Source organism: Microbacterium sp. 1154 (assembly GCF_031455375.1).
Taxonomy (GTDB): domain Bacteria; phylum Actinomycetota; class Actinomycetes; order Actinomycetales; family Microbacteriaceae; genus Microbacterium.
This window is the reverse complement of record NZ_JAVDSN010000002.1, coordinates 337490-448735: the sequence shown is the minus strand read 5'-3', so window position 1 is coordinate 448735 and position 111246 is coordinate 337490. Positions and strand designations below refer to the sequence as shown.

Below are 111246 nucleotides of genomic sequence, written 5' to 3'. Positions count from 1 at the left end.
CGAGGGTCGCGAGCACCTCGTTCATGTTCATGTTCGACGAGGTTCCGCTGCCGGTCTGATAGGTGTCCACCGGGAAGTGCGCGTCGTGCGCGCCGGTGATGACCTCGTCGGCCGCCTGGGCGATGGCATCCGCGATCCGCCCGTCGAGGGTGCCGAGCTCTTTGTTGGCGAGCGCGGCGGCCTTCTTGATGCGCGCGAGAGCGGCGATCTGCGTCGACTCGAGGCCCGAGCCCGAGATGGGGAAGTTCTCGACGGCGCGCTGGGTCTGCGCGGCGTAGAGGGCGTCCTTGGGTACCCGCACCTCACCCATGGTGTCGTGTTCGATGCGGTACTCGATGTCGGTCACGTCGTCGTTCCTCCAGGTCGTTCGTTCGGTTGTCAGATGCGGGCGTCTTCGACCCGGGGGTCGTCGACGCGGGGGTCGTCGACATCGCCCACGATGACGACGGGGAAGGCCTCGCCCTCGTCGAGGCGGTAGTTCGCGCCGACCACGGCGGTGCGGCCCTCGGCCACGGCCTCGCTGATGAGCTCGGAGGCGCGCAGCAGTTCGCCGACCGTGTGGCGGAGGTGCTCGCGGCCCACCAGCTCGGGGTCGACGGCGTCGGGCAGGTGGCCGTCGACGGCGGAAGCACGCTGCACGCGCCGAACGGCTGGGACGATCGGGGCGATCTGTCGCCAGATGTAGGCGGGAAGGGTCGGGGCGTCGACGCCGGTGCTCTCGATGGCCGCGCCCACCGCGCCGCACGCGTCGTGCGCGAGCACCACGATGAGGGGGACCTCCAGCACGCCCACGGCGTACTCGAGGCTGCCGATGACCGAGTCGGAGATGACCTGGCCGGCGTTGCGCACGACGAACAGGTCGCCGAGTCCCTCGTCGAAGATGATCTCGGCCGCGAGGCGCGAGTCGGAGCAGCCGAACAGGGCCGCGGTCGGGTGTTGCGAGTTCGCGAGCTCGGTGCGACGTTCGACGTCCTGACGCGGGTGCGCGGGGGCACCGGAGACGAAGCGCTCGTTGCCCTCCACCATCTGCTGCCAGACCTGACGGGGGGTCATGCGCTCGCTCACGGGACCTCTCTCAACTGCTCGATCTGCGATGTGACGGACGCGGCAGCCAGGGCCGCGGTCTCGGGGGCGGCATCGCCGTAGACGAGCACGTAGTCGGGCCCTGCCGGGGTGGCGAGGGCGTAGTCGATGTTGCCCGTTCCCGAGGGGTTCGAGGGGCGGTACACGTTCCACGTGATGCCGTCGATCTCGGTGGACTCGGTGCTGCGGGTGCCGTCGAGCACCTGGCCGACCCACGTCTCGTCGGCCTCGAAGCCCTGAGCGACGCGGAGGAAGCCGCTCTCGCCCGAGCGGACATAGACCATGGTCCACGCCTCGGTACCGCCGACGCCCTCGGTGCTGGCCTGGTTGACGCGCCAGCCCTCACCGAGCGAGGGCGAGAGCACCGGTCGACCCAGGTCGCTCTGCATCTCGGCCGCGAGGGCGGGGACGTCGATGTCGGGGCGGGGAGCTGGCTCACCGCGGGGGACGGCCGCGACGACGACGAGCACGACCCCGACCGTCACGATGAGCGCCGCGATGAGGTTGCGGAACGTCTTGCTGGACCGGTACCGACGCGAGGACTCGGCCTTGCGGTCGGCCGCTTCTTGCGGGGTCTCGGGGCGACCGAGATGAGCGACGACGCGAGCCATCAGTCGTCACCCTCGCCACGGGCGGCGTCCAGGCGACGCTTCGCACCGAGCAGCCACTCCTCGCAGCGGGCGTAGAGCTTCTCGCCGCGCTCCCAGAGTGCCAGCGACTCTTCGAGCGTCGGAGCGCCCTGCTCGAGCTCGGCGACCACGCGCACGAGTTCGTCACGGGCCTGCTCGAACGACAGGGTCGCGACGTCGACGGCGGGGCCGGGGGTCGTCGCGGTCATGGCATCCATTCTAGGCGCGCCCCGCCGACACCCCGTCGCCGGGTGCCTCGTCGTCGAGCAGCCGGGCGGCGGATGCCGGGGTGTCGGCGACGTCGGGCGTGCCCGGGCCGCGGGTCGTCGCTCCGTGCGGGACCGCGTCGGGGATGCCGCCCTCCGAGCGGGCGGCCACCGTGCCTTCTTCGACGGTGAGTCGGAGGGCGGTCCCGGCCGGGGCCTGAGCGGCGTCGCGCAGGACTGAGCCGTCGGGCAGCTGCGCGATCGCGTAGCCGCGGGCGAGGGTCGCCAGGGGGGAGAGCGCGCGAAGGCTCGCACCGAGTTCACTCGTGCGCCGTCGCTCGCCCTCGACGCGGCGGTCGACGATGTCGCGCCCCCGGTTCGAGAGCATCCACAGTTCCTGCGCCCGGGAGGTGAGCAGGGAGTGGGGCGTGCGCAGAGCCGGCCGCGAGCGGATCTGCTCGAGCTGCGCGATGTCGTGCAGCACGCGCTGGGTCAGGCGCCCGGTGAGCCGCGCCCGCAGCTGCGACACGAGCGCCCGCTGCTCGCTGATGTCGGGCACGACGCGCTTGGCCGCGTCGGTGGGGGTCGACGCGCGGACATCGGCGACCTCGTCCAGGAGCGGGCGGTCGTTCTCGTGCCCGATCGCGCTGACGATCGGAGTGGATGCCGCGGCCACCGCGCGCAGCAGTCGCTCGTCGCTGAAGCCGAGCAGCGTCTGCGGGTCGCCGCCGCCACGGGCGATGACGATCACGTCGACCTCGGGGTCGGCATCCAGGATCTTGAGTGCCGCGAGGGTCTCGGGAACGCACCGGTCGCCCTGCACCGCGGCGTGCTGGGTGCGGAAGCGCACGCGGGGCCAGCGGAGTTCGGCATTGCGATGGACGTCCTTCTCGGCGTCCGAGTTCTCGCCCGTGATGAGACCGATGCAGTGGGGGAGGAACGGCAGCTTCTTCTTGCGCACCGGGTCGAAGAGGCCCTCGGAGCGCAGCTGGACGCGCAGGCGCTCGAGACGCTCGAGCTGCTCGCCGAGACCCACGTGGCGCATCGCCGAGATGGCGAACGAGAAGTCGCCGGTGCGAGGAAAGTAGTCGGCCTTCACGCACGCGACGACGTGGTCGCCCACCTTGAGGTCTTTCGGCAGGCGGTTGAGCGTGCTCGACCAGATGCGGAAGGCCACCGTCGACTCGGTCCCGAGGTCTTTCAGGCGCCCGAACACGTTGCCGCCCCGGCGGTTGAACGAGGTGATCTCGCCCTCGACCCAGACCGAGCCCCAGCGCTCGATGAACCCGCGGATGGTGTCGTTCAGGCGCGAGACCGAGGTGGGGGCGTCGGTGCGGGAGTCGCGGGGGTGCACGCTGTCGGCGGGCGGGGCCTGGCCCGCGATGGTCTCGGGCTGGAACGAGGTCATGGTCTCCGAAGGGTAGAGGGCGCGATTCGGCCGGTGTTCAGGGGCGTCCCGGTAGAATCGAGGGGTGAGCTCACCTGCCGTCCACCTGCCCGTTCCCCGTATCCCGGGTCGACGCGGGCGGCTCCAGGATATCCCCGTCAAGGGCCAGAAGAAGGTCCTGCTGGCCGCGCCCCGCGGCTACTGCGCCGGCGTCGACCGCGCGGTCATCGCCGTCGAGAAGGCCCTCGAGCGCTACGGTGCGCCGGTGTACGTGCGCAAGCAGATCGTGCACAACATCCACGTCGTGACCGAGCTCGAGAAGAAGGGCGCCATCTTCGTGGAGGAGGTCGACGAGGTCCCGACGGGTGCCCACGTCGTCTTCAGCGCGCACGGTGTGTCTCCGGCCGTCGTATCGGCGGCATCCGACCGGGGTCTGCAGGCGATCGATGCGACCTGCCCGCTGGTCACGAAGGTGCACCGCGAGGCCGTGCGCTTCGCGCGCGACGACTTCGAGATCCTTCTGATCGGCCACGAGGGCCACGAAGAGGTCGAGGGCACCGCGGGCGAGGCCCCCGAGCACGTGACCGTGGTCAATTCCCCCGACCACGCCGACACCATCGAGGTGCGTGACCCCTCGAAGGTCGTCTGGCTCTCGCAGACCACGCTGTCGGTCGACGAGACGATGGAGACCGTGCGGCGCCTGCGTGAGCGCTTCCCCGAGCTGCAGGATCCGCCCTCTGACGACATCTGCTACGCCACGCAGAACCGCCAGGTCGCGATCAAGAAGGTCGCCGTCGGCGCCGACCTCGTCATCGTCGTGGGCTCGGCGAACAGCTCCAACAGCGTCCGCCTGGTCGAGGTCGCGCTCGAGCACGGCGCCAAGGCCGCGTACCGCGTCGACTATGTCGATGAGGTCAAACAGGAGTGGCTCGAGGGTGTCGAGACGGTCGGGGTCACCAGCGGTGCGTCCGTTCCCGAGGTCCTCGTGACCGAGGTGCTCGAAGAACTCGCCGGAGCCGGTTACCGCGACATCGAAGAGGTGCGCACGGCCGAAGAAGACCTCATCTTCTCGCTCCCCAAGGAGCTGCGACAGGATGCCAGCGGCAAGCGCGACGAGCGCGCGCTGGGTGGCCGGGGTCGCGCGTGAGCAACGTCGAACCGCGCACGCCCGCTGACGAGATCCGCCCCCGCCCGCAGTACGGCGAGTACGCCACTCCCGAGGAGCAGCGCGCGCGCATCCAGCGGCCGGAGGTGACCGAGGCCCTCGAGGCCGGGGTCGCTCCCCAGCCCGAGCCGGTCGTCGAGCAGCGCGCTTCGTCGAAGCCCGCGCCGATGCCGGTCCCCACGACCCGCGGCGGCAGGATCGACCGGATCGTGACGTTCGGCCTGCTCGTCTACGGTCTGTTCTCGGTCGTGACGACGATCATCCAGCTGTTGAACTTCCCCGAATACGCGAACAACTTCGCCCGGGTCTTCCGCGTCGACGCGACGTTCACGAACCTCACCGCCGGGTACCTCTGGGGGGCGGCCGCCGCCGCCGTCACCGGTATCGGATGGCTGTTCACCGCGCTCTTCACCTGGCGGTCGATGAAGCGCGGGCGCATCTCGTTCTGGATCCCCATCGTGGGCGCACTGATCAGCACGATCATCGCCGCCGTCCTCTCCCTCATCGGCATGTCGAGCGACCCGCAGTTCTTGTCGGCTGTGATGGGCAGCGTCTCGAACTGAACCGTTCCGCGCGGCATCCCGTGTTCTCAGGAGAAGAGGGAGAGGGGATGCCGCGGTGCGAGACGATCACGCGCAGCTGACCGCGCTGTACGACGCGCACGCGACCCCCGTCTGGCGCTACGTCGTGAGCCTGACCGGCGATCACGCGGGAGCCGACGACGTCGTCCAAGAGACGTTGCTGCGGGCCTGGCGGACGCCGCGGGTCATGAGCGACGACCCGGCGACGCTGCGCTCGTGGATGTACACGGTGGCCCGCAACCTCGTCATCGACGAAGCGCGCAGCGCCCGGCGTCGGCACGAGCATCCCGTCGAGGAACTGCCCGAGGTCGTCCGCGACGACGACACCGACGCGATGTTCGACGCCCTGCTCGTGGAGGAGGCGCTCGCGACCCTCACGCCCGACCATCGCGCCGTGATCGTCAGCGCCTACTACGGCGGGCGCAGCGTCGCCCAGGCCGCTGAGGAACTCGGCATCCCGGCCGGCACCGTCAAATCGCGACTGCATTACGCGGTGCGGGCATTGCGGCTCGCGCTGCAGGAAAGGGGGGTGACCCGATGAACGACGATCACGAGAGACTGTCCGTGTCGGACGGCGCCTACGTGCTCGGCGCGCTGTGCGCCTCCGATCGCGCCGAGTTCGAGGCGCACCTGATGACGTGCGCCGCGTGCCGGGCGTCGGTCGCCGAGCTCGCTCCCACCGCCGGACTCCTGTCTCGGTTGTCACCCGAGCGCGCTCGAGCCCTCGGCGGGGCAACCACCGGCCCGACTGCGCTCGCCTCGCCCGATCCGGCGCTGCGCAGACGCGTCGTCGAGGTAGCGCGCCGGCATCGGAAACGCCGTGTCGCCGTGTGGACGCTCGCCGCATCCATCGCCCTGATCGCCGTCGCGGTGCCGAGCGTGTTCGCCGTGAACAGCGCGGTGCAGCAGTCATCGGGAACCGTCTACGCCCTCGACGACGTCGCCGGCGCGCCGCTCGAAGCGTCGGTGAAGCTGACGTCGGCCCCGTGGGGGACCCGTATCGACCTCGTCTGCCAGTACACCGGACAGGTGCTCGACGCCCCTCCCGGTGGGTGGCCGTACGCCCTCGCCATCACCGACGACTCGGGGACCACGAGCGTGCTCTCGACCTGGCGTGCCGACCCCGGCTCGACGACCGAGCTCAGCGCGGGCACCGATCTGTCGGCTTCGAACATCGGCTCGGTCGAGATCCGCTCTCTCGACGGCGACACCGTCGTCATGCGGAGGGAGTTCGGCTGACCCTGCCGTCCGCGTGCTGTCGTCGGACGCTCTAGCATCGGTCGCATGCCTCGACTCGTCGCCGTCTGCGCCGTTGACCGTCTGCACCCGGATTCCGGATCCGTGGGGGTGACCGCGATCGACAAGCGTGCCCTCGAGGGGAGTGTTCGCGTGGGCAAGCTCGGTGTCCGCTCCGACGTGCAGGCGAGCCGTAAGCACCACGGCGGGCCCGACAAGGCCGTCTACGCCTACGCCGCGGAGGACGCGGCGTTCTGGGAGGGCGAGTTGTCTCGCGAGCTGCATCCCGGCTGGTTCGGCGAGAACCTGCGGGTCGAAGGTCTCGACGTCAACGGCGCGCGCATCGGCGAGATCTGGCGCATCGGCGACACCGTCGAGGTCGAGGTCACGATGCCCCGCACGCCGTGCGCGACCTTCGCGCGATGGGTCGGCGGATCGGCGGCGCGGGGCTGGGTCAAGCGTTTCTCGGACGAGGGCCGGCTCGGCGCGTACCTGAGCGTTCGCCGAGCCGGCGATATCCGAGCGGGGGATGCCATCGAGGTGCTGTCTTCTCCCGAGGGGGCGCCGACGGTGCTCGAGGTCTACCGGGGCTGAGACCTCGTCGTCGGGTACGTGCCCGGGGACGAGGTCACCGTTCGCGGCGGTCAGGGTGCCGACGTGTGCTGTCGCCGTGGTGCTCGGCAGGGTCCGGGACGCGGCATCCGGAAACGACGAACGCCCCGACCGCAGCCGGGGCGTTCGCGCAGAAGCGTTCGGTCAGCTCTTAGACTGGCCGTACGAGCCGAGCTGCTTCGTGGCCTCGACCACGCGCACGGCCATGGCCGACTCGGCGACCTTGCCCCAGGCGCGGGGGTCGTACAGCTTCTTGTTGCCGACCTCTCCGTCGAGCTTCAGGACGCCCTCGTAGTTCGAGAACATGTAGCCCGCGATCGAGCGCGTGAAGGCGTACTGCGTGTCGGTGTCGATGTTCATCTTCACGACACCGTTGGCGACGGCGAGGGCGATCTCGTCGTCGGTCGAGCCGCTGCCGCCGTGGAACACGAGGTCGAGGGGCTTGGGGCCGGTACCGAACTTCGCGGCGATGCCCTCCTGGATCTCACCGAGCAGCTCGGGACGGAGCTTGACGCCACCGGGCTTGTAGACGCCGTGGACGTTTCCGAAGGTGAGGGCCGAGATGTAGCGGCCGTTCTCGCCGAGACCGAGGCGCTCGACGGCCTTGGTCACGTCGGCGACGGTCGTGTAGAGAGCCTCGTTCGAGCCCTCATGCTGCACGCCGTCTTCTTCGCCGCCGACGACGCCGACCTCGATCTCGAGGATCGCGTTGATGTTCTTCATGCGGGGGAGGAGCTCCGCCGCGATGTCGATGTTCTCGTCCAGGGGAACGGCCGACCCGTCCCACATGTGCGACTGGAAGATCGGGTTGCGGCCGGCCTTGACCTCTTCTTCGGAGGCTTCGAGCAGCGGCAGGACGAAGCCGGGCAGGGCGTCCTTGGGGCAGTGGTCGGTGTGGAGGGCGACCGTGATGGGGTAGTTCTTCGCGACCTCGGTCACGTACTTGGCGAAGGCGAGGGCGCCGGTGGCGCGGGCCTTGACCGTGTGGCCGGCGAAGTAGTCGGCGCCACCGGTGGTGACCTGGAGGATGCCGTCGGAGCCGGCCTCGGTCAGGCCCTGAAGCACCGAGTTGATGGTCTGCGAGCTCGAGACGTTGATCGCGGGGTACGCGAAGCCGCCGGCCTTCGCGCGGTCCAGCATGTCGGCGTACTGCTCAGGGGAAGCGACGGGCATGGAGGTGCTCCTTGGTGTTGTCGGGACACCGTCACTCTAGCGAAGCCACCGGATCGTGACGCGGCGGGCGCGGCAGGAACGGGGCAGTTCTGCCGAACCGTTAAGAATGGCGATTCCTTCGTTGCACATCCGGTCAAAACCGGCAATTGTCCACGCTTCGCTGGATACAGTGGCCGCATGGTGAGCCTGACTGCCGACATGAGCCCTTTGCACCCCGACCGCAACCTGGCGCTCGAGCTGGTGAGAGCGACCGAGGCGGCATCCATCCGCGCCGTCCCCTTCATCGGCCGGGGCGACAAAGAGGCCGCCGACGGGGCGGCCGTCGATGCGATGAGGGCGTTCTTCAGCACCGTCAACTTCGACGGCACGATCGTGATCGGCGAGGGCGAGAAAGACAACGCGCCCATGCTCTACAACGGTGAGCGCGTCGGCAGCGGCCGCGGGCCGCAGTGCGACGTGGCCGTCGACCCGATCGACGGCACCTCGCTGACCGCCGCGGGCCGCCAGAACGCGCTCTCGGTCATCGCCGTGTCGGACCAGGGCACGATGCTCGACGCCTCGAGCGTTTTCTACATGGACAAGCTCGTCACGGGTCCCGCCGGAGTCGGCGTCGTCGACATCCGCCTCCCGATCGCCGAGAACATCCGCCTGCTTGCAAAGGCGCTCGGCAAGCCCGTCGATGAGATCGTCGTGTCGGTGCTGAACCGCCCGCGCCACGAGAAGCTGATCGCCGAGATCCGCGAGGCGGGAGCCGGCACCCGCCTCATGAGCGACGGTGACGTCGCCGGCGGGATCAACGCCGCTCGCCACAACGCCCGCACCGACATGTGCGTGGGTATCGGCGGGAGCCCCGAGGGCATCGTGACCGCGTGCGCCATCAAGGCGCTGGGCGGTCACATCCAGGGCGTCCTGGCTCCGCGCACCGACGACGAGAAGGAGAAGGGCCGGGATGCCGGCCTCCAGGTCGACGGCGAGGTCTACGAGGCCGACGGCCTGGTGAAGGGCAAGAACACGATCTTCGTCGCCACGGGCGTCACCGACGGCCAGCTCGTGCAGGGCGTGCGACGCGAGGGCGACTTCCTGTACACGGAGAGCGTCGTGCTGCGCGGCGCCTCGGGCACCCTCCGTCGCATCTCGTCGGAGCACCTGACGTCGAAGTGGCTCTGACGCTTCGGCGCTGACGCGCGTCACGCGGGAGGTCTCTCGGGGCGCTGTACGTGGCCCCGGGGCGTCAGATGTGGCCCCGGGGCCACGTGCGGGTGGGGGCGTACCGCCTCAGCGGGGGTCGCTTCTCGAAGGGCGGCCGTGCGGATGCACCGTCGACGTGGCGCATGCAGATACAGCCGGGCGTGTCGTGACGCAAGCGTGACCGGTACCGGAGTCCCTCTCTGGCAGAATCGAACGCAGTGTCAACGGCGACGCTGTGTTCTTCCGAGACCCGAAGGGGGATCGTCCATGGCAGCTCCGACGAACCAGACCGCACCTCAGACAGGTGCACAGGCGGTCATCGCCAGCGCGGTCGACCCCGCGCGACGGCCCGACGTGCTTCTGCGCGTGCGTCGCGACGAGGGTCACGAGGTCAGTGCGTGGTGGATGGTCGGCGCGTTCGTCGCCGTCTCCGCCGCCGTCGTCAGCCTGTTGAGCTGGGTCCCCGGCGGGGCGTGACCCTGATGTCCGCCATTCCGGCGGAACAGGCGCGCATGGCAACCGCCTGATTGCTCCCTCTACGACCCGTCGTCGAAGAGACCCGCTCGTTCACGGACGGCTCCGACGTCGGCGTGAGCCGTCACCTGGCCGTCCTCGGCGGTGTCCTGACTTGTGTCGCCGTCGAGTGACCCGATCATCTCGGGCGCTGTCCACCGGCGCGGTACCGCGTCGAGAGCGAGGGGGGCCGAGACCGCGTCGAGCTTCGTCTCGTCGATACCGGGGAATTTGCGCGCCGTCACGAGCACGCGCGATTCCAGTGACCCGGCGAACCGGTTGTAGCTGTCGACGGTCCGCTCGATCGCGCGGCGCAGGTCGTTGGCATGGTCGGCGAGTTTGCCGACACGTTCGTAGAGTTCCGTGCCCAGGGCGTAGAGCGTGCGTGCCTCGTCGGAGACGTCTTGCTGGGTCCAGGTGAACGCGACGGTCTTCAACACCGCCCAGAGATTGACGGGGGAGGCGAGTGCGACGCGGCGGGTGAAGGCGTAGTCGAGCAGGGTCGGGTCTTCGTCGAGCGCCGAGGCGAGCAGCGATTCGCTGGGCAGGAAGCACACGACGAACTCGGGGCTCGTCGTGAGCCCCGCCCAGTACGCCTTCTTCGCCAGGGCGTCGACGTGCGCGCGCACCGCTCTCGCGTGCTTGCTCAGGAGCGCTGCGCGACGCGCACCCTCGTCGCCGTGCGCCGTCACGGGGATGGCGCTGGCCTGGAGATAGGCGTCGAGGGGCACCTTGGCATCCACCGCCAGAGACTTGCCCCCGGGGAGGCGCACCACCATGTCGGGGCGACCGGCTCCGGCGTCGCTCGAGATCGCCGTCTGCAGGTCGAAGTCGACGTAGCGCGTGAGCCCGGCCGCCTCGACGACCCGACGCAGCTGGGTCTCGCCCCAGACACCGCGCGTGGCTCCGGAGCGCATGGCGGAGGCGAGGGACTCGGTGGTGGCGCGCAGAGCCTCGTCGGCCTCGCGGGACAGGCGCAGCTGCTCGCCGAGCGTCGAATACTGCTCGACGCGGTCGCGTTCGAGACCGTCGACCTTGCGCTGCATGGCGTCGAGCGTCTCGCGGACGGGGTCGAGGGCACGGAGCACGGTCTGCTCGCGGCGCTCGCGCTCTTCGCGGGCCGCCTGGTCGGCTCGTGACTGACCCACGAGTTCGCGGTACAGCGAGATCTGGTGGTCGAGCTGCGCCTGCACGCCGGCGCGTGCGGTCTCGGCGGCCGCCGCCCGTGCGCTCAGCGACTGCTGCTCGACGGCGTCGCGCGCCGCCGTGCGCGACGAGCCCACGAACCACCCGCCGGCGACGCCGACGGCGAGGGCGAGGATCACGAAGAGGAGGGCGATGGCATCCATGGGGTCAGCTTGCCCCAGACCTCCGACATCGGCGGAAAGACCGGCCGGTGGGGCTCAGGCGACCGCGCGTTCAACGGGCTCGACCGCGATCTGCGACACGCGCACGCCCAGGTACGCGGCCAGGGCGTGCACGTCGTCGACCCCCGCGCGGCGCGCGCAGTCGATCGTGATCTCGGCGCAGGCGACGGCGTCGGCGAGAGCGTCATGGTGCGCGAAGGGCGAGCACCCCGCTTCGGCGGCGACGAGCGGTAGGCGGTACGAGTCGAGCGTGTAGGTCTTGCGAGACATCTGCACGCTGCACATGTACCGGTAGGGCGGGCACTCGTCGCCGGTCGCGGCGCACGCGCGACGCAGCACCGACATGTCGAAGCCCGCGTTGTGGGCGACCAGGACGTCGGCTCCGGCGAAGGCGGTCAGACGTGCGAGCTGGGCCGACCAGTCGGGGGCGTCGACGACGTCGGAGGGCTGAATGCCGTGGATTCCCACGTTGATCGGAGCGAAGTGGTCGTGACCGGCCGGCGGTTTGATCAGCCAGGCCGCCGTGGCGACCACCCGACCGTCGCGGACGCGGGCCAGACCCACCGCGCACGCGGACGCGCCGCTGGAGTTCGCCGTTTCGAAGTCGATCGCGGTGAAGTCCAGAGCCACGACTCCACCCTGCGCCGGGGCTGCCGCGTTCCGGAGGAGGCGCGCCGGGGCGGCTCCGCACGGCCGCCGGTATCAGCCCACACCAACGGCGGCCCACCCGAGCCGAAGAGCGGAGATCGTCGACGGCACGCCGGAACACGGCATCCGAGGCGGGCCTGTCGAGCTCCGACTCCGCAGGACGGATCGCCGACGGAGCATCGTGAGCGGCCCGGCCGCCCGGTTCGACCATCGAGCGTGCCACGCCCGAGGGGCGGCGTAGGGTCGGGGGCATGACCGATCGCGAGAAGTCGACCTCGTTCGGGCAGGCGGCCTCCGCCTATGAGTCGGGTCGTCCGATGTATCCATCCGAGGCGGTGTCGTGGCTCCTCGAACCCGTGCGAGAGCCCGGCCGCGCGCTGCGTGTCGCCGACGTCGGGGCGGGGACCGGCAAGCTCACCCGCGCCGTCGTCGAGCTCGACGCCGACGTGGTGGCCGTGGATCCGGATGCCGACATGCTCGCGACCCTGCGACAGAACGCGCGAGGGGTACCGACGTTCGTCGGCACGGCCGAGAATCTACCGCTGCCCGACTCGGGCCTCGACGCCGTCGTCATGGGCCAGGCCTGGCACTGGGTCGACGTCGAACCCGCCTCGCTCGAGACCGCTCGCGTGCTGCGCAGCGGGGGAGTGCTCGGTCTCATCTGGAACATCCGCGACGAGCGGGTCGACTGGGTGCGGCAGCTCACCGCGGCCATGGGCGGCTCGAACGCCGAAGTGCTCCTCTCCACGACGGGACCGCGCGTGACAGCCCCGTACACAGAGCTGGAGCACCGCCAGTGGTCGTGGGAGCGTCGCATCACCTTGCCGCAGTTGCGCGACCTCGTCGTCTCCCGCAGCGACATCATTACGGCCAGCCCCGAGAAGCGCGCGGGCATCGAGGCCGCGGTCGACGGGGTCGTGGCATCCGTCCCCGATCTCGCCGACGGAGGGTCGGTCGCCCTGCCCTACGTGACCCACGCGTTCCGCACGCGGCGGCCGTGACGCGGGTGACGGGGCTCCGGGCCGGGTAACCTGGACTCCCGTGGCTCTTACCATCGGAATCGTCCGATGACGTGTTCTAACTCCGCGAGAACGGCGAGTCGATGACGACGCGCTCAGCGGAACCCTTCGGCTGAACGCGGATCCGTTCGATGAGCAGACGGACCGCCTGTCGCCGCTGTTCCACAGGAATGTTGCCCCACCGTGCGACCAGGTCGCCAGCGAAAGCAACGGGTCGCACCGTGGCCTGCGCGGAGGCTCGGGTGAGTTCGAGGTCGAGGTCGCGACGCTCGGCCTCGAGCTTGGCGCGCAGCCGATCGTACGCGTCGCGCGGGATGAGGTCGTCAACGAACTTCGCGGTAGCCGAGTCCAGCCTCTCGTTCACGGCGGCGATGCGTCGCGAGATTGCGCCGACCGGGTCTTCGACGGGGCGAAGCGCACGCGGTGCGGTGCGCGCCCGAGTGTTGAGCTCGTCGCGCACGTTGCGCATCCATTTGAGAACGGCCTGCTCCACCACGTCTTCCGCCAGCGAGGCGTCAGGGTGGACGCCGTAGTGCTTCGATTTGAGGCATGCGTATCGCCGCTGGCCGTGGTCGGTGCGACCGTGCATCTTGCCGCCGCAGTGGCATTGCATGAGGCCGGAGTACGTGTAGGGGGAGCGTTCGGCGCGGGGGCGGCGTCGGCGTTCGGCGCGCGCGTTCTCGAAGCGCGTCCAGTCGTCGGGTGTGATGACGGGTGGGTGGGTGCCGGGGTGCAGCTCACCGCGGAACAGCACGAGTCCGGCGCCGAAGCCGGAGTCGAGGAGGCGGAGGATTGCGGGCGTGTTCCAGCGGGCGTAGCGGGCGTAGACGCCGTTCTCGTCGGGTTGGGCGTTCGGGTCGGTGAGCCGGAGGGCGATGTTTTGCGCTGACTCGCCTGCGGCGTAGGAGCGGTACATGTCGGCGAGGATTGGGCCCTCGATCGGGTCGACTTCGTATCCGGCGTCGCGGGAGTAGACGTAGCCGTAGTGGCGCTGACCGTTTGGCGTCAGGCCGTGGCGGACGCGCCGCTCGAGTGTCTCTTTCCAGGTCGCGCCGATGGACTCTGCCATGAATGCGGCGTGCTCTGCCATCATGCCGCGACCGAATCGGCCGGCGGGAGATCGGTCGTTCGGTTCGGTGGCGGATTCGATGTAGCCGCCGGCCGTCTCGATGCGGTCGGTGGCGATGGCCCACCTGAGCCGGTTGCGGGCTGTGCGGTCGATGCGCCAGACGAGCAGGACGTCCGCCTGTTTCGTCTCGACGTACTGGATGCCAGCGTCAAGGCGCGCCCACCACGCGGACTTCTTGCGGGAACCGGATTCGTCGATGCCCTCGATCCACGCGACGACGTCGATGTTCTCCCTGGACGCGTACTGCTCGATCGACCACCGCTGGTTCTCAGGGCTGATCATGCCCTCGCGTTCCTTGGAGACACGGATCATGGCGACCGCTCGTCGGCGGCCTTTCTGTGCGTTCAGTGGCTGTGGGGAACTCATCGCTATCCAATGTCGGGGGTGTCGTATAGGTTCGAACATAGATTCGAAAGTGGGGTAAATCTAGTGTGCGACATGGATACGGTCGAGGAAGTCCGAGCGGCGGCGAAGCGGTTGGGCGTGCTCGTGTCAGACGTGTTTGTCGGCGTCGTTGAGGACGGTGGCTGCGTCAAGGTCGAGCGCGGCGCTCAGTGCGCGTAGGTAGCCGATGTTGATGTCTCGTTCGCCCGCGAGTAGGCGGACGACGGTGGCGCGTCCGAGGCCGGTGTCGGTTGCCAGAGCGGTGAAGCTCTTGCCCGACTTCTTCTTGGCGTCGGTCAATATTCGGGCTACGGCGCGGGTGTACGCGTCAGGAGTTTCGTTATCCACATAGATAACTTTAGGGGATTTGGCTCCGCCGCTTGTGCTCCGTATGGATAACGCTGTAGCGTGCTCCGTATGGATAACGGAAGCTTCGACCACAGAGTCGCCGAGCTCGTCGCCGCAGCGATCGACGAGACCGGACCGTCACGCAACGCGGTCGCCAAAGAGGCAGGCGTGCCGTACGCCACCCTCGACCGCAAGCTCAAGGGCATCGCCCCCTTCAACGTCTCCGAGCTGAACAGACTCGCGCAGGCAACAGGCAGAGACGCCGGGGACTTCATCCCCGCCAACGTCGAGGCGGCGCTCTGATGACCCTCGAAGAGCGGCTCACGGCAGCCGCCATCATCCTCCGCGACGCGGTCGAGAAGTTCGACGCCGAGCAGGCCGCGCGCGAGGCTCAGCACGCACCCCTGGCGGTGGCATCATGACCGCCGTCGTCCAGGTCATCGAACGCGATGGCGAGATGCGGGTATCGTCCGAGGCTGTCGCAGGCGGGTCAGGTGTGCAGCACAAGAACGTGCTCGAGCTGATCCTTGCGAACATCACGGATCTGGCGGAGTTCGGTGAGGTCGCGTTTGAAACGCGACCTGGCTACAACAACGCCCCCGTCCGGTTCGCGCTCCTGAACGAGCAGCAGGCGACTCTGCTGATGACGTTCCAGCGGAACACCCCCCAGGTGCGGGAGTTCAAGAAGGTGCTTGTCCGCACGTTCTTCGAGATGGGGCGCAAGCTCGCCGCGTTGGCGGTTCCGCAGACCCTACCGGAGGCGCTTCGCGCGTACGCCGCTGAGGTGGAGCAGCGTGAGGCGCTGCAGGCGAAGGTCGCACTGGACGCACCGAAGGTGTTGTTCGCTGACGCGGTCGCCACGGCCGACACGGACATCCTCGTCGGTGACCTCGCAAAGATCCTCCGAGGCAACGGCATCCCGGTCGGAGCGAACCGCCTGTTCGAGATGCTCCGCAATGACGGGTTCCTCATCCGTCGCCGCGGCACCGACTGGAACATGCCCACGCAACGGTCGATGGAGCTCGGCCTGTTCCGGGTGAAGGAAACCGCTGTCACCCACAGTGACGGGCACGTGACCATCTCGAAGACACCGAAGGTGACGGGCAAGGGTCAGGCGTACTTCGTCAACCGGTATGCCGGCCGGTTCATGGAGGTGGCGTCGTGAACGCCTTCACCGCATCCAACGGCATCAGCGTTACGCCAAGCGCCTCCATCGTCGGGGGAACTTCCGTGAACGACGTGGCGCTGCACAAACGCGAGGCAGACGCTCTGCGTGAGTTCTTCCAGGCGGAGGCTGACGAACGCCTTGGCCGGTGGCGTTGGCCCGAGAACCCCGCCTACGTCGTCGCCGCCTACTTCGATGCTCACCCGGAGCCGAAGCCGTGGCACGGCGCTGAGCCCGGCGACGTCTTCCTAGTCACGTGGCCCGGTTCGGAGCGTGAGGAAGCAGTGATAGTACCCGGCGCCTGGCCGAAGGCATGGGAGTGCGTCACCTCGGCTCGTCGTATCTGGCCGGAGGTGTCGTCGTGATCAACCCGGATCAGCTTCCCGCGTGGTTCGCGGCGCCTGTGGGTTTCGTCGTGTGGGTCGCGTTTTTGGCCCCTGTTGTCCGTGATGTTGTGCGGTCCCGCCGCCACCACTGACACCCCCCATTTCACTCCACCTTTTTCTCATCCACGAAGGGCACATTCGTGAACCTCTTTCAGCGACCCCCGAGACCTCCCCGGACAGACCGTCCTCAGCGTGTGCTGTGGATGCTGACCGGCAACCGCCAGCACACCTACCTCATTGAAAACCCTGACCGGGAGATCGCCGCCGAGGTGGCCGGTTTCGCGTCCTGCCCCGCCTGCGGTGTCGTGTACACGCCCCGCCTGGCCGAGCGGATCATGTCCCCGGCGTTCCTCCGGGCGCAACGGTGGGCGCACGCTCACAACGCGGAACGCCACCCCCGCCGGTGGCTTCGTTCCCAGCACTTCCAGGCACCCATTCCCGCTGAGATCCGTGAGCGGGTGGCGTCATGACCGAAAAGCCAAGCATCGACGAGGTCCGGGCCCTGGAGAAGTTCATCTCTTACGACGGTTCCGCCACCCTCTTGCGGACGTTCCAGGGCATCCTCCGCAGCCAGGAAAAAATGCGGGCTGCCCTGTCCACCCCGCCCGCCGACGACGTACGCGAAGCGCTGGCGGCGATCGTCAAGCGAACCTCACAGGCGTTCGGCGGACCCAGCCTTGCCGAGTTCGCGAACGATCCCCCCACGCGGAAGCACTACGCGACGGCCGATGCGATCCGCGCCGCGTTCGAGGTCCGCCCGCACGGGACGGTCACCGACGCCGCCGATGTGGACTCGCGCCTTCGGGCAGCGCTGGCGGTGTACCTCGATCTGCGCACCGTGGCCCGCGTCATGGCCGATCTCGAAGCCGCACGGGAGGTCCACCCGTGAGCGCCTGGATCGCGACGAGCGAGCACCTGCCGGGTGAAGGGGTCGCCGTCGAAACGAAGATCGACGACGAACGCGGCGCCCGAAACCACGCCATCTTGAAACGCACCGGCGGTCTCTGGTTCTTCGCCGACGGGTCGATGTACGTGTACTACCCGGCCCACCCATTGGCGGGAGGTCCGTCCGTGACTGTCGTTCCTATCCGTGAGGCGACGGATGCGGAGGTGGAGGCCCGGATGTTGTCCGCGTTGCGGGCATTGTCCGCCGGGTGCCCGCACCTGTTGTCGTTCATGGTCGACCGGGAGGAGCTGGACATGCTCCTCCGCATCGCTGACGAACGCGACACCCTCCGCCGTGAGGTGTGCAAGGAACCGTCACGCCCTGACCCGAAGTACGTGGTCCGCACCTGTTCGGACTGCCACCACGAACCGCACGGCATTCGCATGCTCTGCATCAACCGTTTCTGCGCGTGCCGCAACGAAGGGCCCACCCGATGACCAAGAACACGAAACCCCGGTGGGAGGTCGGTGACGCGTTTGTCGTCGGCTCCGTCCGCTGGGCCATCACCGCCCTCAACAACAAGACCAAGGCCGTTCATGCAAAGGCCCTGTCCACCACGAACCACGGCATGCGGTGGACCACCACCCTCGACAAGCTCCCGGAGAAGACAGCATGACCATCACTCAGCAGACCCCCCGTGTCGTCGTCCCCGGGGACGCCCCCCGCGTCCAGTGGATGGCCGAGCGCGGCGAGGGTGTCACCGCATCCGAGGTGTGGGAGATCGCCCGCGGCGGCATCAAGACGTGGCGCCGCATCCTCGAGCAGAAGATGAATGGGTCGACGTTCCGCGGCAACCGTGCCACGAACGCCGGCCACGCCCGCGAGGCCGCCCTCCTCGACGAGGCCGCCGACGCCCTGGACGCCGTCGAGCCGAATAGCGCCCTGTGGGCTGCCGCGAGCAACGATCTGTTCCGCGCCACCCCGGACGGCATCGGCTGGGAGGACCAGCACGCCGTCGTCGTCGAGGTGAAGTCGCACGAGCACGGCTGGGAGCACGACGGCATCCCCATGGATCACCTCGCGCAGATGCAGTGGCAGATGCTCGTGCTCGGCGCCGTCCGAGGCCTGTACGGCTTCGAGGTCCGCGACGAAGACGACCAACCCCCGCTCAACGGCGCGACGTGGATCCCGGTGGAGCGCGACGAGGAGATGATCGCGTGGCTCACCGACCGCGCGAACGCGTTCCTCGCATGGCGTGAGGCCGGATGCCCTGACGTCATGCCCCTCCCCGCAGACGTGGAGGCCGCTCGCGCGGCGTGGGTGCCACTGAAGCGCGCCGCGGACGCCGCCGCCGCCGCCGAGAAGACCGCGAACGCCGCGCTCAAGAAGGCCATCGAGGGCCAGCCCTACGCGCGCCGCTTCGGCCACGTCGGCATCGGCGAGGACGGCGGCTACCAGCTCACCGTGAGCGAGTCCCGCTCGATCGACGAGGCCGCGTTCAAGGCCGCCGACCCCGAGGGGCACGACGACATGGAGCAGCTGCGCGTCGCGCTCGCGTTCGCGGAGGCCGCTGCCGCCCGCACCTACCCGAAGACCACGCGCAGAACCGCACTGCGTTACCAGGAGGCATGAGTCATGGCCCGCAAAGAAGACGACCCGAGGTGCGAGCGACCGTCGCTCGACGTCATCGTCACCAACCAGCCCGGGGACTACGACCGAACGCGCTCGCACCGATCGGCGTGGGTCTGCTCTGACGTGGCGTGCGTCATCGACGCAATGGCCTGGGTGACGCGCGGAACCGGAGATCCCGCATGGTGGCGCGTCGGCACAGAGGGCGAGTGGTCCTCGCAGATGCCGACGCCCGAATTGATAGCAGCAGGAGGCGCACGATGACCGAACGCAGAACCATCAGTGTCGAGACAGCACGCGCCGCCGTCCTGGCCTCGGGCGAGCTCGAGATGCTCGACGGACCCTACTTCCTCGCGGAGGAGGACGGTGCCTGGCGTCGATTCCACTTCGGCGGTACGCCGCCGATTGCAGCCCGCGTCGTCATCACCCGCCGCGGCCACAGCCCCCGCGAGGTCATCATCGGCTGGGACGAGTACGAAGCGCAGGATCAGACGGACCCCGACTGGAACGCCACCCGAGCGCTCAAGCCCATGACGATCTTCGGGTCCGAGGTCGAGCGTCACGCGTACCGCGTCACCTTCGCGGACATCCTCGCGCCCCTGCTCGCCGCCGCCCCCGCGGCGCCCGACGACGGGCCCGCCCCGTGGGAGACGGCCGCGAGACCTACTCGTGACTGGTTCGCCGAGTTCGCGCTGGCGCGGAGCATCGAGGAGATCGACGCCCTGCATGTCGAGGCGCGCGCTGCACAGGCGTACTCGGTGAAGGACAGCGCCCGCCTGGACATGGCCCGCCGCAACCGCCGCCGCCAGATCGAAGACCCGAGCCGTGCATTCGAGGGCGCCGCCGCGGCGGTCGTCGCAGAGATGGACGAGATCCGACGCGCCGATGACGCGGACGTGTGGGCGCCTGGACCGTCTGAGAACCCGCAGGGCCCAGCCGCCGCCGAGCGCCTCGCCGAGCTCAACGAGATGGTCGCACGTCCGCGCCCGCAGGATCATCTGCCGTCGAACCGTGCTGGCCGCCGCGCCCAGAAGCGGAAGGGGTCGCGCCGTGGACGCTGAGCAGTATCTCTCCTTCCTCGAGGAGACGACGGGCTACATGGACGCCATCACGCACATCAAGAACGGTCTGCAGGGCCGCGGGTGGAGCGAGGAGCAGGCATCCGCCGCGGCGCGCGAACTGTTCGCCATCGCCGCGATGCAGCAGAACCAGAAGGGGGCGCGCCGTGGACGCTGACCCCACCACCGGCGGGATCTCCGACCAGGGCCCGTCCGTCGACCTCGTGCCGCTGAACCTCGCCAGTCTCGACGAGGACGAGCTGATCCACCTGTTCCCCACCCCGGTGCAGTGCGCCGGTGCGCTCCTCCAAGCCCGCCAGGCCATCGCCCGAGCACCTGAGATCCTCGCGGGCCGATCCAAGGCCGTGAAGGACGCGAAACGTCTCCTCGCCGCCGCCCGCGGCTACGCCCGCCAGAACGCGCAAGGCCGTGACGCGGAGACCCGCAAGCTCGTCGCTGAATCTGACGCGTCCGTCATCGAAGCGTGGGAACACCTCGACGTGTGCGAGCTCGCCCTCGAGTACGCCCGCGAACGCCGCAAGTCCCTCTCCGAAGACATCGACATCCTTCGCTCGCTGAACGCCAACTTCCGCGGGGAGCACTCGTGATCAGTGACCTCGAGATCCGCGACAGCGAGAAGTGCCTCGGCTGCGGACACCGCAACATCTCGCACGCCTACGCGCCGGTGCTCGTCGGCTCAGGCATCGGAATGGGGGAGTGCGGAAAAGACCCGTGCGGGTGTCACGCGTTCCAGCGCCCGCCCCGCACGCCAGCGTCCGAGTGGCTTCCGGGCGACGTGGTAGTGGGCTGCGGGTGGACCATCCACTCGGTCGCGCACCGCATCTCCGCCAACCCGCGGCTGCGCATCGTCATCGTCGAATGGGTCGAAGGGCTCGACGAGCACTGGGCGCCGTCCATGTTCCCCGTATCCGAAGGCCATCACATCGAGCGTGACGGGGTGCCGTCGCCGACCGCTCCCGAACCGACCATCCCGGAGGATGCTCCGATCACCGGAGGGCTGCTCGACCTGCTCGGGCTGATGGCATCATGACCCGTCCTGGTGAGTTCTCGCCTGCCACGGTGCAGCTGATCTGGGACCGCGACAAGGGCCGGTGCGCCATGCCCGGGTGTGAGCGCCCTCTCGTGCGTGAGCGTCGCGCTGAGCCGTTCGGCGGCTGGTCGGTGCAGCACCGTGAGGCCCGCGGGCCGGGTGGGGTGAAGCGCAACAGCGACCGCCCCCACCTCGTGCTCCCCTCGAACGGTGTGCTGCTGTGCGGCACCGGAACAACGGGATGCCATGGGGACGTCGAGCATCACCGCGACAACGTCGACCCCGCGTGGGGTTTCACCGTGTCCCGTCTCGGTATCGCACGACCCGCCGAGGTGCCCCTGTTTCACGCCACTTTCGGGTGGGTGCGTCTTGATGACTCCGGCGGATGGGAGACCGCAGCATGAGCGGCCTGAAGTCCGGCGAGCTTTTCGCTGGCGTCGGTGGTCTCGGGATGGCCGTCGACGACGTGTTCGGGTCGGATCCGGCGTGGTTCTGCGAGTTCGACGCCGCCCCGTCCCGGGTGCTCGCGCACCATTTCCCCGATGTGCCGAACTACGGCGACGTAACCAAGGTCGACTGGGCCACCGCGCCGCATGTTGACATCCTCGCCGGCGGGTTCCCCTGCCAGGACGTGTCCCTCGCGGGCGCGCGCCGCGGCATGAAGGACGGCACCCGCTCCGGTCTGTGGTCGGAGTACGTCAAAGCCATCGACACCCTCCGCCCGGACTGGGTCGTCATCGAGAACGTGAGAGGACTGATCAGTGCCCGAGCCGATAGCGAGGTGGAACCCTGCCCGTGGTGTGTGGGAGACGGAGACGATGAGTATCATCTGCGGGCACTCGATGCCGTACTCGCAGACCTTTCCCGTCTCGGGTTCGATGCGGAGTGGACTGGTCTTCGAGCAGCCGACGTCGGCGCCCCTCACGGACGATTCCGATTCTTCATCCTCGCCTGGCCCGCAGAACGCACTCTTGCCGACGCCGCAGGTGGCGGACGCGACGGGTGGGCACGCGGCGCGGTCCGGGGCGCGCTCGAGCGAGCTGCTACTGCCGGGTGTGGCAGTGAGTCTGGCGACCTGACGCTGCTGCCGACGCCGACTGTCGTCATGAACGACGGCGAGTCCGTCGAGTCATGGTCGGCACGCCGCGACCGGGTGAAGGCGACCGGGGTGAACGGCAACGGCATGGGAATGCCGCTCCCCATCGCTGTCCAGCTGCTGCCGACCCCCATGGTCGGATCTTCGTCGCCGGCCGCTCATGGTCAAATCAGCGGCGACTTCCGCGCCCGCATGGATCGCGTGATCGAGCAAGTCAAGGTACTGCCGACACCTACGGCTCGTCTGGGCGACAAGCACGGACGGGGAGCTTCTGACCCAACTCGCCGCAAGGAACTGAACCCGAAGCGCGGCGGAGAGTTGGACGAAGTTGCTGTGCACGTCGTGCCGGCGGACTGGGGCCCCTACACGGCGGCCATCGCGCGGTGGGAGGCGGTCATGGGCCGCCCCGCCCCGTCGCCTGTGCGGATGGACGGGAGGGGCGGGAAGGCCCGCCTGAACCCGGAGCTCACGGAGTGGATGATGGGCTGGCCAGCCGGGTGGGTGACCGCTTCGGCGCAGCTGTCCCGTGCGGAGCAGTTGAAGGCGTGCGGGAACGGTGTCGTGCCGCAGCAGGCCGCAGCGGCGCTGCGGATGCTGCTCGCTCGCCCCGGTGTGCCGGCTGTGCGATCGGCGGTGTCCGCATGAGTGCCATGCCTGAGTACGCGATGACCTACGTCGTCGTCTTCCAGGACGCAGCGGGTGTCGGCCGTCACATCGTGAAGGTCGGTCGGGCGTGGGTGTCGTCTCGCTTGGATGAGCTCGCCCGTCTCGGGGGTCAGGTCATCCTCGCGCCGCGGGGGACGGACGCGTCGTGGGAGCGGGAGGCGTTGCGGTCGCTGCGCACCCGGTTCCGTCGTGCGTTCACCAGCTGGGGTGAGGCGGAGACCGTCCTCGGGAAGGGCGGCAAGGGGTACACGGAGTGCGTCGTCGTCCGTGATGAGGAAGTGCAGTTGGCCCTCGATCTGATCATCGAGGGTTTCGCGAGAGGGAACAGACGGAGTGTCAACCAAGCAACGCATGATCAACCCGTCGGACTGGGCGCACCTCGCCGCCGCCCCACACGACGCCATCCCGCTCGCCGTGTGGCTGTGGCTGAAACTCGACCCGATGGGTCGGGGCCCGTTCGACGTCGACTGGATCGCACACGACCTGTACCCACCGGAAACTCCGGACTGGGAGGCCGCGAAGGACGAGGTGCTGGGGCATGTGCTCGCGTTGATGGACGCAGGGTTCCTGTCCACGTACAAGGCCGACGGGCGGGAGTGGCTGCTGTTGTTGCACCCGTTGCGGGTGGACATGCGTGGGGTGACGATCCGAACCCCGGAGCCGGAGTCTCCATGGACGTCCGTGGCTATGGGGCGAGGGGGCGCGAGGGAGCGGGCGCGGGAGAGGGTGCGGGCGGAGAACGGCGCGAGAGCTGCCGCTTGGGACGCGGTGCAGGCCGGCCGCGAGGAGACGCCGGAACGCCCCACGAGACCGCTGCGGATGGACGCCCCACCCCGGTACTGCTCCAAGCACATGCCCCACGGTCCCGGTCAAAAGAAGTGCGGGCCCTGTCGGGATACCCGCCTGGATCAGGACGAGTGGCTGGAATCGCGGGTGTACGAGCAGAAGCTCGCGGACTACTACGAGCAGACCGACGACTGGGAGGGGCGGGCTGATGGGCCAGGCGATGAGCCGTGGTGACCGGAACCGTCTGGCGCTGCTGGACACGTCACTGTCCAAGCTCGAGACCGCTGAAAAGCAGGCGCTGCTCGAGCTGAAGCGGGCCGGGTTCACCTTCAAGACCATCGGGCAGGCGAGGGCGTTCCAGGAGCGCGCGCGACTGCTGGTGAGGACGCAAGCCGAGGCGATCTCGGACATGACCAAGCACATGAGGAGCATCGAGAAATGACGACCGAACGAATCGACCACGCAGCGAAGGCCCGCGAAGTGCTCGCTGAGATCGAGCAGATGGACCCGCAGACGCAGTGGGTGGAGATGACGCAGAAGCAGCTCATCGCGACAGCCAACATCGGCCTGGCGTCCGTGGAGCAGCAGCGCATCGCCAACCTCGTCGCCTACTGGCAACTCCACACGCCGCGAACCATCGAAGAGACCGGGTGCATCGAGGTGTCGGAACTGTACATCGACGGTGACGGCCCGAGCGTCGACACCCAAGTGCGAGAGGGGCTGGGTCTCTAATGGTTGGGGAAACGGTTATCACCGTCGTCGGCAACCTGACGGCGGATCCGGAATTGAGGTACACGCAGAACGGTCTGCCGGTGGCGAACTTCACGATCGCGAGCACCCCTCGCACGTTCGATCGTCAGGCGAATGAGTGGAAGGACGGTGATGCCCTGTTCTTGCGTGCGTCGGTGTGGCGTGAGTTTGCGGAGCACGTCGCCGGGTCGCTGACGAAGGGATCCCGTGTCATCGCGACGGGCCGGTTGAAGCAGCGCACCTACCAAGACCGTGAGGGGAACAACCGCACGGCGATCGAGCTCGAGGTCGATGAGATCGGGCCTTCGCTTCGCTATGCGACGGCGACGGTGACGCGTGCAGCGTCGACCGGCCGACAGCAGCAGCCTGCACAGTCGACCGAGTGGGACTCGCGTCAGCCGGGTGACTCCGAAGCGTGGTCCACCCCGACATCGGGGGAGGGGAGCTATGGAGACGACACCCCGTTCTGAGATGCGCATCCTGACCGTGCGTCAGCCGTGGGCGTGGGCGATCATCCACGGCGGCAAGGACGTGGAGAACCGCATCCGCAACATCGCCGGGGGCTACCGCGGGCCCGTAGCCATCCACGTCGCGCTCAGCGAAGACGAAGACGGATGGGATGACCCGAAACTTCGAGCGGCCTGGTCCGAGTTGCCAGCCATCAAGGTGCTCGGCAAGTTCTACCGGCCGCTCAGCCCCATGTGGGCGGAGTTAGGTCACATCATCGGGATCGTCGACATCCTGGACGCGCACGAGGGGCACTCCGAATCGTTGCACGCGTTGAGCGGCGAGGTCATTGCCACATCCCCATGCTCGCCGTGGGCGCGACCCGACACGCATCACCTCGTGCTCGCCAACCCGCGCGCGCTGACCGAGCCGATCCCGTACCGAGGCGCGCTCGGCCTTCGCCGCCTCGACGACGACACGACCGCGCGCATCCTCGCGCAGATCGGCGGGGAAGCATGAGCGATCGGGTATGTATCCGTGGCTGCACTCAGCGTGATGTGCACTGGGCGACATGCGCGTGGTTCGGGATTGACGACGAGCAGGGCAACGCGGTGGCCCCCTGCAAGGGCTGTGCTCCTCGTGAGTGCCGTGATGGGTCGCTGGTCTGTGACCAGTGCTTCGGTCGCGCCCGTGCTCTCCTATCCGATGCCCCTGACCTGCTGGGTCGTCTGCGGTCTTTGGGGGATCCGTCGAAGTCGGGGTGGAACTGGGATCGGGGTGAGGTGATTCGCACGTCGTCGCCGCATCCGCCGGCGCCGATTGGTGATGACCTGATCGATGCAATTCACGCGGTGGAGACGGCGGTGCGGTTCTTCGGCCCGGACATCGCCGCTACGTCGAATGATGCGGACGCGATGGGGTGGCTGGGCCCGCTGGTGTTGGACCGTCACGCCCCGGATCATGACGGCGTCCGGGAGGGGTGGTCTGTTCGGGATGCTGTGGACCGGTGGGGCGTGGAACGTCAGGACACGTTCCGTTTCCCGCGTCGTCTGCCGTCTGCACCTCACGGGTCGTATGCCCGGTTCGATGAGGAGGAGGAGGCGGGGTCGGTGACCGAGTGGTACGACCCGCTCCTCACCTCATCTGAGGCTGCGTCGTTGCGTGGGGTGAACGAGCGCACGGCCCGCAAATGGTTGGACCGTGGCCTGCTCGGCCCGACCGTGCGGATGCGCGATGGTCGGCACACCGTCCGGAAGGCGTACGCGTCCCGGTGGTTCGCGGTGAACCCGTGCCCCATCGTCCACGAGGGGGAGTGGTGCACCCGGGTGGATGGTCATGAGGGGCCGTGCGGACTCCGACCCGGCACCAGACCGATACCCACCAACCACGAGAACAGGAGCACCAAATGAAGCTTTGGGGTATCGAGGACAGCGGCCCGCTCGTCCGCATCGACCACCACAACCTGCCCGACCTGGACGAACTAATGCTCGACGTGCTGATGCACCCGGATATGCGCGACCAGCTTGAGGATGACTGGTCGTGGGTTACCGAAGGCGAGGACGTGCCGACGCGATTCGCGGGCGCGTACAAGCCCGAGGCGATGGTCGGGTGGTACCGCACCAACCCGTGCACGTGTGGCGAGGAGCACAGCTTTGACATGGGAAGCGTCGATAGCGACGATGACGGGCTCCCGGTCGGCAAGGCCGCGCGTGGGGCGTTCATGGCGGTGCACTTCGGATGACCACTGGATCGAGTGGTTCGTAGCCCCGGCGTGTCGTGATGATGTTGATACCTGGGTGGGGCCGTCGTAACTGATAGGCTTACGCCTAGTACTAGAACCGTAGGAAGCCCCGAGTCGCGTTACGCGGCCAGGGGCTTTCTCCGTTCCTGGGTGTTCTTCCTGCCTGGTGCCCCGGGTGGGATCTCGTCTCATTCGCCGCACGCTGTCATCTGACGCACGAGCGGCGCGACGCCGGCCCCGACCTGTACCGCGGGCCCGCTGAGCGCACCACCTTCTGCATGTGGAGCTGTGCCGTGCGTGTGAGACGTAGACGTGAAAGGCGGGGTGCCCGGCTGCGATGACGCACCGGGCAACCTGCCGCTAAGCCGGCGAGGGAGCCGCACATGAGGGTCACCCTGCTCTGCACCGTGTGTGTGGCTGTGGGTGCTTCTGCTGTCCTGTTCGGGCGGCGTTCGTGGCATGGGTTCTTGTGGTGGCTGTTCGGAAACGGAGAGTGAAGATGCTCAACGGACGCGACGGCGCGAGAGCCAATGACGCTGACGCCACTGAGGTTCAGGTGACCGAGGGCGGATATCCGTGCAGCGCGGACGGCAAGCCGTGCCCGTGTGGGTTCGACTCGGAAGACTGCCGATGACAAGCCTGACGCCTCGCTGTGGTGTGTGTGGTGAACCGGCGTGGGGTGTCTGCTGTGACGTGCTGATGGCTGAGTTGGACGATGACGGTGACACCGTTCTGAGGGGAAGCGACTAATGGCCGCTGGTATACCGGGTCGCACTACTGCGGCGCACCGCAAGAACCGCGCGAACCTGAAGGCTGCGGTAGCTGAGCATGACCTGCCGTGCGCTGAGTGTGGCGAGAAGATCGACACCACTCTCCCTCGCGGTCACAAGGATGCCTTCGAGTACGGACACATCAAGTCCGTAAAGACCTACCCCGAACTCGCCGACGACCCGGCCAACGGTCAGCCTGAGCACCTCCGCTGCAACCGCGCGAAGGGATCAGGTTCGTCGCGGCCTGGTCTCGGTGACCCATCCGAAGTTTGGTGAGGAGCGTTCAGTCGTGACACTCGAAGCCACACCACGCGAGCCCCACATCCGGACCTACACACGCGACGGCGCATCAGCCTTCGTCGAGGTGAACACCCTTCGGGTGCGTTGTTATCACCGAAGAAGCGCTGCACGCCATCCTCACCGATGCCGGATGGGGAGAAACCACCAAAGGCCCCACCCTCCACTGAGGGGTAGGGGTCTCCGAATCTCTACTCGCAGGGGCTCCTCAGTCCGCCGGGTGTGATCTGTCCCCCTCCGCGGGCTCGTGTCCCGTGTCCCACCCCCCGGGAGGTGGTCAGAATGGCCATGACGCCCGATGAGAAGCGCCGGCGTGAGCGTGAGCGCAAGGCGAAGCAACGCCAGGCCGCCCGGGAAAAAGCTCAGCTCGAGGCGCTGCCGCGGATCGGCCCCGCGGGCCGGAACCCGGGTGGGACATCTGGTGGGACAGAGGATGGGACACCCGGCGGGACAGCACCGCGTCGCCTCTCGAATGAGGCGGCCGCGCTGGCATTCGTCGAATCGCTCGCGGTGCCTCTCTCGGCGCAGCCCCGTGTCGCGCTGCTGGTGACCCTGGCGCGGGACCTCGACTCGGATGCCATCGCGCAGCGGTCGGCGATCGCGCAGCGTTACGAGGAGACGATGGACCGGCTCATCGCGGACGCCAAGCCTATGGAGCGTGACGAGCTGGACGAGCTTCGCCGTTCGTTCTACACCGGGAGCGTGGATGGCATCGACGACGACCCGGAAGCGCCCCAGCGGCGCCCAGTCCGCAAGAAGGCGTAGCGCGCGGCCGCGGCGGGTATACGGGCACATGGCGCCCCGTGTGTTCACCCCGCCGCGGCGTGCGCTGAACCCGCAGACTTCCGCCGGCTACGCGGCGATCATCTTCGCGATGCAGCTGCACGAGGCGCTGAAAGACACGCGCCACCGCGAGCTCGCGCCGAAGTTGAACCCCTGGCAGCGGTGGTTCCTCATCCACGCGCTCGAGCTCAATCCCGACGGCTCGTACCGGTTCAAGACGGTGCTGCTGTGGGTGGCCCGCCAGAACGGTAAGACGTTCATCGCGGCGCTGCTGATCCTGTTCCGCATGTACGTCGACGCCGACGCGATCGTCATTGGCGTCGCTCAGAAGCTGGCGACGGCAAAGAAGACATACGAGCACGCGCAGAAGATTATCGACGCGATCCCGCGCCTGAAGCGCGAGCGCGGCAAGACGAACTCGATCAACGGCGAGCTGTGGTTCGAGCTCAAGGACGGGCAGCGTTACTGGGTTGACTCGGCCGAGAACGGCGGCCGCGGCCTCACCTTCGACCTCGTCTTCGTGGACGAGATCCTCAAGCACAAGAACTTCTCGGCATGGTCGGCGCTGTCCAAGACCACCGCCGCGCGCCGCCGGTCGCAGCTCATCGCTGCGGCCAACGCCGGCGACACCTCCGCGGTGGTGCAACGCTTCCTGCACAAGCAGGGCATGGACGCGATCGAGGCCGACGACAAAGACACCACGATCGGGCTGTTCTGGTGGTCACCGCCTCCGGGCATGCCCTTGGACACACCCGAGGCGTGGGCGTACTCCAACCCGTCGCTGAACTACAACCTCCCCGAGGAGAACCTCCGGGCCTACTGGATCAGCGATCCGCGCCCCGTGTTCGAGTCCGAGGTCGCGAATCTCTTCGTCGACTCCTCCGTCGGCGGACCGTTCCAGCCTGGCAAGTGGGCAGATGGCTTCGACCGGTTCTCGAAGCGCAAGGACGGCGGCGACGTCTACCTCTGCATTGAGGTGTCCCACGACCGCAGCTACGCGCACATCGCCTTCGCGACGTACCGCGAAGACGGCCTCGTGCACGTCGGCATCATGAAGTCCCGCCCCGGGACGGACTGGATCGTGGACTGGCTGCAGAGTCCCGAGCGCACCTTCACCCCGGCCGGAATCACCTTCCAGACCAAGGGCGCGCCGGTGTCCTCGCTCATCACCGAGTTCACTGACGCCGGCATCGAAGTAACCGACTGGGGTGGCGCCGACCTCGGCCGCGCCGCCGGACTCCTGCTCGACGGGGTCAACCTCGGCAAGATCAAGCACCGCAACCAGCCGCTCCTCGACATCGCCGCGAACACCGCCGTCATGAAGTCGCTCGGCGGCGGGTACGTCGTCGACGCGAAGAACTCGCCCGGCGATGCCTCGCCGCTCTGGGGCGTGGCCGGCGCGCACTGGCTGCTCAAGAACCCCGGCGACGGCCCCTCGATCTACGAGGAGCGGGGCCTGACCACCGTCTAGGAGGAACCCCGCATGGCCCACCCCGACCGCCTGATTCGCTCGCAGATCCGCAGCCGCTACATCGCCACCCTCGACACCGAGGAGACCTTCGAGGGCGTGCTCATCGACGTCGACGACCGTCACCTGGTGCTCGCCGACGCCGTGTCCCTCGCAAGCAACGGCGACCGCCTCGCGATCGACGGCCACCTGTGGCTGCCCCGACTGGGCGTCAAGTACCTGCAAACCCTGACCACCTAGGAGGTTCCCGCGTGCTCCTCTCCAATGGATCAGTGGTCGCCACCCCGCAGCAGGGCGACCTCGCCGACACCGGCGGATCGTTCGGCGGCACCTACTACGGCGCCGGCGACGTGCCCCTCATCGGCGCGTGGGCGGCCTACAGCGAGATCTACAAGAACCAGCTGTGGGTCGGCGTCGTCATCCGCAAGCTCGCGATGGCTACCGCCCGGAACCCCTTCGAGATCAAGGTCGCGACGAAGGGCGGCGGCCAGGACGACGAAGAGGGAAACCTCGCCGAGCTCATGGCCCGCCCGAACGAACGACTCTCCGGGTTCGACCTGTGGCTGTGGACGTCATCGACCTACGACCTGTATGGCGAGGCGTTCTGGCTGAAGCTGCGCGACCGGAACGGTCGGGTGCGCGAGCTGCACCCCATCCACCCCACGAACGTCGTCATCCGCCGGAACGACGCCGGCGAGACGGTGTTCGCATACCGGGGGCGCACCGACATCGAGTGGCCCGAGCGCGACGTCGTCGTGTTCAAGAACTACAACCCGGAGAACCTCCGCCGCGGCCTGTCGAACCTCGAGGGTCTGCGGATGACGCTGCTCAACGAGGACGCCTCCCGCCGCGCCACGGCGTCCTGGTGGAACCGCGGCGCGCGGCCCTCTCTGGTCGTGAAGCACCCGAAGACGCTCTCGCAGGGCGCCGTGGACAGGCTCGCCTCGCAGATCGACCGGCAGTACAGCGGCACCGACAACGCCGGCCGCCCCCTCATCCTCGAGGAGGCGATGGAGGCGGCCGTGGTGCAGCTATCCGCCGAGGAGATGCAGTACATCGAGTCGCGGAAGCTTAACCGCGAGGAAGTGTGTGGCGCGTACGACGTGCCTCCGCCGGTCGTGCACATCCTCGACAAGGCCACCTTCTCCAACATCACGGAGCAGCTGCGCTCGATGTACCGCGACACGATGGCGCCCCGGTTCGAGCTGTTCGAGTCGGTCGTCGACCACCAGCTCGTCCCGGACTTCTACGCCACCGGCGGCGTGTTCACGAAGTTCAACATGGACGAAGTGCTGCGCGGCGACTTCGAGACCCGCGCGACCGCTGTCGCCTCCCTCATCGAGCGCGGCGTGATGAAGCCGTCGGAGGCACGTCCGCTGTTCAACCTCCCGCCCGCCGGGCCGGAGTCCGAGGTGCTCTACGCCAACGCGGCGCTACTGCCTCTGGGGAGCACCACTCCGCAGAAGGTGGCGACTGACGGCACCCTCATCCCGCAGCCCATCGAGCAGGAGGGAACCTGATGGACATCATCCGCAAGGACGCGACGATCGCGGCCACCGGCACCGAGAACGACTTCCCCGGCACTTTCGAGGTGATACTGTCCGCGCCCACGCTGGACCGCGACGGCGACACCCTAAAGGCCGACGAGTGGGTGCGGCCGCTGCCCGAGCACATCACCTTCGACTCCGACCACGGCATGTCCGTGGCCACGACAGTCGGATCCGGTGTGCCGCGCATCGACGACGAGACGGGGAACCTCATCGTGGCCGGCACCTACAGCTCGCTGCCGCGGGCACAGGAAGTGCGCACGCTCGTCAACGAGGGTCACATCCGCACCACATCGGTGGCGTTCATGACCCTCACCGAGGGCAAGGGCGCCGGCGCGGTGACCAAGCGGGAACTGCTGAACGGGGCGTTCGTCGCGATCCCGTCGAACCGGGAAGCGGTGGTGCTCACCTCGAAGTCCGCCACCGCGAAGGTCGGGGCGCGCAACAGCGCGGCGGACGGGGAGCTGATCCAGAGCATTCTGGACGCCGCCGTCGCCCTGGGCGCGGCAATGCCGTCAGAGAAGGCGTTCCGCGCACGCGCGGGTGTGAAGACGCTTGCCGGGTCGCTCGAGGCCGTGCAGGAGCGCGCCCGCGCGGCGCTGCGCGACGCCAATCCGGGGGACTGGGTGTGGCTTCGCGGCACGATCCCGGATGCCGACGGCGGCGGCACCCTCGTGTTCGAGGTCGAAGACCGCGACACGTACGAGACCGAGCTCTACCGCCAGAGCTACACCGACGACGGCGCGGCGATCACCCTGCAGGGTGAGCGCTCGACCGTGGGAGTGACCGAAGTGCTCACTCCCGACCCTGACAGCAAGTCGCTGACGCCCCCGGCCGACGCCGGTGCCGACGGTACGCCCCCCGCGGGTGCCGTCGACGCGCCGACCGAGGACGAAGCGGACCAGGCCGAGCTTCAGGTCCGCATGGCGCGAATCCGCGTCATGAACACTCTCGCAGGAACCAACTCCCAGGAGGGGAAATGAGCACGAAGCTCAAGGAGGCTCAGGACAAGGTCCGCGAGCTCTCGCAGAAGGCACTCGACGTCGCGGAGAACCGCACCGGCGAGTACAAGTCGTTCGCGGACCAGAAGGCGGCCCTCGATCCGCTCGAGGCCGACATCAAGAAGTGGACGGAGGAGGTGCAGAACCTCGACTACATCGAGGAGAAGCGCAAGTCCTTCGCGCAGGCATCCGGCGGCACGCTGGACGACGCATCCGCCGACGAGCGGACGGAGGCCGTCGCGAAGTCGTTCGGCCAGCAGTTCGTCGAGTCGGCCGCGTACAAGTCGCTGGTCGAGAAGGGCCTCAAGGGCAACTGGGCCTCGGGAGACGTCGAGCTGAAGGCGCCCCTGCTGCAGGGCAACGCCGGAGCGCCCGGCGGTGGCTACCAGGTCACCAACCAGCCCGCCGTCCAGCCCGGCATCATCGATCAGCGCTTCCGCCAGCTGACGATCGCCGACCTGTTCCCCTCGGGCACGACCACCTCGCCGCTCATCCGCTACCTCGTGGAGTCTGTCGTCACCAACGGTGCCGCCGCGGTGGCCGAGGGTGGGCTGAAGCCCGAGTCGGCGCTGGCGTTCACCAAGGTCGACGAGGTGCTGCACAAGATCGCCACGTTCCTGCCCATCTCGGACGAGATGCTCGAGGACTGGGCGCAGGCGCGCTCGTACATCGACGCCCGCCTGGTGCTGTTCGTCAAGCTCGCCGAGGAGGCGCAGCTGCTCAACGGCGACGGGACCGGTGCCAACCTGGTCGGTCTGCTGAACCGACCCGGCCTGGCCACCCCAATCGCGCGCGGCACCGCGCCGTCCACCGCGGATGACAACGCGATGGACGCGATCTACCGCCAGATCACGCGCATCCGCACCACGCAGTTCCTCGAGCCCGACGCGGTCGTCATCGACCCGATCGGTTGGGAGGGCATCGTGCTGTCCAAGAACCTGCAGGGCGCCTACTACGCGCAGGGCCCGTTCGTGCAGGAGGCGACCCCGTCTCTGTGGGGCAAGCGCGTGGTCAGCACCCCGGCCATCGCCGAGTCCAGCGCGCTCGTCGGCGCGTTCGCGCAGGGCGGCCAGGTGTTCCGCAAGGGCGGCATCACCGTCGAGGCGAGCAACAGCCACGCCGACTATTTCCAGAAGAACCTCACGGCTCTTCGCGCGGAGGAGCGTCTGGCGCTGGCCATCTACCGTCCCGGCGCCTTCGGACGCGTCACCGACCTCAACGGCTGACCCGACAGGGCGCCCGGCGCACACCGCGCCGGGCGTCCTGCCCTCAGCGAAGGGAGCACTCATGTCCGTCCGAATCGATGAGGACGTCGTCACCCCCCAGAGCACCGGCGCCGTCACTTTCGACGACGCGCCTACGACCACCGAGGCTGTCGCCGATAACGCCAGCACGGACGCCGTGGCGTTCGTGCCGCCGGGCACCACCGAGATCACCTACCCCTCGGAGACGGTGGTCGCTACCGCGAGCATCGACGGGCCGGTCACGACCAGCGTGTCCTGGCTCTCCGAAGTGCAGACCAAGCCCGTGGAGGCACCGGAGACCCCGGAGCCGACCACGAAGCCCAAGCGCGCGCAGACCAAGCGCGTCACGGCGAAGAACACCGACGACTGAGGAGGGGCGGGGATGGACGCGTTCGCGACGAAGGAGCAGATGGCCGACAAGTCGCAGGGCGCCATCCCCGCCTCCACCCCATTCCTCGACGACGAGCTCACCGCCGCCACCGGCTTGATCCGCGACTACTGCCGCTGGCACATCGCTGGGGTCCGCACCGAGCTGAAGCGTCGCCACCGCACCCGGCTGCGGGAGACGGTGTGGCTCCCCGCCACGCGCATCGTCAGCATCGACAGCATCATCGCCGACGGCAAGACCATCGACCCGGCCGGCATCGACTTCGACCCCGAGACAGGCTGGACCGAAATTGACGGCAGTGCCGTGACCGTGGAGTACACCGCGGGATACGAGGAGGCGCCGCCCAGCGTGGTGTCCCTGACCCTGCACATCGCGGCGCGCGCCCTCGGCTCACCCCTGGGGCTCATCCGCGAGGCAGCTGGCGGCGTATCCGTCGCCCACACGCAGGTCGGCACAAACGCCGCCGGCGGGACCGTGCTGCTCCCGCACGAGATGGCGCAGCTCGACGCCTTCCGCATCGGGTGGATCACGTGATCGGCGGTATCGTCGCCCGCCACCGCATCACCGTCGTGCGCGCCCCCGTCACCGAGGACCGCCGCGGGCAGGACGTGCGCAACTGGGACGCTGCCACACGCACCGACCTCGACGGCTGGGCGATCGACGCGGGCGACACCGCGGACCTGAAAGACGGGCGGGCGGGAAGCAGCGCGAGCTGGACCATCCGCGGGCCGCTGGACGCCGACGTGCGCTCAGCCGACCGGATCGTCGTGCTCGGTGTCGAGTGCGACATCGACGGCGCCATCCTTCGTCAGCCGGGGCCGTCGCCGCTGACCTCTCACACGATCATTCGTCTGACACGCGTCGAAGGGTAGGTGCCGAGATGGCTGATCCCGTGAAGCTCAACCTCGCCGCGATCAACCAAATCATGACATCGCCCGCTGCGCAGCGCCTCGTCGACCAAGAGGGCAAACGCCTGGCGCGCGCCGCCGGCGCCGACTTCCGCTACCGCGCGTCCCCGCACCGGTGGACCGCGCGCGGCTACGTCGAGCCAGCGAACGCCCGCGGCCGACGCCAGGAGGCGCGCGAGAAACGCCTCGCCCGTGCGATCGGATCTACGCCGTGAGCTTCGGCGATGTCGAGCAGATGTTCCGCGACTTCCTCGACGAGGACACACAGCAAACGGTGAAGACCGCGGTCCCCAGCGACCGCCCGGACGTGTTCACGCACGTATGGCGCTCCGGAGGATCTGCGTCGAATCGTGTCGTCGAGCGCCCGATCCTCACGATCACCGCATGGGACACCAGCGCCACGCGCGCACACGACCGCCTGCAGGAGTGCCGGGACGCGGTGATGAACCGCTACGGCCGCATGCCGCTCGTGCGCCGCGTCGAGGAGATCACCGGCCCCTACTGGGATCCGGATCCCGACACGAATCTGCCGCGCTACTCAATGCTGATCCGCCCCACCGTGCGCGCTGCCCGCGCGCCCGTGACCACTCCCTGACGCGCCGTCTTGGAGCACACCGCCGGTCATGACCCGGCTCCACACGAAAGAGAGACACCATGACCGTGAATTCCGAACTGGCCCGTATCTACGGGTCCGACTCGGACTCCGTTCACCTCGCCCCCTTCGGCACCGTCCTTCCGACCACTCTGAACGGCGTGCTCGATGCCGCGTTCGAGGACGTCGGGTGGCTGAATGGCGATGGCATTACCGAGTCGCTCAGCGGCACCGTCGACAAGAAGCGCGGCTTCCAGGGCAAGCGCGTCATCCGTCAGAGCATGGGCGAGTCCGGTACCTCGATCGCGTTCGTCGCGCTCGAGTCGAAGGACATGACCAACTCGCTGCGCTACCACGAGAAGAGCGTCGACACCACGGTGACCGGCGTGCGCAAGGCCGTCCGCGGATCGGGCCAGCGCATCTCCGTCCGCTCCGCCGTCATCGACCTCTTCGACCAGGACGACGAAGACGTCAAGGAGCGCCTCATCATCCCGCGCTTCGAGATCTCCCCCAACGGAGACCGCGTCGCCGGATCGGACATCGTCGCCTACCCCTTCGTCGGGGAGATCATCGGCGACTACATCCACCTCTCGACCAACCTCGAGGACGCCTGATGGTCAACAAGAAGAAGGCCGAGGAGAACGCCGGCCAGATCCACCGCCTCGACCGCTTCGGCGTGAAGCACGAGGTCACCGAGAGCGATGTCGTCCCCGACCCGCAGCCCGCGCTGCCGGCCGCGCAGACCGACTGACGACCTCACAAGACCGGTGGGCGGGGTGTTCCTCCGACGGCCCCGCCCACCACCCTTCCATCCACACGTCGGAGACCACACAGTCGGAGGAGACTGCCATGCCCAACATCCCCGCAGGCGCGAAGACGCCGCAGGACCACCAGAGCAAGACCGAAGGCCCGAAGGTCGAAAAGGTTGACATCGAGCTGCCTGAGTTCGACGACGACGGCAAGCCCGTCCTCGGCGACGACAAGAAGCCGGTAACCCGCACCGTTCCCGGCCGTCGCGTGACCATGCCGACTGCGGCCGGAGCGGTCGACGTCGACGTGCCCGACGAGGCGCTCGACGACTTCGAGGTGCTCGACGACATCCGCGCCGTCCAGGACGACAACGACGCCTCTCGCCTGCCCTCGCTGCTGCGCCGCCTCGTCGGCGACCAGTACCGTGACGTGCTGAAAGCGCTGAAGGGCCCGAACGGTCGCGTGACGACCGAGGCCGGATCGACGTTTGTCATGGATCTGTTCGCGGCCCTGTCCCCAAACTCCTGACGCTCGCGGGCGCCCTCTCGGAGCACGAGGGCGCCCTGCGGGCATCGCTGCAAGCCGCCTACGGCATCCGCCTTCTGATCGGCGGTCGTACGGAGCCAGCGCGCACCCCGCGCGAGATCGGCGACTACGTCGCGTATCTTCCGCACGGGTGTGCGCTCTGGGTCGAGACGGGCGGATGGCTCGCGCTCTCGGACGAAGCGCACCTGCTACGGGAGTCCGTGTTCCGGCTCGAGGTGCTCGCCTGGCAGCAGACCGAGGGCAAGGGCCCGAAGCCCGAGCGCATACCCCTGCCGCCTGCCGCCGCTGAGCAACGCGCCCAGCGGCGCGAGCAAGAGAAACGCATGGCCGCGAAGGCGCGCCGGCACGCCGAACGCGACCGGAAGCGATCGCCTACGCCGTAGGGAGGCCCCGCATGCCCACTGGGGTCGAAATCGCCAACGCCTATGTGGCCCTGCAGATCAAGATGCCGGGCGCCGCGCGCGACATCGCGGTGGAGCTCGGCAAGGCCGCCCCGGCGACGGAATCCGCCGGCCGAAACATTGGCTCGAGCATCCTCTCCGGTGTCGGATCGGTGCTGAAGGCCGGTGCGATCGGCGTGGGCACCGTCGCCGGGGCGGCGCTCGGCACAGCCCTGTTCAAGGGCTTCCAGCGCCTCGACGCAATCGACACCGCCCGCGCCAAGCTCACCGGCCTCGGGAACGACGCCAACACCGTCAAAGACGTGATGGCCAACGCGCTCTCCGCCGTGAAAGGCACCGCTTTCGGTCTGGGTGACGCCTCCACCGTCGCCGCGCAGCTCGTCGCCGCGCAGATCAAGCCCGGTCAGCAACTCGAGGGCGTGCTGAAGTCCGTCGCGAACAGCGCCGCCGCCGCAGGTACCGGCATCGGCGAAATGGGCTCGATCTACGCCAAGGTCGCATCCCTCGGCAAGGCCCAGAACGACGTCCTGCAGCAGGTCGCTGACCGCGGCATCCCGATCTACCAGGAGCTGTCGAAGAAGTTCGGCGTCACCACCGACGAGATCTTCAAGATGGCGTCCGCAGGCAAGATCGGCTTCGCCGACTTCCAGGAGGCGATGACCTCCGCCGCCGGCACCGTCGCGTCCGAGATGGGCAACACCGTCAAGGGGTCATGGGCGAACTTCATTGCCTCCCTGGGCCGCATCGGTGCCGGGCTCATGTCGGGCCTGTTCCCGAAGGTCACGCCCGCCATCCAGGCCATGACTAAGGCGCTCGGCCCGCTCGAGGACATCGCCGCGCGAGCCGGCGAAGCGCTCGGCAAGTGGCTGGGTCCCTGGATCGACGACATGACGGCCTGGGTCGCCGCGATTGACTTCACCAAGGTGGAGGCCGGGGTCATCGGCATCTACAACCTGGTCGCCAAGGGTGACTTCACGTCGCAGTTCCGTGAGGCGTTCAACCTCGAAGAAGACTCCGTCACCGTCACCCGCATCCTCCGGATCCGGGACGCCGTTACGGGTCTGTTCGACTTATTCGTGAAGGGCGACTACAGCTCGGCCCTGCGCAACGCGTTCAACATGGAGGAGGACTCCAACTTCGTCTCGTTCGTGCTCGGCGCCCGCAACGCCGTCCAGGGTCTGTACGACATTCTCGTCAAGGGGCAGTTCTCCTCGACGCTGCGAGACGCGTTCAACGTCGAAGAAGACTCCGGCTTCGTCACCTTCCTGCTCGGGATCCGCGAGGGAATCGGGTCGCTGTTCTCGTCGCTGACGAGCGGTGACTTCTCGGGCGCCGCGAGCAGCATCGGCAACTCGCTGACCACCCTCGGCCCGGCGTTCGCGGAGTTCGGCGCGCAGATGCCGAAGATCGGCCAGGCGACCGCTGACCTCGCCGCCGGCGGACTCACCATCGTGACCCAGGTGCTGTCGTTCCTGGCCGACAACGTCGACACGATCGTGCAATTCATGCCGCTCATCGTCGCCGGGTTCATCGCCTGGCGGTTCGCGTCCGCGGCCGTCGCGAACGCGACGCTGGCGCTGCGCGCGGGAGAGCTCGCCGCGACCCCGGTCTACTTCGCGAACAACGTGATGCGCAACAACTCGGTGCGCATCGAGCGTGAGCTCGCCCTCGCGAAGGCCGCCTCCACCGGCGCGACGAACGTCTCCGCCGCGGCAACGACGCGGAGCACGTTCGCGACGCTTGCGGCCAGCACGGCATCCCGTGTCGCGGCTGCGGGGCAGTGGCTGCTCAACGCGGCCCTGTCGGCGAACCCGATCGGCATCATCATCCTTGCGATCACCGCGCTGGTGGGCGCTCTGGTGTGGTTCTTCACCCAGACCGAGCTCGGCCAGCAGATCTGGTCGAACGTGATGGGGGCCATCGGTACCGCGGCGACATGGCTGTGGGAGACGGTGCTGCAGCCGGTCTTCACCGCCATCGGCGCCGTCGTCACGTGGGTGTGGGAGAACGTCTTCAGCCCCATCGGCACGCTCATCGTGAACTACTTCCGCTTCTGGGGAGCAGTTGCCGTGTGGCTGTGGGAGAACGTCCTGGGACCGGTGTTCGGGAAGATCGGCGAGATCTTCACCTGGATCTACCAGAACGTGATCCTGCCGTACGTCAACAACATCGTCGCATCTATCCAGACGTGGGCGGCGATCTTCACATGGCTGTACCAGAACGTCGTGCAGCCCGTCTTCGCGGGCATCATGAGCGTGCTGAGCTCGGGGTACGTGTGGCTGCGCGACAACGTCTTCTCACCGCTCGGCTTCGCGATCGACGCGATCGCGAAGGCATTCGGCATCACCGCGGACTCGGTCGGGAAAGCGTGGGAGGGCATCAAGCAGGCCGCCGCCGCGCCGATCAACTTCGTGCTCGACACAATCTGGAACAAGGGTCTCCGCTCGTTCTGGAACGACCTCGTGCGCGAGCTGAAGCTCGACGACATGGCCCTGCCGATGGCGCCGCTGGTGAAGTTCGCATCCGGTGGTGTGATGCCCGGGTACACCCCGGGGCGGGACGTGCATCAGTTCTGGTCGCCGACGGCTGGTGGGCTCGCGCTCTCCGGCGGTGAGGCGATCATGCGGCCGGAGTTCACCCGCCTGGTGGGTGGTGCGGCCGGCGTCGACGCGCTGAACGCCGCGGCCCGTTCCGGGCAGTTGCCGGTCGGTGACGGGCCCGGGACCTTCGCGGGTGACGTGTGGGACACGATCACCCGGGCAGCGTCCATGGCGTGGGAGTTCCTCACCAACCCTGGCCAGGCTATCCAGAAGCACGTCATCGACGGGATCATCGGCCCGATGATGTCCGGGCAGAATCTGTTCGGGCGCACCGTCGGGGGTCTCGCCGGCAACACGCTCAAGGCGATGGCGGGACTGTTCCCGTCGGCATCGTCGGTCAGCGGTGGCGCGGGCATGGGCTGGGAAGCGATGTGGAAGATCGTGCAGGCCGGCGTCCCGGGCGCGGTGCTCACCAGCGCGGCACGTCCGGGTGCGGTCACCGCGAACGGTGGTCAGTCGTACCACGCCCTCGGGCGCGCGATCGACCTCATTCCGGCGTCCATGGCGACCTTCGACGCTGTCGCGAAGCTGTTCCCGAACGCGTCCGAGCTGATCTACAGCCCGGCCGGGAAGAAGCAGCTCCTCAACGGTCAGCCGTTCGACGGGTGGTCGGATGCCGTCCGGGCGCAGCACTACAACCACGTTCACCTGGCGATGGCGAACGGCGGCGTCGTGCCGAAGCTGTACGACGACGGCGGGTGGCTGCCTCACGGTGGCATCGCGATGAACCTCTCCGGTCGTCCCGAGCCCGTCTTCACCGATGAGCAGTGGGGCACGTTGCGCAAGGGCGGCGGCGGAGCCGCCGTCATCGTGCAGGGCGACGTCATCACGCAGGACGTGCCTGAGCTGTTCCGGGTGGCGGAGAAGGCCAAGCGTCGCAGCGCCGCCCGCACGGCCACAGCGAGGGAGGTCACATGAGCTACCCGATCATCCTGGCGTCTCCTCCCTCTGCCCCGCCCGTCGCGGTGGAGCAGAGGGAGGGGCTCACCCAGGAGTGGGTCGACTCAACCGGCGTGGTGTGGCCGCTCAGCGACTGGACGACCGGGGTAACCCTCGACGACCGGGGCGTGGAGGGGCTGGATAACCCCCAGCTCACCATGTACCGGTCTGAGTCTCGCGGGACACCCGGGCACCGCAGGCGCGGGTGGCGGGCGAAGACCCGCGAGGTGTTCTGGCCGATCTTCATCTACTCGGACACCTCTCTCGAGTGGCTGGCGCGGCAACGCGCGTTCCGCTCGACCATCCACCCCGACCGCGAGGGAATCTGGCGGGTCACCGCCAACGGGGAGACGCGTGAGCTGCCCGTGTCGGCGGTGTTCGACGCGGCGCACACGTACGACATCGACCCGATGCTCGAGGGGTGGGCGCAGTACGGCATCGAGATGGAAGCTGCTCAGCCGTACTGGCAGGGCAAGGCCATCCGCCGAGGCCCCTGGCGCGCACCGGACGCCGTCCCCTTCCTCCCACCTGGCGGCGGGCCTCCGGTTCGGATCTCGTCGTCGTCCGCGTTCGGGTCGGCGACCGTCCCCAACCCCGGTGATGTCGAGGCGTGGGGCACGTGGACCGTCGAGGGCCCGCTGTCGAGCATCGCGCTCGGCGTCGGCGCGGCGATCATCACGGTCCCGTTCGCGCTCAACGCAGGTCAGGTGCTCGTCATCGACACCGACCCGCAGCATCCGAGCGCCACGCGCGACGGTGACGACGTCACCGCGCTGCTCGGGCTTCAGGACTACGCGCCCGTCCCGTCCGGTGCGAGCGTGCCGCTGCACGTCGAGGCCACCGGGTCCGGGTGGGTCACGTTCGACCTGGTGCCCCTGTACTTCCGGGCGTTCTGAGAGGGGTCACCGTGCACGATGGTCTGCGGTTCGCGATCTACGACAAGACCGGGAGCTTCCGCTGCCAGCTCGAAGGCGTGGACGCGACCGCAGACCTCGCCCCCAACGCGGTGCCGACGGCGACGTTCACCCTCGACGACGACCGCAAGGAGCTCGCTGACATCACCGCGAACGGTGCGCGCTGCGGCGTCTGGTTCCGCGGGAAAGAACGCTTCCGCGGCATCATCCAAGAGACCCCCGGCGACGGCCCGTACGGCAAGGTCACCGCGCACGTCCGAGGTGATATCCGCAAGCTGTGGCACTGGCAGGGACGCCCCGTCCCCTCCGCCGGCCTCGGTGATCAGACCAGCGACTATCGCGTGCACAGCGGACCCTCCGAGACCGTGTTCAAGGACGCGGTGGCCGAGAACCTCCTGCGCCTCGGAGTCCCGTGGAGCGTGGCGCCCTCGCTCGGGCGCGGTACGGCGACCGTCGCCAGTCTGCGGTTCCACCCCCTCGCTGACAAGCTGCTTCCCGGTCTCGACGCCGACCATCTCATCGTGGCCCTGTCCTACGACGGCCCGAACGTTCTCGTCGACGTCCGCCAAGCTAAGACCGTGCCCGGCGTGCTCACGATCGCCTCCGGGATCCCCGAGGGGTACAAGTACGAGCGCAGCGGACCCACCGCCACCCGCGTCGTCGTCGGCGGCCGCGGGGAAGGCGTCGACCGAGAGTTCGTGGAGTTCCGCGACGAAGCGCTCGAGGCCGACTGGGGCGACATCATCGAGGGGTTCAAGGACGCTCGCAACACCGAAGAGGGCGCCGACCTCACCATCGACGCTCGCGAAGCCCTCGCCGAGGGGCGCCCGAAGTCGGGCATCAGCACGACGCTGAACGAGACCGACCGGTTCCAGTACGGCACGACGTACACCGAGGGTGACCTCGTCACCGTCCGCGTCGGCCCCATCCAGCGGGCGCAGCCGATCAGCGTCTCAATCACCGAGACCGCCGGGGAAGGCGTCGTCGTCACGCCCCGCATCGGCAACGTCGAGGACGACACCACCGACGCCCTCGCCCGCGACATCGCCCGTCTCGCGCGCGGCATCCGAGACACAGGGAGAAGGTAAACATGGCCGTCACCATCACCGACAGCGTCGGCTACGAAGGCACGATCGAAGAGCCCGACTGGGCCCGCCTGCAGACCTACGCCGCGGGCCGTCAGTACGGCGTCATCGGCGAGGGTGATTGGAAGGTCACCGCCGGCGCGGCAGACCGTGAGGTGCGCATCGCGCCCGGGTTCGGCTTCGGCGCCGGTGTGCTCGATCGCACCACCGCGGCGGCGTCGCTCGTGCTGCCCGCCCCGTCCAGCGACTCCGTGTGGCACCTGATCGTCGCGCACCGCGACTGGCAGGCCAACACCACCACTTTCGACGTCATCAACGGAACCTCCGGCGCCGCCGCCATCCCGACCCGGCAGGCCACCCCTGGCACGCTCGACGATCAGCCCATCGCGCTCGTGCGCGTGCAGGCCGGTCAGTCTCAGGTTGCCGAGATCCGCGACCTGCGGGTGTGGGGTGGGTACGGGGGTGCTGTCGCGTCCGACGACCTGGTGCGGCAGTACCTCACCCAGCTCGGCACGAACATCACCATCGCCGGCATCGCGTGGCGTCGCGACCTCAATTCCCTCGGTAACCCCGTGTGGGTGAAGGTCCGACCGATGCAGGGTGGGCAGCTCGAAGCGCTCACCAACAACGCGGCGCAGGCGTCGCCGGGGAGCGACCTTCCCATCATCGCGTTCGCTGTCGCCGAGGCTGTGCCGGCCGGGTCGATGCTGCACATCCACGCCGACATCGAGATATACATTCCCCCGGCCGACAAAGACATGGCCGGGTTCCTGCGGATCTACCGCGGCGACACGCTGCTCGCGCAGCGCCGTTGGCATTCGCAGGGCCGACGGGGGCGATTCACCTACCCGTCGGTCGAGGTGAACCTGCCCATTACGCAGGACATCCCCACCGGGACCACCTTCCGTTTCGCCGTCAGCACCGACCCGCTCAGCGGCGCCAACGTCGACCTGTGGCACGGGTTCCTGTCCTGGGGGGTGTCGTAACGATGGCCTGGCGCAACGGGTACATCCCGGAGGGTGACCTCATCATCTTCAAGCGGGGCTGGAACTCGACGGACGGCGACTGGTTCTGGGGTCTGACCCCGGCGACATACGTCCGGCACCTCGCCCTGATCGAGCGTGCACGCCGGCGCACCGGGCGGACGCTCGAGCCGTCGGATGGGTGGGGGACGTATCGCCCGTACGCGGCTCAGGTGATCGCCCGCCGCATCTACGGCAACGGTGCAGCCGTCCCTGGGACGTCGTCGCACGGTGGGTTCTGGGAGGGTCGCGAGACGCTCGCGATCGACTACAGCAACTGGTCGTGGGTGTACGGCGGGAGCCGTGCCGCGTTCTACGAAGACTGCCGTGCAGTCGGACTCACGCCCGGGATGATCGCCCCCGGCCGGGGTTACCCGGATGAGCCGTGGCACGTGATCGACCTCAACCCCCGCAGCGGGCCAGGCCCCGCTTCGAACGGCGCGCAGCCGTTCCCGCAGACGGTGGAGACCGTCGCCCCTATCCCTCCGGAGGAGGATGACATGCCCACTCACATTCGATCGACCATCGGTGAATCGCTCGCCATCGGAGGGGTCGTCGTGCGATTCCCCACCCCGGAGGATGTCGCCGCGACGAAGATCGCCGCCGGTGCTGCCATGCAGGTCATGGACACCTCGGCGGCGGTGCACACGAGCATCATCGCCGCCGACGAACGCCGCGACGCGAAGGCCGCAGCCCTGCCGATCGTCGTGTACGCCGACGGTGGCGACGGCACCGTGTACGTGTGGGAGAACGGGCGCCTCACGGCCCTCGCTGACCCCGGCACCCTGCACGACCTCCTCGACCGGGGTGCGACGGTCGTGCACTGGTCTGTGGGTGAGGTCAACAGCCTCATCGCGCAGCAGAAGAGCTGACCGCCGTGAGCATCGCCGCGCGCATCCGACGAGCGAGCATCTGGCACCCAGAAGCCATCCCGCCGCGGGAGCAGAAGTACCGGTCGCTCAAGCGCGTCTGGGTGCCCGCGTACGATGTGCTCGCGGTGTGCGCAGGTATCGCGGGAGTGGTCTACGGGTCCCGGCTGCTCGACCGTCTGTACGGCGACTTCACCGACGTGGTGGCGGGGTTCTTCGCGGTGGTCGCGCTGGTCTGCCTCTTCGGGGTGGCATTCCCCCGCCACTGGAAGATCGCGTTCGCTGGGACCAGTCTCGTCGTCGGGATGGTCGTCGCCTACGCGTTCGCCATTCTCGTGTCCCCGTCACCGGAGCAGCTGCTCGCGAAGGAAGCGCCATCGTGGTTCATCTTCACGATGCTGCTGCTGACGCTGCCGCTGCCGGTGTTCTATCTCGAGCTCCTCGCTACGGAATGGGCTGACCGGCGGGCGGTGGAACGGCGTCAGCGCCTGATCGGGGGCGTAGGTGAGTGAAAGCGGAGTCATCGTCGCCCTCATCGGACTCGCGTCCGCTGTCCTCGTCGCCCTGATTGCCGTGTGGCGGTTCTGGCGCAAGGATCGCGCCGATGCCGACGCCGTAGAAGAGGGCACCATCAGTGGCCGGTTCAAGGACGCCGACACCCTCATGCAGTACATCGATCAGCGCGTTGACGAGCGCACACGCAAGCTCGCTGAGGACCAGGCGGAAACGGCCGGCGAACTCGAGAAGGTCAAGCAGCAGTACAAGGACCTCGCCGAGGCCGTGCGCACCGTCATCTCGATGCAGTGGGTCTGGGACCAGCGGGGCCGCCACGGTGACCTTCCCATGCTGCCCGACCCGATCCTCTACCAGCTCGGCCTCGGCCACCTCACGGAGGGGTGGGCGACCGAACCCACCCCCGGGCGCGACGCCCAGTCTTGAAAGGACACCCCCGCATGGAAACTGCTCTCCCTCCCATCTGGTACGCCAGCAAGCGCGTGCTCCGCACCATCGTGCAGGCCCTGGTCGTGCTCGTCCCCGTCGTCAACGGTGTCGGGATCGCGGTCGTGTCGTACCTGCGTGAGCAGACCGACATCGTCATCCCCGGCACCGTATTCGTCGTGCTGAACGCGGTCGTCGCGGTGACGGCGCTGCTCATGGGTCTCGCGGCGAAGATCATGGCCGTCGCCGGTGTGAATGACCTGCTGGGTCGTATCGGGCTGGGTTCGGTGCCGCAGTCGCAGATCGTCGGCCGCGACCACGTCAACGGCACGGTGATCGTCGCTGCGGACCCGAAGGCGCCCACGACCCGCGCCGCGTACCGGGCGTCCCGTCGCGGCTGATGCTTCGTCTCCTGGTGGCGGTCCTCGTCGTGGGGGCCGCCACCGTCTACTTCTCGCCTCGGCGTCACGCCGGCATCTGAAAGGACCCGCCCATGGCCGTCGTCGGATACTTCCCCGCGACCCTCGCCGTCGACAGCAATACCGGCACCCGTCTCCGCAACGCTGAGGCGCAGGTGTTCGCCATGACGGACACGTCGTTCACGACGCCGTTGGCGATCACCGATGTGGCGGGGGTGCCGTTCACCGGGAACAAGCTCGTCTCGAACAGTGACGGGATATACCCCGAGTTCAAGCCCCCGGCGGGGGTGACGCAGGTCATCGTGAAGTCGGGGCAGGCGTTGACCCCGATGACGTCGATTGCGGTGGCGGCGGAGGCGGCAGAGGCCGCCGCAGTGCAGGCGGCGTCTGCTGCGACTGACGCGGGTAACGCGAAGACGGACGCCGTCCAGGCGAAGAACGACGCCGTGGTGGCGCGCCAGGCCGCGGAGGCGGTCGGTGCGACCACCGATGCGCAGATGACCGCGGTGCAGGCGTCGCCGACGTCGGCATTCTCGGTGGCGCAAAAGGCCACGTTTGTGTCACTCGCCGCCGCGGCGAAGAACCCCGATCTGCTCATCGTCGGCAACATCACCCGCGATGCGAACCAGGCCGTCACCTCTGCCGACGTCGTGTGGCCGGATGGCAAGCCCGGGACGTTCACCGCGCTCACGCTCTCGACGGCGTTCCCTGGCGCGGTCGACGGATACAAGATCACCTATGGCTCGCCCGTGACCAAGACCTACACGCAACCGGCCATCACGCGGAACGCGGCCGGCGCAGCGACGACCGTTCCGCAGATCGTGGTGAGCTGACATGGGAATCCTCGATGCTCCTGGTGTGAGCAAGGCCCAGGCTCGGTCCCTCGTGAACGCGGGCGGTTCAGGCGTCACACCTCCTGTCTTCGCACGCGCCAACAACGGGGCACCCATCTTCACGCAGGCAGCCCAGAACCCCGCCGCAGGAGCACTGACCCCCGCTACATCGGGGTCGATCTATTGGCCGTGGATCATCGACGCACGCAAGATTCTCGGCGCCTCGGCGCTCGACGAGTTCTACATGTACTACACGACTGATCACGAGGCGACACACGCGAATTCTGGCGTGTGGCTCGCCACAGGCCCTACCGAGCTCGGTCCTTGGACTGGCCGCGGGCGGGTCTACATTGACAACACCGTCGGCGAGCAGACGGAAACCGCCTCCGTCTTTGCGGACCCGATCGTGCCGGGCGGCCTCGTCATGCTGTACCAGCAGCAAGACGTGACCGGCGCCAACGGTGTGCAGTCCAGCAACTATGCCACCAGCGCTGACGGCGTCAACTGGGTCCGCGGCGGCCTCGCCATTGACGTGCCGCTCAACTGGCCCAACTCGGACGGCCACACCGGCTACGCCATCCCGCAGACCATCGGTGGCAACCTCACCGCGCACCACCTCGCAGGCGGTGGCAATTACCCCATGTTCGCGATGTCCACCTCCACCGACGGCCGAGTGTGGACCATCGACCGCCGACACCTGACCTGGCAGATGGACCTCGTCGGTGACGGACGCCGCGTCGAATGGAACTCCGGATATGTCATCCGTTGGAACGGACAGCTCTGGTGGATCGGTCTGGCGAGTAATTTCACATCCGGCGCGACGCCGAAGGATGCGCGCATCGTCGTAGCTCCCATCTCCGACGACTTGCACAACCTCACGGCGCCAACGCAGGTTGTGCTCTACCCGACACAGGGCGGGGAGTCGACGAACTACCGCGCGCTCTACGCGTTCATCGGCCGCGACGGGCGGCTGTACCTCTACTACCAGTGCGGCGGTTCCTTCTACGTCGCGATCGCGGGAGGCACCGCATGACGACCATCACACCCCTCCCGCGAAAGCGCGACGGGTCACTGCTCCTCCCCGGGCAATCTGTGACGCTGGTCGAGCAAGACTTCTCCATGCTCACCGCCATACCGTCTGGAATCACCGTCACCGGGTCGGGTTCAGGCGGGACCGGGGCAGGCGCGATGAACGGGACCGCGCCGACGGCGAAACTCCGCCTATCCGCATCAGCGTCCACCGACTCCGTTGCGATGAGTCTCGTCGCACTCGACCCCAGCCTCTTTCAGTGGATGTGGTTCGAGGTCGATGTCCTGACGCCGTCTGGCGGCTACCTCTCGCCCCTCACCCTAGGGCTCGAGGGGACGGGATCCCTCCGGGGCGCCAACTGGATGAATCTTGGCCCGACATTCAACTCTCGAAACTCGGACACCGCTCTGCTCGCGGAGCTGTGGGGAGGTAAGAGCGGCAAGCCACGCAAGAGCCGGACGGGACTGCTCATCATTCCGTCCCGCAAAATCATCGCCGCCACATACTACGGCGACGTCGTGAACGCGGGGTATTTCCCGAACCTGCTCACCGATGCTCCTCTTACGCCCAAGTTCACGGCGTCCGGCGCGGTGGGAACGGGCTATGTCGACGTCTGCTGGACGCGCCTTCGAGTCGGCACCTGAGACAGCGGCGCGCGTCGTCAGCCGGTGGACACTTCCATGGCCGGTCGGGGGCGCGCGCCACGCAGGCGCTTCTCGAGCGGGGCTTCCACGGCGTAGTAGAAGAACGCCGAGACGCCGACAGCGATGGCGACGAACACCAGGTCTGCGCCCACGCGCACGAGGATGGTCGCCTCATACACGCTCGGGAACAGATGAACCGCGACCGTCATCAGCAGCCAGTGGGTGAGGTAGAGCGCGAAGGACCACTCGCCTAGGCGGATGGCCATGCGTGACCGTAGCCACCCGGGCTTCCCCGAAAGGTCGGAATACCCCGCCGCGGCGATCAGCCACAGCACGAATGGCAGGAGGATTGCATCCTCGATCCCGTGGCCGGCGGGGCCGAAGGCGACTTGTGCGCCGGCCAGCCCGCAGTAGGCAACACCGAGCGCCAGCGTCGGAATCCACAGAGGGTGGCTGATGCGCACTCCTTCCTTCATCCACAGCGCGAGAGCGCACCCGGCCAGGAACCCGATGATGCGGAACGGCGGGAAGACGTAGAGCAGGAAGCTGCTGAGGTCGCCGACTCCGAGCGCGACGGTGACGGCGGCCGCGATCAGCAGGTCGGCGGCGACGAGTGCGATGACGGCGTTCCTCGCTGAACGTGCGGTTAGGCGGCGAAGAACCGGGATGACGAACGGGAACGCGAGATAGAAGAACGCCTCGCACGCGAGTGACCAGCTTGGCGCGTTCATCCCGAAGTAGACATCACGGTCGGGCACCCAGGACTGGACGAGCAGCGCGTTCGTGATGGCTTCGGGCGCGGTGATCCGACTGCCGGTCCACAGCAGCACGGGCACGGCGATCAGGAGGGTGACGAAGTGCATCGGGTAGACCCGTGCGAAGCGTCGCCGGTAGAACCTCCCCGGGGTGTCGTCGTTGCGTAGGTTCCACGTGAGGATGAAGCCGGATAGGGCGAAGAAGAACCCCACACCGGTCGTGCCGAGCACCGCCAACGTGGACACGCCAGGGATCGGCGCGAACTCTCGCGTGATGTGGTTCAGCACGACCACGAGCGCCGCGAAGAAACGCAGCGACGTCAGACGGTCGAGAAACACACGCTCCGGTATGGCCTGCCCCATGGTCATGGCGCTGAGCGTATCGCGGCGACACCCGGCTGCATCACTCGTGAGCGGATAGATCTACCCATGACGACGCCCCCGGTGTCCCTCTTCGGAGGTGACACCGGGGGCGTTTCGTGGTTTGTCAGGCGTGGATGACGAGCGCGCCCGCGTGGCAAAGCACGACGATCTGCCCCCCGGTTTCAATGACGTGCCAGCCGTTGTCCTTCGCTCGCTGAACGATCTCGTCGAATGCGCCCTGGTCAATGACGTCGTTTACGCTTCGACGGACCACTCCGCCCACAGCGACTTGTCCCGCGGCGAACATCTGATCTACCCATGCAGACATGGATCCCCCTCTGTATCTGGTGAGGAGACGCTATCGGGTCGCCACCAGAATGCGCGACGTTCAGACGTGGCGCACGTGCAGCAGGATCCACCCGTCGGGCACCTGCGCTCGCAGCGAAGCCATGTCGGCGGCTTCGATGTCGCGTGCCCCGTCGCGCCGTGAGTACGTGCCGGATGCGGTGAGCGTGTCCGTGCCCTTCCCCATCCGCACGGGCGCGTCGGTGAGGACGAACCCGGCCGGCGCTTGCTGCTCGAGCAGGGTGTGCGCTTCTTCGAGGGAGCGCGCCTCCACCTCGACGGTAGATGTCTCGCGGGGGCGGATGGTTCCGATGAGCACCAGGTCAGCCTATGGTGCGTACGGTGACGGCGTTGCGCCAGACCACCGGCTGCCAATGCCCACCGTCGCACGGTACTTCGAGCATGACGACTCGATCGTTAGCGCCCATCGCCCACGCCTCGACGCGCTCGGCGGCTCGGTTTGGGAACTGCACCCACGCCCACACTGGGCGACGCGTCTCGAACCACTCGACCGGCTGCGGCCCGTACGCCTGTAGTGGGAGCGTCATCGGCTTCACCGCAGCGAGCACCCGAGAGAGCTTCTCGTCACTGACCTTGTTCGAGCCCATGCAGACCGGTCCCCTTCCCCGGCCATGGGACAGGCTACGTCACCCCACCGACACCGGGATGACGTCGACGCGGCACGCGTGGCACCACGTCGCGGCGATGACGGTACCGCACAGGGGGCAGGAAATCGGGGGCGGGATGCTCATGCGGGGAGCGTAGCGGCGATGTCGGAGGCCCCGAGGAGACTATCCACATGCCCACCGTCCCCGAGCTCTTCGCGTTCGAGAACCGCCACCCCCGGCACACCAGCCGCAAGGAGGCGCTCATCTTCGACGAGCTCGGGCTGAGGCCGGCACGGTACTACCAGATGCTCCTGCATGCAGCGAGGTCGGCGGAGGGGTGGGCGCTGGACCCGATGCTCTGCCGTCGCACCCTCGCGAGGGAGGCGGCGTGATGGACCACGCGCTCGAGGAGCTCATCCCGGACGAGGACGTCGACGGCTTGTTCGTCGTGTGGGTGTGCGAGTGCGGGAAGCGTGGCCGCGCGGCGACGCAGCAGACCGCGCACACCGGGTGGCGAAGGCACGCTGAGCGGGGCGAGAACGTGTGGTGCGGGGGAGTGGTCTGAGCGCATGAAGAAAGCCCCCGCTCGGCGAGACGGGGGCTGTACTTCGGGGGGATAAGCGCTCGGCTTATAGTCCGGGGTTGATAAGTGGTGGGCTTATCCGGTGGCCGCGGTGTGCGGCGGTTGCTCTTCTGTGGTGGTTTCCCACGGGTGTATTCCTCACTGCTCGGGGCGGTGTTTATCGGCGGATCCGAGCAACGCGTCCTTGAATGCCAAGCCGACATCTCCGATTCGCCGCCCAAGGATGAAGACCGCCCAAGCCGTCGTCTTCTCCATCTCGGCCCAGTACGCATCAGCGTTGCCTCCGATGACGTACTGGATGTCATCCCGGTTCTGTGGCAACTCAAGCCAGGCGGATCTGTCGCCGGGGGTGGGATCGGTGATTTCGGGCATTTGGGTGCGTTCCTTCGTGCGTGGTGTGCGGGGGAATCGTGTTGCCGTTGGCGGGGACTCCGTCGTCCCCTGCTTATCTTCTGGCGTGCCGCGCTTCCGCGTTCACCGCCACCGACCTGGTGGTGTTGTTATCCATATGGGTAACGTACCGCAGTATCCGAACGGATAACAAGTCCGGCGCGGGGGAATCTGCCCGGTAGGCTCGAACCCTCATGTCACAGTTAGCAATCGGCATCGTCGGCCTTCCCAACGTCGGAAAGTCGACCCTCTTCAACGCCCTGACCAAGAACTCGGTGCTCGCCGCGAACTACCCGTTCGCCACCATCGAGCCGAACGTCGGGGTCGTGAACCTTCCCGATGTGCGCCTGCAGAAGCTCGCCGACGTCTTCGGCAGCGAGCGGCTCGTGCCGGCGGCGGTGTCGTTCGTCGACATCGCGGGCATCGTCCGCGGGGCCAGCGAGGGGGAGGGCCTCGGCAACCAGTTCCTCGCGAACATCCGTGAAGCGGATGCCATCGCCCAGGTCGTCCGCGGATTCGCCGACGACGACGTGGTTCACGTCGACGGCTCGGTCAACCCGGCCAACGACATGGAGACCATCAACGCCGAGCTGCAGCTCGCCGACCTCCAAACGCTCGAGAAGGCCATCACCCGTTACGAGAAAGAGGTCAAGGGCAAGAAGCTCGACCCCTCGGTGCTCGAAGCCGCGAAGGCCGCGCAAGACGCCCTTCAGCGCGGCGTGCTGCTGTCGGCATCCGGAATCGACCTCTCGCCGATCCGCGAGCTGGGACTGCTTACCGCGAAGCCGTTCATCTTCGTCTTCAACGTCGACGAGGCCGTCCTCACCGACCAGGCCCGTAAGGACGAGCTCGCCGCGCTGGTTGCGCCCGCCAAGGCCGTGTTCCTTGACGCGAAGATCGAGTCGGAACTCATCGACCTTGACCCTGAGGACGCGGCCGAGCTGCTCGCGTCGACCGGACAGGACGAGTCGGGCCTCGACCAGCTCGCCCGCATCGGGTTCGACACACTGGGCCTGCAGACCTACCTCACCGCCGGCCCCAAGGAAGCGCGCGCCTGGACGATCCCGCAGGGCGCGAAGGCGCCGCAGGCCGCCGGTGTCATCCACACCGACTTCGAAAAGGGCTTCATCAAGGCCGAGGTCATCTCGTTCGATGACCTGGTCGAGCTCGGCTCGGTGGCCGAGGCCCGCTCCAAGGGGAAGGCACGCCTCGAGGGCAAGGACTACGTCATGCAGGACGGCGACGTGGTGGAGTTCCGCATCGGAAATACATCTGGCGGGTCGAAGTGACCGCGCCAGTCTCGGCGTTGGAGGCCGCCACCAATCTTCTGGCCGACGTTGACTCGTTGCTCAATCACCATCCAGCCCAGAAGGACCCCAAGCCGGGCAAGCCCGCGGGGCCAGGTTACGCACCGCTGCTTCGGGCAGGCACGTCGCTTTGTTATACCGCTTGGGAGGTCTACGTAGAAGAGGCGCTCCTGGAGACGGTGAGTTGGCTGATCGAGAACAGATCGCCCAGCGAACTCCCGGACGCACTGAGGTCGTGGGTGTCGGATCAGAGTGGCGATCCGTGGGCGTTCGTGGGCGATTCGTGGCGTACCGCGGTCTTGGAACTGGTGCGGTCGCGGGTGGAAGGTGACGAGAAGGGACGCTTTGGGTTCAACACCGCAAGCGTTCCCGGTATCGAGGGTCTATACCTCCAGGTGCTCGGGTACAGCCCCCTACGGACAATCAGTTGGCAGAAGAAGGCGAACACCGCAGTGCGAAAGGATATCTCGCAGCTCGTGACGACGCGTGGCGAAATTGTGCACCGGGGCACGACCCCTGGATCACTGACCCTCGGGGGAGTGCGGGGTTGGGCAGATTTCGTGCGACGTTTGACCGAGAAGTTCGACGAGCGCATGGTCGAGTTCCGCACCGGTAGTGCCTCGGGCGGATCGAAGTAACCGTGACGCTCGATCCGGTCGCGATCACCGCCCTCATCGTGGCGGTGGTGGCGATACCGATCACCATCTGGGCCACGCGGCGATGGGGCAATCGACGCGCTGTCCTCACCTATGCGGTCGAAACTGTTCCTCTCCTACCTGGCGACGATCAGGCTCTGCTCCTAGAGGTTCGCTACCTCGGGGTGCCGATCCCCGACCCGCATCTGTTGACGGTCACCTTCCGTAACACGGGTCCGAAGGACATACCGTCCGACTCGTTCGACGCCGGTAAACCCATCGTCATCAAGTTCACTGCCAAGTCCTACGGGGTGACGGCGTCGGCGGGCGGGCCTGATTGGTACGCACCCGGCCCGGACGCGAGCAGCGGCGAGGCGAAGGTCGAACTCCGCCCGCGACTTCTAAAACGCGGTCAGAGTTGGTCGCTCTCCCTCATCGTGCAGGGTCCCGTCGAGCCGGTGATCGAGTCCCCGCTGGTCGAGACCGACTTGAAGATCGGCAGTAGCGATATCGGCACTCCTCTGGAGGTCGTCGTCCACGTGCTCGGGCAGGCCCTACCGCTACCAGGAATGGTCCTACCGTGGCGGATGTTCGGAGGAAAGTAGCCGCCGACCCTGTGCACAAGGTTGTGGATCCAGGATTTGCGAATCGAGACTGCCGCTAGCGCGTAACGCGCCTCAAAAGCCCAGGTTAGCGCGTACATCCATCAATGCCGTATGCTGAGGAAAGGCCCCGCTCCGACCCTGTGGCCTCGACTCGTCCTCGAACCCCTGGAGCGGGGCCTTCGCCATGCCACGATCTAGACGGTTAGCGCGTGACGCGCATTAAATAGCATGCTTGCATGCGGAACGCAAGACGAGTACGGTACTGCGTGACGAGTCCGAGGCCCCCACGGTGCACTCTCTCGTCGCTGTCGGCACTTAAACACCCTCAGCGGAAGTCGACACCGCGCCGTCGTCTAGAAGGCGGTCCCTCAGGGTCACACGTCGTTCGCCCCCATTCGGGTGGCGGGCTATTCGTCGTGGCCTCCCTCCGGACATGTTTAGCCGGTAACGGGCAGAAATCTGGCGCGCCCGTTCTGGAGTCCGAAGGGCTCCCACCGTGGCTTATGCCTTCCTGGAGGAACCATGTTCGACACCGAGGACGACTGGAACGCGATGTTCGCCGACTTGGCCGCACAGAAAGCCGAGGCCGACAAGGCCACCGCCGCCCTCATGGCCCGACGCCTCACTGTCGAGCGTGAGCACCGAGCCCGTGGGCACGCCATCGACGAGCGAGAACGGCTCCGCCAGCAGGCCCTGCGGCTGGCACGCCGAGCAGGCGTACGTGGGCTCGCACGAGATGCCTTCAGCGACCACACCACGAACCAACTCCGCAACATCATCAACGAGGCCCGCGGGGTCCTGGACTCCAAGATCCGGAACTAAGGGTTAGCGCGTGACGCGCACTCTCCCGCACCCCGACCATGGGTTAGCGCGTACGCACTGAAACCATGAGTTAGCGCGTAACGCGCACTCACCGAAGACCCGCGACCAGCACGTCGATAAGCCCATCGACACCCCTCCACCTGGGCCCGAATCAAGACGCGACGACGCTCTAGAACCTGTTGTGCCGATACTCCTCCCGAAGCATCACGGAGGACACCTTGGCCAAGCCCCAATCACTGCACACGCTCTACGGGCGTCAGTGCACGGTGTGCGCCCACGTCGACCTGGGGGACATCGACGGAGCCTTGGTCGCGAGCGTCCCCATTGCGCGACTGGTGCAACAGTTCGGGCTTAGTCGCGATTCGCTCTACCGTCACCTGCGCTGGCATCTTCGTCCCGCCATCCAGGCCGCGCTGACCTCGACGCCGAGCACCCGCCCCCTGGCCCTGGTGGAGCGACTGGCTGAGATCGCGGATGACGCGCGCGCGGCACGAGCGACCGCCTACGCCTCTGGGAACCCCGCCCTGGGTGCCCGCCTGGGCGACGCCGAGACCAGGGCTCTAGAAGCGCTCGCCGGTCGATTCAAGATCACCCACGACGACGTGGCCGCAGACCGCACCAAGGTCGCGCGCATTGCCCGCGCCCTGGATGCCGCCCTTCGCGCATCCCCCGATCTTGCCCGCGGCGTGGCCGACGCCCTGGCCGCCGAGGGCCTGGGCGACATGGCCGACGACGTGCGCAACTCGATTCCCGATTCCATCCCGACGCTGGAGGCATAAGCCATGAGCACCGACACCATTCCCGACGACGAGACTGTGGGCCAGCGCCGCCTGCGCGAAGCACGCGAGCGTGCAGCAGAGCGCGCCGATGACCCCGGTCCCACGATCCGCCTTCCCCAGCCCGGCGAAGAGGTGCATTGCCTCGTTCCCGGGACGGTGCTCTACAACGGCGACGTGTTCGGCGGTGGCGAGCCCCTGCGCGCGGGTCAGGTCTTCATCGTCACCGCCGCGATGATCGAGGCCAGTCGCGACCGTCACGGCCAGTACCGCGGCGTCAGCCTCGTGCACGAGCCCGAGATGCAGCAGGCCCTCTACAAGGGGAAGATCCTCTTCGCCCCCGGACGCCCCGCCGACGACTTCGTGCCCTGGACGTACGGGGATGCCGTCTGGGCCGAGGCCCGAGAGATCGCCCGACGCGAAGCGCATGCCAAGCCCACCGACGCCGAGCGCCGCCAGGCCCTGGCCGAGGTGCACCGCAAGTACGGGCCCGCGGCCAACACGTCTTGGTCGTCGAACACCGCCATGACGACCAGCGAGCGCCAGGCCATCGCCGAGGATCAGGCGCGACGCACCGCGGCGTCGATGGGCATCCCCTACGTCGGCGGCTCCAGCCTCGGGAACGGTGGCCAGTGATGGGCGCTCCCGTGGGGAATCGCAACCGCGCGCGGCACACCGCCGCCACCGCGCTCGTGGCGAACTACCTGGACGCGCAAGGCATCGCGACGACCACGCACGCTCGCCCGTCGAAGATCTCGGAAGGCATCGGAGACGTGCTGCCCGACATCGACGCCGAAGGCCTCGCCGTCACGGTCACGTCCCGCGTCGACCAGCGCCTGTCGCCTGACCTCGACTCCGCCACGGCCACCGCCCGACTGTCTGGTGCAGGCGCTGGGGCTCTCGTCATGTGGCGCTCGCAGCGCGACATCAGCGAGGCGTACGCGGTGCTCACCCTCGCCGACCTCGCGACGCTGATCCGCCTCGCGCGCCCGTCCTGATCCACGAACTCCACAGACACCGCGCCGCTGGAGGTCACGGGCCAGCAGGCGCGGCCCCGCTCGGGAAGGCGACCCCTTCTCCCGCCTATCCGAGCACCCCGGCCCACCTCGCCATCGTCGCCGTCATCGTCAGCGGCGAGGTGGGCCCCCTCGACTCCCCGAGCTCGGATCACACACCCTCAACGCCGACGATGGTCGGCAGAACAAACCTTTCGGCTGGCGAGTTCGGGCCGAGTCCGGGGCCCCCTTCACCTCACGAAAGCGAGCACGTAATGCCTAGACATGCAGCATCCAAGATCGGCCCATTCAGGTACTCGGGAGTTAACCCGCGCCCTCAGCCCCGCCAGCAGGTTCCTGCGGCTCCTCAGAGCCCCGTCGATGAGTACCCCGACGAGCGCATCGACATGGGCAAGCTCGCACGAGACCGCTACGTCGCCATGCGCGCCGCCGAAGCGAAAGACGCCCGTCTCGTGGCGGTCGCTCCCGTGCCCGCCACCGCCCCCGGCGTAATCGTGTACCTCGGCGAACGAGCGCACCGCATCCCGGCGTCGTGGCAGGTACGCACGAACACGGCGAGCAACGGCATGAGCATGATGTTCTGCCTCGACGCCGCCGACCGCCTGCGCGTATTCACGAACGCGAGCGCCGGGAATCTCGTCGAGCTAGTCGACCTTCCTCGCGACGTGATCGCTGAGTTTCACGCGGCCATGTTCCCGGTGCGCCCCTCGTGAACGGCGTGCGCGTCGTCGGCGTGGGTCCGGCTCTCACCATGGCTGTTCCGGGCGACGCCCTCGTGCGCGTCTTCCCCGCCGTCACCTTCTGGCATGTCGGCGGCGATCTGCACCGACTCACCGTCCAGGGCGACGCCGTGGTCGACGCCCTCGTGCCGAAGGGCTCGCCCGCCTACCTCGTGGGCATGAGCGCGTTCGCGACGGACGGTGACTGATGACGAGCCCGACCGCCGCATGGACGGCCCTGCGGACGGCCATGCTCGACGCCACGCCCGCGTGCTCGGGAGACGCGCGGTTTATCGCGGACGACAGCGACCCCGAGCCCTTGACCGAGATCTGCCGCGGGTGCCCTCTACTCGCGCCGTGCAGCGCCTTGGCCGAGACCGGCAACGTGCTCCCCGTGTTCGGCATCGTGGCCGGTCAGGTGCGCCGCGGGAACCGATCCAGCGGGTTGATGAACGCCAAAGCCATGGGGCGACTCGTGGGTGCCTGAGCCGTTTTCGGAGCACCTCTATACATAAAAGGAACCTTTAATGTATGCTTCAGTCATGAGTACCGGCATCGACCGCGCCACGAAGGCCCTCCTCTACGTCAGGGTCTCGACCGAGGAGCAGGCCGACAAGGGCGCGTCATTGGAGGCCCAGGAGCAGGCCCTCGCCGCCGAGGCTCTGCGCCGCGGTTATGAGTTCGAGGTCGTGCGCGAAGAGGGCAAGAGCGCCAAAAGCCTCCAGGGTCGCGACGAACTCGCTCGCGCTCTGGATCTGCTCGACAAGCACAAGGCTCAGGTGCTGATGGCGGTGCGTATGGACCGCCTATCTCGCAATGTCGGCGACGTGGACGCAATCATGCGCCGCAGCAAGCGCAAGGGCTGGGGAATCATCCTGAGCGGTGAGCAGATCGACACGACGCCGGACGGCGAGTTCCGCACCTACCTGGATGCAGCCCTCGCGCAGCGTGAGCGTGGCATCATCGGTCTGCGTACCCGGGAGGGCATGGCGCAGCGCAAGGCCGAGGGCTGGCCGAACGGTCGCGCCGGTCGCTCTGTGAGCGCCGAGTTCCTGCCCACCTACCGGCGCGTCATCGCGATGAGCGGTGACGGCCTGTCGATGAACGCCATCGCCCGCACGCTGAACAACGAGGCCGTCCCCACAGCCAAGGGTGGGAAGTGGTACGCCTCGACGGTGCGCGCCATTGTCACCAGCGAGACCGCCAAGGGACTGGCCGGGTAGGCCCGTGCAAGCATGCTCGTCCGCCACCCGTATTATTTGGACAACCGCACCCGGTGGGGGTGCTGGGCCATGATCGTTTCGGGGAAGAGCTGATGGACGGTCCTGAAGGCTTCGACTACGTCCTGCTCGCGCAGGCGCAGCTTGGCGCGCCCATCGACTTGGTCTCCTCCATCGTGCGCACGAAGGGTGACACAAACTCCGCGCACGTCGCGGTCGAAACCGTCTTCACGGATGGAGAGCACCCGTTTGACGAACTGAAGCTCGCCGGTGTCGCGGTTCGCCGCCACCACGGGCCGAACTATGTCGTCCTCGAACTCTCCGACGCAGACGGACAGTGGGCGGCAGCGGCATTCACGACGGGGCACGAAGGTGTCTTTCACATAGCATCAGGGCAGCCCCGGACGGACAAGCGTTGGGACAAGCTGGAGCGCGCCTTGTCTGCGCGTCAGTCAGTCTCGCGGTGCTTCCTAAACCACGCCGATTTCCTCACAATAGCGACGGATCTGGGGCGCTACAGTCCGATCCTCGTATCGCGACTGACGGCGCGAAAGACAGAGGACCACTCGTCCATCACGCGTGGCTTTTCTCAGTCTCGTCCCACGCCGCAGCAGGCGGTGGACGACATCGAGGATCAGGGCGGCGTCGTGCGCACCATGAGCATGGTGTCCGACGAGGTCTCCCTACAGATCCGCCGCATCGCGGGCGCAACCTTCTACGGCGGACAGCCGCGCTACTTCGTTGACAACGTCCTATGTCCCCTGGCTGCTGCTGCTGCTGTCAGACGGCAACTGGTGTCCAACAGGGCGCGGCAGGGCGTGGACGACGAACTCCACGCGCTCAGCATCGACCTGTCTGCAAACCTGTTCAATACGAGGGAGGAGACGGGCCTACTCCTGGATGTCGTATCCCAGATGCCGCACACCGAAGTAGCTGTCTTCCATCGCAACCCATATTTGCACTTCGCGCTCTTCGACTCACGCGACGGGTCCAACTTCGACATCGTGGTGACCGAGGCCAACTCGATTCAGATCTACCCGGGGTACCGCGCGTCGCAGGATGCCGTCGCTCGTGTGGCTCAGGCGCTTGGTGAGCGGTTTGGCGCGTCGTCAATCGCCGACCCACCAGAGCGTGAGCGCGTGTCTATCGAAGAGCTGATCGGCTGAGCAGCAGATGGCAGACGCGCCCAAGCCGCAGCCCGACTCCGCGACGCTGCGTGAGTACGAGTTGTACGACCGCAGCGTGGACGTCGTCTCTGCGTTCCACTGGCTCTACACCGACACGAAAGAACTCCCCGACCTTGTCGCTCACTTCGAGCGCTACCCCACCGTCAAGATTCGGGTGGGCGACACCGAGACGAAGATCACTCCTGACTTCACCGTGCTCTTCAAGGATGGCACCGGTCTCGTCGCCGAGATCGCGAACATCGCGCGACACGAGAACTCCGTCGAAAAGCTTTGCCGTCAGCTCCTGAACTACTCGGAGATCACAGAGCTACCAGACGGTACCGGGGGCATGGTCCCCGTGAAGGGTGTGGACGTCCTCTTTCTCACTCCAATGAAAACGGCGGGAGACGCGGTTCAGCGCGTCTTCTCCGAGCGACTCGACAACACCGATCACTGGTACTCGCCCGATGGACGACCCGCACTCATGCAGTTTGCCCAGCAGACCGACGAGTACGTCTTCCAGCTCTGGCCCGATAAATCGATCAACGGCACTCTCCGCCCGCACGGAGACCTGAAGCTGGCGTCGCTCGACGTGCCGCAACTTGTCGTCAAGCCCGGGCACTTTGCGCAGAACAAAGTGCAATACGCGTTCTGCAACGATCCGGTGCCCGCTCTGTATCTCGCGACGCGTCTCATCGTCAGCGTCTTCCCAGTGATGCACGCAGAACCGAGGGAGGTATTTACCACCACCGTGGAGGACATTACAGCGGTCCTCCGGATGCAGTATGGGCAGGGACGCACCGCAGATGTCCAGAGAGCGCTGGACCTTTTGAAGACCGCGGGCTTGGTCACCCGGGCAGCAGATGGTTCGTGGCGAATCCTTCGAGGTCGCGCAGGTCTTGGACGAGAGAACGTCCACATCTCAATAGCGACGAGGGCCGCGAAAGCCGCGATGCCCAAGCCCAAGGCCAAGGCCGCCCAGCCGATGGTCGCTGGATCGGTTCCCCTATTCGACAACGCGGAGCAGTTGGCAGCGCTCCTCGACGGACGCACCGCGGGCGAGCCGGAGGAGACAACCGGCGATCTGAGGGGCTGAGCAGCACCTCAGGGGCCACGGGACCTCTCCGCTGAGATACGTGCAGCTCGTGGTGCAGCCATGTATTGCCCTTGCGTCCTCAGCAGCTGCCTCCGCTTCACCTCCAGCGCCCTCGGATTCAGCGGGCCGATGGCTTCCGGATCTTGGACTCGTCGATTATGGTCACTCTCTCTTCGCTCACACCAGGGATTCGACGACGGTCGCAGGTACAACGGGGGAGATCGTCTCGCCTACCTGGGTGCGACGCCAGGCGCACACCACGTCGGTGGGGTCAAAACCTCGTGCTCCCTGCCTTCCTGGCTTGATCAGCACGAACATGCAGGCGTCGACAATGGATCGGCGCAGATCCAGATCGGCGTCGAGGAACGCCTGGCCGGGGTCAGGGGCTGTCGCCAGCCGTCCGAGGGCATCGCCCCCGGCGAGCGCGGCACGGGCCTCTAGCGCGGCCTGGAGCTTCGCGGAGGTGCGCTCATGCGCAGCGGCATATCGTTTGCCGTCGATGTTGCCCTCGTCGTAGTCGTTCTCGATGTTGGAGAGGAGCGCGCGTGCGTCTGCGATGACGCTAGCGAGGCGGGCATCTTCGGCCTCGTCTAGGGGAGTGGCCATCCGGGCGAGCATGTCGGGCTTGCGTAGCCGGTCCACGATGGCCGAGACGACCACGTCGTTGATGGGGCCCATGGTTCGCACGCGCCCACACTCCGGGCAGGCGTAACGCTGTCCGTTCGTGCGAACGGGAACGCGGCACAGGATGCACTGGAAGAGACCCGCGCCCAGGTACTTCCTCGCGGTGCCCACGCGGTTCGTCTTGCGGTTCGGGTCGGACAGGATGCCTTGGGCCCGGTCGTAGACGGTCTCGGTGACGATGGGTGTCCACTTGGCCTTGTCGGGACCGGCGACGACCTTGCCGAGGTGCATCCGCCGACCGGCGTAGCGAGGGTTCGTCAGGACCGTGCGCACGCTGGATACAGTCCACGCGCCTCCGCCACGGCTCAGAACCCCGTCAGCCTCTAGCCCCTTCGCGATGTTCACGAGTTTCTTGCCACGGGTGAACTCCCGGAAGATGCGCTCGACCACGTGAGCCTCACTCTGGATGACCCTGCCATCCGTGTCGTAGCCAGTGAGCCGGGTTCCCTTCGGGACCCCGCCACGTGCAGCCCGCTGAAGGTTCGCGTCCTTCTGACGGCGACTCTTCCGGTCCATCTCCGCCTTGGCCACCGTGACCTTGATGCGGGCGTACATTCGCCCGCCATCTGTCGTCAGGTCGGCCTCGCCGTTCAAGGTGATGATGGCGAGCCCGCGGCGTTCCGCAGCGTCGATCCAGTCCTCGAGCTCCCTGGGCTGACGCGTGAGGCGGTCCAGGTCATAGCAGAAGATGGCGTCGATCTTCCCGGCCTCATAGTCGGCTTTCAGGCGTTGGTAGTCCGGACGCACCACGTTGATCTTGGACGCGCTCACCGAGTTGTCGACGTACTCGTCGTGCCTTGTGAGGGTGTAGCCGCGCTCCTTCGCGAGGGCCGTCGCTAGGTCGCGCTGGCGGTCGACCGCAGCGCCGTCGCCCGTGGCATCCTTCGAGATGCGGAGGTACAGCACAGCCCTCTTCGTCATGGTTCAAGCATAGGTGTTTTGAGAGCGTATCTCGGTGGAGTTCCGCTTCAACAACTGAGTCGCTCGCGAAGGCGAGGCGGAGAGCCAGTTCGGGCCGCCCCGCACGCGGCGATCGGTCCGTTCCGAGCCGTGCACACACCCCGCCGCTGTGACAGCCGCGGGATCGTGACTTCCCGGCGGACGACGGCGGCGGGGCGGAATGCTCAGTCGGCCCGCGCGATAACGTTGCGCCCATGATCCGGAACAACCGAGCATCCCTGAGCGTGCACAGCGACACGTACACGGTGGCGCAGATCAGCCACATGCTGGGGATCGAACCGGAAAGCGCCGGAGATGTCGGCGATCTCACTCCGTCCGGGCGCGCCGGCCGAAACATGAAGCCGCAGTACCTGACGTATCAACGTACGTTCTGGAGTCTTCACGAGGAATCGCCGGAAGCGAACGGGGAGGACGAGACAGGGTTCTCAGCACTGAGGAAGCTGGTGGAACGCCTGCTGCCCGTCAAGGACCGACTCGCCGAGCTTCGCGCAGGCGGAGAAACCGTCATCTGGTGGTCGGGAGACTCCGACAGCACACAGGGGGGATTCGTTCTCGAGCCCGACCTGCTCGACGCACTGAGTGTCCTCGGGTGTCACGTCTATGGCACGGCCTTCCTCAGCGAGGACGTGGAGAGGGACGCAGAATGAGTCCGCGCACCGCGGGTATGTTCTCGTCGCCGTGATGAGTACCCCATCTGCTCGTCGTGTCATCCGTCTCTTCCCCGATTACTCGCGCGACTGGCCGCTGTGGGAGAACTCGACGTCCACCTGGGATGTCGGGTACACGACGACCCCCGCCATGTACGGGCTCTCCGATGCGCTGACGGGCGCGATCGGCGAGTGGAACACGCTGTGGGAGTCCCAGTTCGACCCGTTCGACGGGTGGAAGAGCGACTCTGCTCGCGAAGCGTGGCGAGAAGCCGGTGTGGAGATCGCGAAGCGTCCGCAAGCGGAAGTCGCTGAGTTCGCCGACGTGCAGTACGAGCCGTGGCCGCTCGGGGGCGACGGTGATTGACTTTCGGCCCGCCTAGGGCGGTCCGTGAGGGTGCGGACCCGGCGAGCAGCCCTCGCGCAGCCCTTCGTGGCCGTGATGGAGGGGCGGGGTGCTGGCTGACCATCGCAACGCGCCGCGAAGGCGTCCTGGTCGGAAGAGTGACCGCTAGGGTCAGGCACGTGACCACCCCTGAGCACGCCCGCATCGAAGACATTGCCTCCTACGCTGCGGTGAACGGCTGGACCTACCAGCCGACCGCCGAGCCGCCCGCGCTCTCGGGCGATATGTGGGAGTACGCCACGGCGGGAAATGTCCAGGACCGCGTCGCCGGACCGGACTGGGAGGTCGGGCGCATAGTCGGCGGGGCGAGGAAGGCCGAGAACGTTCGACAGAACGGCATTTTCACGATCCGGACGAGCGTGTCGGTGAACGTGCCCGTCAGGAGCATCAACCTGGGATATCTCGCGATCCGGCTGCCGCGGCAGCTGCCGCACTTTCTGCTCGATGCGCGGAGCAACAACGGCATCCTGTCGTCTCTTCAGCATCAACCGCAGCGGAAACAGCGACTCTCGCTCGAAGGGGACTTCGACACGCACTTCCATCTCTTCGCGCCGAAGGGCTACGAGCGCGACGCTCTTTACGTCTTCACGCCCGATCTCATGGCCCTGCTGATCGATGAGACGGGCGATCTCGATGTCGAGGTGCGCGACGACATGCTCATCGTCTACCGCCCGGGCGGCTTCGACCTGCACAACCCCGCTGTATGGGAGCGCTTTGCCCGCATCCGGGCCACGGTGGGCCGGAAGGCGTGGACGCAGACCGACGGATACAGCGACGATCGCGCGACGCCTGGGCTGTCGGCATCCGTGGGTCCGCAGGGGCGCCGGTTGAAGCGCAGCCTGCCGCGCTGGGTGTGGATAGGCATCGGGATCGCTGCGGCCGCCGTGCTCGTTCCAGCGGGGATTCTGATCACCGTATTCAGCGTGGCGACATCGCTCTGACGTCAGGCCCCCACGGCCGCCCGCGCCCGGCGCGAGAGCTCGGCGCCGTCGATGCCCGGCCAGCCGTGCAGTCCCTCCGCGTGAGAGGGCGGCAGCGCCGCGGCACCCCAGACCGCTCCCGCCAGAGAACCGGCGATCGCGGCGACCGTGTCGGTGTCGTTTCCTCCACGGACGGCTCGCTCGATCGCATCGAGCGGTGAGCCCGCCCCGGCGACCGCCGCCAGCGCGCCCTGGAACGCCCGGACGATCCAGCCGTTCGCCTCCCGGAAGTCCCGCGGGTGGGTCCCCTCGGTCGCATCGATGAGGTCGGCCCAGCGCTCGCGCCGCTCCGCGGGAACGAGATCGAGCTGCGCGCGCACGTCGAGTTCACCGTTCAGGATGCCGTGGCGGATGGCCCCGCACCACAGGGCGCACGCGTCGAGATTGTCGTCTTCCCAGTGGGTCAGGCGGGCGACGGCACCGGCCGCCGCGGCCATCTCCTCGCGGGGACGATCGAGGTAGCCGAGAGCAAGGGGCCCGGTGCGCATAAGGGAGCCGTTGCCGCCGCTGCGACCCGACGCGTCGTGCACGGCGCGGGAGGCCGCGGTGATGGCATCCATTCGTCCGCCGGCGGGGATGCGGGACAGGACCTGGCGCGTCTGGGCTCCCACGTCGAGGGCATCGCGGGCCCACTCCTGCCAGCGACGGACGATGGTCTCGAGCGACGAGGGGTCCTCGAGTCGGTGCCCGGCGGCGAGCTCGTCGAGGACCGGGACGGCCATGCTCGTGTCGTCGGTCCACTCGCGCTCGCCGTGGCCGAAGTGGCCTCGGCCGAAGGCGGGGACGACGTCGTCGGCGAGCGCGGGACCGAACTCGTACGCCGAGCCGAGGGCGTCGCCCGCGGCGGAGACGAGCACGGCGCCGACAGCGCGATCGACCTGGGCGGGGGAGAGGGCGGTCATGGGGTCAGCCTAGGAGGGCGCCGTTTCAGATGTCGCCGAAGTCGTTCGCCGGCAGGATGATCTGCACCACGGAGTCTCCTTCGAGGACGAGCTTCACGTACTCGCGGCCGACCTCGCCGGGGCGTTGGGACGATTGCGTTCCGGGCGCGTCGCGCGTGTCCATCCGCAGTTCGGAGGAGTCGAAGCCCTCCGTGGCGCCCACCGCGACGGCCTCGGCACGGGTGGAGCCGACACCGACGCCTCCGCTGGTGACCACCGGGTGTCCGGCGACCGTGGGTGTGGAGACGCGGACGGAGGCGCCGCGTGTCGACCCGTCGTCCGGCACGGTCAGGGTGAACCCGGACCAGCCGAGCGCGGTGAAGGTCCCGGTCTCGCCATACGGGCCCTGCACCGCCGACCGGCTCGGCGCGACACCCAGAGCGACCGACCACGCATCGACCGCGGTGATCGAATACTCGAGCGTCGAACCCGCCGCGATCGAGGCGCCGTCGAGGTCGAGGATCAGCACGGCGTCGCTCGCGGGGACCTCCTGCCCCGTGGAGGACTCGGCGGGAGTGGGCTTCACCGTCGGCGTGAACGTCGGTGGGGCCGCCTCGGTCGTCGTCGGTTCCGGGGCCGGCTGCGAAGCGCAGGCGCTGAGGACGAGAACGGACGCCACCGTCGCCGCCAGGAAGGGAATCGTCCACCGCATCCTCGAACGCTACCTGCGGGGTGGTTCGCCATCAACGGGCCGAGGACGCACTCGTTCGACGAGACCGCCGCCTTTCGGCATCCACGTCATGCGTTCTCGACGAACGGGTGCGCCCTCGGACGATCAGCCCAGCTCGCTCGGGTGCGTGAGGCGCCACCAGAGGGTGGGTTCCTCGATCGCGCCCGAGATCTTGACGGCGGACGAGGTCGTCTTCGGCCCCGCGGTCCACGTCACCGATCCGACCACCTCGCCGTCGGCGTAGTTCTGGGGCGTCGTCGTGTCGAGGGTCACCGCCACCGGGGTGTCCGACCAGGTGCGCACTTTCGTGGTCTGAGCGAGCACGAGCGACGCGCTCGATCCCCACGGTGTGGAGATCGTTCCGAGGGTGTCGCCGACGGTGCCTAGCGGGATGTCGTGAAACCCGTCGCTGATGCTCTGAAGCAGCCCCCGCACATCGGCGTCGGTGCTGTCATGGGTCTCGCCGCCGAGTCGGACACCCGTGATCTTCAAGGGAGCACCGATGCCCACGTCGAGCGTCGAGGTGAAGAGCAGGTTGAAGGTGCCGTCGCCGAGATTGCCGGTCTTGAGGCCGGTGACCCCGAGCGTCCCCAGCAGGTCGTTGGTGTTCGTGACGGTTCCCGCGCCCGTGATCTGCGCTGACCGGGTCCCGGCGATCTGTGCGATGACGGGGTTCGCTTCCGCGATCTTCGCGAGCGCGAGAAGGTCGCTGGGGGTGCTGGCATTTCGGGAGTCGATGCCCGTGGCATCCACGATCCGGGTGTCGTTCAGACCGTTCTTGCCGAGCCACGAGCGTGCCGCCGACACGTAGGCCCCCTCGGAGCCGAAGCCCCACCGGGCGATGGCGACGGCGTAGTTTGCGGCCGAGGGGAGGAGCATCGTCGTGAGCGAGTCGTGCAGCGACAGCTTCAAGCCATCGGGCATCGGTGCGATGACCGCACCCTGAACGTAGAACTGGTCGTACAGGTCGGTGTCGGCCTCGGTGTACGAGATGGTCGGCCCAGGGTCCGTGGGGCCGTTCAGTGGGTGGGCGTCGAGCACGACGAGTGCGGTGATGAGCTTCGAGATGCTCGCGAGTGAGCGCGCGTCGTTGCCGCCCGCTGCGGCGAAGGACTGCGCGGCGTCGGCACCCAGGTAGTCGGCGCCCCCGTCTACTCGCAGCAGCGTCTCGCCACCGGAGGGAATGGCGAGGTATGCCGGCGCCCCGGCGCTCGCGGTCGGCGTCTGCGAGACGACGGTCGGTGCGGGAAGAGCCGCGGCGGACGCCCACCAGACGTATCCGCCGCCCCCGCCGAGCACGAGGAGCGTGACGACGAGGAAGACGATCAGGACGACGCGACCCGCTCGACCGTTGCGCACGGGCCCGTCGGGCGCCTCCTCGAGAAGATCGTCGAAATCGGCAAGCGTGCTCACGAGATGTCCCCACAGTTCCCCACATCACGAACCTATTCGCATCCGTGCCTCACGGCGACGTGGATTTCAAGCCCCCTGCCCGCTCCGGACCCGCCGCTTAGCGTGTAGGCACATCGGGAGATACCCGAAGACCACACGGGAGGAGCCGACTATGGGACTCGACGACAAGATCAAGAACGCTGCGGAGAACATTGCTGGCAAGGCGAAGGAAGCCACCGGCAAGGCGACCGACAACGAGCGCCTCGAAGCCGAGGGCCAGGCCGACCAGACCAAGGCTCACGTCAAGAAGGCCGGCGAAGACGTCAAGGACGCCTTCAAGTAAGTCGCCCTCCCCGAAATGCCCCCGACCCGCGCGGTCGGGGGCATTTCGTCTGTCCGGATGAAAACCGGCGGACGGTGTGCAGCCGCCCCGGCCGCGATAATGGCGATATGACCGCTGCCGTTCCCACCGAGACTCCCACCGTGATCTCGGGCACCCCCGTCGTCCTGCGCGCCCACGGCTACGAAGCCGCGATCGCGAGCGTCGGTGCCTCCCTCCGTTCTCTCACTCACGAGGGCCGCGACCTCGTCGTCCCCTTCGACGCCGACGAGCTGCGCCCCGCTTACCGCGGCACGACCCTCGCGCCCTGGCCGAACCGGGTGGTCGACGGCATCCACCACTTCGACGGTCTCGAGCATCAGCTGCCGTTGACCGAGCCGAACCGCGGCCACGCGCTGCACGGACTGCTGTCGTGGGTGGACTGGAACGTGCTCGAGGCATCGGATGACGCGGTCACCCTCACGGCGACCATCACCGCGCAGGCCGGGTACCCCTGGTGGCTGGTGGTCTCGACCACCTACCGTCTGGATACCGACGGCCTCACGCAGACCGTTCGTGCCACGAACCTGTCGGACACACCGGCGCCGTGGGGCACCGGCCCGCACCCGTATCTCGTCGCCGGTCCCGCGGCGCTCGACGAGTGGACGCTCGGGCTTCCGGCCGACACCGTGCTCGAGGTCACGCCGGACCGCCTCTCGCCCGTGGCCCTGGCATCCGTCACCTCGGACGCGGAGCGTTTCGACTTCCGGCAGGAGCGCGTGCTCGGCCCCGTCGAGATCGACCACGCGTACACGGAACTGATACGGGATGCCGACGGCCGCGCGACCGTGACGGTCACCGACCCGTCGGGCACGGGGGTGGCGATGAGCTGGGCCGGGGAATGCGCCTGGGTGCAGATCCACACCGCCGATCTGCCCGACGGCCCCGGAACCCCCGGTCATCGCGCCGGCCTGGCCGTCGAGCCGATGACGTGCGCGCCCGACGCCTTCAACGACGACGCCTACGACTTCGACACGGGCGTCGTATCTCTCGACCCCGGCGCCTCGCACGAGGCGGGGTGGACCATCTCGGCCCGCTGAGATCCCCGAGACGACGAACCGCCCCGGAGTCTTCCGGGGCGGTTCGTCGTCTCAGCGGTCAGAGGACCTGGGCGCCGCACATCCCGCAGTCGCCACCGGCCGAGACCTCGACGAAGCAGTCGGGGCACATCGCCCGCGTGGGGCGATCGGTGATCGGGGTGGGCTTGAGGCTGGGAGCGCGGCGTTCTTTCGGAGCCGACGCGGCGCGGGCGCGGCGGGCCTCGATCGTCGGGGCGGGCGGCGGCGGGGGAGCGGCCGGCTTGTGCGCCTCGCAGTAGAAGCGGACGAAGCCGCCGTGGTGCTTCGGGTGGCGGTGCTTGACCGCCCACAGCTCGGTGCGCTCGTACAGCGGACCGTCGGTGCCGCAGGCGACGCAGCGGGTGGCTTCACCGGGGACGACCTCCGCGACGAGCACGGGAGCATCGAAGCGGATGGCATCTCGCCAGTCCTGCGACGAAACGATCTTCATGGGGGACCCTTCTGGGGCGGTTCGGGCCGCCCACTCTCAACGGTACGCTCCTCCCCACCCCGCCGGGGACGAGAATCATGCGCAGAAGGGGTGGACAGCGCCCGAAGGCGCCCGGATAGGTTGGAGGGAATTCCCCCGCGCCGCGGTTCGCGGCGCCTGTCGAAGGAGAACCATGGAATTTGCTGCTCTGGGGGCGATCGGCATCGTCGTGGTCATCGCACTCGTCGTTGTCGTCGTCGTCCTCTTGATCATCGCGGGCTTGATACGCGGGTGGTACCGCGTTGCCAAGGCCGACGAAGCGCTGGTCATCGTCGGAAAGCGGCAGAGGGGTGCCGACGGGGAGTCCTCGCGCATCACCGTCATCACCGGTGGCGGCGCCATCGTGAATCCGCTGACGCAGCGCGGCGAGATGATCTCGCTGCGCGCACGTCAGATCAAGATGGAGCCCACGGCTCAGTCGTCGAACGGCGTCACTGTCAACGTCAGCGGCGTGGCCCTGGTGAAGATCGGTTCCGACCCCGAACAGGTGCGTCGAGCGGCCGAGCGTTTCGCCTCCCAGGACAAAGCGATCGAGCAGTTCACGACCGAGCAGCTCGAAGGTGCCTTGCGCGGCGTCGTCGCGACACTGACCGTCGAAGAACTGATGCGCGATCGTCAGCGACTCTCGGACCAGATCGCCGAGGGCATCAAGGGCGACCTGTCGTCGCAGGGACTGATTCTGGACTCCTTCCAGATTCAAGGCGTCACCGACAGCAACGGCTACATCTCGGCCCTCGGTGCGACCGAGGTCGAGCGCGTCAAGCGTGAGGCCGAGGTCGCCCGCATCAACGCCGTCCGCGAGATCCGCGCCCGCCAGATCGCCACCGATGAGGCGAACCTGATCGAGCAGACCAAGCTCGACAAGAATAGCGCCGCGGCCAAGGCCGAGGTCGGTCGGGCCAACGCCGAGGCAGAGCAGGCCGAGGCTCTGACCCGCGCCGAGCGTCGCCAGGCCGTCCTGCAGCAGGAGGCGCAGAACACGCAGGCCCGCCTGGAGTCCGAGGTTTCGCGCGTCGCCGACGCCGACCTGTACCAGCGCCAGAAGGACGCCGATGCCGAGGCGTACGCGCAGATCAAGGCGGCCCAGGCCCGTGCCGAGATCGCCGAGCAGGAAGCAGCTGCTGTCCGCGTGCGCGCCGAAGCCGACGCCCAGGCCGTCCGCCTCGCCGGTGAGGCCCGTGCCGAAGCGATCCGCGCCGAGGCCGAGGCTCTTTCGCACAACCAGGAGGCCCTGCTCGCGCAGCGCGCGCTCGAGGCGCTCGTGCCGATGATGGCCGAGTTCGCGAAGGGCTACGACCGCGTCGGCAACATCACCGTGCTCGGCGGAGAGGGCGCGAGCGGTCACCTGGCGGCCGAGTCGGCGACGGGCCTGCGCTCATCGTTCGAGGCCGTGCGCGCGGCGACCGGTATCGACCTCACCCAGATCATCCAGGGCCGTGTCGTGGCGGACTCTTTCGCGCAGGCGCAGCAGGCGGGCGAGCCCGCCTCGACCCGCTCGTACCCGGCGCCGACCACGCCTCCGGCGTCGTCGGAGTCCTGATCGCGATGACCCGTGCCTGAGGCTCCCGAGGTCGACGCGCTCGCGCACTTCCTGAGCGAGCGCCTGAGCGGCCGGGCGGTCACGGGTGTCGAACTCGTCGAGGGGCGCGCGTGGAAGACCCGCGCGCGTCCGCTCGACGAGATCGTCGGTCGTACGGTGACAGCGGTCACGCGTCACGGGAAACACATCGACCTCGATTTCGACGGCGTACATCTGGGGATCGGCTTCGGTCGGGCTGGCTGGGCGACGTGGAGCGCCGCTGGCGAGCCAGAGGAGGACGCGGCGCCGGGCGCGGCCGTGATCGCGCGCATCGCCTTCGACAACGGCATCCTGGGCATCACCGATGCGGGCGAGTGGCTCTCGGTCCAGCTGCACGTCGTCGATGCAGCCGACGAGGTGCCCTCGGTCGCGAAGCTCGGACCGGATGCCGCGGATCCGCGCTACTCGAGAGACATGCTCGCCGCCGCATTGGGGCGTCGGCGCAAGCAGCTCAAGGCACTGCTGCAGGAGCAGGAGACGCTCGCCGGGGTCGGGAACGCGTACTCGGACGAGATCCTGTTCGCGGCTCGGCTGGCACCGACGGCGCACGCCTCGGCGCTGAGTGAGGACGACATCACGCGGCTCCACCACGCGCTGCACGACACCCTGGCGGCCGCGGTCCTCGCCCGACGCGGGGTGCCGATCGCGGAGCAGAAGGCGGCGAAGGTCGCGTCGATGCGCGTACACGGACGCACGGGCGAACCGTGCCCGGACTGCGGCGGCGTGATCGAGGACATCCCCGGAACGAAGGGCGGGGGCCAGTGGTGTCCCTCGTGTCAGACACTGCCGGCGAGCGACTGATCCGGGTAACGGTGCGCTCGTAGCGCATGAGAGTCGGGTACTGCCACCCAAGTCGTCGCCGTGCCGTCCGCTGCGGCCCCGCGTGCGGGGACACGCACGCCGGAGCGGACGACGAAGGCCCCGAACCGTGGTCCGGGGCCTTCGTCGGAAGCGGGCTCAGGCGGTCTGGCCGGAGTGCTTCCCCTCCGCGACCTCTTCGACGAGCTTCGCGTTGAACGCGGGAAGGTCGTCGGGGTTGCGGCTCGAGACGAGACCCTGGTCGACGTGCACCTCTTCGTCGACCCACGTCGCCCCCGCGTTGCGCAGGTCGGTCTGCAGAGTCGGGTAGCTCGTGAGGGTGCGGCCCTTCAGCACATCGGCCTCGGTGAGGATCCACCCGCCGTGGCAGATGACCGCGACCGGCTTGTGCTGGTCGAAGAAGTCACGGGTGAATGACACCGCGTCCTTCACGATGCGGATGTCGTCGGCGTTCTGCACGCCGCCGGGGAGGACGAGGGCGTCGAAGTCGCCCGCGGAGGCGCTCGAGACAGAGAGGTCGACCTTCTGCTTGTGGCCCTTCTCGCCGGTGATGCTGCCCTCGCTCGGCGAGACGAGGACGGCCTCGGCGCCGGCGGAGGTCACGGCATCCCACGGGCTGGTGAGTTCGCTGTCCTCGAAACCGTCGGTGAGCAGGAACGCGATGCGCTTGCCGTTGAGATCAGTCATGGAAAGCCCTTCTTTCTCGGTCGGGATCTCCACGCTAGGAAGCGGCTCGCGGGGAGGGGCGGGGGTTGCGGATGCCGCGATGCAGCGTTAGCGGGGACGCCCGGCCCGGGCCCTCACGCGCAGGCGTAGCATGGAGCGCATGTCCGCTGACACCACGTCCGACACGGCCGCCTCGTCCAAGCCGCTGATCGCACTGCTGAACGCCCCCGCTGTCGAGACCGAGAACGACGAGAAGCCGTCCGCGTCGCAGTGCTGCGGCGGCGGTTCCTGCTCTCTCTGAGTCCGCGTCGGCAGGCGAGCATGTCCCGACGCCGTTCAGCGTCACCGGACCCGCAATGAGGTAAGACTCCCCGCGGAGTCCAGCTGCGTACGGTCCGGGCGAGCGCGACCGTAGGGCCGCGCCCGCCTTGACGAGAATCAGTGGACGCTGACGGGGGCGTCCGTCTCCTCGCCCTCCGCGGGCTTGCGGACGAAGCACGCGAGAACGACGGCTGCGGTGGCGATCACCGCGCCGACGAGGAACGATGCGTGCACGCCGGACGCGACGGCACCGGCCTGGTCGGCGCCACCGGCGAGGGCGGTGCTCGAGAAGACCGTCATGATGGCCACGAAACCGGCCGTGCCCGCGGCTCCGGCGACCTGCTGCGCCGTACCCACCACGGCGCTGCCGTGAGAGTAGAGACGGCGGGGGAGTGAGCCGAGCGCGGACGTCATGAGCGGCGTGAAGACGAGGCCCAGCCCCAGGTTTAGGGCGAGGTACACCGTGACGATCCACCAGATGGGGGTGCCCTGGCCGAAGGTCAGCGCCATCGTCCAGAGCACAGCGGCCGCGATCACCATGCCCGGGATGACGAGCGGCGTCGGTCCGAAGCGGTCGAAGAGGCGGCCGACGATCGGCGCCATGACGCCCATGAGCACGCCGCCCGGGAGCAGCATGAGACCGACCGTGAGGCTGCTGAGGCCGAGCGCCTGCTGCAGGAAGATCGGCAGGAGGATGAGCGAGCCGAACAGCGCGGCCATCACGATCGCCACCAGGGGCACGGCGAGTCGGAACGACGGGCTCTGGAAGACGCGCAGGTCGAGCAGAGCGGAGTCGGAGCGCTGCAGACGGAGCTGACGGACGACGAACACGGCGACGAAGACCACGCCGACGACGAGCGGGATCCACACGGGCACGGACGCGTGCCCGGATGCCGACTCTCCGATGGCGCTGAGACCGTAGACGAGGCCGCCGAAGCCGACCGCCGACAGGACGACCGAGAGCACGTCGAAGCGCGCGTCAGGGCGTGTCTGGGTGACGTTGCGGACCCAGCGTGCTCCGAGAGCGATGGACACCAGGGCGATGGGGAGGATGAGCCAGAAGATCGCGTGCCAGGTGAGCGCCGACAAGATGAGCCCGGATACCGTCGGCCCCACGGCGGGTGCGACGGCGATGACGATGGTGACGACGCCCATCACGCGGCCGCGCTTGTTCGCCGGAACGAGGTTGAGGACCGTCGTGAACAGCAACGGCATCATCACGCCCGTACCCATCGCCTGGACGATGCGGCCCGCGAGCAGGACCCCGAACGCGGGCGCGAGCGCGGCGACGAGGGTGCCGAGCGCGAAGACGCCCATCGCGCTGAAGAAGACGACGCGGATGGGGAAGCGTTCGAGGAGGAAGCCGGTCAGGGGGATGACGACGGCCATCGTCAACAGGAACGCCGAGGTGAGCCATTGGCCGGTCGCGGCGCTCACTCCGAAGTCCGCCATGATCGCCGGCAGGGCGACGGACATGGTGGTCTCGTTGAGGATGACGACGAATGCCGCGACGACGAGCAGAGCGATGACGGGGCCGGAGCGTTGCGGCGACGAGGAAGCGGTGCTCTTCGGGGAGACGGGGATGGTGCCGGTGGCGGCCATGACGAGGTCCTTTACGTGCGGGGGGCTTCGTGGCGCCACGGTGGGCGACTGCGACGAACACAACGGGTGCGCGGACTCGGATATTCCGATATCGAGACAACCGATCAAAGGTCGTTCGTTAGCGACCCTATCGAGGGCATCCGACATCGCCGGCCCGGCGCTCGGTGTCGGCGGTCGGACGTAGGCTGACGAGCATGAGCATGGGGATGGGCGGGAGCATGTTCCGCGGCGTGGACGCGGACGTGCAGCGTCGTCGCAACGCCCAGGCTCCGCGCGTGCAGAACCTCGGGCGCCGCGTCATCGACCTGTTCCGGCCCTACCGCGGTCGCATCGCCTTCACGGCGCTCCTCGTGGTGGTGGGTGCGGCGGTGGCCGTGATCCCGCCCCTGCTGGTGCAGCGCATCTTCGACGACGCGCTCTTCCCCGTCGACGGGTCGCCGCCCGACCTGCGGCTCCTCGCGTTCCTCGTGAGCGTCATGATCGGCCTCTTCCTCGTCTCTGCGGCGCTCAACGTCGGCCAGACCTGGCTCACCGCGACCGTGGGGAACCGGGTCACGGGCGACCTGCGGACGCGTCTGTTCGACCACCTTCAGAACATGGAGCTCGGCTTCTTCACGCGCACGAAGACGGGCGTCATCCAGTCGCGCCTGCAGAACGACGTGGGGGGCGTCTCGGGGGTCTTGACCAATACGGTGACGAGCATCCTCGGCAACGCCGTCACGGTCATCGCCTCTCTTGTGGCGATGATCCTCATCGACTGGCGTCTGACCCTCATCGCCGTCGCGCTCATGCCGTTCCTGCTGTTCGTCCAGCGGCGCGTGGGTCAGGTGCGTGCGCGCATCGCCGGTGAGACGCAGGAGTCGCTGTCGGAGCTGTCGGCGATCACGCAAGAGACGCTCAGCGTCTCGGGCATCCTGCTGTCGAAGTCCTTCAACCGTCAGCGCACGGAGTCCGCGCGCTTCGACGCCGAGAACGACAACCAGGTGCGCCTGCAGGTGCGGCGTGCCATGAGCGGTCAGGGCTTCTTCGCGGTGGTCCAGGTAATCATGTCGAGCGTCCCGGCGGTCATCTACCTCGTCGCCGGGTACCTCATCGGCGGCGGCGCGGGAGCGATCACGGCCGGCACGATCGTCGCCTTCACCACCGTGCAGGCGCGGTTGCTCATGCCGCTGATGGGGCTCATGCGCGTCGCCCTCGACGTACAGACGTCATCGGCGCTGTTCGCGCGCATCTTCGAGTACCTCGACCTGCGCCCGGCGATCGTGGACGTGCCCGCCGCGCTACCCGTCGCGGCGGCGCCCGGTCCGGTGGGCCTCATCGAGTTCCGCGACGTCGAGTTCCGCTACCCCGATGCGCCCGAGCAGGCGCGGCCGACCCTCGACGGCGTCTCGTTCACCGTCGATCCGGGTCAGCACGTCGCCTTCGTCGGCCCCTCGGGCGCGGGGAAGACGACGATCCTCTACCTCACGCCCCGGATGTACGAGGCGACGGGAGGAACCGTCCTGTTCTCGGGTGCCGACGTGCGCTCCCTCGAGCGGGCGTCGATCATCGACGAGATCGGCATCGTCTCGCAAGAGACGTATCTCTTCCACGCGAGCGTCCGTGAGAATCTGCGCTACGCCCGGCCCGATGCCACCGACGACGAGATCGAGGCGGCCTGTCGCGCGGCCAACATCCACCACGTGATCGCCTCGTTCGAGGCGGGGTACGACACCATCGTCGGCGAACGCGGCTACCGGCTCTCGGGGGGAGAGAAACAGCGCATCGCCATCGCCCGCGTCCTGCTGAAAGACCCCCCGGTTCTGCTGCTCGATGAGGCCACGAGCGCACTCGACACCGTGTCGGAGCGCATCGTCCAAGAGGCTCTCGAGACCGCGTCGCACGGACGCACCACCCTGTCGATCGCGCATCGCCTGTCGACCGTCATCGGCGCCGACCAGATCCACGTGGTGGATGCCGGCCGCATCGTCGAATCGGGCACCCACTCCGAACTGCTGGCCGCGGGCGGCCTGTACGCCAGCCTCGCCGCCGAGCAGCTGGCCGCGTCGTTCGTCCTGGCCGAAGAGGAGCACGACTCCGCCGGTCTCGCCCGCGCAGCGCTCCCCGCCCGCCGCGCCGACGAGGCGCCCGCCTGAGCGGGAACATCCGGGTGCGTGAGACTGCATACCGCTGACAGTCCGGCGTCAGCCTGCAGCCGAGATGTCAGCGCGTTGCCGTTTCGCGAACCGGAGGCGCGTGATGCCCGAGGGGCGCGTCAGCCGGGGAGCGTCTCGAGAAATGCCTCGAGTGCGATCCGGTACGCCGGGTCGGGGTGGGTCTCGGCGATGCGGAGCAGCGGCGGCAAGTCGAGCGTGCGGATCAGGGCCCCGCGCTCCTGGACAGCCGCGTCGGCTCGGGCCTCTCGGAGCACCGTGATCCCCTCGCCGAGGGCGTCGAGGTAGTCGCGCAGCACGGCGAGCTCGCCGAGCCGCTGGGTGATCGATCCGCCGTCACGGCGCTGACGCCAGTCGACGATGACGTCGGGGATGACGTCGAACGCGGCGGCTGACGTGTACATGCGCTGCGTCAGCACCTGGTCTTCGTAGTACCGCCCCTCGGGGAAGCGCAGGTCGTGCGCGTGCCAGAACTCCGTGCGGCTCATCTTCGACCACGCCACGATGTTCCCCGACGCCGCGGGGTGCTCCGTGATCGTCGTGCGCTCCCGGGCGGGGGAGGTGGATGCCGTGACCCACGGCTGCACCTCGCCCGCGGTGTACCCGGGGGTGTCGGCATCCGGTCGCAGACGCACGTACGCGCCGACGGCGAAGTCGCTGCCGGTGCGGTCGAGGGTGTCGGCCAGGCGCGTGAGGGCGTCGGGGCGGAAGCGGTCGTCGGCGTCGAGGAAGGCGATGTACGGGGTGTCGACGCGTGACAGGCCGGTGTTGCGGGCGGCGCCCAGGCCGCGCTGCTCGGCATGCCGCTCGAGTCGGAAGCGGGGGTCGGCAGACGCGGCGTCGGCGAAGATCCGGGCGGTGTCGTCGGTCGAGGCGTCGTCGACGAGGACAGCGGTCCAGTGCGCATGCGTCTGTGCGCGGAGGGAGCCGAGGGCTTCCTCCGCGAAAGCGGCGACGTCGAATCCGGGGACGATGACGGTGACGGGGGTGGAGCTCACCCGCGCGAGCCTACGGCGCTGACGGCCTCGGCCACGGCATCTGCGACGGCGTCGAGAGAACCGGTGAGGCCGTGCGGGAGCGTGAAGCGCACGGCCGTGCGGGCGTCGTCGTGCGCGAGACCGACGGCGAGGAGCACGTGCGAGGCCTCGTCGCTGCCCGCCGCGCACGCCGAGCCGCTGGACGAGACGACTCCGCGACGCTCGAGCTCGAGCAGGACGGTCTCGCCGTTCGTGCCGGGGAAGACGAAGCTGGCCGTTCCCGGAAGCCGTCGCTCGGGGTGGCCGGTGAGCCGCGCGCCGGGCACCGTCGCGAGCACGCGGGCGGTGAAGGCCTCGCGCAGAGCCCCGACCCGCGCCGCATCGGCCACCCGCTCCTCCTCGGCGAGGGTGAGCGCTGCGGCGATCGCCACCGCGCCGGCGACGTCGGGGGTGCCCGAACGTCGGCCGCGCTCTTGGCCGCCCCCGTGCAGCAGCGGCTCGAACGGCAGGCGTCCGCGCACGGCCAGGATCCCGGTGCCCTTCGGGGCGCCGATCTTGTGGCCGGCGATCGTCATGGCATCCGCTCCGATTCCCGCCAGGGGAAGCCACCCCGCGGCCTGGACGGCGTCGAGATGGAGCGGCACTCCGCGCTCGTGGGCGACGGCCGCGAGAGCGGCGGCATCCTGGACCGTTCCGAGCTCGTTGTTGGCATACCCGACGCTGACGAGCGCGGTGTCTTCGCGCAGGGTCCCGGCAAGGACCTCGGGCGTCAGCATGCCGGTCCCATCGACCGGAGCGTGGGTCACATCGACCCCGTGCAGGCGCGTGAGGTAGTCCGCGGACGCCAGCACCGACTCGTGTTCGATCGCCGTCGTGACGAGATGGCGGCGACCCGACCCCAGCACGATTCCCTTGATCGCCGCGTTGTTCGACTCGGTGCCGCCCGAGGTGAACATCACATCTCCCGCGCGGAAGCCGAGGACGGCGGCGACCCGCGCGCGCGCTTCCCGAAGGGCGGACGCCGCGGCCTCGCCGACCTCGTGATGACTCGACGGATTGCCGTAGACCCGGGTGAGGTACGGGGCCATGGCCTCGAGCACCTCCGGGCGCACGGGGGTCGTGGCGGCGTTGTCGAGGTAGAGACTCACGTCGTCTCGATCTGGATGTCCAGGCCCAGATCGAGCGCGGATGCCGAGTGCGTGAGCGCACCGACCGAGATGACGTCGACGCCGGTCTCGGCGATGGCGCGCACGGTCTCGAGCGTCACGCCCCCGGAAGCCTCGACCTGCGCGGCCCCGGCGATACGGGCGACACCCGTGCGCAGGTCGTCGAGGGAGAAGTTGTCGAGCATGATCGTGCCCACCCCCGCGGCGAGCACCGCGTCGATCTGGTCGAGCCGGTCGACCTCTACCTCGACGTGCGTGGTGTGCGGCAGTCGGGCGATCGCGCTCTCGAGCGCCTGGGTCACCGACAGGCCACTCGCGGTCAGCACCGCGAGGTGGTTGTCCTTGGCCATGACGGCGTCCGACAGCGAGAAGCGGTGGTTGTGGCCGCCGCCGTCGCGGACGGCCTGGCGTTCGATCGCCCGCAGCCCGGGTGTGGTCTTGCGCGTGTCGACGATGCGGGCACCGGTGTGGGCGACCTCGGCGACGTAGCGGCTCGTGAGGGTCGCGATCCCCGACATGCGCTGCACGAAGTTGAGGCCGATGCGCTCGGCGGTGAGCACACCGCGCGCGGGTCCCGTGACGACGGCGAGCGTGTCGCCGGGGGCGAACCGCGCCCCGTCATCGATCTGCAGCTCGACGGTGATCGAGGGGTCGGTGAGAGTGAACGCGGCGACGAAGACCGCCGACCCGCTGAACACCCCCTCGACGCGGGCGACGAGCTCGGCGCGCGCGGTGGCGTGCTCGGGGATGAGCGTCTCGCTGGTCAGATCGCCCCAGGGAGCGTCCTCGTCGAGCGCGGCCGAGACGATCCGGTCGATCGTGGTGCGGGTCAGCATGCGAGGACCTCCTGGGGTTCGCGACGGGATGCCGAGGACTCGGCGTCGGAGCGGAAGTGCGCGCCCACCGAGGTCGTGCGCGCACGGGCGGCGGCCACGACGTGCGCGGCGAGGAGGAGGAGGTTCGCGTCTTCGACGGTGCGCGGTGCGGAGTCGTCGTCCCACGCGGCGAGCACGGCGGCGGCGCGTTCCAGACCCGCGGCTTCCCGTTCGAGACCCGCCTCGGCCCACATGAGCTCCTGCAGGGCGCGACGCGAGAACGGGCCAGCGTCCGTCGCGGGGATGACGTCGAGACGCGGAACGTCGTGCGCCGGGAACGCCGGCCAGACGCCGCCGTGGGCCACGGCATCCCCCGCGCGCGCTCCGAACACCGCCCCTTCGAGAAGCGAGTTGGACGCCAGACGGTTCGCCCCGTGCACGCCGGTGCGGGCGGTCTCGCCCACCGCGTACAGCCCCGGCACCGTGGTGCGTCCGTCGAAGTCGGTGACGATGCCGCCCATGAGGTAGTGCGCCGCGGGGGTCACGGGGATCGGATCGCGGCCCCAATCGAGCCCGCGCTCCCGCACGGCGGCGTCGATCGTGGGAAAACGCTGCGCGAGCCGCTCGGGGCCCAGGGCCGTGGCATCCAGCCGCACGGGCCGACCGCCCTGTGCGGTCATCGCGCGGGCGTTCGCTCTCGCAACGACATCGCGCGGAGCGAGCTCGCCGTCGGGGTGGGAGTCGAAGGCGAACCGTCGACCGGTGTCGTCGATCAGCACGGCACCCTCTCCGCGGACCGCCTCCGAGACGAGGAACGGGATGCCATCAGCCAGGGCCGTGGGGTGGAACTGCACGAACTCAAGATCGGCAACCGCCGCCCCCGCGCGCAGGGCCGCGGCGATGCCGTCGCCGGTCGCTCCGAGGGGGTTGGTGGTGTGGGCGTAGAGCTGTCCCGCGCCCCCGGTGGCCAGGATCACCGCGTCGGCGTCGAGGCGCTCGCCGCCGTCGAGGACGATGCCCCGGACGCGGTCGTCCGTGACGATCAGGTCGCGCAGGAGGGCGTGCTCTCGGACCTCGATCCCCGCGGCGCGCACCGACGCCCCGAGAGCCGCCTGGATCGCCGCGCCGGTCGCGTCGCCACCGGCGTGCAGGACCCGGGGGACCGCATGAGCGGCCTCGAGACCGCGCGAGAAGTCGCCGTCGACCGCGCGGTCGAACACGACCCCGCGTGCCACGAGTTCGGCAATGCGCTCCGGGCCTTCATTGACCAGCACGTCGACGGCGGCGGGATCGTTCAGCCCCGCGCCGGCGGTCATCGTGTCGGCCGCGTGCGAAGCCACCGTGTCATCCGCGCTGGTCACGGCGGCGACCCCGCCCTGCGCCCAGCGCGTGTTCGTGTCGGGCAGAGCGCCCTTCGTCACGACCGTGACCCGGCATCCGTTCTCGGACGCGTGCAACGCCGCCGTGAGACCGGCGATGCCGCTGCCCACCACGACGACGGCGGTCACTTCACCGCGCCGTTCGGCTTCGCGGCGAGCATGCGCTCGAGCGCGACGGTGGCGGGCTCGGCGACATCGGCCGGCACGGTGATGCGGTTGACGACGGTGCCGTCCACGAGCGACTCGAGCACCCACGCGAGGTAGCCCGGGTGGATGCGGTACATGGTCGAGCAGGGGCAGACGACCGGGTCGAGGCAGAAGATCTCGTGCTGCGGATACTGAGCGGCGAGGCGCTGCACGAGGTTGATCTCGGTGCCGATCGCGAAGGTCGTCGGCTCGGTGGCGGCTGCGATCGCCTTGCGGATGATGTCGGTCGAGCCGGCCTCGTCGGCGGCGTCGACCACGTCCATCGGGCACTCGGGGTGCACTACCACGCGGGCGCCGGGGTACTCGGCGCGGGCCCTGTCGATCTGGTCGACCGTGAAGCGACGGTGCACCGAGCAGAAGCCGTGCCACAGGATGACGCGGCTGTCTTCGAGCTGTTCCGCCGTCGATCCGCCGAGTGCCTTGCGCGGGTTCCACATCGGCATCTGGTCGAGGGGCACGCCCATCGCCTTCGCGGTGTTCCGGCCCAGGTGCTGGTCGGGGAAGAAGAGCACCCGGCGTCCCCGCGCGAACGCCCACTCGAGTACCGTGCGGGCGTTGGACGAGGTGCAGACGATCCCGCCGTGGCGTCCCACGAAGCCCTTTATGGCGGCGCTGGAATTCATGTACGTCACCGGGATCACGGGCAGCAGGCCCTCGGCATCCGGGGTCTCGAGATCACCCAGCACGTCCTCGAGCTGCTCCCAGCACTCCTCGACCTGGTCGATGTCGGCCATGTCGGCCATGGAGCAGCCCGCGGCGAGGTTCGGCAGGATCACGGCCTGCTCGGGGCGCGAGAGCAGATCGGCGGTCTCGGCCATGAAGTGCACGCCGCAGAAGACGATGGCCTCGGCCTCGGGGCGGTCCTTCGCGGCGTTCGCGAGCTGGAAGGAGTCGCCCACGTAGTCGGCGTGGCGGACGACCTCTTCGCGCTGGTAGAAGTGCCCGAGCACGACGACCCGGCCGCCGAGAGTCTCTTTCGCCGCACGGATGCGGGCGTCGAGTTCGTCGTCGGAGGCGTCGCGGTACTGCTGCGGCAGCTCGCCCTGGCGCGGGGCGCCGGTGGGGATGACGTCGCCCATCGACGAGCCGGGGCCGTAGCCGGGGCGCGTGTCGAAGTCCCAGGGGCCGACCGCGAGGTCGGTGGTGCAGGTCGCGTCGGTGGAGGCGCCGGCGACGATCGCCTGGATCGCGTGGTCGACGCTGGGGTCGATCGCGGGACGGGGCTGCAGGGTGAGGGGTGTGGCGGACATGGGCGTTCCGATCAGTGACGGGAGGGGAGCGGGCCGCGATCGGCGAGCTCCACATCGCGGTTGTAGCGGTACAGGCGGGCGGGGCGGTGGCTTCCGGTGCGGAAGCGCTCGGTCGGGATAAGCGTGTCGGAGGTGTCGACCTGGCGGCGGAAGTTCGCCGGATCCAGGCGCTTGCCCAGGATCGTCTCGTTCACCTCGCGCAGGTCGGCGAGGGTGAACTCGTCGGGGAGCAGTCCGTGCGCGATGCGGCTGTAGCCGACCTTGTTGCGCAGACGCCAGAGCGTGTACTCGACGATGTCGTTGTGGTCGAACGCCAGCGGCGGCAGATCGTTCGCGTCGAACCACTCGACGTTCTCGGGGGCGTCGCCCTGACGCGCGTGGGCGGCGACCTGAGCGTCGACCTCGTCAGAGCGCAGCAACGCCCAGTACACGATCGACACCACCCGTGTGGGGGAGCGGTCGACGGCCCCGAATGCGTACAGCTGCTCGAGATAGCTCGGGGTGAGGCCGGTCGTCTCGGCGAGGGTGCGGGATGCCGCGACGTCGAGCTCCTCGGTCGCGTCGAGCCAGCCGCCGGGCAGGGCCCACCGTCCATCGAACGGGTCGCGCGTGCGACGCACCAGGGGGAGCGACAGCACCGGCTCGTCGTGCTCGTTCCGCCGGACGCTGAAGATCACGGTCGATACCGCGACGCGCACGTCGGCGTCGCGGGACTCGGGGCGAGGGGTTCGTGTCATGGTGACCATATCTCCGGGACCGATCTTAGTGTCATTCCGACTCGAAGGGCGAATTCCGGGGCGGTTGCGAGGCGGGGCGCCGGCGCGTGGTGGCCCCGGGGCCATTTCTGGCGCCCCGGGGCCACGACGCCCCGGGGTTCGGGCGTGGAGCCGGAGTTCGGGCTGAGTCGCGCAACCGGCCTCACCTCGCGGGGTGGCCCCGGGGCCACTTCTGGCGCCCCGGGGCCACGGACGCCCCGCCCGGCCGGCCCCGCGCGTCGAAAGGGTTCTCTCAGACGGGCGTCTTAGCCTCGATGCGAACACAGGAGGTCGGATGCCGATCGTCGACATCGCCCTGATCGCCCTTCTGGCGGTCGCACTCGCCGTGGGGCTCTCACGGGGCTTTCTCGCCACCGTCGGCTTCTTCGCGGGCCTCGCGCTCGGTGCCGTCGCCGCGTACTGGGCGCTGCCGTTCGTCGGTCAGTGGGTCACCGACCTCGCGTGGCGCGGACCCGCCATGATCGGCGCCGGGATCGCGCTCCTCGTGATCGGTTCGGGTCTCGGCAGTGCCGTGGGTAACTTCTTCCGTCGTGGCGCCGACCGCATCAAGCTGCGCGGTATCGAGCGCCTTCTCGGCGGAGTCGTGAACGTCGCGGCCGCCGCCCTGACGATCTCGTTCGTAGCCGGCTCTCTTACCCCGGTGGGCGTGCCCGTCGTCTCCGCGGCGCTCGGCTCGTCGACCGTAGTGCGCACGATCGACGACCTCACGCCCGCTCCCGTGCGCGGTGCGCTCGCCGAACTGCGAGGAACGATCTTTGCCGACGGCATCCCTCGTCTGGGCGAGCTCATCCAGATCGGCCCGGTCCCCACCACTCCGAGCATCGCCCTCGACGACCCCGCTCTCACCCAGGCCGCGCAGTCGGTCGCCCGGATCTCGGGCACCGCGTACGCGTGCGGCATCACTTCGAGCGGCTCGGGCTTCGTCGTGGCCGAGAACCGCGTCGTCACCAACGCGCACGTCGTCGCGGGGGTCGATACTCCGCTCGTGGAGCTCCCCGGTCGTCCGGCCCGCGAAGGCCGCGTCGTCTACTTCGACCCGATCGACGACATCGCCGTCATCTCGGTCGATCAATTGGATGCCGCGGCCCTGTCGATCGCGCAGACCCTCGCCGTGGGCGCGCCAGCCGTCGTCCAGGGCTACCCGGGTGGAGGGCCGTTCACCTCGGGAAGCGCGCAGATCCTCTCGGAGGGCACGGTTCCGGTTCCCGACATCTACGACGATTCGCGGGCTCCGCGCGACATCTACGCTCTGGCCGGCATCGTGCGCCCGGGCAACTCGGGCGGTCCGCTGCTGACCACCTCGGGGCAGGTCGCGGGCATCGTGTTCGCCCGCTCCGACACCGACGACAATGTCGGCTACGCCATGACCCCGACTGAGCTCGAACCGGTGATGGCCCAGATGGGGTCGTTGTCGGCGCCCGTGGCGTCCGGGAGCTGCACGCGCGGCTGAGCCGCCTCCGCGCCTCGGGCGGTGGGGAGGCCAATGCGCCGCCCGCTTCGGCGAGCGCTCTCGGCCCCGCCGGCGACGAGGGCCGTCGGCCGTGGGGCGGGTGAAATTTCCCTCTGGCGCCCCGTGTCGCTGCGTCATCTGTCTATGCTCCTGCGCATGGGGGACATCTCGATATCCGTCGATGAGGTGCGGCGGGTGGCGGCGAAGATGGTCGATGTCGTGCCCGACGAGCCCGACATCCGGGGCTTCTCCGTCGCAGACCAGCCCGACCTGAGCCTCGCCCTGGCGGAGTTCGTCGGGTGCATGAACGACTGCACCGCCGAACGTCGACGTGGTGTCCAGGCGCTCGCGGCGGGGCTGCGCGAGGTCGCGGACATGTTCGAGAGCCTGGATGCCAGCACCCAGGCCGACATTCGAGCGCTGGGCGCCGTCGAGGGGTGGGTCATCGAGTGACTGCCGAACTCGGTGATACCCGAGACCCATCCGCCCTCATCGCCGGCGATGTCGTCGCTCTGTATCGGGCGGCCTCCGCGTGGAGGCGGCGTGAGCAGAACGCCGACGAGGTCGGGGCAACGCTTCGGGCGATGCAGGCGGTCGCGGACTGGACCGGTGAAGCGGCCTACGCCTACGGGACGCGTGTCGGGGAAGTGGCGTCCGGCTGGTCCGCCATGGCGACCGCCTTCCGGCACGGTGGATCGGCACTCGAAGACGTCGCCGCCGCGATCGACGCGGCACGGGCACGGGCGGGAGACGCCGTCGATCTGTGGGACCGAGCCGACGCGCTCGACGCTGCGGCTTTCGAGGAGCCGCCCGCCACGCCCACCGGTTGGCTCGGGCCGGACCGACGAGCGTTCCTCGGCTCCGGACCGCGAGCAGAGGCGAGAGCGGTCCTCGCGGATGCGCGTGCGGCACTCCGCGATGCCGCGCAGAAGGCGGCTGCCGGGCTTCGCGCCGCGATCGCCGTTCCCGGCCTCGGCGCTGACGAGTGGGCGGCTCTCCTGACGGGTTGCGCGAACCCCGGCCAAGTGCTTGACGCTCTCGCCGGCGCGGATGCCGGGAGCGTGGCCGCTCTTCTGCGGGCCCGTCCGAACCTCGCCGGGATTCTCGCCCAGGCAGAGCCTGCGGCCGTCGCACCCTGGTGGTCGCACCTAGACGCGGCGCAGAAAGACGCGCTCATCCACGCCGCGCCGTCGATCATCGGCAACCTCGGAGGAGTCGCCTACGCGGCTCGCGACGAGGCAAACCGCATCTGGCTGGAGGACCAACTCGCAGACGCGCGGGCGGCGCTGGCCGAGGCGGAGAAGCCGCCGACATACGACGAGATCGTCGGGGGACAGGCCGCCGCCGAGGCGTATGCCGAGCGGCTCGATCGTGCGCGTTCTCGGGTGGAAGGCCTTGAGAACATCGAGTCGTCGCTGACGCCACCTGCCGGCGGCGCCCCTCGACACCTCATCACTCTCACGGGGGACTCGCCCCCTCTCGCCGCGATATCCATCGGCGATCTCGACACCGCAGACAACATCACATACGCGGTGCCCGGCATGGGAACCACGACGGAGGGAATGGGGAACTGGACGCGCGCCTCCCAAAACCTCGCCGATCTCCAGGACCAGATGGATCCGGGGAGAACACACGCAGTGGTGGCGTGGGTGGGATATCAGACGCCTCCCGTGCCCATCATCGAGGGCGGTTTCGACGTCATGGGCACCGCCTTCGCAGAGAGAGGCGCGGACAACCTCGCCCGTGACCTCTCTGCCCTCGAGGTTCTGCATCCGGGGGCGCAAGTGAACGTGGTAGCCCACTCCTATGGGACGACCACTTCATCTATCGCGCTGACCCGTGACGACGTGCATGTGGACTCTTACGTCACTCTGGGTTCAGCCGGGCTCCCGCCAGAGATCGACTCGGCGACCGACCTGCACGCGGAGGCTGTCTTCTCGGGGCAGGCGCAAGATGTGTGGGCCGTCGACCCCGCGGGCGGCGATCAGTGGGCGTGGACGGGACGTCTATCCCCACTGCACCCTGTGGACCCGGTGAGCCCTGGTTTCGGCTCTCATGATTTCAGCGTTGCGGGAGGCGCAGGCCTCGAACCGGTAACGGATCACGGCGTGCTCACATCCAGCGGCAACGGTTACCTTGATACGCGCACCGAGTCGCTGAGAAACGTGGTGCTCGCGACGACGGGACAAGGCGACGGGGTTTCGCCATACGTTGCGCCCGGCCCAACGCCCTTCCAGAAAGCACTCATCGAAGGATTGACACATGGCAGAGGGTTATAGCTCGCGCGCGCAGCGAGTATCGCTAGCACTCCTGCTGTCGAGTGTGCTGCTCGTTGTCTCGGCATGCGGCACGTCAAAGGAGGCGGAGATGAGTCCAGACGAAGCGCGAAACGCACTCGTCAGCACGATAGAGGCCAGTGCGGCCCAGCTCGATGTCGCGGGGTGGTCTCGGAGTCACGCGCCAGAGGTTGGAGACTGCGGGGCGCGGGCCGGGATGCGAGCGAACTACTCGTTCACATACGGTGCTCCGGCCCCTGAGGGCCATCACGAAGCGGATGCACGGGCGGTGGCCGACTACTGGCGGTCTTTAGGTATGGACGTGCGTCTCGTGGAAAGTCCCGCATACGTGGTTTACGGAAGCGGCGGACCCGTCGAGGGGCTTACCTTCTCCACAGGACCTGGCAACTACTTCATAGCCGGCGAATCGCTTTGCGCATCCGGCGATGCCGATGAGCTCCGCAAGCAGGACAACGGCTGAACATCTCACGACCCGCGCCCGAGCTCCGCTAGGCTGACCCCACAAGTCCACACCGGCCCCATGATCGATGCGGGAGAGCTCCGGCGAACGCAGCCGGACACCGAAGGAGCAAGCCTCCCCGCCAATCTCTCAGGTACGCGTACCGCGTCGATCGGGCCACTCTGGAAAGAGACCCGGATGCACCGTCCCGGGTCCGCCGACGGTGAAAGCCCGCGCTCGATTCGACCGCGCGGGTGAAACTCTCAGGTCCATGACAGAGGGGGAGTTCTCCAGGCGTCGTCCGACGTCTGTCCGTCATCGCGAACGGCAGAACTCATGACCGAAACCCCCGCTCCACCGCGCACGTCGCCGCTGAACGATCGACACGAGGCCCTCGGTGCCTCGTTCACCGACTTCGGCGGCTGGAACATGCCCGTGCGTTACACCTCCGACCTCGCCGAGCACCACGCGGTGCGCACGGCCGCGGGGCTGTTCGACATCTCGCACATGGCCGAGTTCCGCGTCGAGGGCGAGGCCGCGCCCGCGTTCCTCGACTTCGTGCTCGCCGGGCGCCTGTCGACCATGAAGATCGGCAAGGCGAAGTACTCGCTGGTGCTCGCCGAGAGCGGCGGCATCGTCGACGACGTCATCGTCTACCGCACGGGGGAGCAGAGCTTCCTCGTCATCTCCAATGCCGGTAATCGGGATGCCGTGGCCTCGGCCTTCGATCTGGCGCGGCGCACGTTCCCCGAAGCGCCGCTCGTCGATGACGTCACCGACGACTACGCCCTCATCGCCCTCCAGGGGCCCGAGGCGCGCGGCATCCTGAGCTCCACCCCGGGGGTGCAGATCACCGGCACCGCTCTCGACGAGCTCGGCTACTACGCCTGGACCGAGGGGACGTTCGAGGACGCACCGTTGTTCGTCGCCCGCACCGGGTACACCGGCGAAGACGGATACGAACTCATGATCCCCACCGCGCAGGCCGCCGCGCTGTGGGACGCCGCGCTCGCCGCGGGTGCTGCTCACGGTCTCGTACCATGTGGCCTCGCTGCGCGTGACACCCTCCGCCTCGAGGCGGGCATGCCGCTGTACGGTCACGAGCTCTCGCGCGACATCGTCCCCGCCCAGGCGGGACTCGGCCGCGTCGTCGCCACCGACAAAGAGGCGTTCGTCGGAAAGGACGGCCTGTCGTCCGGATCTGCCGAGGCGCCCGTGCTCGTCGGCCTCGTCTCTGCGGGTCGTCGCGCGGGTCGCGCCGGCTACGCCGTGCTGCACGGGGACGACACCGTCGGAGAGATCACCAGCGGAGCCCTCAGCCCCACGCTCGGCCACCCCGTCGCGATGGCGTTCGTCGACCCCGCGGCATCCGAACTCGGAACCGAACTGACCATCGACGTGCGCGGGACCCGCATCCCCGCGACCGTCACCGCCCTTCCCTTCTATCGGAGAAACGCATGACCGACCTCACCGCCCTCAGCTACACGTCCGAGCACGAGTGGATCGCCCTGGAGGGCGACATCGCCACCGTCGGCATCACCGACTTCGCCGCCGACAAGCTCGGCGACGTCGTCTTCGTCGAGCTCCCCGGCGCCGACTCCGCGGTCTCGACGGGCGACGTGTGCGGCGAGATCGAATCGACCAAGTCGGTCGGTGAGCTCTACGCCCCGATCACCGGCACGGTCGTCGAGGTCAACGACGCCGTCGTCGACGACCCCTCCCTGGTCAACGCCGAGCCCTTCGCCGGCGGATGGCTCATCAAGATCCGCGTCGACGGCGAGCTCCCCGCCGACCTGCTCGACCGTGCCGCCTACGAGGAGCTCACCGCGTGAGCACTCTTCTTCCTCCGCGCACCGACGCGGGAACGCCCGCGGTGTTCGTCGACCGCCACATCGGCGTCGACGCGGCGGCCCAGGCCCGCATGCTCGAGACCGTCGGCTACGACAGCGTCGAGGCGCTCGTCGAGACCGCAGTCCCGGCATCCATCCACGTCCAGCCCCGCGCGACCAGCTCGATCCCGCCCGCCGCGACCGAGGCCGAGGCGCTCGCAGAGCTCCGCGAGCTCGCCACCGCGAACCGCTCGGCCCGCCCCCTGATCGGCCTCGGCTACTACGACACGGTCACCCCGTCGGTGATCGCGCGGAACGTGCTCGAGAACCCCTCCTGGTACACCGCGTACACGCCCTACCAGCCCGAGATCTCCCAGGGCCGGCTCGAGGCGCTCATCAACTTCCAGACGATGGTCACCGACCTCACGGGCCTCGCCACGGCGAACGCCTCGATGCTCGATGAGTCCACCGCGGTCGTCGAGGGCATGCTCGTGGCCCGCCGCGCGTCGAAGGCGAAGACCGACGTCTTCCTCGTCGACGTCGACGCCCTGCCGCAGACCAAGGCACTGCTGCACCACCGTGCCGCGGCGGTCGGCATCCGCATTGAAGAGACTTCATTCGCGGGCGAGCTGCCCGAGTCGTTCGGCGCCTTCGTGCAGTACCCCGGTGCGACCGGCCGCGTGTGGGACTTCTCGGCCGTCGCCGAGTCGGTCCACGCGAACGGCGGACTCGTGGTGGCGGCGGCAGACCTGCTCGCGCTCACCCTGCTGCGTTCGCCCGGCGCCCTCGGCGCCGACGTCGCGGTCGGCACGACCCAGCGCTTCGGTGTGCCGCTCGGCTTCGGCGGACCCCACGCCGGTTACATGGCCGTGCGGGCGGGCCTCGAGCGTCAGCTGCCGGGCCGTCTCGTCGGAGTGTCCCAGGATGCCGTCGGCGCCCCCGCCTACCGCCTCTCACTGCAGACGCGCGAGCAGCACATCCGCCGCGAGAAGGCGACCTCCAACATCTGCACCGCCCAGGTGCTCCTCGCCGTCATGGCCGCGATGTACGCCGTTTACCACGGGCCCGACGGCCTCCGAGCGATCGCGACGCGGGTCGCGCAGAAGGCCGATGCCCTGGCATCCGCTCTCCGCTCGTACGACCTGACCCTCGACAGCGACGCGTTCTTCGACACCGTGCGCGTGCACGTTCCCGGGCGCGCGCAAGACGTGGTCGACCGCGCCCGCGAGGGGGGATACCAACTGCTCTGGGTCGACGATGCGACCGTGGGCATCTCGGTGGATGAGACGACGACGGATGCCGACATCTCGGCCGTCCTGCACGCGTTCGGGCTCCCGATGGGCGATCTGCCCGAGGGGGAGGCGCTGCGCGGCATCGACGGGACCCTGCACCGAGACGACGAATACCTCACCCACCCCGTCTTCCACACGCACCGCAGCGAGACGGCGATGATGCGCTACCTCAAGTCGCTCGCCGATCGCGACTACGCGCTCGACCGCGGCATGATCCCGCTGGGCTCGTGCACGATGAAGCTCAACGCGGCCACCGAGATGGCGGCCGTGTCGTGGCCGGAGTTCTCGCGCGTGCACCCGTTCGCGCCCGAGGCCGACGTGCACGGCTACCTCGAGATGATCGACCAGCTCGAACGCTGGCTCGCCGAGGTCACCGGCTACGACGCGGTGTCGCTGCAGCCGAACGCCGGATCACAGGGTGAGCTCGCGGGACTCCTCGCCATCCGCGGTTATCACCTCGCGAACGGTGACTCCGAGCGCACGGTGTGCCTCATCCCATCGTCGGCGCACGGCACCAACGCCGCGTCCGCGATCCTCGCGGGCATGAAGGTCGTCGTCGTCGCGTGCGACGAGGCGGGCAACGTCGACCTCGACGATCTGCGCGCCAAGATCGCTCAGCACGCCGAGGCGCTGTCGGCGCTGATGATCACGTATCCCTCGACCCACGGGGTGTACGAGCACGACGTGCTCGAGATCACGCAGGCCGTGCACGACGCCGGCGGCCAGGTCTACGTCGACGGCGCGAATCTCAACGCGTTGCTCGGCTTCGCCCGCTTCGGCGACCTCGGTGGCGACGTCTCGCACCTCAACCTGCACAAGACGTTCGCCATCCCGCACGGCGGGGGCGGTCCGGGTGTCGGTCCCGTCGCGGCGAAGGCGCACCTCGCGCCGTTCCTGCCGTCGCACCCGTTCTCGCAGCGCGCGGATCACGCCGGCGGCGTGTTCGACGGCGGGCCGGTGTCGGCCGCTCCGCACGGCTCCGCCGGAATCCTTCCCATCTCGTGGGCGTACGTGCGGATGATGGGCGCCGAGGGGCTGCGTCAGGCGACGGCCGCCGCGGTGCTCTCGGCCAATTACATCGCCACGCGCCTGCGCGAGCACTACCCGGTGCTGTACGCGGGTGAGGGGGGCCTGGTCGCGCACGAGTGCATCCTCGACCTGCGTCCGCTCAAGGAGCAGACGGGTGTCACGGTCGACGACGTGGCCAAGCGCCTCATCGACTACGGCTTCCACGCGCCCACGATGTCGTTCCCGGTCGCCGGCACCCTGATGGTCGAGCCCACCGAGAGCGAGGACCTCGCCGAGCTGGATCGCTTCGTGGATGCCATGATCGCCATCAAGCACGAGGCTCTGGCCGTCGCCGCGGGAGAGTGGCCCGCCGACGACAATCCGCTGGTGAACGCGCCGCACACGGCGGAGACCGTCGTGATGGGGGAGTGGGAGCACCCGTATTCGCGCGCGACGGCCGTGTACCCGGTGCGTTCGCTCATCCGCGGCAAGTACTGGCCGCCCGTGCGGCGCATCGACCAGGCCTACGGCGACCGCAACCTGGTGTGCTCCTGCCCGCCGCCGGAGGCGTTCGCCTGAGCCGGTGACCGTGGACCGTCGCTGAGCGGCATCTGGCCGGCATCCTTCCCTCGTCCGCGGGGGAGCGCCGGTGAGGTGCCGCTCAGCGCTCGCCGAGCCGGACGGCGCGCACCGGCAGATCCTCAGGGGGCGTTTAGTAAAGTGCCCCCTGTGCACCACGGGCTCAACGATGTTTCTCGACCGACTCGACGCCGTGGCGGCCCGGGGCGGATGATCGCCCTCGTCGTCGCTGCAGGGCTCGCGCTCGCCGGTTGCTCGGCCGCCGAACCCGCGCCCGAGCCGGCGAAGGAGCAGCGCACGAGCCTGACCGTCGGGATCGTCGGCTCGCCCACCAGCTACAACGCCGCCAGCGCCGCGGGTGACACGGCCGCCAACCGCGCCGTGGCCGCCCTCCTCGACGAGAAGCTCGGCTCGCTCGACGGCAACCTGCAGGTCGTGCCCAACAACGGGCTCGGACGCATCACGCGCGTCGAGGGCGACCCGTTGACCGTCAGCTACGAGCTGTTCTCCGACCGTGTGTGGTCGGACGGCACACCGGTCACCCTCGACGACCTGCTGTTCGGCTGGGCCGTCACCTCGCACTTCTTCGACGACGCCACCTACGACGCCAATGGCCAGGTCGTGTCGGGCACCCGCTACTTCGACACCGCGGAGCCCGCCGACCCCAACGCCCGGACGACGCGGCCGCGGCTCGACCGCGCGAATGACACGCTCATGCTCACTTACGACCAGCCGTTCGCGGACTGGAACCGGCAGTGGCTGCTCGACCGGCCCGTGCACGTCGTCGCGCAGCGCGCGGGTGTGAGCGTCAAGGATCTGCTCACGGCGATCCTCACCGCGCCCGAGGGCGACCCGCAGGCGCCCGTGACGCCGAATCCCGTGCTGGCCGCCGCCGCCCAGGCCTGGAACACGGGCTTCGACCTCGCGCCGGGCACCGACCCCGCCGGTGTGGTGTCGTCCGGCCCGTGGACGGTGTCGGAGATCACGGCTGACACCCTTCAGCTCGCGCGCCGCGACAGCTATCGGGGCGACCACTTCCCGGGTCTCGAGGGGCTCACGGTGAAGTTCTTCCCGGATCGGGCCGCCCAGCTGTCGGCGCTCGAAGCCGGCACGGTGGACGTGGCCAACGTCGGCGACCTCGACGTCGCCGAGCGCAAGACCCTGACCGACGCGGGCTTCACCGTCCAGGTGGGCCCCACCTCCGAGACGCTGCAACTACGGTTCGCCGCGACGACGGCATCCGATCTCCGCCAGGCGACGACACTGTCGCTCGACCGTTCCTCGCTCGTCCAGGACGTCCTCGGCGCCGTCCGTCCCGATGCTCAGCCCCTGCAGTCCTTCCTCTCGTCGCCGGCGACCGGCCAGCTCTACAACGACCTGGTCTCGGGGAACGGCGCTCCCGGCACGGGGGCCGACGTGAACGGCGCGCGCTCCGCGCTGAACGACCGGGCGGCCGTGCTCCGCGTCGCCTACGACACGACCGATCCGACGGCGTCGCTGGTGTTCCCGCGCCTCGTTTCGATGGCCGCCAAGGCGGGGATCGCCGTCCGCGCGGCGACGGCGACCGAGGTCCCGGATGCCACGCTCTCGTGGGTCGGTGAGGACGAGAGCCTCTACCGGTCGGCGCGTGACCGTATCGCCGAAGGGATCGACGGGGGAGACACCCAGGAGCTCTTCGACGACCTCACCACGCGCACTGACCCCGTCGACGTCCTGTCGGAGGCCAAACTCATCGACCGGTCGCTGTTCGCGGCGTACGCGGGAGTGCCGCTGCTCGAGCGCACGGGCGCGGTCGTCAGCGCCGCGGGCGTCGGGGGAGTGACCTACACCTCCGAGCCCAACGGTCTGCCGCCGGCGTTCTGGACCTGGTCGCCGCCGCAGTCCTGAGCCTCAGGAGGTCGGGGACGGCGCGGGAGTGGGGGCGAAGATCCCCGGCCACCACGCTGCGGCGAGGGGATACCCGACGAAGGCGACGATGTCGATGATCGTGTGTGCGACCACCAGGGGCATCACGCGACCCCATCGCTTGTAGCACCAGCCGAAGACCAGCCCCATCACGACGTTGCCGAGCGCCGAGGGCCATCCCTGGTAGAGGTGGTAGCTGCCCCGCAGGAGGGCCGTCGAGACGATGATCCCCGTCCACGACCAGCCGAGACGCCGTAGGCGGTCGAAGAGGAACCCGAGGAAGATGACCTCCTCGGTGAGGCCGGCGCGCAGTGCCGCGAGGATGAGTAGCGCGATGACCCACCACGACGAGTCCAGGGGAGCAGGGATGACCGCGATGCTCTGCCCGAGTGCCCGGCCGATCGCGTACACGCCGATCCCGGGTGCGCCGATCAGAACCACCAGCAGCAGACCGCGCGCGGCGTCGCCGCCGAAGCGTCGGAAATCGAGGCCGATGCGGCGGAGGGCGTTGTTCGCCGGTTCCCACAGCAGATAGATGGCCAGGGCCACCAGGGCGAGCGAGAAGAAGATGTCGAGGAACTGGTAGATCGCGTCCCACAGCGGTTCGGCGCTGCGCGACGGGTTCAGCTGCGTCTGCTGCTGAGAGATCGGTGCGCGCGTGGCCGCCCGCACGAACGAGACGACCGAGTAGATCGCCGACTGACCGACGCTGACCAGCAGCACGATGGCGATCTCCCAGCCGAGTCGTCGTCGCCGATAGGTGTCGCCGCGGTCGATGGCCGGAGGATACGTCCAATCCGCGGGGCCCCGCGATCGCCGCCGCTTGTCATATTGCTCCATGGAGAGCCTCTCGAGTAAATGCTGTGTAACGTTTTTCAGAGGAGTTTGGGGCACCTGGGTAAACGTGCCTAGTGTGTTCTCATCCTGCCCGACGGATCTTTCGCGCGCCTTGTGCTGCGCGAAGGCCCTGCGTGGGCGACGATCATCCCTTCCCTGGAGGAACTGTGAAGCGCAACAAGATTGCCCTCTCCGGTCTCGCCCTGCTGGGAGCTGTCGGGCTTATGCTCGCCGGCTGCTCGGGCGGCGGAGACAACGGCGGCGGCTCGTCATCGGGCGGCGACGCCACGGCGATCATTCGGACGAACGGCTCGGAGCCGCAGAACCCGCTGATCCCCACCAACACCAACGAGGTCGGTGGAGGAAAGATCCTCGACTCGATCTTCGCGGGTCTGGTCTACTACGACGGAACCGGCGCCCCGGTCAACGACATGGCCGAGTCCATCGTCACCAACGACCCCCAGAACCTCACGGTCACCCTGAAGAAGGGTCAGAAGTTCACGGACGGCACCGAGGTCAAGGCCGACAACTTCATCAAGGCGTGGAACTACGGCGCCAAGCTGTCGAACAACCAGCTGAACAGCTACTTCTTCGAGGACATCGTCGGTTTCAGCTACGACGCCGACTCCGAGCTGACCGGTCTGCAGAAGGTCGACGACTACACCTTCACGATCGCGCTGTCGAAGCCGGCCGCCGACTTCGCGCTGCGCCTGGGCTACTCGGCCTTCTTCCCGCTGCCCGACGCCGCGTTCACCGACATGGCGGCCTTCGGCGAGAACCCGATCGGAAACGGCCCCTACAAGCTGGCCAGCACCGGCGCATGGCAGCACAACGTGCAGATCGACCTCGTCAAGAACGACGACTACCAGGGCGGTCGCACGGTCGAGAACGGTGGTCTGTCGATCATCTTCTACGCCACCCAGGATGCCGCGTACGCCGACCTGCTCGGCGGCAACGTCGACGTGATCGACGGCGTTCCCTCGTCGTCGCTGGCCACCTTCGAGTCCGACCTGGGCGACCGTGCGGTCAATCAGCCGGCCGCGGTGTTCCAGTCCTTCACCATCCCCTCGCGCCTCGCGCACTTCAGCGGTGAAGAGGGCAAGCTGCGTCGTCAGGCGCTGTCGATGGCCATCAACCGCCCCGAGATCACCGACACGATCTTCCAGGGCACCCGTACCCCGGCCAGCGACTTCACCTCGCCGGTCATCGCGGGTTGGTCGGACTCGCTCACGGGCGCCGACGTGCTGAAGTTCGACGCCGACAAGGCGAAGGAGCTGTGGGCCCAGGCCGACGCCATCTCGCCCTGGACCGGTACCTTCCAGATCGCCTACAACGCCGACGGTGGACACCAGTCCTGGGTCGACGCCGTGACGAACTCGGTCAAGAACACCCTCGGCATCGACGCGTCCGGCGCGCCGTACCCGACGTTCAAGGAACTGCGCTCGGCGGTCACCAACCGCAGCATCGAGACCACGTTCCGTTCGGGATGGCAGGCCGACTACCCCGGTCTGTACAACTTCCTCGGCCCGCTCTACGCGACCGACGCCTCGTCGAACGACGGTGACTACTCGAACCCCGAGTTCGACCAGCTGCTCACCGCCGGCATCGCCGAGACCGACCAGGAGACGCAGAACGCCGACTTCCAGAAGGCTCAGGAAGTCCTCCTGCGGGACCTGCCCGCCATCCCGCTCTGGTACTCGAACGTCACCGGCGGCTACGCCGAGGGCGTGAACAACGTCCAGTTCGGGTGGAACTCGGTTCCGCTGTACTACGAGATCACGAAGTAACCCTTCCGATCTCACCCGCGAGGCGGTGACGGATTCGTCACCGCCTCGCGGTCTGCCAGCCAGGCCTCATCACGACGTGTGATAAAACGGCACGGGTCCTTTCGCGGCCCACGCCCCCCTAAAAACGTCGGATGAGGCGTTTCCCACGTTCGAAAAGAGAGCGGATGCTCGGCTACATCCTCAGACGTCTGCTGCAGGTCCTCCCCGTGTTCTTCGGGGCCACCCTGCTGATCTACTTCATGGTCTTCGCCATGCCGGGGGACCCGATCCTCGGCCTCTTCGGCGACAAGACCCCCGCGCCCCAGGTCGTCGAAGCCCTGCGCGCGCAGTACCACCTCGACCAGCCCTTCATCGTCCAGTACATCCTGTACATCGGCGGGATCTTCCAGGGCGACCTCGGCACCACCTTCTCGGGGCAGTCCGTCAACGAGGTGCTCGCACGTACGCTCCCCGTGACCGGCCGCCTCGCGGTGATGGCCCTGGCCATCGAGCTCGTCCTGGCCGTCGTGGTCGGCACCATCTCGGCGATCCGCAAGGGCAAGCTGTTCGACAACGTCGCGCTCATCGTGGCCCTGTTGTTCGTCGCCCTGCCGATCTTCGTGGCGTGCTTCCTCGCCCAGTACTTCCTGGCGATCCAGCTCGGCTGGTTCAAGCCCACGGTGGGTGCCCAGAACAACTGGGGCGATCTGTGGCTCCCCGCCATCGTGCTCGGATTCAGCCTCTTCGCCACGAGCATGCGCCTGATGCGCGGCTCGGTCATCGACACGTTGAACCAGGACTGGGTGCGCACCGCCTACAGCAAGGGTCTGTCGCGTCGCCGCGTCATCCCCGTGCACGTGCTGCGCAACTCGCTCATCCCGGTCATCACGAACTCCGCGACGAACTTCGGTGTGCTCCTCGTCGGCGCCACCGTCACCGAGGGCATCTTCAACATCCCCGGTGTCGGTAACACGCTCTACCAGGCCACCATTCGCGGCGAGGGGCCCACGGTCGTCTCGTTCGTGACCGTCTTCGTCATCATCTACGTGCTGGTCAACCTCGTCGTCGACCTCCTGTACGGCCTCCTGGACCCGAGGATCCGCTATGTCAAGTAGTCAGTTCCCGGCGCCGCACTACGTCGCGCCGATCAAGACCGAGACCATCTCGGTCGACGCCGTTCGCGTCGCCGCCCGCAAGAGCAACCTGTGGCTCGACGCGTGGCGCGACCTGCGTCGTCGCCCCACGTTCTGGATCGCGCTGGCCGTCATGGCCGTCGTCATCCTCATGGCCGTGTGGCCGACCTTGTTCACCCAGGTGCCGCCCAACAACGACTGCCAGCTGTCCAACAGCAACGCCGGTCCCACCTCGGGCCACATCCTGGGCTTCACCTTCCAGGGCTGCGACACCTTCTCGCGCATCGTGTGGGGAGCGCGCACCTCGCTGTCGGTCGGTCTGCTCGCCACCGCGATCGGAACGATCATCGGCCTGATCATGGGCGCGCTGTCGGGCTTCTACGGCGGATGGCTCGACGCGGTGATCTCGCGCATCGGCGACATCTTCTTCTCAATCCCCTACATCCTCGCGGCCATCGTCGTGATGAGCGTGTTCTCGCAGTACCGCAACGTCGTCACCCTGGCGTTCGCGATCGGCGGGTTCGCGTGGGCGTCCACGGCGCGCGTGGTGCGCGCCGAGGTGCTGCGCGTGCGCCAGGCCGATTACGTCGCAGCGTCGCAGGCGCTCGGTCAGACGCGTTTCCGGACGCTGCTGACCCACGTCATCCCGAACGCCATCGCCCCGTTGCTCGTGGTGACCACGATCAGTCTCGCGGCGGCCATCGTCGCGGAGGCGACCCTGTCGTTCCTCGGCGTCGGCCTGGGCGGCGACACCATGTCGTGGGGTAACGACATCAGCCAGGCGCAGCAGTCGCTGCGCATCGCGCCGCTGGCGCTGATTTGGCCGTCCGTCGCCCTGACCGTCACGGTGCTGGCCTTCATCCTGCTGGGCGAGCTCATCCGAGACGCCATCGACCCGAGAGCGAGGGCCCGCCGATGAGCGACGCCACCATGACGCCGCTGCTGTCCGTGCGCGACCTGAAGGTCGCATTCCAGGGAGAAGGCGGCACGCGCGAGGTCCTCCACGGAGTCAGCCTCGACGTGTACCCCGGTCAGACCGTCGCGATCGTCGGCGAGTCGGGGTCCGGCAAGTCGACCACCGCCTCGGCGGTCATCGGCCTGCTCCCCGGCACCGGTCACGTCACCGGCGGCAGCATCACCCTCGACGGGCGCGAGCTCACCGATCTCAGCCAGTCGCAGTTCGAATCGGTACGCGGCAAGGACATCGGATACGTTCCCCAGGACCCGATGTCGAACCTGAACCCCGTGTGGAGCATCGGTTTCCAGGTCAAGGAGGCGATCCGCGCGAACGGCATCGCCACCGGCCGTAAAGAGGTCGAGCAGCGCGCGATCGAGGTGCTGAAGCAGGCCGGTCTCGCCGACGCCGAGCGTCGACTGCACCAGTACCCGCACCAGTTCTCGGGCGGTATGCGCCAGCGCGCGCTCATCGGTATCGGCCTCGCGGCCGACCCGAAGCTGTTGATCGCCGACGAGCCGACCTCGGCCCTCGACGTCACCGTTCAGCGCGTGATCCTCGACCACATGGCATCCCTCACCCGCGAGCGGGGCACCTCGGTGCTGCTCATCACGCACGACCTGGGGCTCGCCGCAGAGCGCGCCGACACGATCGTCGTGATGAACCAGGGCGAGATCGTCGAGTCGGGTCCGAGCCGCGAGATCCTCGAGAACCCGCAGCACCCGTACACGCAGCGACTGGTGGCGGCCGCCCCCAGCATCGCGTCGCAGCGCATCCAGGCGAAGGTGGAGGACCGCGGCATCCTGCGCGAGTCCGACATCGATGCTCCCGCGACGGTCAAGGTCACCGACCTCGTCAAGGAGTACAAGATCCGCCAGGGCGGGTTCCGCAGCGAGCAGTTCCGTGCCGTCGACGGGGTCTCGTTCGAGATCCCGCGTGGCAAGACGCTCGCCCTCGTCGGCGAGTCGGGCTCGGGAAAGTCGACGATCGCGAAGATGGTGCTCAAGCTCGAGGAGCCCACCTCGGGCTCGATCGAGGTCGACGGCGTCAACACCGGCAAGCTGAACGCGAAGGACACCTTCAACCTCCGCCGTCGCATGCAGCCGGTCTTCCAGGATCCGTACGGCTCGCTCGACCCGCTCCGCAGCATCGGCAACCTGATCGCGGAGCCGCTCAACATCCACAAGGTGGGTGACGGTGCCTCGCGCCGCGCCCGTGTGGAGGAGCTGCTCGAGCAGGTCGCGCTGCCCCAGGAGCTGGCATCCCGCTACCCGAACGAGCTGTCCGGCGGACAGCGTCAGCGCGTCGCCATCGCGCGTGCGCTCGCGCTCAAGCCCGACATCCTCGTGCTCGACGAGGCCGTCTCGGCTCTCGACGTGCTGGTGCAGGCGCAGATCCTCCAGCTGCTGGCGGAGCTGCAGTCCGAGCTGGGACTGACGTACCTGTTCATCACGCACGACCTCGCCGTCGTCCGCGTCGCCGCCGACCTGGTGTGCGTCATGGAGCGCGGCAAGCTCGTGGAGCAGGGCACGGTCGACGAGATCTTCGCCCAGCCGTCGCAGGAGTACACGCGGCGCCTGCTCGACGCCATTCCCGGCGCCTCCCTCTCGCTGGGCGGCGCGTGACGCGCGACGAGCGCTTCCGGGGCGCGGAGCATCCAAGGGTGTTCCGCGCCCCGTCGTCGATCGTCGGCCTGATCGTCGGCGCGGTGCTCGCGGTCGTCCTCTTGGGGGATGCCGCGCTCCGCGCCGGCGTCGGCGAGATGCTCCTGCTGGCGCCGTGGGTGCTGTTGGCGCTGTGGGCCGTTTACGCCCTGCTGTACGCCCCGCACGTGCGCATCGATGCCGACGGCATCCGCATCCACAATCCTCTGCGCATCGTCGACATCGCCTGGGCGCGTGTGGCCGACATCGACATGCGCTGGCAGCTCGAGATCCGCACCGACGAACCGCGCGTGGTGAAGGCCTTCGGCGGCCCCGTCGCGGGGCGTCCCGGCCGACCGCCGCTGCGCCGCGACGACGCGCGGGGCCGGCGCGAGCCCCCCGCGATCCGCGACCTCCAACTCATCCAGGAGTCCTGGGAGACCGCGCGACGCACCGCTGCGAAGAGCGGGGTCGTGACTCGCTCGTGGGACATTCCCTCGGTCATTTCCCTGCTGGTTCTGGTCGGCTGGGTTATCATCGCTTTGTTCATCTCAGGCGGTCTCGGCTGAGCGCGATGCTGCGCTCGACGGACACCGCAGTGGCAAAGCGCCATGTAAGAGCTTTGTTACGGTCGTGAAAAGTGTGTTCCCCCGGCACTCGTTTCATGGGAAGCCGACGTAGGGTCGCTGAAGATCCTTAGCCAGGCAAACGAATAGGCGGGGATCTCGAAGGCGAGAGGACCACCCATGATGCTGACCCCCGATGTGCTCCGGACGGGCTCGCGCACCTCATGACGCTGTACGTTCTGCGACGGTTCGTGAACTACGCCGTCCTGAGCCTGCTGGCGACGTGCCTCGCGTACGTGCTCGGCAGCGCTCTGCTGCGGCCCCAGGACCGCTTCTACGGCATGAATCCGCGTCCTCCGCAGGAGTCGATCATCGCGAGCTTGGATGCTCTCGGCGCCAACCCCGACGTGCCGATCCTCGTGCGCCTGTGGAACTGGCTCGTGAACCTGTTCACGAAGTTCTCGCTCGGCACCACCATCGGCGGCCAGGACGTCATGACCGAGATCGCGACGCGCGCCGGGACGAGCCTGCGCCTGCTGCTCATCGGCTCGCTCATCGGAGCGATCGTGGGCGTGCTCATCGGCGTGTGGGGAGCGGTGCGCCAGTACCGGGCCACCGACCAGGTGACCACCTACGCCTCGTACCTCGTGTTCGCGACGCCGACGTTCGTCATCGGCGTTCTCCTGATGATCGGCGCGACCAACCTCAACAACGCCGCGGGCACGCAGCTCATCCGCTTCACGGGGGAGTACACCGCGGGCGTCGAGGGCTTCTGGCCGATGATCGCCGACCGCGCTGTGCACCTGCTGCTGCCCACCCTCGCCCTGGTGCTCATCAGCGCCGCGTCGTACTCGCGCTACCAGCGCAGCATGATGCTCGACGTGCTCGGCGCCGACTACATCCGCACGGCCCGCGCCAAGGGTCTGCCGCGCACGCAGGCGCTCTTCCGTCACGGCGTGCGCATCGCGCTCATCCCGATGTCGACGTTCTTCGCCTACAGCTTCGGCACCCTCATCGCCGGTTCGACCATGCTCGAGATCGTCTTCTCGTGGCGAGGCATGGGGCAGTTCCAGCTCAACGCCGTCACCCAGCAGGACATCAACGCCGTGGCGGGGTCGACCCTGTTCGTCGCCGTGCTGGTCCTGCTGTCATCGACCCTGTCCGAGGTGCTCTACGCCGCACTCGACCCGAGAGTGAGGAGCTGACATGACCATGCAGGAAGAGGCCCTCGACGGAACGCTCGTCGCCACGAGCCCTGTCACCCGCGACCGCAAGCCGCTCTCGCGTGGAGCGCTCGTCCGCTCGCGTCTGCGCAAGATGCCCCGCTTCTGGGTGGGCGCGAGCATCCTCGTCTTCATCGTGCTGTGGGCCTTCATCGGTCCGCTGCTCTACCCCTACGACGCCACCCAGCGCGATTTCCTCAACGTCGGCTTGGGGCCGACCCAGCTGCACTGGTTCGGCACCAACGGCATCGGCCAGGACATCTACGCCCAGACGCTCGTCGGACTGCAGAAATCGCTCATCATCGGTGCCCTCGCGGGTATCGGAGCGACGCTGATCGCGGCGGCCGTCGGCTCGCTGGCCGGCTACCTCGGCGGCAAGATCGACGCGGTCATCGGCTGGCTGATCCACCTGCTGCTCGTCATCCCGTCGTTCTTCATCCTCGTGCTGCTGAGCCCGCTCACCCGCGGACTGTCGTGGATCGCGCTGACCTTCTTCCTCGCGGTGTTCAGCTGGATGATCCTCGCCCAGGTGGTCCGCAACCAGACCCGGTCCCTGCGCAACCGCGACTTCGTCCGCGCCGCGCGGTACATGGGCATGCCGACCCGGCAGATCCTGAGCCGCCACATCATCCCCAACATCGCGTCGCTGCTCATCATCGACGCGACCCTCGGCATCGTCTCGGCCATCATGGCCGAGACCTCGCTCAGCTATTTCGGCTTCGGTGTCCAGGCGCCCGACGTCTCGCTCGGCACGCTCCTGGCGTCGGGCACGTCGGCGGCGGTGACCCGCCCGTGGCTGTTCGTGTACCCCGCCGGCGTGCTGATCGTGCTGCTCCTGGCCATCAGCCTCATCGGCGACGCCCTGCGCGACGCCATCGACCCCACCTCAGGAGCGAACCGTGACTGACACCCGATCCGCCACCATGCTGTCCTCGACCGGCCGCTCGCCGCTGCTGTCGGTCCGCGACCTCAGCGTCACCTTCCCGCAGCGCGACGGGGCCGCCGTCCGCGCCGTGCGCGGCATCTCCTACGACGTGCACGAGGGCGAGTTCCTCGGCATCGTGGGGGAGTCCGGCTCAGGCAAGAGCGTGTCTTCGCTCGCGGTCATGGGCCTGCTGCCCTCGAACGCGCAGGTAGAGGGCGACATCCTCTACGACGGGCGTTCACTCCTCGGCATGAACGACGCCCAGCTGTCGAAGATCCGCGGCGCCGAGCTCGCGATGGTCTTCCAGGACCCGCTCTCGGCCCTGACGCCCGTCTACACGGTGGGCGATCAGATCTCGGAGGGGCTGCGGCTGCACGACCGCTCCCTGAGCGCCCAGGGTGCGCACGCCCGCAGCGTCGAGCTGCTCAAGCTCGTCGGCATCCCGGATGCCGAGCGTCGGGCCCGCGCGTACCCCCACGAGTTCTCGGGGGGAATGCGTCAGCGCGCCATGATCGCCATGGCGATCGCCAACGACCCGCGCGTCATCATCGCCGACGAGCCGACGACCGCTCTCGACGTCACCATCCAGGCGCAGATCCTCGAGGTGCTGCAGAAGGCGCGTGAGGTGACGGGCGCCGCCGTCGTGCTCATCACGCACGACCTGGGCGTCGTCGCCGGCCACGCCGACCGTGTCGCGGTCATGTACGCCGGCAAGCTCGTCGAGCGCGGCACGGTCGACGAGATCTTCCACGACCCGCACATGCCGTACACCGTGGGGCTCCTGCGCTCCGTGCCGAACATGCAGACCGCGGGTGCGCAGCGGCTCGTCCCTCTCGAGGGGCGCCCGCCGTCCCTCGCAGCGCTGCCGAAGGGCTGCCCCTTCGCCGCACGGTGCCCTATCGCGATCGACGCGTGCCACGACGTCGAGCCCGCGCTCGAGGTGCACGGAGCGGTGCCCGACCACGTCGCCGCGTGCATCCGTTCCGGCGAGATCGCCTCGGGTGCCCTCTCGCGACCCGACATCTTCCCCCGGCCCGAGGCGCTCGGCGAGATCCCGCCGCTGCGCCCCGACGTGACCCCGGCCGTCGAGGTCACCGACCTCGTGAAGCACTTCCCGCTGATGAAGGGCGCCGTCTTCCCGCGTCGCGTCGGTACGGTCCGCGCCGTCGACGGCATCTCGTTCTCGATCCAGCCGGGTCGCACGATGGGTCTGGTGGGGGAGTCGGGGTGCGGCAAGACCACCACGATCCTCGAGATCATGGAGATGGTCGCTCCGCAGAGCGGCAGCATCCGAATCAACGGCACCGACGTGGCCACGGTGGGTCGCAAAGACAAGGCGGCGCTGCGCAAGGGCATCCAAATCGTCTTCCAGGACCCGATGGGCGCGATCGACCCGCGCCTGCCGGTGGGCGAGGTCATCACCGAGCCGCTGCTGGTGCAGGGCGTCCCGCGCGCCGAGCGCGATCGCAAGATGCGGGAGCTGCTCGACCTCGTGGGGCTCGACCCGAACATGTCCGACCGCTACCCGCACGAGTTCTCGGGCGGTCAGCGCCAGCGCATCGGCATCGCGCGAGCTCTCGCGACCGACCCCGCGGTCGTCGTCCTCGACGAGCCGGTCTCGGCGCTCGACGTGTCGATCCAGGCCGGTGTGATCAACCTGCTCGAAGACCTCAAGGAGCGGCTTGGGCTCTCGTTCCTGTTCGTCGCGCACGACCTCGCGGTGGTGCGTCAGATCGCGGACGACGTCTCGGTCATGTACCTCGGACGCATCGTCGAGCAGGGCCCCGTCGATGAGGTGTTCGACGACCCGCGGCATCCGTACACCAAGGCCCTCATCTCGGCGGCGCCCATCCCCGATCCGCGCATCGAGCGCGCGCGCACGCGCATCCTGCTCGACGGCGACCTCCCGAGTCCCACGCAGGAGATCTCGGGATGCCGCTTCCGCACGCGGTGCCCCCTCTACCGCCTGCTGCCCGACGCCGACCGGCGCCGGTGCGACAACGACGACCCGGGCTTGCGTCTTCAGGCGCACTCCCAGGTGGCGTGCCACTACGCCGAACGGTCCGACCTCGTCCTCGAGACGGTGTCGGCCGGTTCCCCCCGAACGTCCCCGACCGACGGCACCACGTCGACGGGGGCCCTTCCCGATCACCAACGAGAGGATTGATCACATGAGAATGCGTAAAGCGAAGGCTCTCAGCGCTCTCGCGCTGCTGAGTGCCGCCGCCCTGGCGATCGCCGGGTGCGCGCCGGGCAACACCGCAGCGCCGTCGGCCAACCCCGAAGACCAGAACTCGCTGCCGTCGACTGCGTGGGTGCGTGCTGACGCCGCAGACGTCAAGGACGGCGGCACGCTGACTCTCGCGGTCGACTCCATGCCCGTGAACTGGAACAACTTCCAGATCGACGGCAACGAGGTCAACACGAACAACATCGTCGCGGCGATGCAGGGTGGACCTATCCGCATCGGCGAGGACGGCAAGCCCGTCGTCGACCCGAACTACGCCTCGTCCGTCGAGCTGACCAGCACCGACCCCCAGAAGGTCGAGATCAAGCTCAACCCGGATGCCAAGTGGGAAGACGGCACGCCGATCACCGTCGCCGACTACCAGGCCACCTGGAAGGCGAACAACGGCAGCAACCCGGAGTACGTCGTCATCTCGACCACCGGGTGGGACCAGATCTCCTCCGTCGAGCAGGGCACCGACCAGTTCGACGTCGTCATCACCTTCTCGTCGGTCTTCGCTGACTGGCAAAGCCTCTTCGGCCAGGTGCTCCCCGCGAGCGTCGCCAACGACCCGAACACCTTCAACACCGGGTACCTCACCAAGGCCCTCCCGTCCGCCGGCCCCTTCAAGCTCGCGAGCTTCGACTCGACGGCCGGAGTCGCGACCCTCGAGCCGAACCCCAACTGGTGGGGCGACAAGCCCAAGCTCGACTCGGTCGTCTTCCGCGCGGTCAGCCAGAGCCAGCAGGGCACGTCGTTCAGCAACGGTGAGATCGACGCGCTGAACATCAGCTCGAACGCCGACCTCTACCAGACGGCACAGAACGTGCCCGGGGCCGAGATCCAGGCGTCGAACGGTCTGACCTGGACGCACATCACGATGCGCGCTTCGAGCGGACCGCTCGCCGACGTGAACGTCCGCAAGGCCATCGCCTCCATCGTCAACCGCGGACAGATCGCGAACAACGCGAACTCGCCGGTCGGCGTCCCCGCCATCACGCAGGGCAGCTACATCTTCATGCCCGGCCAGGACGGCTACACCGACGACTCGCTGCCCTACGACGTCGACGCGGGTACCAAGTACCTCGAGGACGCCGGTTACACGAAGGACGGCGACTCCTGGACGAAGGACGGCACCGCCCTCTCGTTCACGGTGACGGTCCCCGCCGACACCACGACGAACATCCAGCGCGCCGAGCAGATCCAGGCGGACCTCGCCGAGGTCGGCATCCCGGTCGAGCTCGTCTCGGTCCCCGTGGGCAGCTACTTCTCGGACTACGTCATCAAGGGCGACTTCGAGATGGTGACGTTCTCGTGGCAGGGCACCGCCTACCCGATCTCCTCGAGCCGTTCGCTGTTCACGCCCGTCGACTCGGCGCAGAACTACACCGGCATCGCCGACCCGCGTCTGGACGCCCTGTGGGCCAAGGCCAACTCGGAGCTCGACCCCGACGCGCGTCTGCAGACCGCGCAGGAGATCGACAAGGTGCTCTGGGAGTCCGTGCCGATCATTCCGATCGCGCCGCTGCCGAACGTCTACGCCGTCAAGCAGGGCCTCGTGAACTGGGGCGCCACCCAGTTCGAGACCATCGACTGGACGATCGTGGGCTTCGCCAACTCCTGATCCGGTGACGAAGAGGGGCGGGATCCTGCGGGATCCCGCCCCTTTTTCACGCCGCGGCGCTTCCTGAACGTCCCCTGCCCGGGAGTGTCGTAGGTGCCCGGTAGACTAGGCAGGCCCGATTCCGGGCACCACCCCGAATTTTCCTGGAGACCCTCCATGGCGCACGCCCTTCGTCCTGACCTCCGTAACGTCGCGATCGTCGCGCACGTCGACCACGGCAAGACGACTCTCGTCGACGCCATGCTCCGCCAGACCGGCTCGTTCGGCGACCACGCGCACGTCGAGGAGCGCGCGATGGACTCGAACGATCTCGAGCGCGAAAAGGGCATCACGATCCTCGCCAAGAACACGGCGATCACCTACAACGGCATCCACTCCGACGTGCCGGTGACGATCAACGTCATCGACACCCCCGGCCACGCCGACTTCGGTGGCGAGGTCGAGCGCGGCCTGTCCATGGTCGACGGTGTCGTGCTGCTCGTCGACGCGTCCGAGGGCCCGCTGCCCCAGACGCGCTTCGTGCTCCGCAAGGCCCTCGAGGCGAAGCTCCCCGTCATCCTGCTGGTCAACAAGACCGACCGCCCCGACGCGCGCATCGCCGAGGTCGAAGAAGAGGCGCACGACCTGCTGCTGGGCCTCGCGTCCGACCTCGTCGACGACGTGCCCGACCTTGACGTCGACGCCCTGCTCGACGTGCCGGTCGTCTACGCCTCGGGCCGTGCGGGTGCCGCGTCGCTCAACCGTCCCGACAACGGCGCCCTGCCCGACAACGACGACCTCGAGCCGCTGTTCGGCGCGATCCTCGAGCACGTCCCGGCCCCGGCGTACGACGACGAGGCCCCCCTGCAGGCCTGGGTCACCAACCTCGACTCCTCGCCGTTCCTCGGCCGCCTCGCGCTGCTGCGCATCTTCAACGGCACGCTGAAGAAGGGCCAGACCGTGGCCTGGGTGCGCGCCGACGGCACCACCAGCAATGCCCGCGTCACCGAGCTGCTCAAGACCCGTGCGCTCGAGCGTTACCCCGCCGAAGACGCCGGCCCCGGAGACATCGTCGCCATCGCCGGTTTCCCCGACATCACGATCGGCGAGACCATCGCCGACCCCGAAGACGTGCGCCCGCTCAAGGCGATCACCGTCGACGACCCGGCCATCTCGATGACGATCGGTACCAACACCTCGCCCCTCATGGGCAAGGTCAAGGGGCACAAGCTGACCGCCCGCATGGTCAAGGACCGCCTCGACCGCGAGCTCATCGGTAACGTCTCGCTCAAGGTCGTCGACATCGGACGCCCCGACGCGTGGGAGGTCCAGGGCCGCGGCGAGCTGGCGCTGGCGATCCTCGTCGAGAACATGCGTCGCGAGGGCTTTGAGCTCACCGTCGGCAAGCCCCAGGTGGTCACCAAGCGCGGCGAAGACGGCAAGCTCAAGGAGCCCTTCGAGCACCTTACGATCGATGCCCCCGAGGAGCACCTCGGCGCGATCACGCAGCTCATGGCCGCCCGTAAGGGACGCATGGACAACATGACGAACCACGGCACCGGCTGGGTGCGCATGGAGTTCGTCGTCCCGTCGCGCGGTCTGATCGGCTTCCGCAGCGAGTTCCTCACCATCACGCGCGGTACCGGTATCGCCAACGCCATTTCGCACGGCTACGACGACTGGGCGGGCTCGATCACGACCCGTCAGAACGGCTCGATCGTCGCCGACCGCATGGGCGTCGTCACCCCGTTCGCCATGATTGCCCTGCAGGAGCGCATGAGCTTCTTCGTGCAGCCCACCGAAGAGGTCTACGAGGGCATGGTCATCGGCGAGAACTCGCGCGCCGACGACATGGACGTCAACATCACCAAGGAGAAGAAGCTCACGAACATGCGTTCGTCGACTTCCGACTCCTTCGAGTCGATGACGCCGCCGCGTGTGCTCACGCTGGAGGAGTCGCTCGAGTTCGCCCGTGACGACGAATGCGTCGAGGTCACGCCCGAGAAGGTCCGTATCCGCAAGGTCGTGCTCGACGCGACCGAGCGCGGCCGTGCCGCCTCGCGCCTCAAGCGTCAGGATGCCAACGCCTGAGCCATCCCGCTCGCGAACGGCCCCGCCCAGCCTCGTGCTGAGCGGGGCCGTTCGGCGTTTCCCGGCCCCTTGAGTGTCCGGGAAGCTCCGACGGGTCTGGGGATCCGTCGGGCTGTTTCGGGCAGTCAACCGGCTGCCGCTTGTACGCATAAACGCGATCCGCGCGCAGAAACGCGCTCTGCTCCTGTTTCTGCGCGCCGGAAGCGTTTATGCGTGAACCGGTTGACGGCGCTGCCGCCGGTTTGTGACCGGAAGGCGGACGCGCCGGGCGTCCCCGGACGCGCGAGTGCGCCGCGGGTGCCGGGCGACGAGCGACCTCGAGTGTCCAGAACACGCCGCGCCGGGGTGCGACCACACGGCGTGTCCTGGACACTCGACCCGGGATGCCGTGACCCGGGCCCCGGGCGATGGTCCTCAGCGCGACTCGACGACGCACACGGCGCTCATGCCGGGCGACAGCGCTTCGAAGACGTGCGGCGAGTCGCCGGCGTACGAGAGGTAGTCGCCGGGGAAGAGCTCGTACGGGTCGTCGGCGGGGCCGGCGAGGCCGTGACCCGAGACCATGACGAGGTGCTCGACCGTTCCCCGCGGGTGCGGCTCGGACCGACGCGGCTTCCCGGGTTCGGCCGAGAGCAGGTAGATGTCGCGGCGCGCGTGCGGCGGGCTCGCCGAGAGCAGCACGGCGATGTACTCGGACGCCGAGGAGGCGACCGCGGTTCCTGCTTCTCCGGCGCGGATCAGGGTGGGGGAGTGCGGTCCCTCGTCGACGAGGTCGGCGAAGGTGATCTCGAGGGCGGAGGCCAGGGCCCACAGCGTCTCGACACTCGGGTTACCTCCCCCGTTCTCGAGCTGCGACACGGTCGCCTTCGCAACTCCCGCCCGCCGCGCCAGCTCGGACACGCTAAGGTCGCGCCGCTCCCGCTCGCGTCGGAGGCTCGAGGCGATGCGGTCGCTCAGGTCGCTCATGCGTTCATTATCGCCACCGATCGTTCGATTTGACGAACGCGCGTGGAGCGTTCACGATGATGTCCATGCGTTCGTTCTACCGAACACCTGAGGGAGTGGCCGCGCGGCAGGGACTCGCCGTCGCGCTCGCGACCAGCGCCTATGGCATCTCGTTCGGCGCTCTGTCCGTGGCATCCGGTCTCGACATCTGGCAGACCTGCGTTCTCAGCCTGCTGATGTTCACGGGCGGATCGCAGTTCGCCTTCGTCGGTGTCATCGCGGCCGGGGGAGTGGCCGCAGCCCCCGCGGCCATCGCCTCGTCGGCATTGCTGGGGGTGCGCAACGCCGCCTACGCCATGCGAATGGCTCCGGTCGTCGCCGGCGGCTTCTGGCGGAAGGTGTCGGCGACGCAGTTCACCATCGACGAATCCGTCGCGGTCGCCCTGGCTCAGGAGGAACCCCGCGCGCGCCAGGCCGGGTTCTGGGTGACCGGGGTGGCGATCTGGGTGGGCTGGAACCTCTCGACCCTCCTGGGCGCGCTCCTCGGCGACGTGCTCGGGGACCCCCGCGCGTACGGTCTCGACGCCGCCGCTGCGGCCGCGTTCCTCGCCCTGCTCTGGCCGCGCCTGCGCGGGCGTCAGCCCCTCGCGGTGGCGTCGGGAGCGGCGATCGTCGCGGCGCTGCTCACGCCGTGGCTGCTCCCCGGCATCCCGGTCATCGCCGCGGCCGGCGTCGCGATCGTGGTGGGTCTGTTCGACCCCCGGCCCGCGAAGGCGCCGCGAGGAGAGGAGCGGATGCCGTGACCCTGTGGACAGCGGTGCTCACGGCATCCGTCATCTGCGTCGCCCTGAAAGCGACGGGCTACCTGCTCCCGGCCCACTGGCTCGACGCTCCGCGCCCGGCTCGCATCGCGGACTTCCTCACCGTCGCCCTGCTCTCGGCGCTCGTGATGGTGCAGACCCTGGGCGCCGGCGCGGCGGTCGTCGTCGACGCGCGGCTCCCGGCCGTCGCGATCGCAGCCCACCTGCTCTGGGCGCGGGCGCCGTTCCTCGTGGTGGTGGCCGCCGCAGCCGTCACCGCCGCTCTGCTGCGGCTGTGGGGCTGGGCCGCCTGAGTTCTCAGACGGCGCGCATAGCCGCCCCGCCTAGACTCGGGCGGTGACTTCCACGATTCTTCGCGTCGTCGGCTGGGTGGTGGCCCTGCTCGTCGGAGCCTTCTACGGTGCGGCCGGCACGGTCGGCCAGGCCTTCCTCGTCGGCCCGGTGCCCGTCGGCCTGATCCTCGCGTCGATCGGCAGCGCGGCCTTGCTCATCGCCCTGCGCACCCTCACCGGCGACCGGGTGAACGCCCTCGCCGGCGGGCTCGGCATCACCGCCGCGACGTACCTCTTCTCTCAGGTGGGTCCGGGCGGCTCCGCGATCGTGGCTGCGCCCACGGCGGGTACGGAATGGATCCCGCTGGTCTGGACGGTCGTCGGCCCCGCGCTGATGGT

129 protein-coding genes and 1 riboswitch (2 of these 130 only partly in view) are annotated in these 111246 nt (G+C 68.4%); of the genes, 99 read left to right on the top strand and 30 right to left on the bottom strand.

The window, feature by feature from the left end:
• The 5 genes in view from J2X55_RS11485 to xseA are tightly spaced (at most 32 nt apart) and all read right to left on the bottom strand, a layout consistent with a single transcriptional unit that may run on beyond the window.
• Window positions 1-346, bottom strand: partial view of a class II fumarate hydratase gene (locus J2X55_RS11485; RefSeq protein WP_115917623.1) — the 5' portion only. 1049 nt of this gene lie to the left of the window's left edge; the window shows 346 of its 1395 coding nt (coding positions 1-346); it begins with the start codon at window positions 344-346; its stop codon lies beyond the left edge, outside the window.
• Window positions 347-378: 32 nt separating this feature from the next.
• Entirely contained in the window at window positions 379-1065 is a 687-nt protein-coding gene (locus tag J2X55_RS11480; RefSeq protein WP_396653262.1) for a carbonic anhydrase, read from the bottom strand.
• Window positions 1062-1694, bottom strand: coding sequence for a DUF4245 family protein (locus J2X55_RS11475; RefSeq protein ID WP_309823535.1), 633 nt, complete (start codon window positions 1692-1694; stop codon window positions 1062-1064). Before J2X55_RS11475 ends, J2X55_RS11480 begins: the two co-directional genes overlap by 4 nt.
• On the bottom strand, window positions 1694-1921 hold the full coding sequence (locus J2X55_RS11470; protein ID WP_174799685.1) for an exodeoxyribonuclease VII small subunit: 228 nt from the start codon (window positions 1919-1921) through the stop codon (window positions 1694-1696). Before J2X55_RS11470 ends, J2X55_RS11475 begins: the two co-directional genes overlap by 1 nt.
• 10 nt (window positions 1922-1931) lie before the next feature.
• On the bottom strand, window positions 1932-3326 hold the full coding sequence (xseA, locus tag J2X55_RS11465) for an exodeoxyribonuclease VII large subunit (protein WP_309823534.1): 1395 nt from the start codon (window positions 3324-3326) through the stop codon (window positions 1932-1934).
• 64 nt (window positions 3327-3390) lie between these two features.
• On the opposite strand from xseA, the gene J2X55_RS11460 reads away from it, so the two are divergent.
• The 5 genes from J2X55_RS11460 to J2X55_RS11440 are packed head-to-tail and all read left to right on the top strand — an operon-like array spanning window position 3391 to window position 6881.
• On the top strand, window positions 3391-4452 hold the full coding sequence (locus tag J2X55_RS11460; protein WP_181906434.1) for a 4-hydroxy-3-methylbut-2-enyl diphosphate reductase: 1062 nt from the start codon (window positions 3391-3393) through the stop codon (window positions 4450-4452).
• Window positions 4449-5033 carry a DUF6264 family protein gene (locus J2X55_RS11455; RefSeq protein WP_181906435.1) on the top strand — a complete coding sequence of 195 codons (585 nt, stop codon included), beginning with the start codon at window positions 4449-4451 and terminating at the stop codon, window positions 5031-5033. The genes J2X55_RS11460 and J2X55_RS11455 overlap by 4 nt, the downstream gene beginning before the upstream one ends.
• Before the next feature lie 55 nt (window positions 5034-5088).
• Window positions 5089-5592, top strand: coding sequence for a sigma-70 family RNA polymerase sigma factor (locus J2X55_RS11450; protein ID WP_115917628.1), 504 nt, complete (start codon window positions 5089-5091; stop codon window positions 5590-5592).
• The gene (locus J2X55_RS11445; RefSeq protein ID WP_115917630.1) at window positions 5589-6290 is read left to right on the top strand and encodes a zf-HC2 domain-containing protein; all 702 of its coding nucleotides are present in this window, start codon (window positions 5589-5591) and stop codon (window positions 6288-6290) included. The genes J2X55_RS11450 and J2X55_RS11445 overlap by 4 nt, the downstream gene beginning before the upstream one ends.
• 45 nt (window positions 6291-6335) lie before the next feature.
• Window positions 6336-6881, top strand: coding sequence for an MOSC domain-containing protein (locus J2X55_RS11440; protein ID WP_309823533.1), 546 nt, complete (start codon window positions 6336-6338; stop codon window positions 6879-6881).
• Between the two features lie 162 nt (window positions 6882-7043).
• On the opposite strand, the gene fbaA is transcribed toward J2X55_RS11440, so the two are convergent.
• Entirely contained in the window at window positions 7044-8072 is a 1029-nt protein-coding gene (fbaA, locus tag J2X55_RS11435; protein ID WP_309823532.1) for a class II fructose-bisphosphate aldolase, read from the bottom strand.
• Window positions 8073-8249: 177 nt separating this feature from the next.
• On the opposite strand from fbaA, the gene glpX reads away from it, so the two are divergent.
• Together glpX and J2X55_RS11425 are read left to right on the top strand one after the other, a co-directional pair.
• On the top strand, window positions 8250-9239 hold the full coding sequence (gene glpX, locus J2X55_RS11430; protein ID WP_210112458.1) for a class II fructose-bisphosphatase: 990 nt from the start codon (window positions 8250-8252) through the stop codon (window positions 9237-9239).
• A gap of 288 nt (window positions 9240-9527) precedes the next feature.
• Window positions 9528-9737 carry a UDP-N-acetylmuramyl pentapeptide phosphotransferase gene (locus tag J2X55_RS11425; RefSeq protein ID WP_094734022.1) on the top strand — a complete coding sequence of 70 codons (210 nt, stop codon included), beginning with the start codon at window positions 9528-9530 and terminating at the stop codon, window positions 9735-9737.
• A gap of 59 nt (window positions 9738-9796) precedes the next feature.
• Here the strand turns inward: J2X55_RS11425 and J2X55_RS11420 are convergent, their stop codons facing one another.
• Together J2X55_RS11420 and J2X55_RS11415 are read right to left on the bottom strand one after the other, a co-directional pair.
• On the bottom strand, window positions 9797-11122 hold the full coding sequence (locus tag J2X55_RS11420; protein ID WP_309823531.1) for a DNA recombination protein RmuC: 1326 nt from the start codon (window positions 11120-11122) through the stop codon (window positions 9797-9799).
• A 54-nt stretch (window positions 11123-11176) separates the two neighbouring features.
• On the bottom strand, window positions 11177-11770 hold the full coding sequence (locus tag J2X55_RS11415) for a 3'-5' exonuclease (RefSeq protein WP_115917640.1): 594 nt from the start codon (window positions 11768-11770) through the stop codon (window positions 11177-11179).
• 269 nt (window positions 11771-12039) lie between these two features.
• On the opposite strand from J2X55_RS11415, the gene J2X55_RS11410 reads away from it, so the two are divergent.
• Entirely contained in the window at window positions 12040-12789 is a 750-nt protein-coding gene (locus tag J2X55_RS11410; RefSeq protein ID WP_309823530.1) for a class I SAM-dependent methyltransferase, read from the top strand.
• 76 nt (window positions 12790-12865) lie between these two features.
• Here the strand turns inward: J2X55_RS11410 and J2X55_RS11405 are convergent, their stop codons facing one another.
• A complete protein-coding gene (locus tag J2X55_RS11405) occupies window positions 12866-14248 on the bottom strand; it encodes a recombinase family protein (protein ID WP_309823528.1) in 1383 nt (460 codons plus the stop codon).
• A gap of 180 nt (window positions 14249-14428) precedes the next feature.
• Complete coding sequence (locus tag J2X55_RS11400; RefSeq protein ID WP_309823526.1) at window positions 14429-14668, bottom strand: helix-turn-helix transcriptional regulator; 240 nt, start codon at window positions 14666-14668, stop codon at window positions 14429-14431.
• Between the two features lie 69 nt (window positions 14669-14737).
• Here J2X55_RS11400 and J2X55_RS11395 point away from each other — a divergent pair, with 69 nt between their 5' ends.
• The 47 genes from J2X55_RS11395 (at window position 14738) to J2X55_RS11170 (ending at window position 48318) form a co-directional block, all read left to right on the top strand.
• On the top strand, window positions 14738-14971 hold the full coding sequence (locus J2X55_RS11395; protein WP_309823524.1) for a hypothetical protein: 234 nt from the start codon (window positions 14738-14740) through the stop codon (window positions 14969-14971).
• Window positions 14972-15086: 115 nt separating this feature from the next.
• Window positions 15087-15833 (top strand): phage antirepressor KilAC domain-containing protein, encoded by a 747-nt coding sequence (locus tag J2X55_RS11390; protein WP_309823522.1) that lies wholly within the window; start codon window positions 15087-15089, stop codon window positions 15831-15833.
• Window positions 15830-16198, top strand: coding sequence for a hypothetical protein (locus tag J2X55_RS11385; protein WP_309823521.1), 369 nt, complete (start codon window positions 15830-15832; stop codon window positions 16196-16198). The genes J2X55_RS11390 and J2X55_RS11385 overlap by 4 nt, the downstream gene beginning before the upstream one ends.
• A gap of 224 nt (window positions 16199-16422) precedes the next feature.
• On the top strand, window positions 16423-16689 hold the full coding sequence (locus J2X55_RS11380; RefSeq protein ID WP_309823520.1) for a hypothetical protein: 267 nt from the start codon (window positions 16423-16425) through the stop codon (window positions 16687-16689).
• Window positions 16686-17108, top strand: a complete 423-nt coding sequence (locus tag J2X55_RS11375) for a hypothetical protein (RefSeq protein ID WP_309823519.1) — start codon at window positions 16686-16688, stop codon at window positions 17106-17108. Before J2X55_RS11380 ends, J2X55_RS11375 begins: the two co-directional genes overlap by 4 nt.
• Window positions 17105-17602, top strand: coding sequence for a hypothetical protein (locus tag J2X55_RS11370; RefSeq protein ID WP_309823518.1), 498 nt, complete (start codon window positions 17105-17107; stop codon window positions 17600-17602). Before J2X55_RS11375 ends, J2X55_RS11370 begins: the two co-directional genes overlap by 4 nt.
• Window positions 17599-17781, top strand: coding sequence for a hypothetical protein (locus tag J2X55_RS11365; protein WP_309823517.1), 183 nt, complete (start codon window positions 17599-17601; stop codon window positions 17779-17781). The genes J2X55_RS11370 and J2X55_RS11365 overlap by 4 nt, the downstream gene beginning before the upstream one ends.
• On the top strand, window positions 17778-18737 hold the full coding sequence (locus J2X55_RS11360) for a YqaJ viral recombinase family protein (RefSeq protein ID WP_309823516.1): 960 nt from the start codon (window positions 17778-17780) through the stop codon (window positions 18735-18737). The genes J2X55_RS11365 and J2X55_RS11360 overlap by 4 nt, the downstream gene beginning before the upstream one ends.
• 257 nt (window positions 18738-18994) lie before the next feature.
• A complete protein-coding gene (locus tag J2X55_RS11355; protein ID WP_309823514.1) occupies window positions 18995-19795 on the top strand; it encodes a hypothetical protein in 801 nt (266 codons plus the stop codon).
• Window positions 19785-19970, top strand: a complete 186-nt coding sequence (locus J2X55_RS11350; RefSeq protein WP_309823512.1) for a hypothetical protein — start codon at window positions 19785-19787, stop codon at window positions 19968-19970. Before J2X55_RS11355 ends, J2X55_RS11350 begins: the two co-directional genes overlap by 11 nt.
• Window positions 19960-20400, top strand: coding sequence for a hypothetical protein (locus J2X55_RS11345; RefSeq protein ID WP_309823510.1), 441 nt, complete (start codon window positions 19960-19962; stop codon window positions 20398-20400). Before J2X55_RS11350 ends, J2X55_RS11345 begins: the two co-directional genes overlap by 11 nt.
• Complete coding sequence (locus J2X55_RS11340; protein ID WP_309823508.1) at window positions 20397-20843, top strand: hypothetical protein; 447 nt, start codon at window positions 20397-20399, stop codon at window positions 20841-20843. The genes J2X55_RS11345 and J2X55_RS11340 overlap by 4 nt, the downstream gene beginning before the upstream one ends.
• Window positions 20840-21247: a hypothetical protein gene (locus tag J2X55_RS11335; RefSeq protein WP_309823507.1), complete on the top strand. Its 408-nt coding sequence runs from the start codon at window positions 20840-20842 to the stop codon at window positions 21245-21247. Before J2X55_RS11340 ends, J2X55_RS11335 begins: the two co-directional genes overlap by 4 nt.
• On the top strand, window positions 21229-22584 hold the full coding sequence (locus tag J2X55_RS11330) for a DNA (cytosine-5-)-methyltransferase (RefSeq protein ID WP_309823506.1): 1356 nt from the start codon (window positions 21229-21231) through the stop codon (window positions 22582-22584). Before J2X55_RS11335 ends, J2X55_RS11330 begins: the two co-directional genes overlap by 19 nt.
• 372 nt (window positions 22585-22956) lie before the next feature.
• Window positions 22957-23625 carry a hypothetical protein gene (locus tag J2X55_RS11325; protein ID WP_309823504.1) on the top strand — a complete coding sequence of 223 codons (669 nt, stop codon included), beginning with the start codon at window positions 22957-22959 and terminating at the stop codon, window positions 23623-23625.
• Window positions 23600-23833: a hypothetical protein gene (locus J2X55_RS11320; RefSeq protein WP_309823503.1), complete on the top strand. Its 234-nt coding sequence runs from the start codon at window positions 23600-23602 to the stop codon at window positions 23831-23833. The genes J2X55_RS11325 and J2X55_RS11320 overlap by 26 nt, the downstream gene beginning before the upstream one ends.
• Window positions 23830-24123, top strand: a complete 294-nt coding sequence (locus J2X55_RS11315; protein WP_309823501.1) for a hypothetical protein — start codon at window positions 23830-23832, stop codon at window positions 24121-24123. Before J2X55_RS11320 ends, J2X55_RS11315 begins: the two co-directional genes overlap by 4 nt.
• Window positions 24123-24611: a single-stranded DNA-binding protein gene (locus tag J2X55_RS11310; RefSeq protein WP_309823499.1), complete on the top strand. Its 489-nt coding sequence runs from the start codon at window positions 24123-24125 to the stop codon at window positions 24609-24611. The genes J2X55_RS11315 and J2X55_RS11310 overlap by 1 nt, the downstream gene beginning before the upstream one ends.
• On the top strand, window positions 24589-25107 hold the full coding sequence (locus tag J2X55_RS11305; RefSeq protein WP_309823497.1) for a hypothetical protein: 519 nt from the start codon (window positions 24589-24591) through the stop codon (window positions 25105-25107). The genes J2X55_RS11310 and J2X55_RS11305 overlap by 23 nt, the downstream gene beginning before the upstream one ends.
• A 263-nt stretch (window positions 25108-25370) precedes the next feature.
• Complete coding sequence (locus tag J2X55_RS11300; RefSeq protein WP_309823495.1) at window positions 25371-25997, top strand: hypothetical protein; 627 nt, start codon at window positions 25371-25373, stop codon at window positions 25995-25997.
• On the top strand, window positions 25994-26329 hold the full coding sequence (locus J2X55_RS11295; RefSeq protein ID WP_309823493.1) for a hypothetical protein: 336 nt from the start codon (window positions 25994-25996) through the stop codon (window positions 26327-26329). Before J2X55_RS11300 ends, J2X55_RS11295 begins: the two co-directional genes overlap by 4 nt.
• 749 nt (window positions 26330-27078) lie before the next feature.
• Window positions 27079-27375, top strand: a complete 297-nt coding sequence (locus J2X55_RS17375; protein ID WP_396653261.1) for an HNH endonuclease — start codon at window positions 27079-27081, stop codon at window positions 27373-27375.
• 303 nt (window positions 27376-27678) lie between these two features.
• Window positions 27679-28161, top strand: a complete 483-nt coding sequence (locus J2X55_RS11290) for a hypothetical protein (RefSeq protein WP_309823491.1) — start codon at window positions 27679-27681, stop codon at window positions 28159-28161.
• Window positions 28162-28201: 40 nt separating this feature from the next.
• Window positions 28202-29650, top strand: a complete 1449-nt coding sequence (locus tag J2X55_RS11285) for a terminase large subunit domain-containing protein (protein WP_309823489.1) — start codon at window positions 28202-28204, stop codon at window positions 29648-29650.
• A 12-nt stretch (window positions 29651-29662) separates the two neighbouring features.
• Window positions 29663-29887 carry a hypothetical protein gene (locus J2X55_RS11280; protein WP_309823488.1) on the top strand — a complete coding sequence of 75 codons (225 nt, stop codon included), beginning with the start codon at window positions 29663-29665 and terminating at the stop codon, window positions 29885-29887.
• Window positions 29888-29898: 11 nt separating this feature from the next.
• Window positions 29899-31167, top strand: a complete 1269-nt coding sequence (locus J2X55_RS11275; protein ID WP_309823486.1) for a phage portal protein — start codon at window positions 29899-29901, stop codon at window positions 31165-31167.
• Complete coding sequence (locus J2X55_RS11270; RefSeq protein WP_309823484.1) at window positions 31167-32177, top strand: hypothetical protein; 1011 nt, start codon at window positions 31167-31169, stop codon at window positions 32175-32177. The genes J2X55_RS11275 and J2X55_RS11270 overlap by 1 nt, the downstream gene beginning before the upstream one ends.
• Entirely contained in the window at window positions 32174-33421 is a 1248-nt protein-coding gene (locus J2X55_RS11265) for a phage major capsid protein (protein WP_309823482.1), read from the top strand. Before J2X55_RS11270 ends, J2X55_RS11265 begins: the two co-directional genes overlap by 4 nt.
• Window positions 33422-33482: 61 nt before the next feature.
• A complete protein-coding gene (locus J2X55_RS11260) occupies window positions 33483-33809 on the top strand; it encodes a hypothetical protein (protein ID WP_309823480.1) in 327 nt (108 codons plus the stop codon).
• Between the two features lie 12 nt (window positions 33810-33821).
• Window positions 33822-34361 carry a hypothetical protein gene (locus J2X55_RS11255; protein WP_309823478.1) on the top strand — a complete coding sequence of 180 codons (540 nt, stop codon included), beginning with the start codon at window positions 33822-33824 and terminating at the stop codon, window positions 34359-34361.
• On the top strand, window positions 34358-34699 hold the full coding sequence (locus J2X55_RS11250) for a hypothetical protein (RefSeq protein ID WP_309823476.1): 342 nt from the start codon (window positions 34358-34360) through the stop codon (window positions 34697-34699). Before J2X55_RS11255 ends, J2X55_RS11250 begins: the two co-directional genes overlap by 4 nt.
• An 8-nt stretch (window positions 34700-34707) precedes the next feature.
• On the top strand, window positions 34708-34950 hold the full coding sequence (locus J2X55_RS11245) for a hypothetical protein (protein WP_309823474.1): 243 nt from the start codon (window positions 34708-34710) through the stop codon (window positions 34948-34950).
• Entirely contained in the window at window positions 34947-35330 is a 384-nt protein-coding gene (locus J2X55_RS11240) for a hypothetical protein (protein WP_309823472.1), read from the top strand. The genes J2X55_RS11245 and J2X55_RS11240 overlap by 4 nt, the downstream gene beginning before the upstream one ends.
• A gap of 59 nt (window positions 35331-35389) precedes the next feature.
• Entirely contained in the window at window positions 35390-35941 is a 552-nt protein-coding gene (locus J2X55_RS11235; RefSeq protein ID WP_309823470.1) for a hypothetical protein, read from the top strand.
• The gene (locus J2X55_RS11230; RefSeq protein WP_156371674.1) at window positions 35941-36078 is read left to right on the top strand and encodes a hypothetical protein; all 138 of its coding nucleotides are present in this window, start codon (window positions 35941-35943) and stop codon (window positions 36076-36078) included. The genes J2X55_RS11235 and J2X55_RS11230 overlap by 1 nt, the downstream gene beginning before the upstream one ends.
• A 98-nt stretch (window positions 36079-36176) precedes the next feature.
• Window positions 36177-36605 (top strand): hypothetical protein, encoded by a 429-nt coding sequence (locus J2X55_RS11225; protein ID WP_309823466.1) that lies wholly within the window; start codon window positions 36177-36179, stop codon window positions 36603-36605.
• A gap of 412 nt (window positions 36606-37017) precedes the next feature.
• Window positions 37018-40542, top strand: coding sequence for a tape measure protein (locus tag J2X55_RS11220; RefSeq protein ID WP_309823464.1), 3525 nt, complete (start codon window positions 37018-37020; stop codon window positions 40540-40542).
• On the top strand, window positions 40539-41459 hold the full coding sequence (locus J2X55_RS11215; RefSeq protein ID WP_309823463.1) for a hypothetical protein: 921 nt from the start codon (window positions 40539-40541) through the stop codon (window positions 41457-41459). The genes J2X55_RS11220 and J2X55_RS11215 overlap by 4 nt, the downstream gene beginning before the upstream one ends.
• A gap of 11 nt (window positions 41460-41470) precedes the next feature.
• Window positions 41471-42565, top strand: a complete 1095-nt coding sequence (locus tag J2X55_RS11210; RefSeq protein ID WP_309823460.1) for a Gp37-like protein — start codon at window positions 41471-41473, stop codon at window positions 42563-42565.
• 2 nt (window positions 42566-42567) lie between these two features.
• Window positions 42568-43548, top strand: a complete 981-nt coding sequence (locus J2X55_RS11205; protein WP_309823459.1) for a hypothetical protein — start codon at window positions 42568-42570, stop codon at window positions 43546-43548.
• A 2-nt stretch (window positions 43549-43550) separates the two neighbouring features.
• Window positions 43551-44456 carry a hypothetical protein gene (locus J2X55_RS11200; RefSeq protein WP_309823458.1) on the top strand — a complete coding sequence of 302 codons (906 nt, stop codon included), beginning with the start codon at window positions 43551-43553 and terminating at the stop codon, window positions 44454-44456.
• 5 nt (window positions 44457-44461) lie between these two features.
• Window positions 44462-44965 (top strand): hypothetical protein, encoded by a 504-nt coding sequence (locus J2X55_RS11195; RefSeq protein WP_309823457.1) that lies wholly within the window; start codon window positions 44462-44464, stop codon window positions 44963-44965.
• Window positions 44958-45392, top strand: a complete 435-nt coding sequence (locus J2X55_RS11190) for a hypothetical protein (RefSeq protein WP_309823454.1) — start codon at window positions 44958-44960, stop codon at window positions 45390-45392. The genes J2X55_RS11195 and J2X55_RS11190 overlap by 8 nt, the downstream gene beginning before the upstream one ends.
• Before the next feature lie 14 nt (window positions 45393-45406).
• Window positions 45407-45793: a hypothetical protein gene (locus J2X55_RS11185; RefSeq protein ID WP_309823452.1), complete on the top strand. Its 387-nt coding sequence runs from the start codon at window positions 45407-45409 to the stop codon at window positions 45791-45793.
• A 92-nt stretch (window positions 45794-45885) separates the two neighbouring features.
• Window positions 45886-46644 (top strand): hypothetical protein, encoded by a 759-nt coding sequence (locus J2X55_RS11180; RefSeq protein WP_309823450.1) that lies wholly within the window; start codon window positions 45886-45888, stop codon window positions 46642-46644.
• A 25-nt stretch (window positions 46645-46669) separates the two neighbouring features.
• Window positions 46670-47677 carry a hypothetical protein gene (locus tag J2X55_RS11175; RefSeq protein ID WP_309823449.1) on the top strand — a complete coding sequence of 336 codons (1008 nt, stop codon included), beginning with the start codon at window positions 46670-46672 and terminating at the stop codon, window positions 47675-47677.
• Window positions 47674-48318: a hypothetical protein gene (locus tag J2X55_RS11170; RefSeq protein ID WP_309823447.1), complete on the top strand. Its 645-nt coding sequence runs from the start codon at window positions 47674-47676 to the stop codon at window positions 48316-48318. Before J2X55_RS11175 ends, J2X55_RS11170 begins: the two co-directional genes overlap by 4 nt.
• Window positions 48319-48335: 17 nt before the next feature.
• Here J2X55_RS11170 and J2X55_RS11165 read toward each other — a convergent pair whose 3' ends face one another.
• The 4 genes from J2X55_RS11165 to J2X55_RS11150 all read right to left on the bottom strand — a co-directional run bounded on the left by J2X55_RS11165 (window position 48336) and on the right by J2X55_RS11150 (window position 50389).
• Window positions 48336-49442, bottom strand: coding sequence for an acyltransferase (locus tag J2X55_RS11165; RefSeq protein ID WP_309823445.1), 1107 nt, complete (start codon window positions 49440-49442; stop codon window positions 48336-48338).
• A gap of 118 nt (window positions 49443-49560) precedes the next feature.
• The gene (locus J2X55_RS11160) at window positions 49561-49764 is read right to left on the bottom strand and encodes a hypothetical protein (protein WP_309823444.1); all 204 of its coding nucleotides are present in this window, start codon (window positions 49762-49764) and stop codon (window positions 49561-49563) included.
• 60 nt (window positions 49765-49824) lie between these two features.
• Window positions 49825-50100: a hypothetical protein gene (locus J2X55_RS11155; RefSeq protein ID WP_309823443.1), complete on the bottom strand. Its 276-nt coding sequence runs from the start codon at window positions 50098-50100 to the stop codon at window positions 49825-49827.
• Between the two features lie 4 nt (window positions 50101-50104).
• The gene (locus tag J2X55_RS11150; protein ID WP_309823441.1) at window positions 50105-50389 is read right to left on the bottom strand and encodes a hypothetical protein; all 285 of its coding nucleotides are present in this window, start codon (window positions 50387-50389) and stop codon (window positions 50105-50107) included.
• A 191-nt stretch (window positions 50390-50580) separates the two neighbouring features.
• Here J2X55_RS11150 and J2X55_RS11145 point away from each other — a divergent pair, with 191 nt between their 5' ends.
• Together J2X55_RS11145 and J2X55_RS11140 are read left to right on the top strand one after the other, a co-directional pair.
• Window positions 50581-50781 (top strand): DUF3263 domain-containing protein, encoded by a 201-nt coding sequence (locus J2X55_RS11145; protein WP_309823439.1) that lies wholly within the window; start codon window positions 50581-50583, stop codon window positions 50779-50781.
• On the top strand, window positions 50781-50954 hold the full coding sequence (locus J2X55_RS11140; RefSeq protein WP_309823437.1) for a hypothetical protein: 174 nt from the start codon (window positions 50781-50783) through the stop codon (window positions 50952-50954). Before J2X55_RS11145 ends, J2X55_RS11140 begins: the two co-directional genes overlap by 1 nt.
• A gap of 156 nt (window positions 50955-51110) precedes the next feature.
• On the opposite strand, the gene J2X55_RS11135 is transcribed toward J2X55_RS11140, so the two are convergent.
• Window positions 51111-51344, bottom strand: a complete 234-nt coding sequence (locus J2X55_RS11135; RefSeq protein ID WP_309823436.1) for a hypothetical protein — start codon at window positions 51342-51344, stop codon at window positions 51111-51113.
• Between the two features lie 212 nt (window positions 51345-51556).
• Between J2X55_RS11135 and ychF the strand changes: the two genes are divergently transcribed.
• From ychF to J2X55_RS11070, 13 genes are all read left to right on the top strand, one after another.
• A complete protein-coding gene (gene ychF / locus J2X55_RS11130; RefSeq protein WP_309823434.1) occupies window positions 51557-52651 on the top strand; it encodes a redox-regulated ATPase YchF in 1095 nt (364 codons plus the stop codon).
• Window positions 52648-53307 carry a hypothetical protein gene (locus tag J2X55_RS11125; protein WP_309823433.1) on the top strand — a complete coding sequence of 220 codons (660 nt, stop codon included), beginning with the start codon at window positions 52648-52650 and terminating at the stop codon, window positions 53305-53307. Before ychF ends, J2X55_RS11125 begins: the two co-directional genes overlap by 4 nt.
• A 2-nt stretch (window positions 53308-53309) precedes the next feature.
• Window positions 53310-53909, top strand: coding sequence for a hypothetical protein (locus J2X55_RS11120; RefSeq protein WP_309823432.1), 600 nt, complete (start codon window positions 53310-53312; stop codon window positions 53907-53909).
• A 522-nt stretch (window positions 53910-54431) separates the two neighbouring features.
• A complete protein-coding gene (locus J2X55_RS11115; protein WP_309823431.1) occupies window positions 54432-54731 on the top strand; it encodes a hypothetical protein in 300 nt (99 codons plus the stop codon).
• Window positions 54732-54949: 218 nt separating this feature from the next.
• Window positions 54950-55510: a hypothetical protein gene (locus tag J2X55_RS11110; RefSeq protein WP_309823430.1), complete on the top strand. Its 561-nt coding sequence runs from the start codon at window positions 54950-54952 to the stop codon at window positions 55508-55510.
• 3 nt (window positions 55511-55513) lie between these two features.
• Entirely contained in the window at window positions 55514-56143 is a 630-nt protein-coding gene (locus tag J2X55_RS11105) for a hypothetical protein (RefSeq protein ID WP_309823428.1), read from the top strand.
• Window positions 56143-56505 (top strand): hypothetical protein, encoded by a 363-nt coding sequence (locus J2X55_RS11100; protein WP_309823426.1) that lies wholly within the window; start codon window positions 56143-56145, stop codon window positions 56503-56505. The genes J2X55_RS11105 and J2X55_RS11100 overlap by 1 nt, the downstream gene beginning before the upstream one ends.
• A gap of 404 nt (window positions 56506-56909) precedes the next feature.
• Complete coding sequence (locus J2X55_RS11095) at window positions 56910-57236, top strand: hypothetical protein (protein WP_309823424.1); 327 nt, start codon at window positions 56910-56912, stop codon at window positions 57234-57236.
• A gap of 38 nt (window positions 57237-57274) precedes the next feature.
• Window positions 57275-57451, top strand: coding sequence for a hypothetical protein (locus J2X55_RS11090; RefSeq protein WP_309823422.1), 177 nt, complete (start codon window positions 57275-57277; stop codon window positions 57449-57451).
• Complete coding sequence (locus J2X55_RS11085; RefSeq protein WP_309823421.1) at window positions 57451-57729, top strand: hypothetical protein; 279 nt, start codon at window positions 57451-57453, stop codon at window positions 57727-57729. The genes J2X55_RS11090 and J2X55_RS11085 overlap by 1 nt, the downstream gene beginning before the upstream one ends.
• Before the next feature lie 55 nt (window positions 57730-57784).
• Window positions 57785-58465, top strand: a complete 681-nt coding sequence (locus J2X55_RS11080) for a recombinase family protein (RefSeq protein ID WP_309823420.1) — start codon at window positions 57785-57787, stop codon at window positions 58463-58465.
• A gap of 53 nt (window positions 58466-58518) precedes the next feature.
• A complete protein-coding gene (locus J2X55_RS11075) occupies window positions 58519-59628 on the top strand; it encodes a hypothetical protein (RefSeq protein ID WP_309823419.1) in 1110 nt (369 codons plus the stop codon).
• 7 nt (window positions 59629-59635) lie between these two features.
• Window positions 59636-60724 carry a hypothetical protein gene (locus tag J2X55_RS11070; RefSeq protein WP_309823418.1) on the top strand — a complete coding sequence of 363 codons (1089 nt, stop codon included), beginning with the start codon at window positions 59636-59638 and terminating at the stop codon, window positions 60722-60724.
• A 177-nt stretch (window positions 60725-60901) separates the two neighbouring features.
• Here the strand turns inward: J2X55_RS11070 and J2X55_RS11065 are convergent, their stop codons facing one another.
• A complete protein-coding gene (locus tag J2X55_RS11065; protein ID WP_309823417.1) occupies window positions 60902-62329 on the bottom strand; it encodes a recombinase family protein in 1428 nt (475 codons plus the stop codon).
• A 233-nt stretch (window positions 62330-62562) separates the two neighbouring features.
• Here J2X55_RS11065 and J2X55_RS11060 point away from each other — a divergent pair, with 233 nt between their 5' ends.
• The 3 genes from J2X55_RS11060 to J2X55_RS11050 all read left to right on the top strand — a co-directional run bounded on the left by J2X55_RS11060 (window position 62563) and on the right by J2X55_RS11050 (window position 64362).
• Window positions 62563-63015 (top strand): DUF4279 domain-containing protein, encoded by a 453-nt coding sequence (locus tag J2X55_RS11060; RefSeq protein WP_309823415.1) that lies wholly within the window; start codon window positions 62563-62565, stop codon window positions 63013-63015.
• 34 nt (window positions 63016-63049) lie between these two features.
• Window positions 63050-63382 (top strand): hypothetical protein, encoded by a 333-nt coding sequence (locus J2X55_RS11055; RefSeq protein WP_309823414.1) that lies wholly within the window; start codon window positions 63050-63052, stop codon window positions 63380-63382.
• A 158-nt stretch (window positions 63383-63540) separates the two neighbouring features.
• Entirely contained in the window at window positions 63541-64362 is an 822-nt protein-coding gene (locus J2X55_RS11050; RefSeq protein ID WP_309823413.1) for a hypothetical protein, read from the top strand.
• Between the two features lie 2 nt (window positions 64363-64364).
• On the opposite strand, the gene J2X55_RS11045 is transcribed toward J2X55_RS11050, so the two are convergent.
• The 3 genes from J2X55_RS11045 to J2X55_RS11035 form a co-directional block, all read right to left on the bottom strand.
• Window positions 64365-65303 (bottom strand): ADP-ribosylglycohydrolase family protein, encoded by a 939-nt coding sequence (locus J2X55_RS11045; RefSeq protein ID WP_309823412.1) that lies wholly within the window; start codon window positions 65301-65303, stop codon window positions 64365-64367.
• Window positions 65304-65328: 25 nt separating this feature from the next.
• The gene (locus tag J2X55_RS11040) at window positions 65329-65994 is read right to left on the bottom strand and encodes a hypothetical protein (protein ID WP_309823411.1); all 666 of its coding nucleotides are present in this window, start codon (window positions 65992-65994) and stop codon (window positions 65329-65331) included.
• A gap of 123 nt (window positions 65995-66117) precedes the next feature.
• Window positions 66118-67425 carry a D-alanyl-D-alanine carboxypeptidase gene (locus tag J2X55_RS11035; protein WP_309823410.1) on the bottom strand — a complete coding sequence of 436 codons (1308 nt, stop codon included), beginning with the start codon at window positions 67423-67425 and terminating at the stop codon, window positions 66118-66120.
• A 151-nt stretch (window positions 67426-67576) separates the two neighbouring features.
• Between J2X55_RS11035 and J2X55_RS11030 the strand changes: the two genes are divergently transcribed.
• Together J2X55_RS11030 and J2X55_RS11025 are read left to right on the top strand one after the other, a co-directional pair.
• Window positions 67577-67747, top strand: a complete 171-nt coding sequence (locus J2X55_RS11030; protein ID WP_103210933.1) for a CsbD family protein — start codon at window positions 67577-67579, stop codon at window positions 67745-67747.
• Between the two features lie 107 nt (window positions 67748-67854).
• Window positions 67855-68823, top strand: coding sequence for an aldose 1-epimerase family protein (locus tag J2X55_RS11025; RefSeq protein ID WP_115917660.1), 969 nt, complete (start codon window positions 67855-67857; stop codon window positions 68821-68823).
• Window positions 68824-68881: 58 nt separating this feature from the next.
• Here the strand turns inward: J2X55_RS11025 and J2X55_RS11020 are convergent, their stop codons facing one another.
• Window positions 68882-69292: a glucose-6-phosphate dehydrogenase gene (locus J2X55_RS11020; RefSeq protein ID WP_115917662.1), complete on the bottom strand. Its 411-nt coding sequence runs from the start codon at window positions 69290-69292 to the stop codon at window positions 68882-68884.
• Between the two features lie 172 nt (window positions 69293-69464).
• Between J2X55_RS11020 and J2X55_RS11015 the strand changes: the two genes are divergently transcribed.
• Window positions 69465-70871 carry a flotillin family protein gene (locus J2X55_RS11015; RefSeq protein ID WP_115917664.1) on the top strand — a complete coding sequence of 469 codons (1407 nt, stop codon included), beginning with the start codon at window positions 69465-69467 and terminating at the stop codon, window positions 70869-70871.
• A gap of 12 nt (window positions 70872-70883) precedes the next feature.
• The gene (locus J2X55_RS11010; protein WP_309823408.1) at window positions 70884-71711 is read left to right on the top strand and encodes a DNA-formamidopyrimidine glycosylase family protein; all 828 of its coding nucleotides are present in this window, start codon (window positions 70884-70886) and stop codon (window positions 71709-71711) included.
• A 156-nt stretch (window positions 71712-71867) separates the two neighbouring features.
• Here the strand turns inward: J2X55_RS11010 and J2X55_RS11005 are convergent, their stop codons facing one another.
• Window positions 71868-72416 (bottom strand): type 1 glutamine amidotransferase domain-containing protein, encoded by a 549-nt coding sequence (locus J2X55_RS11005; protein ID WP_115917668.1) that lies wholly within the window; start codon window positions 72414-72416, stop codon window positions 71868-71870.
• A gap of 139 nt (window positions 72417-72555) precedes the next feature.
• Between J2X55_RS11005 and J2X55_RS11000 the strand changes: the two genes are divergently transcribed.
• Window positions 72556-72696: a hypothetical protein gene (locus J2X55_RS11000; protein ID WP_181906437.1), complete on the top strand. Its 141-nt coding sequence runs from the start codon at window positions 72556-72558 to the stop codon at window positions 72694-72696.
• A 137-nt stretch (window positions 72697-72833) separates the two neighbouring features.
• Here J2X55_RS11000 and J2X55_RS10995 read toward each other — a convergent pair whose 3' ends face one another.
• A complete protein-coding gene (locus J2X55_RS10995; RefSeq protein WP_115917670.1) occupies window positions 72834-74318 on the bottom strand; it encodes an MDR family MFS transporter in 1485 nt (494 codons plus the stop codon).
• A gap of 194 nt (window positions 74319-74512) precedes the next feature.
• Between J2X55_RS10995 and J2X55_RS10990 the strand changes: the two genes are divergently transcribed.
• Window positions 74513-76453 carry an ABC transporter ATP-binding protein gene (locus tag J2X55_RS10990; protein WP_309823405.1) on the top strand — a complete coding sequence of 647 codons (1941 nt, stop codon included), beginning with the start codon at window positions 74513-74515 and terminating at the stop codon, window positions 76451-76453.
• Between the two features lie 119 nt (window positions 76454-76572).
• On the opposite strand, the gene J2X55_RS10985 is transcribed toward J2X55_RS10990, so the two are convergent.
• From J2X55_RS10985 to J2X55_RS10960, 6 genes are read right to left on the bottom strand one after another with little or no spacing between them, the layout of a single operon-like run.
• Window positions 76573-77469, bottom strand: coding sequence for a glycosyltransferase family 2 protein (locus tag J2X55_RS10985; RefSeq protein ID WP_309823403.1), 897 nt, complete (start codon window positions 77467-77469; stop codon window positions 76573-76575).
• Complete coding sequence (locus tag J2X55_RS10980; RefSeq protein ID WP_115917674.1) at window positions 77466-78596, bottom strand: cysteine desulfurase family protein; 1131 nt, start codon at window positions 78594-78596, stop codon at window positions 77466-77468. Before J2X55_RS10980 ends, J2X55_RS10985 begins: the two co-directional genes overlap by 4 nt.
• Window positions 78593-79450: a carboxylating nicotinate-nucleotide diphosphorylase gene (gene nadC, locus J2X55_RS10975; protein WP_309823401.1), complete on the bottom strand. Its 858-nt coding sequence runs from the start codon at window positions 79448-79450 to the stop codon at window positions 78593-78595. Before nadC ends, J2X55_RS10980 begins: the two co-directional genes overlap by 4 nt.
• Window positions 79444-80937, bottom strand: coding sequence for an L-aspartate oxidase (gene nadB, locus J2X55_RS10970; RefSeq protein WP_309823399.1), 1494 nt, complete (start codon window positions 80935-80937; stop codon window positions 79444-79446). The genes nadC and nadB overlap by 7 nt, the downstream gene beginning before the upstream one ends.
• Window positions 80934-82265 carry a quinolinate synthase NadA gene (gene nadA, locus J2X55_RS10965; protein ID WP_309823397.1) on the bottom strand — a complete coding sequence of 444 codons (1332 nt, stop codon included), beginning with the start codon at window positions 82263-82265 and terminating at the stop codon, window positions 80934-80936. The genes nadB and nadA overlap by 4 nt, the downstream gene beginning before the upstream one ends.
• An 11-nt stretch (window positions 82266-82276) precedes the next feature.
• A complete protein-coding gene (locus J2X55_RS10960; protein ID WP_396653260.1) occupies window positions 82277-83002 on the bottom strand; it encodes an NUDIX hydrolase in 726 nt (241 codons plus the stop codon).
• A 313-nt stretch (window positions 83003-83315) separates the two neighbouring features.
• On the opposite strand from J2X55_RS10960, the gene J2X55_RS10955 reads away from it, so the two are divergent.
• From J2X55_RS10955 to J2X55_RS10925, 7 genes are all read left to right on the top strand, one after another.
• Window positions 83316-84491, top strand: a complete 1176-nt coding sequence (locus J2X55_RS10955) for a MarP family serine protease (RefSeq protein WP_309823393.1) — start codon at window positions 83316-83318, stop codon at window positions 84489-84491.
• A gap of 156 nt (window positions 84492-84647) precedes the next feature.
• The gene (locus tag J2X55_RS10950) at window positions 84648-84944 is read left to right on the top strand and encodes a hypothetical protein (RefSeq protein ID WP_309823391.1); all 297 of its coding nucleotides are present in this window, start codon (window positions 84648-84650) and stop codon (window positions 84942-84944) included.
• Window positions 84941-86770, top strand: coding sequence for an alpha/beta fold hydrolase (locus J2X55_RS10945; protein ID WP_309823389.1), 1830 nt, complete (start codon window positions 84941-84943; stop codon window positions 86768-86770). The genes J2X55_RS10950 and J2X55_RS10945 overlap by 4 nt, the downstream gene beginning before the upstream one ends.
• Window positions 86771-87308: 538 nt before the next feature.
• Window positions 87309-87403, top strand: a riboswitch (glycine riboswitch).
• Between the two features lie 160 nt (window positions 87404-87563).
• Window positions 87564-88688 (top strand): glycine cleavage system aminomethyltransferase GcvT, encoded by a 1125-nt coding sequence (gcvT, locus tag J2X55_RS10940; protein ID WP_309823387.1) that lies wholly within the window; start codon window positions 87564-87566, stop codon window positions 88686-88688.
• Window positions 88685-89059, top strand: coding sequence for a glycine cleavage system protein GcvH (gene gcvH / locus J2X55_RS10935; protein WP_309823386.1), 375 nt, complete (start codon window positions 88685-88687; stop codon window positions 89057-89059). The genes gcvT and gcvH overlap by 4 nt, the downstream gene beginning before the upstream one ends.
• An 89-nt stretch (window positions 89060-89148) precedes the next feature.
• On the top strand, window positions 89149-91935 hold the full coding sequence (gene gcvP / locus J2X55_RS10930) for an aminomethyl-transferring glycine dehydrogenase (protein WP_396653263.1): 2787 nt from the start codon (window positions 89149-89151) through the stop codon (window positions 91933-91935).
• Between the two features lie 210 nt (window positions 91936-92145).
• Complete coding sequence (locus J2X55_RS10925) at window positions 92146-93822, top strand: ABC transporter substrate-binding protein (RefSeq protein WP_309823383.1); 1677 nt, start codon at window positions 92146-92148, stop codon at window positions 93820-93822.
• A gap of 3 nt (window positions 93823-93825) precedes the next feature.
• On the opposite strand, the gene J2X55_RS10920 is transcribed toward J2X55_RS10925, so the two are convergent.
• Window positions 93826-94680 carry a type II CAAX endopeptidase family protein gene (locus J2X55_RS10920; protein ID WP_309823382.1) on the bottom strand — a complete coding sequence of 285 codons (855 nt, stop codon included), beginning with the start codon at window positions 94678-94680 and terminating at the stop codon, window positions 93826-93828.
• Between the two features lie 164 nt (window positions 94681-94844).
• Here J2X55_RS10920 and J2X55_RS10915 point away from each other — a divergent pair, with 164 nt between their 5' ends.
• From J2X55_RS10915 to typA, 10 genes are all read left to right on the top strand, one after another.
• Window positions 94845-96464, top strand: a complete 1620-nt coding sequence (locus J2X55_RS10915; protein WP_309823380.1) for an ABC transporter substrate-binding protein — start codon at window positions 94845-94847, stop codon at window positions 96462-96464.
• Window positions 96465-96628: 164 nt separating this feature from the next.
• On the top strand, window positions 96629-97558 hold the full coding sequence (locus J2X55_RS10910; protein ID WP_115917696.1) for an ABC transporter permease: 930 nt from the start codon (window positions 96629-96631) through the stop codon (window positions 97556-97558).
• Window positions 97548-98495, top strand: coding sequence for an ABC transporter permease (locus J2X55_RS10905; RefSeq protein ID WP_115917698.1), 948 nt, complete (start codon window positions 97548-97550; stop codon window positions 98493-98495). The genes J2X55_RS10910 and J2X55_RS10905 overlap by 11 nt, the downstream gene beginning before the upstream one ends.
• A complete protein-coding gene (locus tag J2X55_RS10900; RefSeq protein ID WP_115917700.1) occupies window positions 98492-100156 on the top strand; it encodes an ABC transporter ATP-binding protein in 1665 nt (554 codons plus the stop codon). The genes J2X55_RS10905 and J2X55_RS10900 overlap by 4 nt, the downstream gene beginning before the upstream one ends.
• 38 nt (window positions 100157-100194) lie before the next feature.
• A complete protein-coding gene (locus tag J2X55_RS10895) occupies window positions 100195-100743 on the top strand; it encodes a PH domain-containing protein (protein WP_309823378.1) in 549 nt (182 codons plus the stop codon).
• A gap of 221 nt (window positions 100744-100964) precedes the next feature.
• Window positions 100965-101945 carry an ABC transporter permease gene (locus J2X55_RS10890; protein WP_309823376.1) on the top strand — a complete coding sequence of 327 codons (981 nt, stop codon included), beginning with the start codon at window positions 100965-100967 and terminating at the stop codon, window positions 101943-101945.
• Window position 101946: 1 nt separating this feature from the next.
• A complete protein-coding gene (locus J2X55_RS10885; protein WP_115917706.1) occupies window positions 101947-102870 on the top strand; it encodes an ABC transporter permease in 924 nt (307 codons plus the stop codon).
• Window positions 102871-102886: 16 nt separating this feature from the next.
• Window positions 102887-105055 carry an ABC transporter ATP-binding protein gene (locus J2X55_RS10880; protein WP_115917708.1) on the top strand — a complete coding sequence of 723 codons (2169 nt, stop codon included), beginning with the start codon at window positions 102887-102889 and terminating at the stop codon, window positions 105053-105055.
• A 4-nt stretch (window positions 105056-105059) separates the two neighbouring features.
• Window positions 105060-106739, top strand: coding sequence for an ABC transporter family substrate-binding protein (locus tag J2X55_RS10875; RefSeq protein ID WP_181906439.1), 1680 nt, complete (start codon window positions 105060-105062; stop codon window positions 106737-106739).
• A 156-nt stretch (window positions 106740-106895) separates the two neighbouring features.
• Window positions 106896-108809, top strand: coding sequence for a translational GTPase TypA (gene typA / locus J2X55_RS10870; protein ID WP_115917712.1), 1914 nt, complete (start codon window positions 106896-106898; stop codon window positions 108807-108809).
• Between the two features lie 414 nt (window positions 108810-109223).
• Here the strand turns inward: typA and J2X55_RS10865 are convergent, their stop codons facing one another.
• Entirely contained in the window at window positions 109224-109775 is a 552-nt protein-coding gene (locus J2X55_RS10865; RefSeq protein WP_115917714.1) for a helix-turn-helix domain-containing protein, read from the bottom strand.
• Between the two features lie 65 nt (window positions 109776-109840).
• Here J2X55_RS10865 and J2X55_RS10860 point away from each other — a divergent pair, with 65 nt between their 5' ends.
• The 3 genes in view from J2X55_RS10860 to J2X55_RS10850 are tightly spaced (at most 43 nt apart) and all read left to right on the top strand, a layout consistent with a single transcriptional unit that may run on beyond the window.
• The gene (locus J2X55_RS10860) at window positions 109841-110557 is read left to right on the top strand and encodes an AzlC family ABC transporter permease (protein ID WP_115917716.1); all 717 of its coding nucleotides are present in this window, start codon (window positions 109841-109843) and stop codon (window positions 110555-110557) included.
• The gene (locus tag J2X55_RS10855) at window positions 110554-110868 is read left to right on the top strand and encodes an AzlD domain-containing protein (RefSeq protein WP_309823374.1); all 315 of its coding nucleotides are present in this window, start codon (window positions 110554-110556) and stop codon (window positions 110866-110868) included. The genes J2X55_RS10860 and J2X55_RS10855 overlap by 4 nt, the downstream gene beginning before the upstream one ends.
• A 43-nt stretch (window positions 110869-110911) precedes the next feature.
• Window positions 110912-111246 carry the 5' portion of a histidinol dehydrogenase gene (locus tag J2X55_RS10850; RefSeq protein ID WP_115917720.1) on the top strand. Its footprint extends 64 nt past the window's final position, so only the first 335 of its 399 coding nucleotides appear in the window; the start codon lies at window positions 110912-110914; the stop codon falls past the right edge of the window.

Coding starts and splice junctions, on each gene's coding strand:
- gcvH (WP_309823386.1), top strand. CDS start 88,685: ATGACCGACCTCACCGCCCTCAGCTACACGTCCGAGCACGAGTGGATC.
- J2X55_RS11315 (WP_309823501.1), top strand. CDS start 23,830: ATGACGACCGAACGAATCGACCACGCAGCGAAGGCCCGCGAAGTGCTC.
- J2X55_RS10900 (WP_115917700.1), top strand. CDS start 98,492: ATGAGCGACGCCACCATGACGCCGCTGCTGTCCGTGCGCGACCTGAAG.
- J2X55_RS11165 (WP_309823445.1), bottom strand. CDS start 49,442: ATGACCATGGGGCAGGCCATACCGGAGCGTGTGTTTCTCGACCGTCTG.
- J2X55_RS11030 (WP_103210933.1), top strand. CDS start 67,577: ATGGGACTCGACGACAAGATCAAGAACGCTGCGGAGAACATTGCTGGC.
- J2X55_RS11000 (WP_181906437.1), top strand. CDS start 72,556: ATGTCCGCTGACACCACGTCCGACACGGCCGCCTCGTCCAAGCCGCTG.
- J2X55_RS11235 (WP_309823470.1), top strand. CDS start 35,390: ATGACCGTGAATTCCGAACTGGCCCGTATCTACGGGTCCGACTCGGAC.
- J2X55_RS11330 (WP_309823506.1), top strand. CDS start 21,229: ATGGGAGACCGCAGCATGAGCGGCCTGAAGTCCGGCGAGCTTTTCGCT.
- J2X55_RS11070 (WP_309823418.1), top strand. CDS start 59,636: ATGGCAGACGCGCCCAAGCCGCAGCCCGACTCCGCGACGCTGCGTGAG.
- J2X55_RS11100 (WP_309823426.1), top strand. CDS start 56,143: ATGGGCGCTCCCGTGGGGAATCGCAACCGCGCGCGGCACACCGCCGCC.
- gcvP (WP_396653263.1), top strand. CDS start 89,149: ATGCTCGAGACCGTCGGCTACGACAGCGTCGAGGCGCTCGTCGAGACC.
- J2X55_RS10880 (WP_115917708.1), top strand. CDS start 102,887: ATGCTGTCCTCGACCGGCCGCTCGCCGCTGCTGTCGGTCCGCGACCTC.
- J2X55_RS10875 (WP_181906439.1), top strand. CDS start 105,060: ATGAGAATGCGTAAAGCGAAGGCTCTCAGCGCTCTCGCGCTGCTGAGT.
- J2X55_RS11200 (WP_309823458.1), top strand. CDS start 43,551: ATGGCCTGGCGCAACGGGTACATCCCGGAGGGTGACCTCATCATCTTC.
- J2X55_RS11045 (WP_309823412.1), bottom strand. CDS start 65,303: ATGACCGCCCTCTCCCCCGCCCAGGTCGATCGCGCTGTCGGCGCCGTG.
- J2X55_RS10920 (WP_309823382.1), bottom strand. CDS start 94,680: ATGGAGCAATATGACAAGCGGCGGCGATCGCGGGGCCCCGCGGATTGG.
- J2X55_RS11265 (WP_309823482.1), top strand. CDS start 32,174: ATGAGCACGAAGCTCAAGGAGGCTCAGGACAAGGTCCGCGAGCTCTCG.
- J2X55_RS11280 (WP_309823488.1), top strand. CDS start 29,663: ATGGCCCACCCCGACCGCCTGATTCGCTCGCAGATCCGCAGCCGCTAC.
- J2X55_RS11395 (WP_309823524.1), top strand. CDS start 14,738: ATGGATAACGGAAGCTTCGACCACAGAGTCGCCGAGCTCGTCGCCGCA.
- J2X55_RS10925 (WP_309823383.1), top strand. CDS start 92,146: ATGATCGCCCTCGTCGTCGCTGCAGGGCTCGCGCTCGCCGGTTGCTCG.
- J2X55_RS11135 (WP_309823436.1), bottom strand. CDS start 51,344: ATGCCCGAAATCACCGATCCCACCCCCGGCGACAGATCCGCCTGGCTT.
- J2X55_RS11270 (WP_309823484.1), top strand. CDS start 31,167: ATGGACATCATCCGCAAGGACGCGACGATCGCGGCCACCGGCACCGAG.
- nadA (WP_309823397.1), bottom strand. CDS start 82,265: ATGTCCGCCACACCCCTCACCCTGCAGCCCCGTCCCGCGATCGACCCC.
- J2X55_RS11085 (WP_309823421.1), top strand. CDS start 57,451: ATGACGAGCCCGACCGCCGCATGGACGGCCCTGCGGACGGCCATGCTC.
- gcvT (WP_309823387.1), top strand. CDS start 87,564: ATGACCGAAACCCCCGCTCCACCGCGCACGTCGCCGCTGAACGATCGA.
- J2X55_RS11205 (WP_309823459.1), top strand. CDS start 42,568: ATGGCCGTCACCATCACCGACAGCGTCGGCTACGAAGGCACGATCGAA.
- J2X55_RS11025 (WP_115917660.1), top strand. CDS start 67,855: ATGACCGCTGCCGTTCCCACCGAGACTCCCACCGTGATCTCGGGCACC.
- J2X55_RS11230 (WP_156371674.1), top strand. CDS start 35,941: ATGGTCAACAAGAAGAAGGCCGAGGAGAACGCCGGCCAGATCCACCGC.
- J2X55_RS11440 (WP_309823533.1), top strand. CDS start 6,336: ATGCCTCGACTCGTCGCCGTCTGCGCCGTTGACCGTCTGCACCCGGAT.
- J2X55_RS10860 (WP_115917716.1), top strand. CDS start 109,841: ATGCGTTCGTTCTACCGAACACCTGAGGGAGTGGCCGCGCGGCAGGGA.
- J2X55_RS10990 (WP_309823405.1), top strand. CDS start 74,513: ATGAGCATGGGGATGGGCGGGAGCATGTTCCGCGGCGTGGACGCGGAC.
- J2X55_RS10950 (WP_309823391.1), top strand. CDS start 84,648: ATGGGGGACATCTCGATATCCGTCGATGAGGTGCGGCGGGTGGCGGCG.
- J2X55_RS11355 (WP_309823514.1), top strand. CDS start 18,995: ATGACCGAACGCAGAACCATCAGTGTCGAGACAGCACGCGCCGCCGTC.
- J2X55_RS11245 (WP_309823474.1), top strand. CDS start 34,708: ATGGCTGATCCCGTGAAGCTCAACCTCGCCGCGATCAACCAAATCATG.
- J2X55_RS17375 (WP_396653261.1), top strand. CDS start 27,079: ATGGCCGCTGGTATACCGGGTCGCACTACTGCGGCGCACCGCAAGAAC.
- J2X55_RS11185 (WP_309823452.1), top strand. CDS start 45,407: ATGGAAACTGCTCTCCCTCCCATCTGGTACGCCAGCAAGCGCGTGCTC.
- J2X55_RS11335 (WP_309823507.1), top strand. CDS start 20,840: ATGACCCGTCCTGGTGAGTTCTCGCCTGCCACGGTGCAGCTGATCTGG.
- J2X55_RS11425 (WP_094734022.1), top strand. CDS start 9,528: ATGGCAGCTCCGACGAACCAGACCGCACCTCAGACAGGTGCACAGGCG.
- J2X55_RS11040 (WP_309823411.1), bottom strand. CDS start 65,994: ATGCGGTGGACGATTCCCTTCCTGGCGGCGACGGTGGCGTCCGTTCTC.
- J2X55_RS11015 (WP_115917664.1), top strand. CDS start 69,465: ATGGAATTTGCTGCTCTGGGGGCGATCGGCATCGTCGTGGTCATCGCA.
- J2X55_RS11150 (WP_309823441.1), bottom strand. CDS start 50,389: ATGGGCTCGAACAAGGTCAGTGACGAGAAGCTCTCTCGGGTGCTCGCT.
- J2X55_RS11310 (WP_309823499.1), top strand. CDS start 24,123: ATGGTTGGGGAAACGGTTATCACCGTCGTCGGCAACCTGACGGCGGAT.
- J2X55_RS11020 (WP_115917662.1), bottom strand. CDS start 69,292: ATGAAGATCGTTTCGTCGCAGGACTGGCGAGATGCCATCCGCTTCGAT.
- J2X55_RS11215 (WP_309823463.1), top strand. CDS start 40,539: ATGAGCTACCCGATCATCCTGGCGTCTCCTCCCTCTGCCCCGCCCGTC.
- J2X55_RS11065 (WP_309823417.1), bottom strand. CDS start 62,329: ATGACGAAGAGGGCTGTGCTGTACCTCCGCATCTCGAAGGATGCCACG.
- J2X55_RS11470 (WP_174799685.1), bottom strand. CDS start 1,921: ATGACCGCGACGACCCCCGGCCCCGCCGTCGACGTCGCGACCCTGTCG.
- J2X55_RS11325 (WP_309823504.1), top strand. CDS start 22,957: ATGATCAACCCGTCGGACTGGGCGCACCTCGCCGCCGCCCCACACGAC.
- J2X55_RS10885 (WP_115917706.1), top strand. CDS start 101,947: ATGACCATGCAGGAAGAGGCCCTCGACGGAACGCTCGTCGCCACGAGC.
- J2X55_RS11095 (WP_309823424.1), top strand. CDS start 56,910: ATGGGCAAGCTCGCACGAGACCGCTACGTCGCCATGCGCGCCGCCGAA.
- J2X55_RS10910 (WP_115917696.1), top strand. CDS start 96,629: ATGCTCGGCTACATCCTCAGACGTCTGCTGCAGGTCCTCCCCGTGTTC.
- J2X55_RS11005 (WP_115917668.1), bottom strand. CDS start 72,416: ATGACTGATCTCAACGGCAAGCGCATCGCGTTCCTGCTCACCGACGGT.
- J2X55_RS11305 (WP_309823497.1), top strand. CDS start 24,589: ATGGAGACGACACCCCGTTCTGAGATGCGCATCCTGACCGTGCGTCAG.
- J2X55_RS11115 (WP_309823431.1), top strand. CDS start 54,432: ATGTTCGACACCGAGGACGACTGGAACGCGATGTTCGCCGACTTGGCC.
- J2X55_RS11220 (WP_309823464.1), top strand. CDS start 37,018: ATGCCCACTGGGGTCGAAATCGCCAACGCCTATGTGGCCCTGCAGATC.
- J2X55_RS11055 (WP_309823414.1), top strand. CDS start 63,050: ATGAGTACCCCATCTGCTCGTCGTGTCATCCGTCTCTTCCCCGATTAC.
- glpX (WP_210112458.1), top strand. CDS start 8,250: ATGGTGAGCCTGACTGCCGACATGAGCCCTTTGCACCCCGACCGCAAC.
- J2X55_RS10955 (WP_309823393.1), top strand. CDS start 83,316: ATGCCGATCGTCGACATCGCCCTGATCGCCCTTCTGGCGGTCGCACTC.
- J2X55_RS11170 (WP_309823447.1), top strand. CDS start 47,674: ATGACGACCATCACACCCCTCCCGCGAAAGCGCGACGGGTCACTGCTC.
- J2X55_RS11290 (WP_309823491.1), top strand. CDS start 27,679: ATGGCCATGACGCCCGATGAGAAGCGCCGGCGTGAGCGTGAGCGCAAG.
- J2X55_RS11375 (WP_309823519.1), top strand. CDS start 16,686: ATGACCGAAAAGCCAAGCATCGACGAGGTCCGGGCCCTGGAGAAGTTC.
- typA (WP_115917712.1), top strand. CDS start 106,896: ATGGCGCACGCCCTTCGTCCTGACCTCCGTAACGTCGCGATCGTCGCG.
- J2X55_RS11380 (WP_309823520.1), top strand. CDS start 16,423: ATGCTGACCGGCAACCGCCAGCACACCTACCTCATTGAAAACCCTGAC.
- J2X55_RS11405 (WP_309823528.1), bottom strand. CDS start 14,248: ATGATCCGTGTCTCCAAGGAACGCGAGGGCATGATCAGCCCTGAGAAC.
- J2X55_RS10905 (WP_115917698.1), top strand. CDS start 97,548: ATGTCAAGTAGTCAGTTCCCGGCGCCGCACTACGTCGCGCCGATCAAG.
- fbaA (WP_309823532.1), bottom strand. CDS start 8,072: ATGCCCGTCGCTTCCCCTGAGCAGTACGCCGACATGCTGGACCGCGCG.
- ychF (WP_309823434.1), top strand. CDS start 51,557: ATGTCACAGTTAGCAATCGGCATCGTCGGCCTTCCCAACGTCGGAAAG.
- J2X55_RS10865 (WP_115917714.1), bottom strand. CDS start 109,775: ATGAGCGACCTGAGCGACCGCATCGCCTCGAGCCTCCGACGCGAGCGG.
- J2X55_RS10890 (WP_309823376.1), top strand. CDS start 100,965: ATGACGCTGTACGTTCTGCGACGGTTCGTGAACTACGCCGTCCTGAGC.
- J2X55_RS11260 (WP_309823480.1), top strand. CDS start 33,483: ATGTCCGTCCGAATCGATGAGGACGTCGTCACCCCCCAGAGCACCGGC.
- J2X55_RS10960 (WP_396653260.1), bottom strand. CDS start 83,002: ATGACACGAACCCCTCGCCCCGAGTCCCGCGACGCCGACGTGCGCGTC.
- J2X55_RS11080 (WP_309823420.1), top strand. CDS start 57,785: ATGAGTACCGGCATCGACCGCGCCACGAAGGCCCTCCTCTACGTCAGG.
- J2X55_RS11105 (WP_309823428.1), top strand. CDS start 55,514: ATGAGCACCGACACCATTCCCGACGACGAGACTGTGGGCCAGCGCCGC.
- J2X55_RS11255 (WP_309823478.1), top strand. CDS start 33,822: ATGGACGCGTTCGCGACGAAGGAGCAGATGGCCGACAAGTCGCAGGGC.
- nadC (WP_309823401.1), bottom strand. CDS start 79,450: ATGCTGACCCGCACCACGATCGACCGGATCGTCTCGGCCGCGCTCGAC.
- J2X55_RS11365 (WP_309823517.1), top strand. CDS start 17,599: ATGACCAAGAACACGAAACCCCGGTGGGAGGTCGGTGACGCGTTTGTC.
- J2X55_RS10995 (WP_115917670.1), bottom strand. CDS start 74,318: ATGGCCGCCACCGGCACCATCCCCGTCTCCCCGAAGAGCACCGCTTCC.
- J2X55_RS11390 (WP_309823522.1), top strand. CDS start 15,087: ATGACCGCCGTCGTCCAGGTCATCGAACGCGATGGCGAGATGCGGGTA.
- J2X55_RS11410 (WP_309823530.1), top strand. CDS start 12,040: ATGACCGATCGCGAGAAGTCGACCTCGTTCGGGCAGGCGGCCTCCGCC.
- J2X55_RS11145 (WP_309823439.1), top strand. CDS start 50,581: ATGCCCACCGTCCCCGAGCTCTTCGCGTTCGAGAACCGCCACCCCCGG.
- J2X55_RS11060 (WP_309823415.1), top strand. CDS start 62,563: ATGATCCGGAACAACCGAGCATCCCTGAGCGTGCACAGCGACACGTAC.
- J2X55_RS11445 (WP_115917630.1), top strand. CDS start 5,589: ATGAACGACGATCACGAGAGACTGTCCGTGTCGGACGGCGCCTACGTG.
- J2X55_RS11420 (WP_309823531.1), bottom strand. CDS start 11,122: ATGGATGCCATCGCCCTCCTCTTCGTGATCCTCGCCCTCGCCGTCGGC.
- J2X55_RS11295 (WP_309823493.1), top strand. CDS start 25,994: ATGAAGCTTTGGGGTATCGAGGACAGCGGCCCGCTCGTCCGCATCGAC.
- J2X55_RS11180 (WP_309823450.1), top strand. CDS start 45,886: ATGGCCGTCGTCGGATACTTCCCCGCGACCCTCGCCGTCGACAGCAAT.
- J2X55_RS11160 (WP_309823444.1), bottom strand. CDS start 49,764: ATGTCTGCATGGGTAGATCAGATGTTCGCCGCGGGACAAGTCGCTGTG.
- J2X55_RS11360 (WP_309823516.1), top strand. CDS start 17,778: ATGACCATCACTCAGCAGACCCCCCGTGTCGTCGTCCCCGGGGACGCC.
- xseA (WP_309823534.1), bottom strand. CDS start 3,326: ATGACCTCGTTCCAGCCCGAGACCATCGCGGGCCAGGCCCCGCCCGCC.
- J2X55_RS11225 (WP_309823466.1), top strand. CDS start 36,177: ATGCCCAACATCCCCGCAGGCGCGAAGACGCCGCAGGACCACCAGAGC.
- J2X55_RS11140 (WP_309823437.1), top strand. CDS start 50,781: ATGGACCACGCGCTCGAGGAGCTCATCCCGGACGAGGACGTCGACGGC.
- J2X55_RS11320 (WP_309823503.1), top strand. CDS start 23,600: ATGGGCCAGGCGATGAGCCGTGGTGACCGGAACCGTCTGGCGCTGCTG.
- J2X55_RS11475 (WP_309823535.1), bottom strand. CDS start 1,694: ATGGCTCGCGTCGTCGCTCATCTCGGTCGCCCCGAGACCCCGCAAGAA.
- J2X55_RS11090 (WP_309823422.1), top strand. CDS start 57,275: ATGGCTGTTCCGGGCGACGCCCTCGTGCGCGTCTTCCCCGCCGTCACC.